General features: G+C 61.6%; 106 protein-coding genes and 6 pseudogenes. 53 read left to right on the top strand and 59 right to left on the bottom strand.

The features are described from left to right. Positions 1–174 precede the first annotated feature (174 nt). The 7 genes from CO676_RS21590 (at position 175) to CO676_RS21560 (ending at position 5,904) form a co-directional block, all read left to right on the top strand. The gene (locus CO676_RS21590) at positions 175–561 is read left to right on the top strand and encodes a cytochrome c family protein (protein ID WP_097522597.1); all 387 of its coding nucleotides are present in this window, start codon (positions 175–177) and stop codon (positions 559–561) included. A gap of 137 nt (positions 562–698) precedes the next feature. Next, a complete protein-coding gene (locus CO676_RS21585) occupies positions 699–1,541 on the top strand; it encodes a cytochrome c oxidase subunit II (protein ID WP_097522571.1) in 843 nt (280 codons plus the stop codon). 35 nt (positions 1,542–1,576) lie between these two features. Then, complete coding sequence (gene ctaD, locus CO676_RS21580; protein WP_014765632.1) at positions 1,577–3,358, top strand: cytochrome c oxidase subunit I; 1,782 nt, start codon at positions 1,577–1,579, stop codon at positions 3,356–3,358. Beyond that, on the top strand, positions 3,355–4,053 hold the full coding sequence (locus CO676_RS21575; RefSeq protein WP_097522570.1) for a cytochrome c oxidase subunit 3: 699 nt from the start codon (positions 3,355–3,357) through the stop codon (positions 4,051–4,053). Before ctaD ends, CO676_RS21575 begins: the two co-directional genes overlap by 4 nt. A 12-nt stretch (positions 4,054–4,065) precedes the next feature. Next, positions 4,066–4,788 carry a heme-copper oxidase subunit III family protein gene (locus CO676_RS21570; RefSeq protein WP_097522569.1) on the top strand — a complete coding sequence of 241 codons (723 nt, stop codon included), beginning with the start codon at positions 4,066–4,068 and terminating at the stop codon, positions 4,786–4,788. Between the two features lie 10 nt (positions 4,789–4,798). Next, a complete protein-coding gene (locus tag CO676_RS21565; protein ID WP_097522568.1) occupies positions 4,799–5,155 on the top strand; it encodes a cytochrome C oxidase subunit IV family protein in 357 nt (118 codons plus the stop codon). Positions 5,156–5,448: 293 nt separating this feature from the next. Then, positions 5,449–5,904: an Rrf2 family transcriptional regulator gene (locus tag CO676_RS21560; protein ID WP_041414613.1), complete on the top strand. Its 456-nt coding sequence runs from the start codon at positions 5,449–5,451 to the stop codon at positions 5,902–5,904. A 7-nt stretch (positions 5,905–5,911) separates the two neighbouring features. Here the strand turns inward: CO676_RS21560 and CO676_RS21555 are convergent, their stop codons facing one another. The 3 genes from CO676_RS21555 to CO676_RS21545 form a co-directional block, all read right to left on the bottom strand. Then, the gene (locus tag CO676_RS21555; protein WP_097522596.1) at positions 5,912–6,895 is read right to left on the bottom strand and encodes an acyl-CoA dehydrogenase family protein; all 984 of its coding nucleotides are present in this window, start codon (positions 6,893–6,895) and stop codon (positions 5,912–5,914) included. Positions 6,896–6,973: 78 nt separating this feature from the next. Next, positions 6,974–7,153: a hypothetical protein gene (locus CO676_RS21550; RefSeq protein WP_097522567.1), complete on the bottom strand. Its 180-nt coding sequence runs from the start codon at positions 7,151–7,153 to the stop codon at positions 6,974–6,976. Positions 7,154–7,273: 120 nt separating this feature from the next. Beyond that, positions 7,274–7,765, bottom strand: coding sequence for a flavin reductase family protein (locus CO676_RS21545; RefSeq protein ID WP_245424390.1), 492 nt, complete (start codon positions 7,763–7,765; stop codon positions 7,274–7,276). 226 nt (positions 7,766–7,991) lie between these two features. Between CO676_RS21545 and CO676_RS21540 the strand changes: the two genes are divergently transcribed. Then, positions 7,992–9,452: an FAD/NAD(P)-binding protein gene (locus CO676_RS21540; protein WP_097522565.1), complete on the top strand. Its 1,461-nt coding sequence runs from the start codon at positions 7,992–7,994 to the stop codon at positions 9,450–9,452. 27 nt (positions 9,453–9,479) lie between these two features. Here CO676_RS21540 and CO676_RS21535 read toward each other — a convergent pair whose 3' ends face one another. The 4 genes from CO676_RS21535 to CO676_RS21520 are packed head-to-tail and all read right to left on the bottom strand — an operon-like array spanning position 9,480 to position 13,365. Next, positions 9,480–10,301 carry an ATP-binding cassette domain-containing protein gene (locus tag CO676_RS21535; RefSeq protein WP_097522564.1) on the bottom strand — a complete coding sequence of 274 codons (822 nt, stop codon included), beginning with the start codon at positions 10,299–10,301 and terminating at the stop codon, positions 9,480–9,482. Between the two features lie 9 nt (positions 10,302–10,310). After that, positions 10,311–11,147 (bottom strand): ABC transporter permease subunit, encoded by an 837-nt coding sequence (locus CO676_RS21530; protein ID WP_097522563.1) that lies wholly within the window; start codon positions 11,145–11,147, stop codon positions 10,311–10,313. A gap of 58 nt (positions 11,148–11,205) precedes the next feature. Then, complete coding sequence (gene ssuD, locus CO676_RS21525; RefSeq protein WP_097522562.1) at positions 11,206–12,375, bottom strand: FMNH2-dependent alkanesulfonate monooxygenase; 1,170 nt, start codon at positions 12,373–12,375, stop codon at positions 11,206–11,208. 27 nt (positions 12,376–12,402) lie between these two features. After that, a complete protein-coding gene (locus tag CO676_RS21520) occupies positions 12,403–13,365 on the bottom strand; it encodes an aliphatic sulfonate ABC transporter substrate-binding protein (protein WP_014765642.1) in 963 nt (320 codons plus the stop codon). 299 nt (positions 13,366–13,664) lie between these two features. Between CO676_RS21520 and CO676_RS21515 the strand changes: the two genes are divergently transcribed. Further along, positions 13,665–16,226, top strand: a complete 2,562-nt coding sequence (locus CO676_RS21515) for an FAD-dependent oxidoreductase (protein ID WP_014765643.1) — start codon at positions 13,665–13,667, stop codon at positions 16,224–16,226. A gap of 272 nt (positions 16,227–16,498) precedes the next feature. Here the strand turns inward: CO676_RS21515 and CO676_RS21510 are convergent, their stop codons facing one another. Beyond that, positions 16,499–16,957 carry a cupin domain-containing protein gene (locus CO676_RS21510; RefSeq protein WP_245424389.1) on the bottom strand — a complete coding sequence of 153 codons (459 nt, stop codon included), beginning with the start codon at positions 16,955–16,957 and terminating at the stop codon, positions 16,499–16,501. Between CO676_RS21510 and CO676_RS21505 the strand changes: the two genes are divergently transcribed. Further along, positions 16,943–17,311, top strand: coding sequence for a DUF1194 domain-containing protein (locus CO676_RS21505; RefSeq protein WP_245424388.1), 369 nt, complete (start codon positions 16,943–16,945; stop codon positions 17,309–17,311). The two genes, CO676_RS21510 and CO676_RS21505, sit on opposite strands and share 15 nt — an antisense overlap. Before the next feature lie 73 nt (positions 17,312–17,384). Here CO676_RS21505 and CO676_RS21500 read toward each other — a convergent pair whose 3' ends face one another. The 7 genes from CO676_RS21500 to paaN form a co-directional block, all read right to left on the bottom strand. Further along, a complete protein-coding gene (locus tag CO676_RS21500) occupies positions 17,385–19,445 on the bottom strand; it encodes a 3-hydroxyacyl-CoA dehydrogenase NAD-binding domain-containing protein (RefSeq protein ID WP_097522561.1) in 2,061 nt (686 codons plus the stop codon). A gap of 3 nt (positions 19,446–19,448) precedes the next feature. Next, positions 19,449–20,150, bottom strand: a complete 702-nt coding sequence (locus tag CO676_RS21495; RefSeq protein WP_097522560.1) for an ABC transporter ATP-binding protein — start codon at positions 20,148–20,150, stop codon at positions 19,449–19,451. Continuing rightward, positions 20,137–20,922 carry an ABC transporter ATP-binding protein gene (locus CO676_RS21490; protein WP_097522559.1) on the bottom strand — a complete coding sequence of 262 codons (786 nt, stop codon included), beginning with the start codon at positions 20,920–20,922 and terminating at the stop codon, positions 20,137–20,139. Before CO676_RS21490 ends, CO676_RS21495 begins: the two co-directional genes overlap by 14 nt. Next, positions 20,919–21,875, bottom strand: a complete 957-nt coding sequence (locus CO676_RS21485) for a branched-chain amino acid ABC transporter permease (RefSeq protein ID WP_097522558.1) — start codon at positions 21,873–21,875, stop codon at positions 20,919–20,921. The genes CO676_RS21490 and CO676_RS21485 overlap by 4 nt, the downstream gene beginning before the upstream one ends. Positions 21,876–21,877: 2 nt before the next feature. Beyond that, complete coding sequence (locus tag CO676_RS21480; RefSeq protein ID WP_014765649.1) at positions 21,878–22,750, bottom strand: branched-chain amino acid ABC transporter permease; 873 nt, start codon at positions 22,748–22,750, stop codon at positions 21,878–21,880. Positions 22,751–22,822: 72 nt separating this feature from the next. Beyond that, positions 22,823–23,968: an ABC transporter substrate-binding protein gene (locus CO676_RS21475; protein ID WP_097522557.1), complete on the bottom strand. Its 1,146-nt coding sequence runs from the start codon at positions 23,966–23,968 to the stop codon at positions 22,823–22,825. A 61-nt stretch (positions 23,969–24,029) separates the two neighbouring features. Continuing rightward, positions 24,030–25,691 (bottom strand): phenylacetic acid degradation protein PaaN, encoded by a 1,662-nt coding sequence (gene paaN / locus CO676_RS21470; protein WP_097522556.1) that lies wholly within the window; start codon positions 25,689–25,691, stop codon positions 24,030–24,032. Between the two features lie 100 nt (positions 25,692–25,791). Here paaN and paaG point away from each other — a divergent pair, with 100 nt between their 5' ends. The 4 genes from paaG (at position 25,792) to CO676_RS21450 (ending at position 29,143) form a co-directional block, all read left to right on the top strand. Next, on the top strand, positions 25,792–26,583 hold the full coding sequence (gene paaG / locus CO676_RS21465; RefSeq protein ID WP_097522555.1) for a 2-(1,2-epoxy-1,2-dihydrophenyl)acetyl-CoA isomerase PaaG: 792 nt from the start codon (positions 25,792–25,794) through the stop codon (positions 26,581–26,583). After that, a complete protein-coding gene (gene paaI, locus CO676_RS21460; protein WP_014765653.1) occupies positions 26,580–27,038 on the top strand; it encodes a hydroxyphenylacetyl-CoA thioesterase PaaI in 459 nt (152 codons plus the stop codon). The genes paaG and paaI overlap by 4 nt, the downstream gene beginning before the upstream one ends. A gap of 99 nt (positions 27,039–27,137) precedes the next feature. Then, a complete protein-coding gene (paaK, locus tag CO676_RS21455; RefSeq protein WP_097522554.1) occupies positions 27,138–28,448 on the top strand; it encodes a phenylacetate--CoA ligase PaaK in 1,311 nt (436 codons plus the stop codon). 98 nt (positions 28,449–28,546) lie between these two features. Beyond that, complete coding sequence (locus CO676_RS21450; RefSeq protein ID WP_014765655.1) at positions 28,547–29,143, top strand: TetR/AcrR family transcriptional regulator; 597 nt, start codon at positions 28,547–28,549, stop codon at positions 29,141–29,143. A gap of 69 nt (positions 29,144–29,212) precedes the next feature. On the opposite strand, the gene paaZ is transcribed toward CO676_RS21450, so the two are convergent. The 9 genes from paaZ to CO676_RS21405 form a co-directional block, all read right to left on the bottom strand. Beyond that, complete coding sequence (paaZ, locus tag CO676_RS21445; protein WP_097522553.1) at positions 29,213–31,270, bottom strand: phenylacetic acid degradation bifunctional protein PaaZ; 2,058 nt, start codon at positions 31,268–31,270, stop codon at positions 29,213–29,215. Positions 31,271–31,285: 15 nt separating this feature from the next. Continuing rightward, positions 31,286–32,041: a Phenylacetic acid catabolic protein gene (locus CO676_RS21440; protein WP_179875583.1), complete on the bottom strand. Its 756-nt coding sequence runs from the start codon at positions 32,039–32,041 to the stop codon at positions 31,286–31,288. A 50-nt stretch (positions 32,042–32,091) separates the two neighbouring features. Beyond that, on the bottom strand, positions 32,092–33,168 hold the full coding sequence (paaE, locus tag CO676_RS21435; RefSeq protein ID WP_097522551.1) for a 1,2-phenylacetyl-CoA epoxidase subunit PaaE: 1,077 nt from the start codon (positions 33,166–33,168) through the stop codon (positions 32,092–32,094). A gap of 28 nt (positions 33,169–33,196) precedes the next feature. Next, positions 33,197–33,721, bottom strand: coding sequence for a 1,2-phenylacetyl-CoA epoxidase subunit PaaD (gene paaD / locus CO676_RS21430; RefSeq protein WP_097522550.1), 525 nt, complete (start codon positions 33,719–33,721; stop codon positions 33,197–33,199). A 9-nt stretch (positions 33,722–33,730) separates the two neighbouring features. Then, positions 33,731–34,516, bottom strand: a complete 786-nt coding sequence (paaC, locus tag CO676_RS21425) for a 1,2-phenylacetyl-CoA epoxidase subunit PaaC (protein ID WP_097522549.1) — start codon at positions 34,514–34,516, stop codon at positions 33,731–33,733. Further along, positions 34,516–34,800: a 1,2-phenylacetyl-CoA epoxidase subunit PaaB gene (gene paaB / locus CO676_RS21420; protein ID WP_014765661.1), complete on the bottom strand. Its 285-nt coding sequence runs from the start codon at positions 34,798–34,800 to the stop codon at positions 34,516–34,518. The genes paaC and paaB overlap by 1 nt, the downstream gene beginning before the upstream one ends. Before the next feature lie 30 nt (positions 34,801–34,830). Continuing rightward, the gene (gene paaA, locus CO676_RS21415; RefSeq protein WP_097522548.1) at positions 34,831–35,832 is read right to left on the bottom strand and encodes a 1,2-phenylacetyl-CoA epoxidase subunit PaaA; all 1,002 of its coding nucleotides are present in this window, start codon (positions 35,830–35,832) and stop codon (positions 34,831–34,833) included. A gap of 16 nt (positions 35,833–35,848) precedes the next feature. Beyond that, positions 35,849–37,054 carry a 3-oxoadipyl-CoA thiolase gene (pcaF, locus tag CO676_RS21410; protein WP_097522547.1) on the bottom strand — a complete coding sequence of 402 codons (1,206 nt, stop codon included), beginning with the start codon at positions 37,052–37,054 and terminating at the stop codon, positions 35,849–35,851. A gap of 582 nt (positions 37,055–37,636) precedes the next feature. Then, entirely contained in the window at positions 37,637–39,085 is a 1,449-nt protein-coding gene (locus CO676_RS21405; protein ID WP_097522546.1) for an inorganic triphosphatase, read from the bottom strand. Positions 39,086–39,364: 279 nt separating this feature from the next. Here CO676_RS21405 and CO676_RS21400 point away from each other — a divergent pair, with 279 nt between their 5' ends. Then, positions 39,365–39,733 (top strand): hypothetical protein, encoded by a 369-nt coding sequence (locus CO676_RS21400; protein ID WP_097522545.1) that lies wholly within the window; start codon positions 39,365–39,367, stop codon positions 39,731–39,733. Between the two features lie 374 nt (positions 39,734–40,107). Here CO676_RS21400 and CO676_RS21390 read toward each other — a convergent pair whose 3' ends face one another. The 4 genes from CO676_RS21390 to alr all read right to left on the bottom strand — a co-directional run bounded on the left by CO676_RS21390 (position 40,108) and on the right by alr (position 43,969). Continuing rightward, a complete protein-coding gene (locus CO676_RS21390; protein ID WP_014765665.1) occupies positions 40,108–40,464 on the bottom strand; it encodes a hypothetical protein in 357 nt (118 codons plus the stop codon). A 692-nt stretch (positions 40,465–41,156) separates the two neighbouring features. Next, positions 41,157–41,537, bottom strand: a complete 381-nt coding sequence (locus CO676_RS21385; RefSeq protein WP_097522544.1) for a Rid family detoxifying hydrolase — start codon at positions 41,535–41,537, stop codon at positions 41,157–41,159. A 26-nt stretch (positions 41,538–41,563) separates the two neighbouring features. Further along, positions 41,564–42,814 carry a D-amino acid dehydrogenase gene (locus tag CO676_RS21380; RefSeq protein ID WP_097522543.1) on the bottom strand — a complete coding sequence of 417 codons (1,251 nt, stop codon included), beginning with the start codon at positions 42,812–42,814 and terminating at the stop codon, positions 41,564–41,566. Between the two features lie 21 nt (positions 42,815–42,835). Beyond that, positions 42,836–43,969 (bottom strand): alanine racemase, encoded by a 1,134-nt coding sequence (gene alr / locus CO676_RS21375; RefSeq protein ID WP_097522542.1) that lies wholly within the window; start codon positions 43,967–43,969, stop codon positions 42,836–42,838. Positions 43,970–44,093: 124 nt separating this feature from the next. Between alr and CO676_RS21370 the strand changes: the two genes are divergently transcribed. Then, complete coding sequence (locus tag CO676_RS21370; protein WP_066002167.1) at positions 44,094–44,558, top strand: Lrp/AsnC family transcriptional regulator; 465 nt, start codon at positions 44,094–44,096, stop codon at positions 44,556–44,558. Positions 44,559–45,016: 458 nt separating this feature from the next. Here the strand turns inward: CO676_RS21370 and CO676_RS21365 are convergent. Beyond that, positions 45,017–45,663 (bottom strand): annotated as a pseudogene (locus tag CO676_RS21365) (ABC transporter ATP-binding protein); the annotation flags it as partial. Between the two features lie 405 nt (positions 45,664–46,068). Here CO676_RS21365 and CO676_RS21360 point away from each other — a divergent pair. The 6 genes from CO676_RS21360 (at position 46,069) to CO676_RS21335 (ending at position 52,460) form a co-directional block, all read left to right on the top strand. Next, complete coding sequence (locus tag CO676_RS21360; RefSeq protein ID WP_179875581.1) at positions 46,069–47,130, top strand: homoserine dehydrogenase; 1,062 nt, start codon at positions 46,069–46,071, stop codon at positions 47,128–47,130. Continuing rightward, complete coding sequence (locus CO676_RS21355; protein WP_097522595.1) at positions 47,130–48,542, top strand: aldehyde dehydrogenase family protein; 1,413 nt, start codon at positions 47,130–47,132, stop codon at positions 48,540–48,542. The genes CO676_RS21360 and CO676_RS21355 overlap by 1 nt, the downstream gene beginning before the upstream one ends. A 50-nt stretch (positions 48,543–48,592) precedes the next feature. Continuing rightward, positions 48,593–49,486 (top strand): 4-hydroxy-tetrahydrodipicolinate synthase, encoded by an 894-nt coding sequence (gene dapA, locus CO676_RS21350; protein ID WP_097522539.1) that lies wholly within the window; start codon positions 48,593–48,595, stop codon positions 49,484–49,486. Between the two features lie 86 nt (positions 49,487–49,572). Then, on the top strand, positions 49,573–50,358 hold the full coding sequence (locus CO676_RS21345; protein WP_097522538.1) for a phosphotransferase: 786 nt from the start codon (positions 49,573–49,575) through the stop codon (positions 50,356–50,358). Between the two features lie 18 nt (positions 50,359–50,376). Further along, positions 50,377–50,820 (top strand): Lrp/AsnC family transcriptional regulator, encoded by a 444-nt coding sequence (locus tag CO676_RS21340; protein ID WP_097522537.1) that lies wholly within the window; start codon positions 50,377–50,379, stop codon positions 50,818–50,820. Between the two features lie 212 nt (positions 50,821–51,032). After that, positions 51,033–52,460 (top strand): aldehyde dehydrogenase family protein, encoded by a 1,428-nt coding sequence (locus CO676_RS21335; RefSeq protein ID WP_097522536.1) that lies wholly within the window; start codon positions 51,033–51,035, stop codon positions 52,458–52,460. Here CO676_RS21335 and CO676_RS21330 read toward each other — a convergent pair. Continuing rightward, a complete protein-coding gene (locus CO676_RS21330) occupies positions 52,454–53,383 on the bottom strand; it encodes a LysR family transcriptional regulator (RefSeq protein ID WP_097522535.1) in 930 nt (309 codons plus the stop codon). The two genes, CO676_RS21335 and CO676_RS21330, sit on opposite strands and share 7 nt — an antisense overlap. A 91-nt stretch (positions 53,384–53,474) precedes the next feature. Here CO676_RS21330 and CO676_RS21325 point away from each other — a divergent pair, with 91 nt between their 5' ends. The 5 genes from CO676_RS21325 (at position 53,475) to CO676_RS21305 (ending at position 57,856) form a co-directional block, all read left to right on the top strand. Beyond that, positions 53,475–54,653: a DSD1 family PLP-dependent enzyme gene (locus CO676_RS21325; RefSeq protein ID WP_097522534.1), complete on the top strand. Its 1,179-nt coding sequence runs from the start codon at positions 53,475–53,477 to the stop codon at positions 54,651–54,653. Further along, a complete protein-coding gene (locus CO676_RS21320) occupies positions 54,653–55,078 on the top strand; it encodes a RidA family protein (RefSeq protein ID WP_097522533.1) in 426 nt (141 codons plus the stop codon). The genes CO676_RS21325 and CO676_RS21320 overlap by 1 nt, the downstream gene beginning before the upstream one ends. A gap of 29 nt (positions 55,079–55,107) precedes the next feature. Beyond that, positions 55,108–56,430, top strand: a complete 1,323-nt coding sequence (locus CO676_RS21315; RefSeq protein WP_097522532.1) for an FAD-binding oxidoreductase — start codon at positions 55,108–55,110, stop codon at positions 56,428–56,430. 132 nt (positions 56,431–56,562) lie between these two features. Continuing rightward, a complete protein-coding gene (locus CO676_RS21310; protein WP_066877114.1) occupies positions 56,563–56,916 on the top strand; it encodes a cupin domain-containing protein in 354 nt (117 codons plus the stop codon). Positions 56,917–57,016: 100 nt separating this feature from the next. Then, positions 57,017–57,856 (top strand): GNAT family N-acetyltransferase, encoded by an 840-nt coding sequence (locus CO676_RS21305; RefSeq protein WP_179875580.1) that lies wholly within the window; start codon positions 57,017–57,019, stop codon positions 57,854–57,856. Positions 57,857–58,039: 183 nt separating this feature from the next. On the opposite strand, the pseudogene CO676_RS21300 reads toward CO676_RS21305, so the two are convergent. From CO676_RS21300 to CO676_RS21240, 12 genes and pseudogenes are all read right to left on the bottom strand, one after another. Beyond that, positions 58,040–58,323, bottom strand: a pseudogene (locus CO676_RS21300) (cupin domain-containing protein). Between the two features lie 117 nt (positions 58,324–58,440). Next, complete coding sequence (locus CO676_RS21290) at positions 58,441–59,430, bottom strand: threonine dehydratase (RefSeq protein ID WP_097522530.1); 990 nt, start codon at positions 59,428–59,430, stop codon at positions 58,441–58,443. A gap of 108 nt (positions 59,431–59,538) precedes the next feature. Next, on the bottom strand, positions 59,539–59,892 hold the full coding sequence (locus CO676_RS21285) for a cupin domain-containing protein (protein WP_014761041.1): 354 nt from the start codon (positions 59,890–59,892) through the stop codon (positions 59,539–59,541). Positions 59,893–60,026: 134 nt separating this feature from the next. Beyond that, positions 60,027–61,523, bottom strand: a complete 1,497-nt coding sequence (locus CO676_RS21280) for an NAD-dependent succinate-semialdehyde dehydrogenase (protein WP_097522594.1) — start codon at positions 61,521–61,523, stop codon at positions 60,027–60,029. 196 nt (positions 61,524–61,719) lie between these two features. Further along, positions 61,720–61,875: pseudogene (locus CO676_RS21275) on the bottom strand (ornithine cyclodeaminase family protein); the annotation flags it as partial. Between the two features lie 49 nt (positions 61,876–61,924). Next, complete coding sequence (locus CO676_RS21270) at positions 61,925–62,401, bottom strand: Lrp/AsnC family transcriptional regulator (protein ID WP_097522529.1); 477 nt, start codon at positions 62,399–62,401, stop codon at positions 61,925–61,927. Between the two features lie 113 nt (positions 62,402–62,514). Continuing rightward, complete coding sequence (locus CO676_RS21265; RefSeq protein WP_097522528.1) at positions 62,515–63,849, bottom strand: FAD-binding oxidoreductase; 1,335 nt, start codon at positions 63,847–63,849, stop codon at positions 62,515–62,517. An 86-nt stretch (positions 63,850–63,935) separates the two neighbouring features. After that, positions 63,936–65,246, bottom strand: coding sequence for an FAD-binding oxidoreductase (locus tag CO676_RS21260; protein ID WP_041413771.1), 1,311 nt, complete (start codon positions 65,244–65,246; stop codon positions 63,936–63,938). A gap of 178 nt (positions 65,247–65,424) precedes the next feature. Beyond that, on the bottom strand, positions 65,425–66,303 hold the full coding sequence (locus CO676_RS21255; RefSeq protein WP_014761036.1) for an ABC transporter permease: 879 nt from the start codon (positions 66,301–66,303) through the stop codon (positions 65,425–65,427). A 34-nt stretch (positions 66,304–66,337) separates the two neighbouring features. Next, the gene (locus tag CO676_RS21250) at positions 66,338–67,288 is read right to left on the bottom strand and encodes an ABC transporter permease (RefSeq protein ID WP_014761035.1); all 951 of its coding nucleotides are present in this window, start codon (positions 67,286–67,288) and stop codon (positions 66,338–66,340) included. 66 nt (positions 67,289–67,354) lie between these two features. Further along, positions 67,355–69,019 carry a peptide ABC transporter substrate-binding protein gene (locus tag CO676_RS21245; RefSeq protein ID WP_014761034.1) on the bottom strand — a complete coding sequence of 555 codons (1,665 nt, stop codon included), beginning with the start codon at positions 69,017–69,019 and terminating at the stop codon, positions 67,355–67,357. A 36-nt stretch (positions 69,020–69,055) separates the two neighbouring features. Continuing rightward, on the bottom strand, positions 69,056–70,720 hold the full coding sequence (locus tag CO676_RS21240) for an ABC transporter ATP-binding protein (protein ID WP_097522527.1): 1,665 nt from the start codon (positions 70,718–70,720) through the stop codon (positions 69,056–69,058). A gap of 226 nt (positions 70,721–70,946) precedes the next feature. Here CO676_RS21240 and CO676_RS21235 point away from each other — a divergent pair, with 226 nt between their 5' ends. Next, a complete protein-coding gene (locus tag CO676_RS21235; RefSeq protein ID WP_014761032.1) occupies positions 70,947–71,615 on the top strand; it encodes an FCD domain-containing protein in 669 nt (222 codons plus the stop codon). A 95-nt stretch (positions 71,616–71,710) separates the two neighbouring features. Here the strand turns inward: CO676_RS21235 and CO676_RS21230 are convergent, their stop codons facing one another. Further along, on the bottom strand, positions 71,711–72,595 hold the full coding sequence (locus tag CO676_RS21230; RefSeq protein WP_097522526.1) for a LysR substrate-binding domain-containing protein: 885 nt from the start codon (positions 72,593–72,595) through the stop codon (positions 71,711–71,713). Between the two features lie 75 nt (positions 72,596–72,670). On the opposite strand from CO676_RS21230, the gene CO676_RS21225 reads away from it, so the two are divergent. Genes CO676_RS21225 through CO676_RS21215 form a run of 3 tightly spaced genes read left to right on the top strand, consistent with a single transcriptional unit; the run spans position 72,671 to position 75,538 of the window. Beyond that, the gene (locus CO676_RS21225) at positions 72,671–73,840 is read left to right on the top strand and encodes a four-carbon acid sugar kinase family protein (RefSeq protein WP_097522525.1); all 1,170 of its coding nucleotides are present in this window, start codon (positions 72,671–72,673) and stop codon (positions 73,838–73,840) included. Then, positions 73,837–74,838 (top strand): 4-hydroxythreonine-4-phosphate dehydrogenase PdxA, encoded by a 1,002-nt coding sequence (gene pdxA / locus CO676_RS21220; protein ID WP_097522524.1) that lies wholly within the window; start codon positions 73,837–73,839, stop codon positions 74,836–74,838. The genes CO676_RS21225 and pdxA overlap by 4 nt, the downstream gene beginning before the upstream one ends. Before the next feature lies 1 nt (position 74,839). Continuing rightward, positions 74,840–75,538, top strand: a complete 699-nt coding sequence (locus CO676_RS21215; RefSeq protein ID WP_097522523.1) for a 4-hydroxythreonine-4-phosphate dehydrogenase — start codon at positions 74,840–74,842, stop codon at positions 75,536–75,538. Positions 75,539–75,925: 387 nt separating this feature from the next. Here the strand turns inward: CO676_RS21215 and CO676_RS21210 are convergent, their stop codons facing one another. The 6 genes from CO676_RS21210 to CO676_RS21185 form a co-directional block, all read right to left on the bottom strand. Beyond that, positions 75,926–77,200 carry an FAD-binding oxidoreductase gene (locus tag CO676_RS21210; protein WP_097522522.1) on the bottom strand — a complete coding sequence of 425 codons (1,275 nt, stop codon included), beginning with the start codon at positions 77,198–77,200 and terminating at the stop codon, positions 75,926–75,928. Between the two features lie 76 nt (positions 77,201–77,276). Then, positions 77,277–77,753: an Lrp/AsnC family transcriptional regulator gene (locus CO676_RS21205; protein WP_014761026.1), complete on the bottom strand. Its 477-nt coding sequence runs from the start codon at positions 77,751–77,753 to the stop codon at positions 77,277–77,279. 71 nt (positions 77,754–77,824) lie between these two features. Then, positions 77,825–79,159 carry an aspartate aminotransferase family protein gene (locus tag CO676_RS21200; RefSeq protein WP_097522521.1) on the bottom strand — a complete coding sequence of 445 codons (1,335 nt, stop codon included), beginning with the start codon at positions 79,157–79,159 and terminating at the stop codon, positions 77,825–77,827. A gap of 103 nt (positions 79,160–79,262) precedes the next feature. Continuing rightward, on the bottom strand, positions 79,263–80,507 hold the full coding sequence (locus CO676_RS21195; protein ID WP_245424387.1) for a phosphotransferase: 1,245 nt from the start codon (positions 80,505–80,507) through the stop codon (positions 79,263–79,265). Positions 80,508–80,677: 170 nt separating this feature from the next. Beyond that, positions 80,678–81,346 (bottom strand): haloacid dehalogenase type II, encoded by a 669-nt coding sequence (locus CO676_RS21190; RefSeq protein ID WP_097522520.1) that lies wholly within the window; start codon positions 81,344–81,346, stop codon positions 80,678–80,680. A gap of 718 nt (positions 81,347–82,064) precedes the next feature. After that, positions 82,065–82,754 (bottom strand): haloacid dehalogenase type II, encoded by a 690-nt coding sequence (locus CO676_RS21185; protein WP_097522519.1) that lies wholly within the window; start codon positions 82,752–82,754, stop codon positions 82,065–82,067. A 552-nt stretch (positions 82,755–83,306) separates the two neighbouring features. Here CO676_RS21185 and CO676_RS21180 point away from each other — a divergent pair. The 7 genes and pseudogenes from CO676_RS21180 (at position 83,307) to CO676_RS21150 (ending at position 89,439) form a co-directional block, all read left to right on the top strand. Continuing rightward, positions 83,307–84,371, top strand: a complete 1,065-nt coding sequence (locus tag CO676_RS21180; protein ID WP_179875582.1) for a phosphotransferase — start codon at positions 83,307–83,309, stop codon at positions 84,369–84,371. A gap of 8 nt (positions 84,372–84,379) precedes the next feature. Beyond that, positions 84,380–85,750 carry an aspartate aminotransferase family protein gene (locus tag CO676_RS21175; protein WP_097522518.1) on the top strand — a complete coding sequence of 457 codons (1,371 nt, stop codon included), beginning with the start codon at positions 84,380–84,382 and terminating at the stop codon, positions 85,748–85,750. A gap of 101 nt (positions 85,751–85,851) precedes the next feature. Next, entirely contained in the window at positions 85,852–86,535 is a 684-nt protein-coding gene (locus tag CO676_RS21170) for a GntR family transcriptional regulator (protein ID WP_179875579.1), read from the top strand. Positions 86,536–86,769: 234 nt separating this feature from the next. Continuing rightward, a complete protein-coding gene (locus CO676_RS21165; RefSeq protein WP_097522516.1) occupies positions 86,770–87,843 on the top strand; it encodes a tartrate dehydrogenase in 1,074 nt (357 codons plus the stop codon). A gap of 16 nt (positions 87,844–87,859) precedes the next feature. Further along, positions 87,860–88,012: pseudogene (locus CO676_RS36165) on the top strand (glycerate kinase); the annotation flags it as partial. A gap of 251 nt (positions 88,013–88,263) precedes the next feature. Beyond that, complete coding sequence (locus tag CO676_RS21155; protein WP_097522515.1) at positions 88,264–88,740, top strand: Lrp/AsnC family transcriptional regulator; 477 nt, start codon at positions 88,264–88,266, stop codon at positions 88,738–88,740. Positions 88,741–88,956: 216 nt separating this feature from the next. After that, positions 88,957–89,439 carry a GNAT family N-acetyltransferase gene (locus tag CO676_RS21150; protein ID WP_210202632.1) on the top strand — a complete coding sequence of 161 codons (483 nt, stop codon included), beginning with the start codon at positions 88,957–88,959 and terminating at the stop codon, positions 89,437–89,439. A gap of 234 nt (positions 89,440–89,673) precedes the next feature. Here the strand turns inward: CO676_RS21150 and CO676_RS21145 are convergent, their stop codons facing one another. After that, entirely contained in the window at positions 89,674–90,516 is an 843-nt protein-coding gene (locus tag CO676_RS21145; RefSeq protein ID WP_097522513.1) for a GNAT family N-acetyltransferase, read from the bottom strand. Between the two features lie 331 nt (positions 90,517–90,847). On the opposite strand from CO676_RS21145, the gene CO676_RS21135 reads away from it, so the two are divergent. After that, positions 90,848–91,843, top strand: a complete 996-nt coding sequence (locus tag CO676_RS21135) for an ornithine cyclodeaminase family protein (RefSeq protein ID WP_097522511.1) — start codon at positions 90,848–90,850, stop codon at positions 91,841–91,843. Then, the gene (locus tag CO676_RS21130) at positions 91,840–92,817 is read left to right on the top strand and encodes a threonine/serine dehydratase (RefSeq protein ID WP_179875578.1); all 978 of its coding nucleotides are present in this window, start codon (positions 91,840–91,842) and stop codon (positions 92,815–92,817) included. Before CO676_RS21135 ends, CO676_RS21130 begins: the two co-directional genes overlap by 4 nt. A 334-nt stretch (positions 92,818–93,151) precedes the next feature. Here the strand turns inward: CO676_RS21130 and CO676_RS21125 are convergent. Next, positions 93,152–94,925: pseudogene (locus tag CO676_RS21125) on the bottom strand (ABC transporter ATP-binding protein). Between the two features lie 135 nt (positions 94,926–95,060). Here CO676_RS21125 and CO676_RS21120 point away from each other — a divergent pair. Continuing rightward, positions 95,061–95,402, top strand: coding sequence for an antibiotic biosynthesis monooxygenase (locus CO676_RS21120; protein ID WP_097522509.1), 342 nt, complete (start codon positions 95,061–95,063; stop codon positions 95,400–95,402). Positions 95,403–95,410: 8 nt separating this feature from the next. Here CO676_RS21120 and CO676_RS34650 read toward each other — a convergent pair whose 3' ends face one another. Then, positions 95,411–95,800: a hypothetical protein gene (locus CO676_RS34650; RefSeq protein ID WP_144340173.1), complete on the bottom strand. Its 390-nt coding sequence runs from the start codon at positions 95,798–95,800 to the stop codon at positions 95,411–95,413. Positions 95,801–95,845: 45 nt separating this feature from the next. On the opposite strand from CO676_RS34650, the gene CO676_RS35365 reads away from it, so the two are divergent. The 5 genes and pseudogenes from CO676_RS35365 (at position 95,846) to CO676_RS21090 (ending at position 102,390) form a co-directional block, all read left to right on the top strand. Next, on the top strand, positions 95,846–95,992 hold the full coding sequence (locus CO676_RS35365; protein WP_179875577.1) for a hypothetical protein: 147 nt from the start codon (positions 95,846–95,848) through the stop codon (positions 95,990–95,992). Positions 95,993–96,014: 22 nt separating this feature from the next. Beyond that, positions 96,015–96,500: a GNAT family N-acetyltransferase gene (locus CO676_RS21110; RefSeq protein WP_097522507.1), complete on the top strand. Its 486-nt coding sequence runs from the start codon at positions 96,015–96,017 to the stop codon at positions 96,498–96,500. Positions 96,501–96,988: 488 nt separating this feature from the next. Continuing rightward, positions 96,989–97,543, top strand: a complete 555-nt coding sequence (locus tag CO676_RS21105) for a hypothetical protein (protein WP_097522506.1) — start codon at positions 96,989–96,991, stop codon at positions 97,541–97,543. Between the two features lie 353 nt (positions 97,544–97,896). Then, a pseudogene (locus tag CO676_RS21100) lies at positions 97,897–98,064 on the top strand (integrase); the annotation flags it as partial. A gap of 957 nt (positions 98,065–99,021) precedes the next feature. Continuing rightward, positions 99,022–102,390, top strand: coding sequence for an adenylate/guanylate cyclase domain-containing protein (locus CO676_RS21090; protein ID WP_097522504.1), 3,369 nt, complete (start codon positions 99,022–99,024; stop codon positions 102,388–102,390). A 592-nt stretch (positions 102,391–102,982) separates the two neighbouring features. On the opposite strand, the gene CO676_RS21085 is transcribed toward CO676_RS21090, so the two are convergent. The 4 genes from CO676_RS21085 to fsa all read right to left on the bottom strand — a co-directional run bounded on the left by CO676_RS21085 (position 102,983) and on the right by fsa (position 106,430). Further along, positions 102,983–103,213, bottom strand: coding sequence for a DUF1127 domain-containing protein (locus CO676_RS21085; RefSeq protein ID WP_097522503.1), 231 nt, complete (start codon positions 103,211–103,213; stop codon positions 102,983–102,985). A gap of 479 nt (positions 103,214–103,692) precedes the next feature. Continuing rightward, positions 103,693–104,007 (bottom strand): hypothetical protein, encoded by a 315-nt coding sequence (locus CO676_RS21080; RefSeq protein WP_097522502.1) that lies wholly within the window; start codon positions 104,005–104,007, stop codon positions 103,693–103,695. Between the two features lie 45 nt (positions 104,008–104,052). Then, positions 104,053–105,591: an FAD-dependent oxidoreductase gene (locus tag CO676_RS21075; protein WP_097522501.1), complete on the bottom strand. Its 1,539-nt coding sequence runs from the start codon at positions 105,589–105,591 to the stop codon at positions 104,053–104,055. A 182-nt stretch (positions 105,592–105,773) separates the two neighbouring features. Beyond that, positions 105,774–106,430, bottom strand: coding sequence for a fructose-6-phosphate aldolase (fsa, locus tag CO676_RS21070; protein WP_097522500.1), 657 nt, complete (start codon positions 106,428–106,430; stop codon positions 105,774–105,776). Between the two features lie 122 nt (positions 106,431–106,552). Between fsa and CO676_RS21065 the strand changes: the two genes are divergently transcribed. Continuing rightward, on the top strand, positions 106,553–106,924 hold the full coding sequence (locus tag CO676_RS21065; RefSeq protein WP_097522499.1) for a DUF488 domain-containing protein: 372 nt from the start codon (positions 106,553–106,555) through the stop codon (positions 106,922–106,924). 230 nt (positions 106,925–107,154) lie between these two features. After that, positions 107,155–108,009 (top strand): LysR family transcriptional regulator, encoded by an 855-nt coding sequence (locus CO676_RS21060; protein WP_245424385.1) that lies wholly within the window; start codon positions 107,155–107,157, stop codon positions 108,007–108,009. Here CO676_RS21060 and CO676_RS21055 read toward each other — a convergent pair. From CO676_RS21055 to CO676_RS21045, 3 genes are all read right to left on the bottom strand, one after another. Then, positions 108,006–108,806, bottom strand: a complete 801-nt coding sequence (locus CO676_RS21055; RefSeq protein WP_097522498.1) for an ATP-binding protein — start codon at positions 108,804–108,806, stop codon at positions 108,006–108,008. The genes CO676_RS21060 and CO676_RS21055 overlap by 4 nt on opposite strands. 108 nt (positions 108,807–108,914) lie before the next feature. Then, entirely contained in the window at positions 108,915–109,442 is a 528-nt protein-coding gene (locus CO676_RS21050; protein WP_245424384.1) for a plastocyanin/azurin family copper-binding protein, read from the bottom strand. After that, positions 109,439–109,852, bottom strand: a complete 414-nt coding sequence (locus CO676_RS21045) for a DUF5602 domain-containing protein (RefSeq protein WP_097522589.1) — start codon at positions 109,850–109,852, stop codon at positions 109,439–109,441. The genes CO676_RS21050 and CO676_RS21045 overlap by 4 nt, the downstream gene beginning before the upstream one ends. Before the next feature lie 464 nt (positions 109,853–110,316). Here CO676_RS21045 and CO676_RS21040 point away from each other — a divergent pair, with 464 nt between their 5' ends. The 5 genes from CO676_RS21040 (at position 110,317) to CO676_RS21020 (ending at position 113,162) form a co-directional block, all read left to right on the top strand. Next, positions 110,317–110,823, top strand: a complete 507-nt coding sequence (locus tag CO676_RS21040; protein ID WP_097522497.1) for a PTS sugar transporter subunit IIA — start codon at positions 110,317–110,319, stop codon at positions 110,821–110,823. A 20-nt stretch (positions 110,824–110,843) separates the two neighbouring features. Beyond that, on the top strand, positions 110,844–111,299 hold the full coding sequence (gene rnk, locus CO676_RS21035) for a nucleoside diphosphate kinase regulator (RefSeq protein WP_097522496.1): 456 nt from the start codon (positions 110,844–110,846) through the stop codon (positions 111,297–111,299). Between the two features lie 211 nt (positions 111,300–111,510). After that, complete coding sequence (locus CO676_RS21030; protein ID WP_097522495.1) at positions 111,511–111,921, top strand: hypothetical protein; 411 nt, start codon at positions 111,511–111,513, stop codon at positions 111,919–111,921. After that, a complete protein-coding gene (gene rnk / locus CO676_RS21025; protein WP_097522494.1) occupies positions 111,911–112,369 on the top strand; it encodes a nucleoside diphosphate kinase regulator in 459 nt (152 codons plus the stop codon). The genes CO676_RS21030 and rnk (CO676_RS21025) overlap by 11 nt, the downstream gene beginning before the upstream one ends. A 151-nt stretch (positions 112,370–112,520) precedes the next feature. Then, complete coding sequence (locus CO676_RS21020) at positions 112,521–113,162, top strand: nucleoside-diphosphate kinase (RefSeq protein ID WP_179875576.1); 642 nt, start codon at positions 112,521–112,523, stop codon at positions 113,160–113,162. Positions 113,163–113,949 lie beyond the last annotated feature (787 nt).

Raw genomic sequence — 113,949 nt, 5'->3', positions numbered from 1 at the left:
GACCGCCTACCCGGAAGGAGCAATTGACTTCTTTCCGGCGAGGACTAGCTTCTTTTCTGTCGCAAGTATCAACCGCCCCGGTGCGCCATTCCTTTAAGTGAAGCAAAAACCGCCAAAGCCATGATTTGACGACACTCTTCCTTGCGCCGCGCCGGGCGAAACTGGGGAAGTATGATGCGAATTGCTGTTGTTGCCCTATCTTTTTCGGCACTCTTTCTCTGTCCGGTTGCCGGCCATGCCCAGGAGGGCGATGCTGACGCCGGAGCCACCGTCTTCAAGAAATGCACCGCCTGCCACGTCGTCGACAAGGACCAGAACAAGGTCGGGCCGTCGCTCATGGGTGTCATCGGCAGGACTGCCGGCACTCATGCGGACTTTAAGTATTCACAAGCCATGGTCGAGGCGGGTAAGGGCGGGCTCGTCTGGGACGAGGCGACTTTGAGCGACTATCTCCGCAATCCGAAGGCGAAGATCAAAGGCACAAAAATGGTCTTTCCCGGGCTCAAGAAGGACGAGGAGATCGCCAACGTGATCGCCTATCTCAAGCAACACCCCAAATAGGAGCATCCCTCGGGAAGAGGGATTTTCACGTCTTTCCGATGATTTGCCAGTATTATCCGTTCGTGCAATAATTCTGATCGGAACGCTGCGGATTGTGTATTCGTCTCACGGCTGATCACGGCGGGGAGGGACAGAAAATGGCGGTTGTAGTGGCTCTGGTTCTGTTGGCCGCCGGATCAGTGTTGTTCCATTTGTTGAGTCCTTGGTGGTGGACCCCTATCGCCTCCAACTGGAATTACATCGACAATACCATCATCATAACCTTCTGGATCACCGGCATTGCCTTTACCGCCGTGGTCCTGTTCATGGCCTATTGCGTTCTGCGGTTTCGCCATCGACCCGGCAACACTGCCGCCTATGAACCCGAAAACAGGAAACTCGAAGGCTGGCTGGCAACGAGCACCACGCTTGGCGTCGCCGCGATGTTGGCGCCCGGTCTGTTCGTCTGGAACCAGTTCATCACCGTCCCGCATGGCGCTTCCGAAGTGGAGGTGATCGGCCAGCAATGGCTCTGGAGCTTCCGGCTTCCCGGCGCCGACGGGCGGCTAGGCACGAGCGAGACACGCGACATCACCCCCGAAAACACGCTCGGCCTCAACCGGAATGACGCAGCCAGCCTCGACGATCTGATCATCGAGGGCGGCGAGCTTCACCTTCCCATCGGCAAGCCGGTCAAGGTGCTGCTCCGCTCCGTCGATGTCCTGCACGACTTCTACGTGCCGGAATTCCGCGCCAAGATGGATATGATCCCTGGCATGGTGACCTATTTCTGGCTCACCCCGACGCGCACGGGAACCTTCGAAATCCTTTGCGCGGAGCTCTGCGGCGTCGGCCACCCGCAGATGCGGGGTACCGTCGTCGTCGACACCGAAGAAGACTATCAGGCCTGGCTCGCCGAGCAGCAGAGTTTTTCGCAACTATCCGCATCGTCCGAAACAAGCCCGGCGGCGACCGCGATCACCGCCGCAGCAGCGCAGTAAGGGGGCGCCGCTGAGTAGCAAACCTGGGAGGACATATGATGGTCGACGTCCGGTCCGGTATTGGCGAGGCGCTTCCGCCTCCCGAAGTCGAGGATGTTGAACTGTATCATCCGCATAGCTGGTGGACGCGCTACGTCTTCAGCCAGGATGCGAAGATCATCGCTATTCAATATGCGACGACGGCGATCGCCATTGGCATGGTGGCGCTGGTGCTCTCCTGGCTGATGCGCCTGCAGCTCGGCTTTCCGGGCACATTTGAACTGATCGACGCCGAGGCCTACTACCAGTACATCACCATGCACGGCATGATCATGGTGATCTACCTGTTGACCGCGCTCTTCCTCGGCGGCTTCGGCAATTACCTCATTCCGCTGATGGTCGGCGCCCGGGATATGGTGTTCCCCTACGCCAACATGCTCAGCTACTGGATCTACCTGCTCGCCGTGCTGGTCCTGGTCGCCAGCTTCTTCGCCCCCGGCGGGCCGACCGGCGCCGGCTGGACCCTCTATCCGCCGCAGGCGGTTCTCTCCGGCACACCGGGCGGCAAGGATTGGGGCATCATCCTGATGCTCTCGTCGCTGATCATCTTCATCATCGGCTTCACCATGGGCGGTCTCAACTATGTCGTCACCGTGCTCCAGGGCCGCGCGCGCGGCATGACGCTGATGCGCCTGCCGCTGACCGTCTGGGGCATCTTCACGGCGACGGTAATGGCGCTGCTCGCCTTCCCCGCCCTTTTCGTCGCCTGCGTCATGATGCTCTTCGACCGGCTGCTCGGCACAAGCTTCTTCATGCCGGCGATCGTCGAAATGGGCGAACAGCTGCAACATGGCGGCGGCAGTCCGATCCTCTTCCAGCACCTCTTCTGGTTCTTCGGCCACCCTGAGGTTTATATCGTCGCCCTGCCCGCCTTCGGCATCGTGTCCGATCTCATCAGCACTCATGCGCGCAAGAACATCTTCGGCTACCGCATGATGGTCTGGGCGATCGTCATCATCGGCGGCCTCTCCTTCATCGTCTGGGCCCACCACATGTATGTCAGCGGGATGAACCCCTATTTCGGTTTCTTCTTCGCCACCACGACGCTGATCATCGCGGTACCGACGGCGATCAAGGTCTACAACTGGGTGCTCACCCTCTGGCGCGGCAACATCCACCTGACCCTGCCGATGCTCTTCGCGCTCGCCTTCATCGTCACCTTCGTCAATGGCGGATTGACGGGGCTCTTCCTCGGCAATGTCGTCGTCGACGTGCCGCTCTCCGACACCATGTTCGTCGTCGCGCATTTCCACATGGTCATGGGCGTTGCGCCGATCATGGTCATCTTCGGCGCGATCTATCACTGGTACCCGAAGATCACCGGACGCATGCTCAACGAAGTGCTCGGCCAGATTCACTTCTGGGTCACCTTCATCGGCGCCTATGCGATCTTCTTTCCGATGCACTATGTGGGTCTCGTCGGCGTGCCGCGCCGCTACTACGAACTGGGAGAGATGGCGTTCGTGGCGGACTCCGTCCACACCCTCAACGCCTTCATCAGCGTCATGGCGCTGGTCGTCGGCGCAGCGCAGATCGTCTTCCTCTTCAATCTCGCCTGGAGCGTGCGGCACGGCCGGGAGGCCGGCGGCAATCCCTGGCGGGCGACGACGCTCGAGTGGCAGACGCCCGAAACGCCGCCATCACACGGCAACTGGGGTAAGGAACTGCCCGTCGTCTATCGCTGGGCCTACGATTACAGCGTCCCGGGTGCGCCCGAGGATTTCATCCCGCAGAACCAGGCGACGCCGGGCCTCGTCACCCATGAGGCGGCCTCATGAGCGTCGCTCTAATCTTCCTCATGCTAGTCGCTGCCGTCATCGTCTGGTGGCTCGCCCAGCAGCGGCTGGCGTCGCGTCCCTGGCTCGAGGTCGGTCATGTCTACGACCGCCGGAGCGGCGCGCCGTTGCCGGCTTCAAAAATCGGTCTGGGCGTCTTCCTCGGCGTCGTCGGCGCGCTGTTCTCGCTTGCCATCAGCGCCTATTTCATGCGTATGACTTCCTCCGACTGGGGGTCGTTGCCCCTGCCCGGCCTCCTCTGGGTCAACACGGGCATACTTGCCGTCGGCAGCGTTACCCTACACAGGGCAAAGGTGGAGGCGGGGCGGCGCGATGACGAGGCCACCCGAACCGACCTGCTTGCCGCCCTGGCGGCAGGTCTCGCCTTCCTCGTGGGGCAACTTTTCGCCTGGCGCGAGCTGACCTCTGCCGGTTACCTTCTCGCCGGAAATCCCGCCAACAGCTTCTTCTATCTGCTGACCGGCATGCACGGCCTGCACATTGTCGGCGGGCTTGTCGCGCTCGGCCGGCTCACGGTCCGCGCCTGGGGCGGGCCGCTGGACCGCAGAATGCGCCTGACGGTCGAGCTCTGCGCCATCTACTGGCATTTCATGCTGTTCGTCTGGCTGGTGCTCTTCGCGCTCTTTTCCGGCTGGGCCAGCGACGTCGTCGATTTCTGCCGCCAACTGCTGACATAGGAACCGCTGACAATGTCTGCCCCGATCAAGACCCCCGCAGCAGAAACGCTTCCCCACCGGGCCGGTCTGGCTGGGCTGGCGTCGGACTGGGCCTCGGACCAACGCACCTTCAAGAACGTCTCCTGGGGAAAGGCGATGATGTGGATCTTTCTCTTGAGCGACACCTTCGTCTTCGGCTGCTTCCTGCTCGCCTACATGGCGGCGCGCATGTCCACGACCGTTCCCTGGCCGAATCCGAGCGAGGTCTTCGCCCTTGAGATTGCCGGAACGCATATGCCGCTGATCCTGATTGCGATCATGACCTTCGTTCTCATCTCCTCGAGCGGCACCATGGCAATGGCCGTCAACTGCGGCTATCGCCGCGATCGGAGGAAGACCGCAATTCTCATGCTGGTCACGGCGCTATTCGGCGCCACCTTTGTGGGCATGCAGGCATTCGAGTGGTCGAAGCTGATCGCCGAAGGCGTGCGTCCCTGGGGCAATCCCTGGGGAGCGGCGCAATTCGGCTCCTCCTTCTTCATGATTACCGGTTTTCACGGCACCCATGTCACGTTCGGCGTGATCTTCCTGCTGATCGTGGCGCGCAAGGTCTGGCGCGGTGATTTCGACACGGAGCGGCGCGGCTTCTTCACCAGCCGCAAGGGCCGCTACGAGATCGTCGAGATCACCGGTCTCTACTGGCACTTCGTCGATCTGGTCTGGGTTTTCATCTTCGCATTCTTCTATCTCTGGTGAGGAGGGCACCATGGCTCATGCCGAGGCACGTGCCGCACAACATGTGGCACAGGCGGAACACCAACAGCACCCGATCAAGCTCTACCTCCTGGTCTGGGGGCTGCTGTTCGTGCTCAGCGCCTTTTCCTACCTGGTCGATTATTTCGGTCTGCAGGGATATCTGCGCTGGTCGCTGATCCTGATCTTCATGATGCTGAAGGCGGGGCTGATCGTCGCGGTGTTCATGCATATGGCCTGGGAGCGGCTCGCGCTGACCTACGCTATCCTGCTGCCGCCACTGCTGGTCCTCGTGTTCGTGGCGCTGATGGTATCGGAGTCGAACTACATTCTTTTCACACGCCTCGCCTTCTTCGGCACCGGGCCTTGACCAGGAAACAGAGGCTGTCGCGCGCTCGATGCCTTCCTTCTGTCAAAGGCGAACGGGAAAAGAAAAGAGGGCGTTCCTGACCAGCGCAGACGGCTTGAGCTGCGTGAAAGCGGGTCAAATCACTGATTCTTACGTGAGTGACTGAAAATTCATCGCCATGCGGTAGCAGTTTCGGTGGCACTCACTTGCAGATTAAATCGGCAAAAACTATTTACTAAGTAAGAAATAATAAACGTCCGTTCCTTGTGCGCGCCATCCGGCACGTGCGCGACGGACACTATCCGAGTCCCACAATGCTTACGAAAAAAGGCAAGTACGGATTGAAGGCGCTTGTTGATCTGGCGCGCCTTGGTCCTGGAGAAACCGCGTTCGTGACGGAGATTGCGACACGCAACAATATCCCGAAAAAGTTCCTCGACACGATCCTCCTGGAATTGCGCAACACCGGCATCCTGCGCTCGAAGAAAGGTCCCAACGGCGGCTATTCTTTGTCGAAGCCCGCCTCGGAGATAATGATCGGCCAGGTCATTCGCGCGCTTGACGGGCCACTCGCTCCCATCCGCTGTGCGAGCCGGACGGCCTTCGAGGCGTGCGACGATTGCAACGATCCGGTCGGCTGTCAGGTGCGCCTCTCGATGACCGAGGTTCGAGACGCGATCGCCACCATCCTCGACAATATGACGCTCGCGCAGTTCGTCTCCAAGGAGCGGGCGAAGACCGTCGAGGAAGCGCTTATCGCCGGCGAATAGGCTGACCTCAGCCTATGAATAGCGTGCGCCCGAGCTCTGCGAGCAGGTGCCCGGTGCCGCGCGTTCCTTCCAGCGGAAAGGCGATCTCGATCGCGGTGGCAACTCTGGCCACCTCCACGACGCCAGCCGGCGTGGCGTTCACCTGCGCGAGGTCGAGGGCGGTCGAAGCCCGATCGATCAGGGCCGCCAATGTCTCGATCTCGACCTGGAATCGCCCGATCCGCTCGTCCCACGGCCGGTCGCCCGACGGACGGCCGGCGCGCCACAAGTTCAAATTGCCTGCCAGTTGCCGGCGCTTCTCTCCGAGGACGGTTGCGGCATGCAGGATCGTTCCGAGCGATCGCGCAAGGACCAGCGCATCGCGGTTGAGGGCAAGCACCGAGTCAGCCGGCACATGCACCCTATCAAGGCGATACAGTGCCGGCTCGCCAACACGGACCACATCGGCGTCGGTGCTGCCACGCTGGATGAGCAAGAGGCTCGTCGCCTCGGCGTCGTTTAGCGCAAGAATGGCGAACCAATCCGGCTCGCCGAGATTGGCAGCCTCGAGAGCACCGATCAATTTGAGGCCGATACCATCGTGGACGTAGCGATGTTTTGTGCCCTGATCGCTCGGGCCCGCTGCCGACAACCTCTCACCCGTTGCCACATGCGAATAGATACTGCGCCGCTGTTCCTCGCTGCCGCCATTGCGGACCAGTTCGAGGGCGCGGAAGTGGTCGACAAGCGCACCGGCCGCAGCCGGCTGCACTTCGGCGATCTGCGACACGGCCTGAGCGATCAATCCGTTCGATACGTCAGCGCCATCGAAATCGGAGGGAATCGAGATCGCCAGCAGGCCGGACCGCACGAGGGCGTCTGTCAGGACAGCCGCGGGAGCATCGGCGCCGAGCGCCACAACCTCGCCGGCCGCCGTCAATACCTCCTCGTCGGATGATATTCGAAGCGGCACCGGTCGAAGACGCTCATGCAGATGCGTAATGGATCCCATCTCATGCATCCCTACTGATGCTGGCTCAGCCAGACCGGTAAATGGGCAGAGGCCGCGTACACTGCTCGCCATTCCGCCTTAGAGAACCGGGAACAATCCCCAGAACAGAGCCTGCTGGCGCGCCTGTTCCTCGTCGCTCCGGTCGACCGCGGCGGCCTTTTTCTCTTTGGCTGCTTTCTCGGGCGCGCTCTTCGCGCGGGTATGTTCGCGCCAGGCTGCGAATAGATCGAAGGAAAAGTTCACCATACCGAGCGGCATTCGGCATTCCTCCTGTTGGACCCTTCATGAGCCGGCGCGCAGTGTCGCCGCATTCGGCCCATTCGTCAATAATTTCCATATAAACTATACAGTACCCCCTGGGGATTCCTTCGTCCATCTCTAACCGGAAAGCGCAAAATAACGGCCTTCGCGGTAGATCAGGGACCCGCCCCCACCGGCGCGGATGCCGACCACACGCCCGAGCACGATCACGTGGCTGTGCCGCACGATGGCTTCCTCCACCTCGCAGTCGACGGCCGCCACCGCATCCTGAAGGACCGGCGCGCCGCTGGCAAGGCGGGTCCATTCGGCGCCGCGGTAGCGATCGGGTCCCTTAAGCCCGCCGCGACCGGCGAACTGGTTGGCAAGCACTTCGTGGTGGGCGCCGGCGATATTGACGCAGAAATGGCCGAAGCGTTCGACGACCGGCCAGGTCGAGGACGTGCCATTGAGGGACACGAGCATCCGCGGCGGCTCGACGGAAAGGGCGGTCGCCGACGTGACGGTGGCGCCGGTCCGCGCCTCGCCCTCTCCTGCGGTTATGATGCTGACGCCGCCGCCCAAGGAGCGCAAGGCCGCCTTCAAACCGTCCGCATCGGCCGGCCGGTTCATGGAACGGCTGGTCGCTCCCTCGACATCGAAGGCACCTCCTGAAGGCTGAACCGACATCCCGTTTCTCCTCTTCTCGGCAAAATCCAGGGCTTCCCGATTGGTAACAGCGGCGGGTCGGCCCCCATAGACATCCAATTTCTTTGTCTATATAGTTTATAGAAAATATATCCACCGCATGCCGCAAGGAACACTTCGAAGCCGCCCGTCGAGCCGAAAGGAGATCGGAATGCTGAGAATAACCCTGCCGTTGCAGAACGACGTCGCGCCGGTACCGACCATCAGCCGAGTCGCTATTATCGGCGGAGGCTTCACCGGAGCCACGATCGCCCGCCTTCTCGCGCTGCACGGGCAATACTGCCCTCACGAGATCGTCGTCTTCGAGCCCCGCACCGATCTCGGCGGCGGCTTGGCCTATGATACCGATGATCCGTCGCTGCGCCTCAATGTCGCGGCCCACCGAATGCGGGCGGTGCCGGGCGATCCGCAAGCCTTTGTCCGTTGGCTGTCCCGCTCGGGTCGACTTGAGCGGGACCCGGGTGCCGTGGCGAATGGGGCGATCTATGCGCGAAGAGCCGATTTCGCGGCGTTCATGGCCGGACAGCTCCAGCCCGTTCTCGACAGCGGAACCGTCCGGCATGTGCGCGAGCGCGTCGAGCGCATTTGCCGCCGGTACGGCCGCTGGCAGATCGAGGCAGATGGGGGCGCATCGTTGCAGGCCGATGTCGTCGTGATCGCGACCGGCCATCCGCCGCCGATGCCGCCAGGCGAGCTTGTCTGCCATCTTCGCGATGATCCTCGCTTCATACGGGACCTTTCGCGGCCTGGTGCGCTCCAGGCGATAGGGCAGGACGACAAAGTCTTCGTCGTCGGTGCCGGCCTGACGGCGCTCGACGCCACGGCAGCATTGCGCCATCGCCGGCATCGCGCCGCAATCACGCTCCTTTCGCGAACAGGACATCTGCCGCAGCCCCAGGCCGCTGGCGACTTCGCGCCGCATGGCGACTTCCTTATCGGCGTTCCGAACACCGCCCTTTCGCTTCTCAAGCAGGTGCGCTTCGCCCTCAAGGAGGTGACGGAAGGTGGCCTGCCCTGGCAGAGCGTCTTCGAGGCCTTGCGACATCAGGGACAGGGCATCTGGCGAACATTACCGCTTGATGAACAGCGCCGCGTCCTCCGTCATCTTCGCCGGCGCTTTGAAGCGCATCGGTTTCGCATGTCGCCGCAGATCGCCGAACTTGTCGACAGCGAAAGGTCGGCGGGCCGCCTCCGGACCTGTGCGGGACGGATCATTGCCGTCCGGCCCGGCCCGGCGGAAATCGCCATCGACATTGCGGTGAAGCCGCACGGGACAGTCGAGCGCCATACTGCGCAGTGGGTCATCGCGGCGACCGGACCCGACCAGGGCAACGTGATTGGTAGCCAGAGCTGTCTTGCCGGGCTGGAACGCCTCGGCCTTCTCGCCAAGGACCCGCGCGGGCTCGGCATCGCGTCCGATTACGACAGCCGGGCTCTGGCGCGGGACGGCTATCCGGTGGAGGATCTGTTCGTCGCCGGACCGCTGGCGCGCGGGACTTTCGGCGAACTCACCGGTGTTCCGGAGATCGCGGCCCAGGCAGAGAGAATTGTCCAGCAGATCCTGGCGATGAGTTTCGCCACGACGCGGACGATCACGATCCGGTCGATGTGATCGGACGCACGCGAGCTTGGGACGTGTTCAATCCGCTCCGAGGATCGCGTTCAGCAGACGGCGCTCGAAGCCGGCGAGATCCGGATCGCCGTGGCGACGTGGATGCGCGGCCGGAATTTCGAGATCGAGCGCTACCTTGCCGCCGTCCAGCACGATCACCCGGTCGGCCAGATGCACCGCCTCGCCGACATCGTGGGTCACGAGTATCGCCGTGAATCCAAGCTCCCGCCAGACGCGGCTGACGAGCTGCTGCATGGTGATGCGCGTCAACGCGTCGAGCGCTCCGAGAGGTTCGTCGAATACTAGAAGGCCGGGTCGGCTGACGAGCGCGCGAGCGAGCGCCACGCGCTGCCGCTGCCCGCCGGAGAGGCGCGCCGGCCATTGATCCGCCTTGTCGAGCAACTGAACGTCGTCCAGCACCAGCAGCGCTTTCACGCGCGCCGTGTTCTCATCGATGTCTTGGCCGAGGCCGACCGCCACATTGTCGACCACCCTCGCCCAGGGAAGCAGCCGAGGCTCCTGGAAGACGATGCGCGCATTGGCCCCTACCGGGTCTCCCGATCGGTCGGCGAAACGGAGGGAGCCGGATGTTGGGCGGTCCAGCCCGACAAGCAGGCGCAACAAGGTACTCTTGCCGCAGCCGCTCTTGCCGACGATCGCCAGGAACTGGCCGGCCGGGACGTCGAGGTCGATGCCGCGAAGGACACGATTTTGGGCGAAGGACTGCTCGATCCGCCGCAGCTCGATCGAGACCGCTTCGGTCGCTTCTACGGAGACCGTTTGCCGATGTTCGCCCAGGGGCTCGGCAGTGCCTGGACGCGGGGCGGACCTGCTGACGTAGGCGCTCATTGTGGCCTCCTATTTGTTATAGACCGGGTTCCAGGACAAGGCATGGCGCTCCATGACCCTCGCAATCACATCGGCGAGCTTGCCGAGCGCCGCGTAGATGAGCAGCGACAGGACCACCACATCCGTCATCATGAATTCGCGCGCCTGGTTCGCCATATGGCCGATCCCGGAAGACGCCGCGATCGACTCCGAGACGATGAGTGTCAGCCACATGATCCCAAGCGCGTAGCGCAGCCCAACGAATATCGAAGGCAGGGCACCGGGCAGGATGACCTTCCTGAACAGCGTCCAACCGTTCATTCCGTAGATTCGGCCCATCTCGATGAGCTCGCGATCGACGTTCCGTACACCATGAAAGGTGTTGAGATAGATTGGAAAAAGCACGCCCAAAGACGTCAGGAAAAGCTTCGATTCCTCGCCAATCCCGAACCAGAGGATCACCAGCGGGATCATCGCCAGATGCGGAATGGTCCTGAGCATCTGCAGCGAGGTGTCCGTCAATTGCTCGGAAAGCTTGGAGATGCCGTTCGCAATGCCGAGCACGAGACCGATTGATCCGCCGACGACAAGGCCAGCCAGCGCGCGCGACCCTGAAACCGCCACGTTGTGCACCAGCGCGCCGGACAGCAATTGGTCAATGAAGGCAACGGTCACATCCGTCGGCGCCGGCATGACCCGCGTCGAAATCCAGCCGACCGACGAGAATATCTGCCACACCAGAAGCAAGAGGATCGGCACGGCGTAGGGCAAGAACCCCTTCAGTCGGATTTGCCGAGCCGAGAGTGCCGGCAGGATCCAGCTCCTCCCCTGCTGCGGGCGATCGCTCGCAACATCGTATGTGGTCATATCCTTCTCCTTCTCGATTGGCGGGGGCCGCGGACCCCGCACAGATTCACCGTTTGGATCAAGAACCCGCGACGACCCGCAGATTGCCGCCGTGTCCGCCGCCAGCGAAAAGCGGCGGCTCGCCGAAGGAAGAGCGGATCTGGTTGCGCGGCCCCTTGAGACCGATTTCGGGGAAGAGCAGTTCAGAAACGCGATAGGCCTCCTCGAGATGCGGATAGCCGGAGGCGATCACCGTATCGATGCCGAGTTCCTGGTACTCCCTGAGGCGTGCGGCCACGGTCTTTGGCGAGCCGACGAGCGCGGTCCCCGCCCCCGAGCGAACGAGTCCGATGCCGGCCCAAAGGTTCGGCGATACCTCGAGCCTGTCGCGCCGGCCGCCGTGAAGTGCTGCCATGCGCGCCTGACCGACGGAATCGGAATTCTTCGCAAATCCCTGCTGGGCGGCGGCGATCGTTTCGTCCGAGAGCTTGGAGATCAGCCGGTCGGCGGCGGCCCAGGCCTCTTCGTCAGTCTCGCGCACGATGAAATGCAGGCGAATGCCGAAGGTCACTGCACGGCCCTTGTCGGCAGCGGCCTTGCGGACCGTGGCGATCTTGTCGGCGACCTCGGCCGGCGTCTCGCCCCAGGTCAGGTACTTGTCGACGACGCCCGTCGAAAATTCGATCGCGGCATCCGATGATCCGCCGAAATAGAGGGGCGGACGCGGCTGCTGCACCGGCGGGAAACCGAGCTGCGCGTCATGCGCCTTGATGTATCTGCCGTCGAGATGCGCCTTGCCCGTCTCGAGGAGCTGATTGAAGACCTGGAAGAACTCCTCCGCGTGCGCATAACGTTCGTCATGCGGCAGGAAGACGCCGTCGCCGGCAAGCTCCTTGGCGCTTCCTCCCGCGACGATGTTGAGGAGCAGGCGCCCCTTCGAGACCCGGTCCAACGTCGCGGTGAGGCGCGCGTAATAGGCGGGCGATGCGATGCCCGGGCGGATGGCCACGAGGAACTTCAGCTTCTCCGTGAAGGCCGCGAGGTGCGCTGCAAGAATGAAGGATTCCTCGCAGGCCGACCCGGTCGGGATGAGCACGCCGGAATAGCCCAGCCGGTCTGCCGCCGTGGCGATCTCGCGAAAATACCCGACATCTGGGGGGCGGCTCAGATCATCGGAGCCGAGATAGGCTCCATCGCCGGAGGTCGGAATGAACCAGAGGAAATCGAGTGGCTTGTCTTTATTCGTCACGGTCTGTTCCTTTCATTGCGCCGCGTTTCAGCTGGCCTTGGGCCGCCAGGCGAAGTCGGCGATCGTCAGCGTCTTCGGCAGGATGCCGAGGCCATGGAATTCGTTCGCCAGAGCCTGCTGGTAGGTCAGTGCGTCGTCCGACAGGGTCGCCACCTTGCTGAGGTCGGCCCCCTTTCGCGTCAGGATCGTTCGGGTGAGCTCGACGGGAATGCCGGTGATCTCCGAAAGCGCCGGAACGGTTTCATTGAGATTGGCCTGCGCCCAGGCGCCGACCTTGGCCAGTTCGTCGATCACATCGGCGATGACCTCCGGCTGGGAGGCGGTGAAATCTCCATTGCCGAAGAAGAAGCTCCAGCTGTCCACAATGCCTTCCGCCGTTGTCAGGACCCGTGTCTGAGGGTCCGCTTCGGCAACGGCAAAATAGGGATCCCATATCGCCCAGGCGTCGATACCTCCCGTCTTGAAGGCGGCCGCTGCATCCGGCGGCGCGAGATCGGCAGCCTCGATGTCGTCGGTGGTCAGGCCAGCCTTGCGCAGCGCCTTGACGGTGAAGTTATGGGCGCTGGAGCCGCGCTTGAAGGCGACTTTCTTCCCCTTCAGGTCCTGAAGCGTCGCGATCCGCGAATCCTTCGGGACGAGAATGGCGGAGCCCGACGCCGTGCCCTTGTAGCTTCCGACATACAGAAGATTGGCCCCGGCCGCCTGCGCAAAGAGCGGCGGAACGTCTCCGGTCGGACCGAACTCCAGCGAACCGGCGCCGAGCGCCTCGAGGAGCGGTGGACCCGAGGTGAACTCAGCCCAGCTCACGCTCAAGCCATGCTCCGTAAGCCGCTTCTCGAGCGCGCCGGTGCGCTTCGCCAATGCCAGGACGCCGTTCTTCTGCCAGCCGATGCGGAATTCGTTGGCCGCCCGTACCGGCCGGATGCTCGGCGCGCTCAAGGCCGCGGCGGTAGCGCCGATGAGTGCGAGGGTCTGTCTGCGCGTGATCATTTTTCCACCCCTGTCTGGTCGCTGAATGCGATGCAGTCCGAGAGGATGATAAGATAGTCTATAAATTTACTAAGGAATTTTATTCCAAAGAGTTCGAGCCCGGCGGAGAAAATCGTTACGGACGGACAAGGGATGCGAATGGCTTCCTGCCGAAGGCATCAGCCCACTAGTCACCGCTGCTGCCATCCGCTACGGCATGGCTCTGGTCGTGCAGCACGATGATTATGTCGTAGACAGGCTCAAGTCGCGCCGCTGCAAAATCTAATATCCGGCTTCCATACCAACTAGGGTCGCAAGCAATGGCAGAGTTTCCGCAAAGGGCGAAGGTCGTAATCATCGGTCTGGGTGGCATCGTTGGCGCATCGATCGCCCATCACCTGATCGAGCGTGGATGGGACGATATCGTCGGCATCGACAAGTCCGGCATCCCGACCGACATTGGCTCGACGGCGCATGCCTCCGACTTCTGCTACACGACCAGCCACGACTATCTATCGGTCTGGACGACGCAATACTCGATCGACTTCTTCGAGAAGATGGGCCACTACGCCCGCATCGGCGGCCTGGAAGTCGCACGCACCGGCGACGACGTCTGGATGGAGGAGATCAAGCGCAAGCTTTCCTCCGCCAAGGCCTTCGGCACCCGCGCGCACTATGTCTCGCCGGCCGAAATCAAGAAGATGTTCCCGCTGATCGAGGAAGATCAGGTCATGGGCGGCATGTTCGATCCGGACGCCGGCCTGGTCATCCCGCGCTCGCAGACGGTTGCCGGCAAGCTGGTCGATGCGGCGGAAAAGTCCGGCAAGCTGCAGGTCTTCGGCAATACGCCGGCAACTTCGCTCCTCGTCGAGAACGGTCGCATCAAGGGTGTCGTCACGCATCGCGGCACGATCATGGCCGACCATGTCATCGTCTGCGCCGGCATCTGGGGCCGCTTGATCGCCGAAATGGTCGGCGAAGACCTGCCGGTCATGCCGGTCGACCATCCGCTCACCTTCTTCGGCCCGTACAACGAATTCGAAGGCACCGGCAAGGAAATCGGCTTCCCGCTGCTGCGCGACCAGGGCAACTCGGCCTATATGCGCGACACCGGCGACCCGAAGACCACCGAAGGCGGCCAGATAGAGTGGGGCTACTACGAGGCCACCAATCCGCGCCTCTGCCATCCGCGCGACATTCTCGAAAAGCACGAGGCACGCCTGTCGCCCTCGCAGCGCGACCTTGAGATGGAGCAGATCATCGAACCGCTCGAGCGCGCCATGGAACTGACGCCGATCCTCGGTGAGCTTGGCTATAACGAGGGCCACTCCTTTAACGGCCTGCTGCAGGTATCGGCCGCCGGCGGCCCCTCCTGCGGCGAGAGCCAGAAGGTACGCGGTCTCTGGTACTGCGTCGCCATCTGGGTGAAGGACGGCCCGGGCTACGGCAAGCTGATCGCCGACTGGATGACGGACGGGCGCACCGAGATCGACCATGCCTCGATCGACTACGCCCGCTTCTACCCGCACCAGCTCGAAGAGAAGTTCATCGAGAACCGCTGCTTCGAGGCGGCGCAGAAGATCTACTTCCCGGCCGTGCATACGCGTGAGCCCTATGCGAGCAGCCGCAACGTCAAGCGCTCGCCCTTCTACGAGCGCGAGAAGGAACTCGGCGGCTACTTCATGGAACTCGGCGGCTGGGAGCGCGCACATGGCTATGCCGCCAACGAGCACCTCTTGGAAAAATACGGCAACCGCGTTCCGATGCGCGAAAACGAGTGGGACAACCGCCATTTCTGGCGCGTCTCCAACGCCGAACATCTGGCGATGAGCGAGGATTGCGGCATCGTCAACCTCTCGCACTTCCACATGGTCGACATCGAAGGTCCGGACCACGTCGAGCTTCTCGAGTGGCTTTGCGCCGCCAAGATCGGCGGAGACGGCAATATCGGCAAGGGCATCTACACCCACTTCCTTGATGACGAGGGCATGGTGCGGGCCGACTTCACCGTCTTCCGCATGGCCGACCGCTGCCGTCTCGTAAACGGCGCCGATGCCGGCCCGCGCGACTTCCACTACATGCGCCGTGTCGCGGAAGACCGCGGCCTCGACGTCACCATCACAGACGTATCGGAGAAGTTCATCACCATCGGCATCTGGGGCCCCAATGCCCGCGAAACGCTGAAGAAGGTGGTTGCCGATCCGGCCGGCCTCGATCCGCAGAACTTCCCCTTCGCCTCGATCCAGCAGATCGAGATCGCCGGCAAGCCGGTCTCCGCCTTCCGCATCTCCTATGTCGGCGAGCAGGGCTGGGAATTGCACATGAAGTACGAGGACGGCCTGGCCGTCTGGGATGCGCTGCGCGCCACGGGCGTCATGGCCTTCGGCGTCGAGACCTATGCGAACTCGCGCCGCATGGAAAAGAGCCTGCGCCTCCAGAACGCGGATCTTCTCACCCAGTACAACCTCATCGAGGCCGACCTTGCCCGTCCTAAGGTCAAGGAAGCGGACTTCCGCGGCAAGGCGAAGCATCTGGAGTACAAGGCACGCGAGCACCAGCCCGCCATGCTCTGCACGCTCGTCATGACCGAGAACACCGACAGGAACGGCGTGAAGCGCTACCCGGTCGGCAACCTGCCGGTCATGGACCCGGGGAGCGGCGAGGTGCTGATAGACGAACTCGGCCGCCGCTCCTACACCACCTCGATCGCCTACGGTCCGACGATCGGCAAGAACATTGCGCTCGCCTATCTGCCCTGGTCCCATTGCCAGGTCGGCCGCAAGCTGCAGGTCGAGTATTTCGGTGAGACCTACCCGGTCGAGGTCGCAGGCGTCGGCTACAAGCCGCTCTACGACCCGGAAAACCTCAAGCCGCGCAGCTGAGGGGCAGAAGGCCTCTTCTTCGCAATGATGACAAGCGAGCCTGCTCCGACCGAGCAGGCTCGCTTTTTGGTGGAGACTGCGCCGCGTGGGCCGATCGGAACGACGATCCTATTGAGAGCGTTCAGATCGGACCGTCGGTCGCCGCAGTCATTTCTCGGGCTCGGCTGAACTTCGTGCCGCGTCGGCTTCGCCAAGTGCAGTGGGCCCTCTCCTTCCGGCCCCGCCTTCATGCGGAGCGGGTTCGAGATGCGCGGTTTCGGCGAACCCCCGCCTTATCGGGTTCCGGCGCCGATCAGCACGAAGGCGACCGTCGCCGGCTCACTGTTCGGGTTGCGCCAGGCGTGGCGCGTGCCGTGCTGAACCAAGCTGTCCCCGGCGCCGAGGTTCACCGTTGCGCCGTCATCGAGTTCAAGGGTGATCTTGCCGCTGAGTACGATGCCATAATCCATGGTCGGCGTGGTGTGCATGCCGGGATTGTCCATCTCGAAGGTTTGGGCGATGCCCGGCGCGGCGGCCGCGTGCTCCGGACCCGCAAGGTCGGGCCTGAAATCCGGCGACATCATCACGGCATCCGGCGGGAAGGTGACGATGAGGAAGGTCGAGCCGCCGGCGGGCTGCAGCAGTGTTCCGTCGCTCGCCATTGGGTCCGTGCCGTCATATGGCAGGGACGGAACGCCGGCAGTCGTCCAGATCGGAGCGGAGACGAAGCCGGGTGTGTGCTTGAGCGTCACGGACCCTATAATGCCGGGGTACCGGCGCCGGTTGCCCGGAACAGTACCGTCGCCCAAGGGATCGTCATCGACGGACTCGCGATCATGTTGAGTGACACGCAGGCTTCGGCTTCGATCCCGGACCTCGATAGCTATTACAAAGAATGCGTCATCGGCGGAGAAGGGGCGTTCGTCATGAAGGTGTCCGAGGCCAGCCAATTCTCCGCCGCCATTCTTGCCAAGCTGACGAACGAGATCTCCGGGCTGAAGGTCAGCGTTAGACAACGCCGCCCCGGACTGAGACCTGCCGGATATGCGCAATCCCACAATTGCTTCATCGGCGAGGAACTCCAGGAGCGTTCCATCGGACGATAGATTCTACAGCAGTCCGTTGTCGTTCATGCAGGTCCTCTCCCCAGACCACCTGCGCGGATTTCGGCGACAGCGCTCAGCGAGAGGCATCGGAGAAGCCGCCGTGCCGGGCAGCCTCGAGCAAAAGGTCGCAAGGCGGATCGGCTAGTCCTTCGGTCGCAAGCGTGTTCAGCGCCTCAACGACCTTATCAAGGCCCTGCGCCTGCGCATAGTGCATCGGCCCACCCCGCCAGCGCGGAAAACCGTAGCCGTGGATCTTCACCAGGTCGATATCGGATGCCCTGAGGGCGGTGCCGTCCGCAAGGATACTTGCCCCCTCGTTGATCATCGGCAAAAGGATGCAGTCGGCGATTGCGTCCTCGTCCCAGTCCAGCCGGGGCCAGTCCTTCGCCTCCTCCGCGATGATCGCCGCGACCGTTTCCGAAAGCCGCGGCGTCCGGTCGCCGGGCGGGTAGTCATACCAGCCGCCGCCGCTCTTCTGGCCGAAGCGCTCGATCGCGCAAAGGCGATCGGCGATCGGTGCGAAGGGCGTCTCGCCGCGCGCGCGAGCGGCCTTGCGTTGGAACGCGGCGATGTCGAGTCCGCCGAGATCCTGCGCCTCGAAGGGTCCCATCGGCAGGCCGAAGGCGCGCATGGCGGCGTCGACGGCCGGAGGCGTGGCGCCCGAAAGCAAGAGCCGCTCGGCCTGAGCCCGCGTCACCTTGAGGATGCGGTTGCCGATGAACCCGTCGCAAATGCCGGCGCGCACCGGAATCTTGTTCAGCATCCGCGCCAGCGCGAAGCCGGCCGCAACCACCTCTGGAGCCGACGCCCGCGTCGGTATGATTTCCAGGAGCTTCATCATCTGCGCCGGGCTGAAGAAATGAAGGCCCAAGAAGCGCTCCGGCCGACGGATGCCCTCCGCAATCCGTTCGGGATCGAGATAGGAGGTGTTCGTGGCGAGGATCGCATTATCGCGGCAGGCGGCGGCAAGACGCGCGAAGACGTCGCGCTTCACGTCCAGATCTTCAAAAACGGCCTCGATGACCAGATCGACATCGGAAAGCGCCGCATAATCCGTCGTGCCGGTGATCCCCGCCATCCGCTCGGCGGCCGCGTCGGTGGAGATGCGGCCGCGCTTTGCAGCGCTATGGAAGATAGCGCGCAGGTTGGCGAGCCCCCGTTCGACAGCGCCATCGTCGCGCTCGACCAGAATGACCGGCAGGCTGGCATCGCGCAGCGCCGCGGCAATGCCGGCGCCCATTGTGCCACCGCCGATCACCGCCGCCGAACGGATCGTCCATGGTGTGACACCGGCAAGCTCCGGCGGACGCGTCGCTGCGCGCTCGGCGAAGAACACATGGCGGAGCGCTGCGGCCTGCGGCGAACCGCGCAGCGCCAAGAAGGTTTCGCGCTCGAAGGCGATCGCCGTCTCGAAGTCTGCCTCCGCCGCGCGGCGCACGCAGGCGAGCGCGCTCAGCGGCGCCTCCTCGCGTTTCGCGCGGGCAGCCACCGTCTTTGCCGCGGCTTCCCAGAAGCCTTCCGCGACTGCCGCGACGGGGCGATCGCGGAGCGCGTCCGGCAAGGGCCGATCGAGAGCAGCGCGTGCGGATGCCACGGCGCCAGCGACGAGATCGTCCTCGATCACCGCGTCGATCAGCCCAGCCTCGTGGGCCTTGCGCGCCCCAACCGGCGTTCCGGTCGTCACCATGTCGACGGCCGTTTCGACACCGGCGAGCCGCGGCAAGCGGACGGTTCCGCCGGCGCCCGGCACGATGCCGAGGCGGACTTCCGGCAGGCCGACGCTGGCCGAGGAAACCGCCACACGAAAGCGGCAGCCGAGCGTCACCTCGAAGCCGCCACCAAGCGCGCTGCCATGGATCGCCGCAATCCAGGGCTTGGCAGCCCGCTCGATCCGCGCGACGAGGTCGGGCAGGTGCGGCGGCATCGGCGGCTTGCCGAATTCGCCGACATCGGCACCGGCGATAAAGGTGCGCCCGGCACAGGCAAGCACCACAGCCTTCACCGACGGATCGGCGTCGAGCGCCTCGGCGGCGTCGAAGAGCCCCTGGCGCAGCGCCTGCGACAACGCATTGACCGGCGGGTTATTGACGGTGACGACGGCGATCTCGCCTTGGCGTTCGATGCTGACGGTCATGGCTTAGATTCCCAGGTAGGCTTCGCGAATTCCTTCATCGGCGATGAGTTCACCGGCCGGGCCGGCCATGGTGATCCGCCCGGTCTCCATCACATAGCCGCGGTCCGCGATCGACAAGGCGCCGAAGGCGTTCTGCTCGACGAGGAGAACGGTGACGTCGAGCGCCCGCAGGCCTTTGACGACGTCGAAGATCTGCTGCACCAGGATTGGCGCCAGCCCCATGCTCGGCTCGTCGAGCAGCAGGCAGGAGGGCCGCCCCATCAGCGCACGGGCGATCGCCAGCATCTGCTGCTGGCCGCCCGAGAGCCCGCCTGCGGCGAGATTGCGCTTTTCCTTCAGCACCGGGAACAGGGCGAAGGCATCCTCCATGTCGCGCTCCACCCTCGCGTCGGAGAAGAGATAGGCGCCGAGGCGGAGATTTTCCTCGACCGTCAGGTTGGTGAAGATCTGCCGGCCTTCCGGCGATTGTGCCAGGCCCCGCTCTAGGCGGCGATAGGCGGGCACCGCTGTCAGCGCCTCGCCTCGAAAGAGGATCGACCCGCCGGAGACCGGCTGGATGCCGGAGAGGCAACGTAAGAGCGTCGTCTTGCCGGCGCCATTGGCGCCGACCACCGCGACGATCTCACCCGAGCCGATCTCGAGGTCGATGCCGTGCAGGACCTCGATGCGCCCGTAGCGCGAGCGCAATCCCTCAACCGTGAGCATCGGCCGCCTCCCTCGCTTGCGGCCCGAGATAGGCCGCGATGACGCGCGGATCGCGCGACACCTTCGTCGGCGCGCCTTCGGCAATCTTCTCGCCATGATCCAGAACGACGATGTGGTTGGAGATGCGCATCACCATCTTCATGTCATGCTCGACGAGAAGGATCGCCACCCCTTCGGCCGCGACTTCGGCGATCAGCCGGTCGATCTCCTCCGTCTCGACCGCATTGCAGCCGGCCGCTGGTTCATCGAGGAGAAGGACGCTCGGTTTCAGCGCCAGCGCGCGGGCGATCTCGAGACGCTTCAGCGCGCCGTAGGAGAGCGAGCCCGCCTCCTGGGCCTCAGCGCGGCCGAGACCCACTCGCTCGAGCAGCAGGCGCGCACTGGATTCTGCCTCGCGGGCGCGGCGGCGCGAAGACGGCAGGCTGAAGAGATCGGCGAGAACCGGCCCCTTCTCATGCAGATGATGCCCGGCGATTGCATTCTCCAGCACGGTCATCGCCTGGAATATCTGCAGATTCTGGAAGGTGCGGGAAAGTCCACGGCGGGCGAGCAGATGCGGCTCCATGCCGGTCACGTCCTCGCCGGCAAGCTTCACGCGCCCCTGCCCGGGCCGATAGACGCCGGAGATCATGTTGAAGAGCGTCGTCTTGCCGGCGCCGTTCGGTCCGATCACCGAGACGATCTCGCCGGCGCCGAGAGAAAAGCTGACATCGTGGACGGCACGCAGGCCGCCGAAATCGATGCCCAGACCTTCAACCTGAAGCAGGCTCATTCTCCCCTCCCCCGGATTCTGCGCGAGAGACTCGGCAGCAGGCCATCACGCATGAAGATCATCACCAGCATCATGACGAGGCCGAGCATGACCTGCTCGTATTCCTGGAACACGGTCAGGACCTGCGGCAGCGTCGTCAGGATCATCGCGCCGCTGATCGCGCCGATCACCGATCCGGCGCCGCCGAGGACGGTCATCGTGACCAGTTCGATCGAATGCATGTAGCCCGCCACATCCGGCGTGATGAACTTGTTCTGCAGTGCCAGCAGCGAGCCTGAAAGGGAGGCGTAGACCGCCGAGATGACGAAGGCCTGCAGCTTGAAGCGCGCCACGTCGACACCGACAGTGCGGGCCGCAACTTCCGATCCGTGAAGCGCGCGCAGGGCCCGACCCGTGGGGCTGTGATAGAGGTTCAATGCCAGCCAGGCGCCGATCACCAGGATACCCCCCGAAAACGCGTACCAGAACGCGGAATTCGAGAGATCGAGACCCGCCGATTTGAGCAACGCTCTGAGCCCCGGATCGGGTACTGTCATGCCGTCCGGACCGCCGGTGACCTGCGCCTCGTTGGCGAGTACCATGGATACCAGCGCGCCGAAGCCGAGGCTTGCCACGGCCAGGTAATAGCCCTTCAGACGCAGGATCGGCCGCCCGACGAGCCAGGCGAGACCGCCCGAGAGCGCCGCTCCGACGACGGCCGCCGCAAGCGGGTTGAGACCGAGATGAACCGGCGCCAGCGCGCAGGCATAGGCGCCGATGCCGACGAAACCGGCGTGGCCGAGGCTGATCTGGCCGGCATAACCGGTGAGGACGACAAGCCCGGTCACCGCCAGCCCGTTGACGAAGATCAGCGAACCGACGCGGAAATAATAGGACGAGGGAAAAAACAGGGGCGCCAGTGCGATCAGTGCGGCAAGCACGAGCAAAGTCGTTGTCTTTGAAGAGAGCCGCATGGTCACACCCGATCCGTCGATTTCCGGCCGAAGAGCCCCTGCGGCATGGCGAATAGCACCGCGAGGATGATGACGAAGGCGGCGGCGTCCTTGTATTGCGAGCTCAGATAACCGGCGGTCAGCGCCTCGAGGACGCCGAGCAGCAGGCCGCCCACCAGCGCGCCCTTGGGATTGCCCATGCCGCCGAGCATGGCCGCGGCGAAGCCCTTCAGCGCAAGTGCGATGCCGATGTCGTAGCCGGTGAGTGTGATCGGCGTGACGAGAACGCCGGCAAGCGCGCCGATTGCCGCCGAAAGCGCGAAGCTCAGCGTCATCACGTATTTGGTGTTGATGCCCACCAGCTGCGCGGCGATGCGATTGTTGGCGGTGGCGAGCACCGCCCGGCCGGTCAACGTCCGGGTGAAGAACAGCCAGAGGCCGACGAAGACCGCCAGCGCCCCGGCGATCACCCAGAGACTCTGCGGCAGGATCGTCGCGCCCACGATCTGGATGGGCGTGTCGCCGGAAAAGGCCGGAAAGCGGTGGAGCTGCTTGTCGAAGGCGATCTGCGTCACGCCACGGATGAGAATCGAGGCACCGATGGTGATGATGATCAGCGAGACGACCGGTGCGCCGCGCGCCGGCTCGATGGCGAGCTTGTTGAGCGCCACGCCGATCGCCGCCGTGGCGATGATCGCGAGAAGTGCCGCGAGCGGCAGCGGCAGCCCCGCCTCGAAGGCGAACACCGTGAACATGCCGCCGAGCATGACGAACTCGCCCTGGGCGAAATTCACGACATCGGACGCGTTGTAGATGATGGTGAAGCCGAGGGCGACCAGCGCATAGACCGCCCCGACCGTCACTCCGGACAACAGAAATTGCATGAGTTCGGGCATGGATGCCTCCGCTACCGTGCGCCAGCGATCACCCGGGCGCGCCTGGCGCGCCCGGCGCTTGACCGATCGGACCTATTCGACCAGCTTCCAGCCACCGTCCTTGATCTCGAGCATCCGGAAGGCGCTGAGATCGAGGCCGAGGTGATCCTCCGCCGACATGGTGACGGTGCCCGTGGTGCCGACAAGGCCCGATGTGCCTTCGATCGCGTCGCGGATCGCCTGCGGTTCCGCTTCGCCGGCGCGATTGAGCGCATCGACGAGGATACGCAGCGCGTCATGCGCGTAGCCGCCGAAGGTGGAAACCGGCTTGCCCGTCGCCTTCTCGTAGCTTTCCTTATAGGCGGTGACGACCGGGCGCTGCGGATCGCTTTCCGGGAGCAGTTTCGCGACCAGCAGCGCCGTGCCCGGCAAGCGGATGCCCTCGGCCGCCGAGGCGCCGGCGAGTTCGATGAAGGCATCGGAGGCAACCCCGTGCGACTGATAGAAGGGCAGCCCGACGGCGAGCTGCTGGTAGTTGCGGGTGACAATCGCCGGCCCTTGGCCAAATCCGGCATTGAGGACCGCCTGCACGCCTTCCTTCCCCTTGATGTTGGTAAGCTGCGGCGTCATGTCGGCGTCGCTCGGCCCATAGGTTTCGTCGGCCAGCACCTCGATGCCGTAGTCGCCGACGATCTGCAGGCACTGCTTGTGCATCGATGCGCCGAAGCCGTCGGAGCCGGAGATCATGCCGATCTTGGTGAGGCCGCGGGCCTTCATGTCCTCGAAGATCTTGGCGCAGGCCATGCGGTCGGTGTGCGGTGTCTTGAAGGTATAGGGGCGGACCGGATCGATGATCTCGATCGCGCCGGCGAGCGAGATGAAGGGGATCTCCGCGTCTTCGAAGACCTGCAGGATCGCCATGGAGGTGCCGGTCGTCGTGCCGCCGATCACGGCGACGACCTCATCGTCCTCGACAAGACGGGTGGCGAACGTGCGCGCCTTGTTGGGGTCGCCGCCATCGTCATAGACGATCAGTTCGATCTTCTCGCCGAGGACGCCGCCCGCGGCATTGATCTCCTCGACCAGCATCTTCAGCGTCTTCGCCTCCGGATCGCCGAGGAAGGCGGCGGGGCCCGTCTCCGAGAGTGTCGCGCCAATGCGGATATCGGCCATCGCCGGAGCCGTAAGCCCGAGAATAAGCGCCAGCGTTCCAAATGCGGTGGTGGTGTGCAGTCTCATGTCGGCATCTCCTCCCAAGAGTGCAGGTATTGGACCAATGCAGGTTTAAGATCGGCGCCGCCTACGCCGCCATTGGCCGGCGCCACATCGCCACGCGGAAGCGGCCAGCGACAAAGGCCGTGTCTGTCAGGCAGGCGTTGCCGGCCGGATTGGCGCCGGTGACGTGGAAATCGCTGAAGGCGGCGCTCTGATTGACGAAAATGCCGCCGGTCAGATTGACGGACAGGTTCACCCCGGCCGCCGCAAACGCATCAGCCGCCTCGACAATGCGCGTCTCATCGGTGTCGTAGAGCGCTGCGGTGATTGCGCCCTTGCGGCGGGCAAGCTCGGCTGCATGGGCAATGCCCTGGGCAGCATCGTCCACCGCGACGACGAAAGCGATCGGTCCGAAGCACTCCTCCTCATGCGCAGAGGTTTGATCGCCTTCTACCGCCAGGATCATCGGAGTCGCGGTTCGTGCCCCCTCGACTCCCACAAGCGGCGTGGAGTTGCGCACCAGCCGTCCAAGGCCGCGCCCAGCCTCGATCCGCAGAAGCGTCGCGGGATTGGCGATGGCGCCGCAGACGCCGGCGGCACGCGCCGGATCGGCGAGCAGCGCATCGACCGCCGCGGCGATGCCGGCCGCAACCGCATCGAAGCTCTTCGGCCCCTCATTGGTTTCGATTCCGCCACGGGGCGCGTAGATGTTCTGCGGCGCGGTGCACATCTGGCCGCTGTAGAGCGACAGCGAAAAGGCGATATTGGCGCACATGCCGGCAAAATCGTCTGTCGCGGCGATGACGATCGAGTTGACGCCGGCCTCCTCGGTATAGACCTCGCGGCTTGCCGCGTTTTTGCGGACCCATTCGCCAAAAGCGTTGGAGCCGGTGTAGTCGACGATCGCCACCTCCTGATGCTGCACGAGTTCGCGGGTGATCTCCGCGCCGGGCTCGTCGGCGGCAAGCAGGACTACGTCGGCGGGAAAGCCGTCCTCGGCAAGGACTTCGCGCGCCACCAGAACTGTAAGGGCGAGCGGCAGAATGGCGCCCGGATGCGGCTTGACGATCACCGTATTGCCGGTGGCAAGGCTGGCAAACAGGCCCGGATAGCTGTTCCAGGTCGGGAAGGTCTGGCAGCCGATGACGAGCGACACGCCGCGCGGTACGATGCGCCAGTGCTTCTCGAGCACGATCGGCTCGCCCTTGCCCTGCGGCTTGGCCCAGACGGCGCCCGCGGGTGTGCGCGTCATCTCCGCCCAGGCATAGGCGACGGCTTCGAGGCCGCGATCCTGCGCATGCGGGCCGCCGGCCTGGAAGGCCATGGCAAAGGCCTGGCCAGTCGTATGCATGACGGCATTGGCCATCTCGAAGCTGATGCGGTTGAGCCGCGCCAGAATCTCCAGGCAGACGCCCACCCGCACCTCGGGCGAGGCATTGGCCCAGGCGTGCGCCGCGCCCTGAGAGGCGGCGACGAGGGTCGCGGCTCCGGCGGCCGGATAGGTAATGCCGAGTGTGGGGCCATAGGGCGAGATTTCGGCCCCGACCGTTCCGTTCCCAGGATGGCCGGGCAGTGCGAAGGGCTTGCCAAGACGGCCGCGATAGGCGGCGAGGCCGTCCTCCTTGGCGGTTTCGCCATAGATCTTGCCGCTCGGAACCTCGGGATAGGCGGACCAGTAGCCGCGATCCTGCGCCGCCTGCAAGGCTGCGCCGAGCACCGTGCGATGCCGATCGAATAGCTGGCCCATGTCCATTCCTCCCTGCTGTTGCGTTTATCATTGACTGACCGGTCGGTTTATGCAAGTGTTTTTTTAAGCCACCAAATGGAGGTGGCGCGAGGGAGGAACCATGTCCGAATCCGACACCGTTCTATCGGCGCTTGAGGGCGGCGTGCTGCGCCTGACGCTCAACCGCCCCGACAAGCTGAACGCCTTCAACGAGGAAATGCATCTGTCGCTGCGCGCCGGCTTCGAACGCGCCCATTCGGACGAGAACGTGCGCGCCGTTCTCTTGACGGGCGCCGGGCGTGGTTTCTGCGCCGGCCAGGACCTCGGCGACCGCGACCCGCGCAAGGGCGGTACGCCAGACCTCGGCCAGACGATCGAGACCTTCTACAACCCGCTTCTGCGGCTGATCCGCAGCCTCGATAAGCCGGTCGTCTGTGCCGTCAACGGGGTTGCCGCCGGCGCCGGTGCCAACATCGCCTTTGCCTGCGACATCACGCTTGCCGCCCGCTCCGCCCGTTTCATCCAGGCCTTCGCGAAGATCGGCCTGGTCCCCGATTCCGGCGGCACCTGGAGCCTGCCGCGGCTCCTCGGCGAGGCCCGCGCCAAGGCGCTGGCGCTGACGGCCGAGCCGCTCGACGCGGAGACGGCCGCAAACTGGGGCTTGATCTGGCGCGCCGTCGAAGACGCAGCGCTGATGGAAGAGGCGTCCGCCCTCGCCGCGCGGCTTGCGGCCGGGCCGACCAAGGGGCTCGGCATGACGAAACGTGCGATCCAGGCGGCAGCCACCAATTCCTTCGACGAACAGCTCGTGCTCGAACGCGACCTGCAGCGCGAAGCCGGCAGGAGCGCCGACTATGCCGAGGGTGTGGCGGCCTTCCTCGAGAAGCGCAAACCGGAGTTCAAGGGCCGATGATGCACGCGGCAAGACTGAACGCCGATGAACTGGCCAATGCCTGCGCTCGCGTCATGTGGGACGACGATCAGGCCTCCCAGCGGCTCGGCATGACGCTCGATCAGATCGCACCGGGTACGGCAACAATCTCGATGGCGATCACCCCGGAGATGACCAACGGCCACGGCACCTGCCACGGCGGCTACATCTTTACGCTCGCAGATTCCGCCTTCGCCTTCGCCTGCAACAGCTACAACCAGCGCGCCGTCGCCCAGCACTGCTCGGTGACCTACATCGCTCCGGCCTTCGAGGGCGACCGATTGACGGCGATGGCCAGCGAAATCTCGCGGCGCGGTAGAGGCGGCATCTACGATATCCGCATCACCAACCAGCGCGGCGAACACGTCGCCGAGTTCCGTGGCCATTCGCGCACCGTCAAGGGCACCCACCTGCCGCAGCCGGACGGTGAATCATAGGCGTGATGGCTGCCGCAACGCTTTGAAAATGCTGCATCACATCGACGGATCGGTGACGGTTGCGGATGTCATGCGGGAGGATTTAGGGAGGAGACATTCATGGAAGACCTTTCACCCCGCCCAGGCGATCTCGAGCCGATCGAAACCGCCTCGCGCGATGAGATCGCCTCGCTCCAGCTCGAACGAATGAAATGGTCACTCGCCCATGCTTATGAGAATTCGCCCTTTTACCGCGCCCGCTTCGATGCGGCCGGCGTGCATCCGTCAGACATGAAGACGTTCGCGGATCTTTCGAAGTTTCCCTTCACCACCAAGCAGGATCTGCGCGAGACCTATCCGTTCGGCATGTTCGCCGTTCCGCGCGAGAAGCTCTGCCGCATCCACGCCTCGTCGGGCACCACAGGCAAGCCGACCGTCGTCGGCTACACGCTAAAGGACATCGACAACTGGGCAAGCGTCGTGGCGCGCTCCATTCGTGCCTCCGGCGGCAGGCCGGGCGACATCGTCCACGTCGCCTATGGCTACGGGCTCTTTACCGGCGGTCTCGGCGCCCATTACGGCGCCGAAAGGCTAGGCTGCACCGTCGTGCCGATCTCCGGCGGCATGACCGAGCGGCAGGTGACGCTGATGGCCGACTTCAAGCCGCGCATCATCATGGTGACCCCCTCCTACATGCTGTCGATCCTCGACGAGTTCCGCCGCCAGGGGAGGGACCCGCGCGAGAGCTCGCTCGCTGTCGGCATCTTCGGCGCAGAGCCCTGGACCAACGCCATGCGCGAGGAGATCGAGCAGGCCTTCGACATGCATGCCGTCGACATCTACGGCCTCTCGGAAGTCATGGGCCCGGGCGTCGCCAATGAATGCGTGGAAACGAAGGACGGGCTGCATATCTGGGAGGACCATTTCTACCCCGAGATCATCGATCCGGCGACCGGCGAGGTACTGCCCGATGGCGAAGTGGGCGAGTTGGTGTTCACGACGCTGACCAAGGAAGGCCTGCCGATGATCCGCTATCGAACCCGCGACCTGACGCGGCTGCTACCCGGAACGGCGCGTTCGATGCGCCGCATCGAGAAGATCACCGGCCGCTGCGACGACATGATGATCCTGCGCGGCGTCAACGTCTTCCCGACCCAGATCGAGGAGCAGATCCTCAAGTGCAGTGGCCTGGCGCCGCATTTCCAAATCGAGCTCACCCGCTCCGGACGCATGGACAACATGACGGTCCATGTCGAATGCACATTGGAAGCCGCGAACGAAACGGCGCGCGACGGATCTGCAAGGGAACTCGCCCATCATATCAAGAGCGTCGTCGGGGTCAGCACGAGGATCGAGGTACACGACCCGGGCGGTGTTGCCCGCTCGGAAGGTAAGGCCAAACGGGTCGTCGACAATCGACCGAAGGAATGAGGGGCGGCCGACAGCCGTGGGAGATCCTTGCGGGAGGACTTTACGGTCCTCCCTTATTCGTGGGAATTGAGCAGGTACAGAGCTAGAGCAGGATCAACATGGCACGAACACGCGCAGTCGATTTTGAGGAAAAACAGCGTGGCATTCTGGCGAGCGCGGCCGCGGTCTTCGCCGAGATGGGCATGGAAAAGGCCTCGATGGCGCAGATCGCTGCGCACAGCAACGTCTCCAAGGCACTGCTTTATCACTACTATCCGAGCAAGGATGCGCTGATCTTCGACATCATCCGCACGCACCTCAGCGAACTCGACGCCGCAATCGAAGTCGCCGATCGGCCTGACCTCGCCCCGGAAAAGCGGTTGCGGCTCCTCGTGCGCCAGGTGCTCGAAAACTACCGCGATGCCGACGACCATCACAAGGTTCAATTGAACGGTACGAGTGCGCTTTCGCCGGAGCAGATGGCAGAAATCCACGCCATCGAGCGACGCATCGTCAAGCGATTCTCAAGCGTGCTCAACGACATTAATCCCGACCTCAACAAGGACCGTCCGCTGTTGATGCCGGTCACCATGTCGCTCTTCGGGATGATGAACTGGGTCTATATGTGGTTCCGGCCCGACGGTCCCATCAGTCGCGACGACTATGCCGACCTCGCCACCACACTGGTTCTCGAGGGCATCAAGGCGGTGCGCTGACCTTTCGTTCAGACACCAGCTTTCAGGCGGTCGCCCCGCCTTCACCCCCCGCGTCGCTGCCGCGCTTCGTCAGTCTCTCGACTTCGCGACCATCGTCAGCACGTCATACTCAGCGACGGTCGCGCCCGTCTGATTCGTGACGCGGCAGTCCCAGCGCACTTCGCCATGCTCGGCATTCACCCGCGGATTGATTTCCTTGCAGGTGAGCCGGACCTGCAGCGTGTCGCCGGGATAGACCGGCGTCAGGAAGCGCAGGTTGTCGACGCCGTAGTTCGCCAAGACCGGTCCCGGGGCAGGATCGACGAAAAGACCCGCAGCAAAGGAGACGATCAGATAGCCATGTGCGACAAGTCCGTCGAAGAACGGATTGGCGCGCGCGGCGTCCTCGTCCATATGCGCGTAGAAGGTGTCGCCGGTAAAACTGGCGAAATGCTCGATATCCGCAAGCGTGACGGTGCGGGTTGCCGTCACCAGCTGGTCGCCGATCCGAAGCTCGGCAAGCGACTTGCGGAACGGATGCTCGCCGTCGATGCGCACCTCGGCACCCTCGACCCAGCGGCCGGTGACCGCCGAAAGCAGCGCCGGCGTACCCTGGACGGCCGTGCGCTGCATGTAGTGCTTGACGCCACGCATCCCCCCAAGCTCTTCGCCGCCGCCCGCCCGGCCCGGCCCGCCATGGACGAGACCGGGCAATGGCGAACCGTGTCCGGTCGAGGACTTCGCGCTGGAACGGTGGCCGATCATTACGCGACCGTGGAATGGCGCGATGCCGAGCACTAGCTCCTGTGCGATGCGTGAGTCATCGGTGAAAACGGAGGTGACGAGGCTGCCCTTGCCGCGCTTCACAAGCGCCACGGCTTCTTCCGCCGTGTCATAGGGCATGACAGTGCTGACCGGACCGAAGGCCTCGACATCGTGAACCGCCCGCGCTGCGCCCGGCCTGTCGCAATAGAGCAGGACGGGATTGAGAAAGCCACCCGCCTCCGCGTCGCCTGATACAACGAGCGGCCTCGAGGGATCGCCGACGACGATCTCCGCATCGGCAGCAAGATCGCGAATGCGCGCCCGGACCTCCTCGCGCTGCCCGAGGCTTGCGAGCGGCCCCATCCGCACGCTCTCGTCGGCCGGGTTGCCGAGGGCGATCTTGCCAAGCCGCTCGTCGAGGGCCGCGATGAGCGCGTCGCAATGGCCGCGTGGCGCAATCACCCTGCGGATGGCCGTGCATTTCTGCCCGGCCTTCGCCGTCATTTCGCGCGCGACCTCCTTGACGAAGAGATCGAATTCCTCCGTTCCGGGCCCTGCGTCGAGGCCGAGTACGGCCGCGTTGAGGCTGTCGGCCTCCATGGTGAAGCGGACGGAGTTTTCGACGATTGCAGGATGCGTCTTCAGCTTGCGTCCGGTCACGGCCGAGCCGGTGAATGTGACGGCGTCCTGGCCCTCGACATGGTCGAGAAGGTCCCCGACGGAGCCACAGACGAGCTGCACGGCCCCTTCCGGCAAAAGCCCCGTCTCCACCATTCGCCGCACCACGAGCTCCGTGAGATAGGCGGTCTGGCTCGCCGGCTTGACGATCGCCGGCATGCCGGCAAGCAGCGTCGGCGCCAGCTTCTCGAGCATCCCCCAGCAGGGAAAGTTGAAGGCGTTGATGTGGATCGCCACGCCTTCGAGCGGCGTCAGGATGTGCTGGGCCGAAAATGTCCCGTCGCGCGACAGAGCCTCGACCTCCCCGTCGACGAGAACACGGGTATTCGGCAGTTCGCGCCTGCCCTTCGAGGCATAGGAGAACAGCGTGCCGATGCCGCCTTCGATGTCGATCCAGCTATCGGTGCGGGTGGCGCCGGTGACGGACGAAAGCGCATAGAACTCGTCTTTGCGCTCCATCAGCGCCTGCGCGACCGCCTTCAGCATCGCCGCCCGTTCATGGAAGGACATACGGCGGAGCGCCGGGCCGGCCTTTTCGCGCCCATAGGCGAGTGCGCCGGCAAAGTCGATTCCGGTGGAATCGATCAGCGCCACCGGGGCGCCGGTCGCAGCATCGAGCAGGGCCATGCCTTCCTTCGCGCCCCTCATCCAGACGCCGCCGACATAGCTTTCGAGCCGGCGGGGGCGGTCTGCCATTACGTTCATCGCGTGTTCCTTCCGTCAGTTCAGATTCAGGGCGGCAAGCTGCGTATCCACGGCCGCCTGCCACGCCGCGAGCAGAGACTCGTTGGGCGCGTGGCGCAGACCGAGACGGGCGAGCATCTCATAGCGCGCCGAGCCGGCGAGGCCGAAGCTCGCCGCCACGCGCGGCCGCCAGTAGGCAGCCGCTTCCCGCGCCGCCCGCCGTCCCTCCTCCGAAGCGGCGATGCGCATTAGCCCTTCGACCCCGAGCTCGGCGTGGCGTGTCTCGCGCGGCAGGATCGCCCGGAACGCTTCGGCGAGCGGCTGGTAGGAGACGCGCGCCAGTTCGCCAAGCTGGATGACGACGGCCTTGCCCATCAGCACGTTCATGACGACGGCGTCGACCCAGCCTTCCAACGGGTAGTGCAGCACCGATAGCCGCATATCGCCGCCCCGGCGCTCCGCACCGATATCGGCATCGCGGGGAAGCCGCTCCGACCAAGGATGGTGGACGGCATAACGGGCCGTATCGGCCCCGAAGCTGCCCATGACCTCGAGCACCTTTCCGGCGTGATCGGCCTTCTCCAACACGATGCGCGCCGCCGCGATGCGCTCCTTGATCCCCGGAGCATCGTTGATGACATCGGCGAAGCCCGCCGACCCGGCGAGCTCGCTATCGACGAAGCTCGCCATCAGCCGCAACAGCTCGCCGCGATAGCGCGGCGGTGCATTGTCCGGCGAGGTCAGCACGCCGCCCTGGGCGAGATAGTCCTCGATCGGCATCGTCTCGAACATCGAATCGGACGTCGAATTGGACATTGGCCCCTCCCTTTGAGGTCGCGTGGTCACTGGTCGTAACTGACGACGATACGGTCGCTCAGCGGATAGCACTGGCAGGTAAGCACATATCCCTGCTCTACCTCGTAGTCCTCCAGCGCATGGTTGGTCTCCATCTCCACCTCGCCTTCGATCACCTTGGCGCGGCAGGTGGAACAGACGCCCGCCTTGCAGGCATAGGGCGCATCCATCCGGTTTTCGATTGCGGCTTCGAGCAGGCTCTGCCCCTGCTTCGGAAAGCTGAAGTTACGCGTCGTGCCATCGAGGGTGACGGTCGCCTCGCAGTTTGCGTGCCTGTCGGCACTGTCTGCGCTTGTGACCTTGCGCCGCGCCCGGCCGGGCTGCGAGGAGGCGAACAATTCGAACTTGATCTGAGCGTCGCCAAGGCCATGCGCGCGAAGCGCCGCGGCGATCGCCAGCATCATCGGTTCCGGCCCGCAGATGAAGGCGGTGTCGACCGACTTCAGATCGATCCAACTGCGGAACAGGGCTTCGCATTTCTCCGCGTCGACCCGTCCGGTGAAGAGATCGATATCCTGGGCTTCGCTTTCGAGGACATGCAGTGCCGCAAATCGCCCGAGATAGAGGTTCTTGAGGTCTTCGAGCTCCTCGCGGAACATGATCGAGCTGACGTGACGGTTGGCATACACCAGCGTGAACTGCGAGCGCGGTTCACGCGACAGCGTCGTCTTGATGATCGAGAGGATCGGCGTGATGCCGCTGCCTCCGGCAAAGCCGAGATAGTGTTTCGCCACCTCCGGCTCGATCGTCGTGAAGAAGGCCCCCATCGGCGGCATCGCCTCCAGCGTGTCGCCGGGGCTCAACTCCTCGTTCGCCCAGGTGGAGAAGCAGCCGCCGTCGACGCGCTTGATGCCGACCTTCAGCACGCCTTCGTCCTTTCCGGCGCAGATCGAATAGGAACGGCGCAGTTCCTCCCCGTCGAACAGGCGGCGGAAGGTCAGATATTGCCCCTGCGTGAAATCGAAGGCGGCCCGGTCCTCCTCGAGCGGCTGAAGCGTGACGACCACGGCATCGCGGGTTTCGCGCCGGACCTCGGTAACCTGAAGGGGGTGGAAACGTGCCATTTAAGCGGGCCTCACTCCTCGCATCGCGTCAGATGCACTTGAAATAATCGAAGGGCTCGAGACAGTCGGCGCAGCGGTAGCTCGCCTTGCAAGGCGTCGAGCCGAACTGGCTGACCTTCTCGGTCCGGGTCGAGCCGCAGCGGGGACAGGCAACCGTCAGGTTCGAGTGACCGGAGAGGCGTTCGACCCGCTTGAGCAGCCTGCCATCGGCGGCGGTACCGTCGATTGGCGGCGCGATGCCGTAGGCCTTGAGCTTCCCGCGAGCCTCGGTGCTGATCCAGTCGGTGGTCCAGGCGGGCGAGAGCCGACGTTCGAGCCGAACCCTTGCGATCCCCTTCTCGTTCAGCGCCTGTTCGATATCGAGGTTTATGACCGTTGTGGCGGGACAGCCCGAATAGGTCGGCGTCACCGTCACTACCAGCGTGTCGCCGTCCCAGGCGACATCGCGGACGATGCCGAGATCGGTGACCGAGATCACCGGGATCTCCGGGTCTGGCACTTGCGAGAGCCAGTGCCAGACGTCCCTGATCGAAGGCTGTGTCGCCGTCGTCACGTGAGCCTCCTACCAGTTCGCGCCCGGATAGGCGCGCTGCAGGAACTGCAGCTCGGCGAGGATATAGCCGAGATGCTCCGTATGAAGACCGCGCTTGCCGCCCTTGTGCATATAGCCGTCGGCCGGCTTCTTCAACGTCGCCTCCGAGAGCGTTTCGGCGACCAGCGCGTCCCACTCTGCCTTGAGGCTTTGCGGTTCGGGTGCAACGTCGGCGGCCGCGAGCGTCGCGTCCGAGGCTTCGTTGACGAACATCTCGCCGGTATAGGCCCAGAGATCGTCGACCGCCTCCTGCATGCGGGTGTGACTTTCCGCCGTTCCGTCGCCAAGACGGATAACCAGATCGTGGCTGCGCTCGATATGGTAGGCGGCCTCCTTCGACGCCTTCTCGGCGATCTCGGCGATGCGTCGGTCGGAGGAGGCGCGAAGACCTTTCAGATAGAGATAGTGCCACGCGTCGAAGAGGAATTGGCGCATCAGCGTCTTGCCGTAATCACCGTTCGGCCGTTCGGTAAGCAGGAGGTTACGAAAATCGCGTGCGTCGCGGAGATAGGCAAGATCGTCCGCGCTGCGGCCCCTGCCCTCGATCTCTCCCGCAAGTCCGAGCCAGAGCTGCGTCTGTCCGATGAGGTCGAGCGAGGTGTTGGCAAGCGCGATGTCTTCTTCGAGTGCCGGCGCATGGCCGCACCATTCCGACAGGCGATGGCCGAGGATCAGGGCATTGTCACCCATCCTGAGCAGGAATTCACAAAGATCGGCCGGGTCGACCGCCGATTCCGTCAATGTCGCATGAGCCATCACATGTGCCCCACTTCTTCCGGTACGTCGAAGAACGTCGGATGGCGGTAGACCTTGGAATTCGACGGATCGAACAGCGGGCCTTTGTCGGAAGGCGCGCTGGCGGTGATGTCAACCGATCGCACGACCCAGATGCTGACCCCCTCGTTGCGGCGGGTGTAGACGTCTCGGGCATTGTTGATCGCCATTTCCGCGTCCGGCGCATGCAGGCTGCCGACATGGCGGTGGTTCAGGCCGTGCTGGCCTCGAATGAAGACTTCCCAGAGGGGCCATTCGCTCGACATGGGCATATTCCTCCTGTTTGACGCCTTGGTCTATTCTGCGGCAACCTTTTGGGTACGGCGGGCGGCGGCCTTTTCGGCATGGGCGACCAGCCCCTCGCGGAACCAGGCGCCGTCCTGCCAAGCCTTCGTGCGCGCCCCGAGCCGCTCGGCATTGCAAGGGCCATTGCCGGCGATCACCTCGAAGAATTCCTTCCAATCCGGCTCGCCGAAATCGTAGCCGCCCTTTTCCTCGTTCCACTTGAGTTCCGGGTCGGGGACGGTCAGACCGAGATAGTCCGCCTGCGGCACGGTCTGGTCGACGAACTTCTGCCTGAGCTCGTCATTCGAGTTCTGCTTGATCTTCCAGGCCATCGATTGTGCCGAGTGAACGGAGGCATCGTCAGAAGGGCCGAACATCATCAGCGACGGCCACCACCAGCGGTTCAGCGCATCCTGCACCATCGCCTTCTGCGCCGGCGTGCCCCTCACCATCTTTGCGAGGATGTCGAAGCCCTGGCGCTGATGAAAGCTTTCCTCCTTGCAGATCCGGACCATGGCGCGCGCATAGGGCCCGTAGGAACAGCGCTGCAGCGGCACCTGGTTCATGATTGCGGCGCCGTCGACGAGCCAGCCGATGGCGCCGATATCCGCCCAGGAGAGCGTCGGGTAATTGAAGATCGAGGAATATTTCGCCTTGCCGCTGTGCAACTGTTCATACATCTCGTCGCGGCTGATCCCGAGCGTCTCGGCGGCGCAATAGAGATAGAGGCCATGACCGGCCTCGTCCTGGACCTTGGCGAGCAGGATCGCCTTGCGTTCCAGGGTCGGGGCGCGGGTAATCCAGTTACCTTCCGGGAGCTGGCCGACAATCTCCGAATGGGCGTGCTGGCTGATCTGCCGCACCAATGTCTTGCGGTAGCCCTCCGGCATCCACTCCTTCGGCTCGATCCTCTGCCCGGCATCGATGCGTTCCTGGAAGGCGCGCTCCTCGGGCGCCATCTCATCGAGCGATTTGACGCGGGCCGCGTCGGTTTTCACCATTTGCGCATACATGGGTCTTTCTCCTCCGTCAGACGCGCTCGAGAATGAGGGCGATGCCCTGGCCGACGCCGATGCACATCATGCACAGCGCATAACGGCCGCCCTGGCGCTGAAGCTGATAGGCGGCCGTCGTCACCAGCCGCGCGCCGCTCATGCCGAGCGGGTGACCGATCGCGATCGCGCCGCCGTTCGGGTTCACATGCGACGCGTCATCCGGCAGGCCAAGGTCGCGCAGCACCGCAAGGACCTGCGAGGCAAACGCCTCATTGAGTTCGATCACGTCCATCTGGCCGATCGTCAATCCGGCCCGTTCGAGCACCTTGCGCGCCGCGGGCGCCGGACCGATGCCCATGATCCGCGGCTCGACGCCTGCCGCCGCCATCGCGACGATGCGCGCCTTGGGCCCCAGGGCGTGAGCCCTGATCGCCGCTTCACCGGCGATCAACAGCGCCGCCGCGCCGTCGTTGACACCCGATGCATTGCCCGCCGTCACCGTGCGCTCGGGAGCGTTCACCCCCTTGAGCCTGGCGAGTTGGTCGACCGTCGTGCCTGGACGGGGGTGCTCGTCGCGGTCGACGAGGATCGGCTCGCCCTTCTTTTGCGGCACGAGGACCGGAACAAGCTCGTCGGCAAAGATGCCCGCTTCCTGTGCAGCGGCCCAGCGCGCCTGGCTGCGACCCGCGAATGCATCCTGATCGGCGCGACTGACGCCGAAATCTTCTGCGACATTGTCGGCCGTCTCCGGCATGGAATCAACACCGAAGGCCGCCTTCAGCTTCGGGTTCACGAAGCGCCAGCCGATGGTGGTGTCGTAGATCGCATTCGAACGCGAATAGGCGCTCTCGGGCTTGGGGATCACGAAGGGCGCACGGCTCATGCTTTCGACGCCGCCGGCGATTACCATATCGCAATCGCCCGCGCGGATCGCGCGCGCCGCCATGCCGACGGCGTCCATGCCCGATCCGCAGAGCCGGTTTACCGTCGTCGCCGGCACGGAATCCGGCATGCCGGAAAGCAGGACCGCCATGCGACCGACATTGCGGTTGTCCTCACCCGCCTGGTTGGCGCAGCCATAGATCAGATCGTCGACTTTCGACCAGTCGACGTCCGGGTTGCGCTTCATCAAACCTGCGAGCGGCAGGGCTGCCAGATCATCCGCTCTGACGGAAGACAAAGCACCGCCATAACGGCCGATCGGGGTGCGTACCGCGTCGCAGATGAAAGCTTCGGACATACGATCCCTCCCGACTGGGCCGGCTAATTACATTAACCGACCGATCGGTCATTATATAGACCAAAACACGTCACAGTTCAACCGACCTTTCGGATATTTCTGTGACATACCGGGAGACGGCTTGAACTGCCTGCGAAGCAGCGCGCACCAGAGATGAAGGAGCATCCAGCCTGTCAGGGATGCACGCGTCGATGCCGGCGATGTGATCAGGACGCTGACGATTGTGTTGTTGGGAAGGAATGAGAAGCGTTTACCCTGTCAATCATTTTTGAAGAGGCGTACCGGAATCGCGGAATCAGACCTTCCTCTCTGATCAAACCGTAGATAGCGTCTCCCGCGTAGCTGCATCTCTGGGCTACGCCCCCATCCAAAGAAGGCAACTGGATGTGGACTTGCCCCGCCATCGTGCGGGGCTTTTTTCGTAGCGCGAAGGCTACGGAACCCATCCAGTGGACTCGAGTCGGATACCTACTCCCAACCTCTTCGGGGTTTCGATCACGAGACGACCTTCAAGGCGTGTCTTGACGAAGCCTTTGGCGCACCAGACTGGTACGAATTCGATCTCGCGACGGATTGCCCGCTTCAGCGCCAGAAGCGCCTCGTGTCGACAAAGATATCATGTGCTTCCGCGGCATCGTCCAGAAGCTTCTCCTTGTCGGCCGCACTGAAAAGCTCCTCCGCACCTGATGCTTCCGAAAGCTCGAGCTTCGCCAGCATATCGGGAGCGGTTACGATATCGTTGAGGCTGCCAAGTTGATCCTGGAGTCCCTCCATCGCCATGATGAACCTTTTGTGACGTTTGGTTTTCGCCTTACCCTTGTAGAGGGGGCCGAAAAACTCCGCTGCATAGCGCAGTTTTTTTGCGGAAATGCGCAGTTCATGACGGGTCTCGTCATCGAGATCGATCAGATCGCTGCCTCCGTTCGCCACTTTCTTCCAGAGCTTGTCCAGTACATTGGATGCGAAATTCCTTGCTGGCTGGACGAGCAACGCCTCGCCCGTCTCGTTGCTCCGCCAGTTCTTGATGGAAATCCATTCGGCGAGGTCGATCATCAACGAGCGGGCGCGCACGGAAGAAAAGGCGGCATTAACCGCCCCATAGGCATCCTTGCGCGCCGCTTGAAGGCGGCTTGAAAAGCCTTCATCCGACGCGCGCTTGATGATGACGTCAATGTTGCGCGCATCGCCGAGTTCCGAGGTGAGCCAGCGCAACTCGTCGCGCATGTGGTCGAAGCGGCTGTCGGCGAACAGCGACTTGCAGATTGAGAAAAGGGAGCGCAGCCGCCGCAGCGACACGCGCGCCTGATGCAAAGCGTCGGCATTGCGCGACCAAGACAAGGCCATTTCGTTGAGGCGAAACTGTTTGAGACACGTTGCGGCCAGGTGCGCGAAAGCCGTGGCTGCATTCATGTCGGGGGTGATTGGGGTGACGCTCGCTTTTACGGCACCAGGTGCGGGGTCAAGCAGACGATAGCCGCGCTCCGCTTTGGTTAGCACGCCGATATGCGCAGGGGTGATCAGATTGACTTTTCGGGCCAAACCAAACAGCGCCTCCGGCGAGCCCGACTTTTTTTCCAGCTCTAGCTCGCAGAGCGGTGCCTCGCGATCAGCTGCAACAACTTTTCCGATATCCAAAGCGACTTCGATTGTGGCATCGCCTTCCGTCACGTTCCAACGATGCCTCTTGACATGAACCTCAAACATCGGCGCGAGGTTTTCTCCAGTCCCTGAAAGCAGGGGCCCTATCTCGGGATCGTCAAGAATCGGACTGTCGTCCGCAACCGGTCGCTGCCATTCCTCCCGCGTGAACAATTCAATCGAACCGTCGCCGGATTTGACAGTCTGGACCCGTTCATTTCCGCATTGCCGGATGTGCAACGACAGGCCGCGTTGTGCCAAGTCCCGATCGCTTGTATCGAAGTAAACAGATTTTTGCTGAAGAATGATGGGCGTGCTCTCGAAGAAATCCTTCTTCAGGAGCGACGACGCACCCGATTCGGTCAACTCGATCTTGACATCCACTTCCTGCATGATGCCCCCGGCGCGGCCTTCCCTCAGCAACGGGAAGGAAGCATCGGATGGTCCTTCATAAAGCTGTCACAAACAATCCGTTCGGTCAAAATCCAGCGAGACTGCGTGCCGGGCCATAGCGGCTCCGCCCCGCATGCACCCGGAGAACCTGAGTCTTTTTGATCCAGCGCTGTCCAAGCCGGCTGAAAGCGCTAGGTAATCTAAGACTGGACCACCGGCTCGGCTAAGGAACCACGGGGGGAAGTAGGCGTTCCAGGCTTCATGATAGGGAGAATGACCATGGCCAAGAAGAACCGCATTCCGAAGAAAATTGCCGGCGTGAAAGTCCCGAGGCCCTTGCGCAAATCGAAGGTGCTGAGATCCATGATGGCAAGTGATGTCGGACGCGATGTCCTCGCCAATGCTCTGACCGCTGGTGCGGGGGCCGCCGCCGCCGTTCTGGTCGACCATCGTGACGATGTCGGCGAGACCGCGCGAACCGCGACCAAGAAGGGAGCCAAGGCGTTTGGCCTAGCCAGCGAGGCTGTTCAAAGCGGCTTCTCTGCCGCCATGGATGTGGTGAAAGATACCGTCTTCCCCTCCCCGAACCCGAAGAAGAAGAAGAGCAGCAAGAGCAGGTCGGCACCCAAGCGCGCTGCCATGCATTGAACCGGCTGGGCTTTACGGAGGCTAGGCCCTCCCTCACTCATTCCCGCTGAGACTCCCGGAGCGGGAGCCGACAAGCGGAACGGAAGGCTGGGTATCGCCCGGCTCATGCTCGACTGAACGGAGGTCCCGCCCGCGGAGTCGCAGGAGATCGTACGCGTCGTCGATTCCCAATTTCGCGGCTCTAGCCAATCCCACGCCCAGGAGCCGTGCCGCGATCATCGGATGTTCGCGGATCAAGACGGAAACGGCGCGTACGCTCGCGGCCACGATCAGCCGGGATGCGAATTTGTCGCCATATTTTAGGATCAGGAAGCGCTCGATCGTCTCGAGCCCGCTTCCCTCATCCGGGTCGTCAGCTTCGCGCGCCGCTGCTCTTACCGCAACGGCGCGCGCTGGCGAGGGAAGTGGTTTTCGCTCCGCTTGCTTTTGAGGGGTGGATCCGAGTCGCGAACGACTTCCATGGCCGCAGAAAACGCCGCCTGCAGCGCCTCTCCCGCCGTGCCGACCGCCTTAACGCCTTTACGAGACGCTGCCTTGGCGGAGTCCGTCACTTCTTCTCGGTGCCCGATCAAGATCGCCGCAGCAGCGGCTGCACCGGCTGTCAGTGCGTGGGCGAGCACATCTCGCCCACCACTGTTACCCATCATCGCGCGCAGCATCTTTGACTTTCGCAAAGGCTTCGGGACCTTGACACCGGCGATTTTCTTCGGGAGGCGGTTCTTCTTGGCCATTGGCGGTCTCCTCACTGCGGAGACAACGTGCCGGACTTGCCGGTGGTTCCGGTCGCACCGCTGGCCGAAACGTGCAAGCTGAACGTTCCACCGCCGGAGCTCAGGCCGATATCTCTTGGTCAGACGGTGGTCGCGGCGGCCCCTTGCCTGACACCGAAGACGCCGGTCGGTCAGAGACGCAGCAGAAACAAAAAAGCTCCTCGGCGCGTTTGCGGAGGAGCTCTGTGTGATGACGTTCTGGGCAGAATTTGCGATTGGTTGCGGGGGCCTGATTGCGCAGAGACTTGTAATTTCCTGACGCCAGATCTGTGGTCTACTTTCTTGCTCTGCTGAGCCGGCACGAAGTTTCGGTGTGGCTGCCCGCCGCGCATCAAGCAGGAATCGAGAAGGTGGTCCTGCCTCGCGCCCCGGTTCTGTCGTGGCTACGGCTGCTCTCGACCCATTGCTGAAGTTCAACAAGCGATAGTCCGATGCCTGCTGAGGTAACCAGGAGCGGACCTCGGTTAAACCGAGGCCCAGGCGGCCGATGAGTAAACGTGTGCAGCGGGGAGTTTCCTCACCACCGAACCCGTAGGTAGCCAGCCGTGTTTCTCGGGGCGTATGCCGGTCCGCAACTATGCGGCTCTTCAACTCGCCTTATGTGTTCGCTGGAGTCATAAAATGCGACGGTCGTTTACCCGGCTTGCCGGCACTCATGCCAGCGCGATCACTGCTTCAATCTCCACCTGCGCCCCCTTCGGCAGCCCACTCACCTCGTAACATGCGCGGGCGGGGAATGGATTCTGGAAGAATGTGGCATACACGGTGTTGATGTCCGCGAACCGGGACAGGTCCGTGAGCAGCACCGTTGTCTTCACCGTCCTGTCGATACCGGAGCCTGCCGCTTTGGCGATCGCGGCGATGTTCTTCAGGCATTGTCTTGCCTGCTCCACAGGATCGTTGGAAACGAACTCTCCGGTTTCCGGATCAATCGGCAGCTGGCCCGAGATGAAGAGCAGATCACCAATTCTAATTGCCTGGGAAAATGGGCCGATCGCGCCCGGTGCTTCAGGGGTTGCAATCGCTTCGATCATGGGTACCTCCGACTTTGTTTCTGGGATCAGCTGTAGCGGGCGATTGCGAGATCGGCCGCATCGATTTCCGGCTTCCGCCCGCTGACCAGATCGCTGATGAGCCGCGCCGAACCGCAGCTCATCGTCCAGCCGAGCGTGCCGTGACCGGTGTTCAGGAAGAGCCCGGCAACCTTGGTGGGTCCGATCACCGGCGTCCCGTCCGGCGTCATCGGCCTCAGGCCAGACCAGAATGACGCCTTGCTGAGATCGCCTCCCGGGAACAGGTCGCTCACCGAATGTTCGAGTGTGCGACGTCGGGCCCTGCAGAGGTCATTGGTGTAGCCGGAAATCTCCGCCATGCCGCCGACCCGGATCCTGTCGCCGAGCCTGGTGATCGCGATCTTGTAGGTCTCGTCCATCACCGTCGATTCGGGTGCACGGGATGCGTCGCTGATGGGAATCGTCAACGAATAGCCCTTGACGGGGTAGACCGGCAGCTTCATGCCGAGCGGCTTCAGGAGAAGCGGTGAATGGCTGCCGAGCGCCACGATGACAGCATCCGCGCTCAGCCACCCACGATCGGTGGCGACCCCGCTCACCCGGCCGCCCTCCTCACTCAGGCCCTTGATGTTTGTGCCATAGGCGAAACGGACACCAAGCTCCGCGGCCCTGGCGGCGAGTTCGTTGGTGAACTTGAAGCAGTCGCCGGTCTCGTCCTTCGGCGTCAGCAACCCGCCAACGATCTTTTCGCGGACGTGCTGTAGCGCCGGCTCGGCCCGGATGCAGCCATCACGGTCGAGCACCTCGTACGGCACGCCATCGGCCGCCAGCGCCTTGACATCCTTGGCCGAGGCGTCGAGCTGCTGCTGCGTCCTGAAGAGCTGGAGGGTGCCCTGCATTCGCTCGTCGTAGCCGATGCCAGTTTCAGCCCGTACATCGGCGAGAGATGTGCGGCTATAATCGGCCAGGCGCAGCATCCGGCTCTTGTTGATCGCGTAGCGCTCGGCCGTGCAGTTTCGCAGCATCTGGAGCATCCAGGTGAGCATCGCGCGGTCAAGTTTGGGGCGCAGGATCAACGGGGCGTGTTGCATCAACAGCCATTTCAGCGCCTTCGTCGGGATTCCCGGCGCTGCCCAGGGCGAACAATAACCGAAGGAGACTTCGCCTGCATTGGCGAAGCTGGTTTCCAGGGCCGGGCCTTCCTGGCGGTCGACGACGGTGACATCGTGCCCGGCCTTGGCAAGCTGGTAGGCGCTGGTCACGCCGATCACGCCGGCGCCGAGAACGATGACTTTCATGGTTTCCTCAATGATGTTTGCTCAGCGATACCGACGTTCGTAGCGACGGCCGAGAGAGGTCAGGATTTCGTAGGAGATCGTGCCGGCAGCTTCGGCGACGTCCTCAAGCGTCTGATGGGGCCCGAGAACTTCGACGAGACTGCCGAGGGAAAGCGTGCCCTCGGGCAGAGCGGTGATATCTACTGTGATGCTGTCCATCGACACGCGCCCGACGATCGGCAGGCGAACGCCGTCGTAGAAAACAGCGCCGCGGTCACTAAGACTGCGGGGAAGACCGTCGGCATAGCCGGCGGCGATTGTAGCGAGCCTGGTCTCTACGGAGGTAACGTGCGTACCGCCGTATCCCACACGCGTTCCGGCAGGGACCGTCCTTGTTTGGATGACAGCGACCTCGAGCCGAACGACGGGCTCCATGGGGTTGTGTCTGCCGGCAGTGGGGGCGCCACCGTAGAGGGCGATACCGGGACGAGCCAGCACGCCGTGATAGTCCCCGCCCAAAAAGACGCCGCCCGAATTGGCAAAGCAGACATCGAGCCCTGCGAACTCGGCGGCGATAACGCGCATCTCGGCGAGCTGATCGGCATTCTGCTTGTTGTCGGCCTCGTCGGCGCAGGCGAGATGACTCATGATGAAGAGGATTTCGAGGTTCCCGCAGCCTTTTAGATCGGCGGCCAAGGCGCTTCTTTCCTGCAGTGGAACCCCCAAACGCGACATGCCGGTGTCGAACTGCAGGACGGCGGGAAGAACGCGTCCGAGTTTCTGCCCCGCCGACGACCATCGTCGGAATTGCTCGAGTGAGTTAAGCACCGGAATGACGCCGGCGTCGGCGCAGGTGACCTCCCCTCCGGGCTGCAATCCGTTGAGCACGAATATTTGCGTGTCGTTTGGCAGGCGCAGCTTGAGCTCGATCGCCTCCAAGAGCTGCGCGACGAAGAAATGCCTGCAGCCTTGCGCATGGAGAGCTTTGGAGACCTGCTCGGCGCCCAGCCCATATGCGTCGGCCTTGACCACGGCGGCGGCCACTGCGGGGGCGACCGCAGCTGAAAGCTTTCGGTAGTTTCGCTGCAAGGCGGCGAGATCAATGGTCAGATGGCCGGAAGCGCCCGTACCAGCGTCTGCATCCCAACTTTGAATATGCGAAGCATGACGGTTCATGTGCAACCCTTTCGTTGCACGGGAACATATTGAAGCTTTCGTTGAATATCCCTCCTACTTATAATCGATTGTTTCGAAGTATGATCAGCCATCGAATAAACTGCGAACAAATGGAAGATTATGCATGGCCGCCATTGATGCGATCGACCGCAATATCCTTCGTCTGCTGAGGCTGAATGCTCGAATGAGCAATGCGCGCCTTGCGGAGGAAGTTGGCCTCTCACCTTCGGCTTGTCTGCGTCGCATACGATTGCTCGAGGAAGCCGGCGTCATCCGCGGCTACACGGCCCTGGTGGACAGCGGGAGTTCTGAGGACACGATTGCGGTGATCATCAACATCACGCTCGAGCGGCAGACCGAGGAACACCTCGACCGTTTCGAAGCTGCCGTGCGCAAGCACCCCGAGATCCGCGAATGCTTTCTGATGACCGGCGGCTCGGACTATCTGCTCAGGGTGGAAGTGGGGGGCGCGGGCGAGTTCGAGCGGATCCATAAGGAGATTCTCTCGACACTGCCCGGCGTCCTGAGAATTCATTCAAGCTTCTCAATTCGTAACGTCTTGGCCACCCGGACCAAGGGGCAACGGTGAAGTCGAGTCAATCGAGCCGACGTGTACCGGCGCCGCTGCACCGTCGATAGTCCCATCTGGGAATTTGGCCTGAAAGCACGGCTGCCGTCGGGACCTGTGCGACGGCAGCCAAATTTTGCCCTGGGGAGGAGGGGCGACGCGGTGGACACGGCGAATAGGAGAGGCTTCGTGGTCCCCACCATCGATCTATATCCTAACAGCCGAGCGGCAGATGGGCTGCCGCATTCCGAAGCTCACAAGCATGTTCATCCGTTAATTGATAGCTATACGGCCAAATTAGCTTACGCTTTTCTTGTAGACTTCTAAGCATCTACGTCTCGGCACCTCCGAGTGGGGCGGTGGACGGAGCCGAGACGTCCTAGCTCTGTGTCAGTCCCCTGCGCGCCAACTGAAAGCGAGGAACTTTGCCATGACTTGGAACGTGGCAACGGCTGTAGTCTATCCAGAGATCACGGGTTTCACCGTGCGAAGTAGATATGAGGCCTTGGGTGATGCGGGGAGGTCTCAACGCGAGCATCGACGGAGAAGACGTCGCGTAGCAAGTCTTGCGTCAGCACCTCCTCAGGCACTCCCGATGCGACAATCTTTCCCGTCTGCATGACGATCAGCCGATCGCAGACATCGCTGCATGATTCAAGTCGTGAAGCGCAATGATGCTGGTAACCGGCAGACTTGAAACCAGCCGCATCAAACTGATCTGATGGTGGACATCGAGATGGTTGGTTGGCTCGTCGAGGATGAGTTCCTTTGGCGATTGGGCCAGCGCGGGGGCGAGCTGGGTGCGCTGCTTCTCACCTCCCGAAAGGCTTTGCCAGCGATCGTGTCTCTTCGCGGTCATTCCGGTTCGCTCAAGAGCATCCCTCACGGCCGCATCGTCTGCTGGCGACCATCCAGTAAACATCGATCGATGCGGAAATCTCCCAAGTTTCACGACATCGAGCACCTGCAAATTGGAGTTAGTCGTCGCATACTGCTCGATGAATGCGACGCGCTGAGCAATGGGTCGGCGCCCAATGTCCCTAATATCCTTGCCATCGAGTGTAATCTGGCCGGACTGCGGCCTCCTAAGCCCGGCGAGCAGCCGCAACAACGAGGTCTTGCCAGCAAGCGCATCGCTTCGAAGATGAGCCATTCCTGTTCGCCCCCCGGGTCGCCGCGCCCCACCGGCGCCCGCCCCGCAGCGTATCCGCGGAGTCGTACGGACGAGGAGCGATGCGCTAAAAGCCCCCGCATTGACGGGCCGACATCCATCCGAACCGCCCTCGGATTTCTTCTCGAACCGCAATATGTGAGCCGAGGCTTCCTCAGCCAGTGAGCCATTGATCCGGGTTCTGTCTGCCCGCACGCTGGGGTGCTGGACGACGGTTGCCGTCGGCTCAATCGCGGGGCCACTAGGCCGGACGGCGGTGGAATGAGCAAAACGCACAGCAGATTGGTCTGTTTGTGCCGTTCCGACGGAGCGGTCCGCATCTCATTATTGCGGAACACAATGCTTCACCGGAGGATCCAAATGACAATCTACAACATTGCTCTTGTCGGGTTTGGTGGCGTCAATCGCGCTTTGGCCGAACTCATCGCGACGAAGAACCCGCTCTGGGAACGAGACCTCGGCTTCCGCCTGAACATTGTTGCTGTCAGCGACCTCTATCTCGGGTCCGTTATTTCGCCGAACGGGCTCGATGCCAAAACCCTGGTTGAAGCGAACTTCGCAAAAGGCGGGTTTGGACAGCTCTCTGGCGGCAGTGCGGAAGCCGACAACGAGTCAATCATCAAGACGGCGCCTGCTGACATAATCGTGGAAGCGACGTTTACAAACCCGAAGGACGGCGAGCCCGCTGTTTCGCACTGCCGCTGGGCCCTGCAGTCCGGCAGGCATGTCGTCACCACGAACAAAGGGCCGGTCGCGATCGCTGCCCAGGAGCTGAAGGCTCTTGCAAAGGCGAACGGCGTTCGCTTCGAATATGAGGGCTCCGTTATGAGTGGCACCCCTGTCATCCGCATGGCAGAAAAGACGCTCGCCGGCGCAGAGGTGAAGGGCTTCGAGGGGATCTTGAACGGTACTTCGAATTTTGTCCTCGGCCGTATGGAAGCTGGTCTTGACTTCGCCACTGCGGTCAAGGAGGCTCAGATACTCGGCTATGCGGAAGCCGACCCGACCGCCGATGTCGAAGGTTTTGACGTTCGCCTCAAGGTGGTGATCCTGGCAAACGAGCTGCTGGGGGCAAGCCTCAAGCCCGAAGAGGTCACGTGCAAGGGGATCTCCAAGCTTTCTCCCTCCGATCTCGAAACCGCGGCAGCAGCAAATAGCCGGTGGAAGCTGATCGGATCGGCGGTTCGGAATGCGGACGGGACGGTAACTGGCAGCGTTTCTCCGAAGCAGCTTCCCTTCGAGCATCCGCTCGCCGGTGTAAACGGTGCGACCAATGCCGTATCGCTTAACACCGAACTACTCGGCTCTGTCACCATCACCGGCCCTGGCGCCGGCCGGATTGAGACCGCTTATGCGCTTCTGTCCGATATTGTCGCCATCCACAACGCCCGGGCAGCCACCGCTACGAGGGAGGCCGCATGATGCAGAGCCTCGCCCTCAAGGAGACGTCCGTAGACCAGATCATTATCTGCAATCCCTTCGACGGCAGCTTTGTCGGAACGGTCTCTGAGACCAGTGCCGACAGTGTGAACCTGCTGCTTGAGCGCGCCAATCATGGCGCGCAGATCGCACGGTCCCTGCCCCGTCATAGACGCTCCGCAATTCTCGAAAAGGCGGCAGCGACTGTTGAAGCCCGCAAGGAGGATTTTGCAGTCCTTATCGTGCGGGAAGCGGGGAAGACAATCACCCAGGCCCGCAAGGAGGCCACGCGGTGTGTCAATACTTTGAAGCTATCGGCGGACGAAGCCAAGCGGAATGCTGGCGAGGTGATCCCCTTTGATTCCTATGCCGGCTCGGAATCCCGACAAGGCTGGTACACACGGGAGCCGCTCGGCATCATCACTGCGATCACGCCTTACAATGACCCGCTCAATCTCGTGGCCCACAAGCTCGGTCCAGCGATCGCAGGCGGCAATGCCATGCTTCTGAAGCCCTCGGAGCTTACGCCTTTCTCGGCCATCAAGCTGGTGGAAGTGCTGCTCGAAAGCGGGTTGCCGGAGGAAGTCATCACGGTGGCTGTCGGCGGGGCGGACCTGGGCAAAGCGCTCGTTTCGGCCAAAGATGTTCGGATGATCTCCTTCACGGGTGGTTTTTCGACCGGCGAGGCCATCGCGAAGAGTGCCGGTATCAAAAAGCTCGCGATGGATCTCGGCGGAAATGCACCGGTTATCGTCATGGAAAACAGCGATTTTGACGCGGCGGTTGAAGGGTGCGTGTCGGGTGCCTACTGGGCGGCGGGCCAGAACTGCATCGGCACGCAGCGGATTCTGGTCCAGCGGCCCGCCTATGAGCGCTTCAAGGCAGAGTTCGTCGCTCGGACTGCAAAGCTCAAGACCGGCAATCCGATGGAAGCAGATACTGACGTGGGGCCGATGATTTCCGAAAAGGCGGTCAGCCGAGCTGCTGCCATGGTCGAGCGCGCAATCGCCGCTGGCGCAACGCTCCTTTGCGGGCACAAGCCCTCCCGCACTCTCTACCAGCCAACAGTGCTGGAGAACGTGCCAGCAACGTGCGACCTGTGGAATGAGGAGGTCTTTGCACCGATTGTCATCCTGCAGCCATTCGATGAACTGGATCAGGCAATTCAGCTTGCAAACAGCCCGGAATACAGCCTCCACGCTGGTATCTTCACCAACGATCTGGAGGAGGCGCTTGATGCCGCCAACCAAATCGGCGCGGGGGGCGTCATGATCAATGACTCGTCCGACTATCGGTTCGACGCGATGCCCTTTGGCGGCTTCAAATACGGCAGCATGGGGCGGGAAGGCGTTCGGTTTGCCTACGAAGACATGACCCAGCCGAAGGTCGTCTGCATCAATCGGCTGAAGCGGTGACAGGCGCCGCTTCCTCCATCCCAGCCCATCAGTGCTTCCGGGAGTTAAAGATGTTCAAAGGATCCATCACTGCGCTCGTCACGCCATTCGCTGATGGGAAAGTCGATGAGGCTGCACTTCGCAGCCTCATAGAATGGCAGATAGCCGAGGGCTCGTCCGGGCTGGTCCCTTGCGGAACCACCGGGGAAAGTCCAACCCTCAGCCATGCCGAGCACAAGCGAGTCGTGGAGATCGCGATCGCGACCGCCAAAGGTCGTGTTCCGATTATTGCCGGGGCAGGCTCCAACAGCACCGAGGAAGCAATCGACTTTGTGCATCACGCGCAAGAGGCTGGTGCAGATGGTTTGTTGATCGTCTCCCCATACTATAACAAGCCCACGCAAGAGGGGATTTATCAGCACTTCAAGGCGATCGACGCCGAAGCTTCTCTCCCGATCATCGTCTACAATATCCCGGGGCGGAGTGTGATCGATATTCAGGTCGAAACGCTCGCCCGCATTTTCAAGGATTGCCGCAACGTAAAGGGTGTCAAGGATGCGACGGGCAATCTCCTGCGCCCGTCGCTCGAGCGGATGGCCTGCGGCAAAGAGTTCAATCTTCTAACCGGCGAAGATGGGACGGCTTTGGGTTATATGGCCCATGGTGGTCACGGCTGCATCTCAGTGACCGCAAACGTCGCTCCCCGGCTGTGTGCAGAATTTCAGCAGGCATGCCTGAATGGCGATTACACCGCCGCGTTGGCTCTGCAAGACCGATTGATGCCCCTTCACCACGCACTGTTCCTCGAGACCAGTCCGGCCGGCGCGAAATTCGCTTTGGCTCAACTCGGTAAAATCAGCGGCGACTTGCGCCTTCCGCTCGTTGAGGTTAGCCCATCGGTTCAGAAAGCAATCACTGCTGCAATGCGCCACGCCGGAATTCTGCATAAGGGGAGTAGAGAATGAGAATTGAACACATGCATCGAGGGAATTGAAGTCGACGCCGATTGCGAAATATGGCGCTGATTTCGTCAGCCTAACAGGGTAGGAAAATGGCTGTTTTTACCGAGCTTTCTGATGAAGATCGCCAGTCGATCACTGCAGCCTATCGGTTTAAGTCGCTTTTGTCAGTGATTGGGATCGCTGACGGCGACAGCGAGACGACCTACCTGTTTCGCTCCCAGGAAGGCGAATTCATCGTTACGCTCTTCGAGAACGGAGCCCAGGCTTTAGATCTCGAAAGAGCCTTCGAAACCATGGAGGAGCTCCATCGAAAGGGCGTCCCCTGCCCCAAACCGCTGCGCACCGTCGAGGGACACGCCACGTGCCGGGCCGCAGGTCAATTGGTTGCCGTCGTCAGCTTCGTACCGGGCTCTTCATGCACCATTGCAGGCGCGGCAAAATGCCGAAGCCTGGGTCGTGTGATGGCTCAAATCCACACTGTCTTGGAACGAAAGGCAAAGCGCACATCAACGGATCTTCCAACTGGGGCAGTTCATGGCGCGTTGGCCCAAGAGAATGTCTTTTTTCTTGGAGAGGAAGTAAGCGGGGTCATTAACTTCAGGCTGCGGCACGACGACGTGCTGGTGTCGGAGGTTGCTGATGTGCTTGTCGGTTGGGCGGGCGAAACCAACGGCGAACTGAACAAGGAGCGGGCGCGCGCCCTACTGCAGGGCTATGAAGAGGTTCGAAGCCTGAGCGGCGCGGAAAAGGAGGCATTACCAAGCTTCGTAATGGCTTCGACATCGAAGCGATTTGCGAGTCAGAAGGAAAGAGCCTTACTACCGGAAATCGCCGTGATAGCTTATCGATCGGTAACGCCCGAAATCACGGGCTAATCGACCGGCACCGACCCCATGAAATATCTTCTCGATCGAACCGACGAACAGATACTTGTCGAATTGAAGGCAAACGCCCGGATCTCGCACGCGGAGTTGTCGGCGAAGGTGAATCTCTCGCGTAACGCCGTGCGAGTGCGGATCGAACGACTTGAGCGCGAAGGCTTCATCAAAGGATATACGATCGTCACCGGTGATGGAGGGAGCAGCCAACACGTTACGACCGCACTGATCTTCGTCTATCGGCACGATCGCATGAGGGGGAGCGACGTTATTCAGGCGCTGCGGAAAATCCCGGAAGTCGTGGCTTGCGACGTTATGACTGGCGACTTCGATCTCCTCGTCAGGGTCGAGTCCCCCGAGGCTGACCGCATCCGGCAGATTTGGCAGCTCATAGCCGAGATGCCTGGGGTACGCGATACGCTGACCGCGTTTGCTCTCTCCTCTGTAATCCGAAAATAGACTGCCGCAAAGCAGAGGCACATCTTGTTTCTGACCTTCCAAAAGAAGGCACTTTCAGGTCTGCGATCGCTCGACATCGAGCGCGTGGACGCTTTTGTTAACGCCGCTCTAAAGCCGACATTCAGGCGACATAAATTGTCGTCTTCAAGTGAAATGGGGCATGCTTCTGACGGCCCGCCCCGGCCGCATGGCACTGTCGAGAGGTTCAAACCATGATAACTGAACGAGGAACCCAGTTCTATATTGGCGGGGAGTGGCAAGAACACGCGGACGCACCGAGTCTGCCCGTCGTTGATCCGGCCTCGGAACGGACTATTGGGCGTATCGCCGCCGGAGACGCAAACCACGTCGATCTTGCGGTTGCGGCAGCGCGCAAGGCCTTCCCCGCCTTCTCTCAATCATCTGTGTCCGACAGGCTCGAGCTGCTCGGCAGGGTGCATGCGCTACTGAACGAGAGAGCGGAATTATTCGCCGAGACCATCGTCATGGAGATGGGCGCGGCGATCAGCTTCGCGCGAGCCTCGCAGGTTTTTTTCGCTGCCGAGCACGTTCGCGTCCAGATGGAGGTGCTTCAGAACTACCCCTTCCTGACGATTAATGGGCACACCGCAACGGCCAAGGAGCCGATCGGCGTTTGTGCTTTGATCACCCCGTGGAACTGGCCACTCTACCAGATTACCGCCAAGCTTGCCCCAGCGATCGCGGCGGGTTGCACCGTCGTCCTCAAACCCAGTGAACTGTCCCCCTACAGCGCCTTGCTCTTCGCCCAACTGATGCACGACGCCGGTACTCCGCCAGGAGTGTTCAACCTGGTCAATGGCACTGGTGAGAGTGTTGGCGCAGCTCTTTCCAGCCATCCAGATGTCGACATGATCTCGATCACCGGCTCAACCCGCGGGGGGGTACTCGTCGCACAGTCGGCAGCCCCGACGGTCAAGCGGGTGGTCCAGGAACTTGGCGGCAAGTCGCCCAACATCCTGCTCGATGACGCCGAGTTTGGGGAGGCGGTACCGAAAGGCGTCCTTGCCGGCATGCGCAATGCCGGCCAATCATGCAGCGCCCCGACCCGCATGCTCGTACCCGCCCATCGGCTCGCCGAAGTCGAGGATCTGGCCAGCAAAACCGCGCACGCCATCCGCGTCGGCGATCCGAGGGATCCGGCGACCACCATGGGGCCCATCGCCAATCGCCCTCAGTATGAGCGGGTGCAGGCTATGATCCAGGCGGGAATTGACGAAGGCGCGAAGCTTCTGTGCGGCGGACTGGGACGTCCAGCAGGTCAGGAGCGAGGCTTCTTCACGCAGCCGACGATCTTTTCCGAGGTTCGGCCGGACATGCGCATCGCTCGCGAGGAAATCTTCGGGCCGGTACTGGCGATCATGTCCTACCGGGACGAGGAAGAGGCAGTCGCGATCGCCAACGACACGGTTTATGGACTGGGCGCCCATGTCCAGTCCTCGGATCCGGAGCCGGCACGGCGGGTTGCCGCCCGGATCCGGGCCGGGCAGGTTCATATCAACTATCCGGCGTGGGACGGGACGGCCGCTTTCGGTGGCTACAAGCGCTCGGGCAATGGGCGCGAATATGGCGTTCACGGGCTCGAGGAGTATCTCGAGACGAAGGCCATCCTGGGCTACTGACGACCCGGTTCCGCGCGAGCGGCTTGCCAGGGCGGCGGCTTCAGCGCCTGTCGAAGCATCGTCAGAAAGGCAGCAGTCCGGGCGCTTCGCCCGTGACGCGAGCCGAGCATCGCGACAATGTCGGCTGGTGGGAGCTTCCAGTTGGGCAGCACCTGCCGCAGCCGTCCGTCAGCGAGATCTTCAGCCACGTTCCACTCCGAACGGATCATGATGCCCTGACCGGCAAGCGCCCACTCCCGGGTGACGGCACCATCGTTGCTCGACATGACCGGATTGACGCGCACCGTCGCAATCTCCTGCCGCGGCCCCTTGAAGCGCCACAGCGTCACGTCCTCCTCGTTCTCGCGCACGGCCAGACAGCGATGTTGAGCAAGATCGGCGGGGGCTGAAATGGGCGGTGCCGTATCGAGGTAGCTCGGACTTGCGCAGAGTATTCGAGGGTTCGGCGCCAATGTCGTAACGACCTGGTCCAGATGCCCCGGCGCCCCGATGTGAATAACGACATCGTAGCTTTCGACGAGCAGAGCCGCCGGATGATCGGACAGCTGCAGGGTGGCGGTCGCGCCCCCGTGCTCTCGTGCGAACGCTTCCACCACCGGAGCCACATGGAGCCTTCCGAACCCGTGTGGTGCGGCGACCCTGAGGTGTCCTCGAACCGCGCGCCTGCGATCAGCCAGGGCTTCGGCAAGCGAATCGATGGCCTCGCTGACGATAACGCTGTGAGAAGCGACCAATGAGCCCTCTTCCGTGAGCCGCAGCCGCCGTCCGGACCGGTCGATCAGCCGCACCCCGACTTTCTCCTCGAGCGCACGCAGGCGCTGTGTCACCGCCGGGGGCGTCACGTTCAGCTTTCTCGCGCTTTCCGCGAGGGATTTCGAGCCTGTCAGCACCGAAAAGAAGGCAAGATCGTCGGACGTCAACATTAATCAGAACCTGAACTTACTATTCACTCGTCATTAATTGCCATCTTTATGATTTGGCTGCAAGGTGAAATCCGGAATTGGAGATCAGATCATGGTCAAAGCGACGATCGACCCCACACCCGGGCTGGCCGCCCTGACCCGCCTTGAGGGCCTGGAAACACCCTGTTTGGTCCTGGACGCCGACAGAATGGACAGGAATGTTCAGCGGCTCAGGAGCCGGCTTGACGCCATGGGAGTGTCCCTCCGGCCGCATTTGAAGACCGCCAAGTCGATCGAAGTGGCACGCCGGGTGATGAGCGCGCCGGAAGGACCCGCAACCGTCTCTACCCTGAAGGAGGCTGAACAGTTCGCGGCGGCAGGCGTCCGGGACATGATCTATGCGGTCGGCATCGCCCCAGCCAAGCTCGAGCGTGTCGCGGAGCTGCGGGCGAGCGGCGTCGATCTCGTCGTCACTCTGGATAATGTTCAGCAGGCACGTGCGGTGGCCGAGGCGTCTCGGCGGTCCGGGACGCGCATCCCGGCGATGATCGAGATCGACTGCGACGGCCATCGCTCGGGTGTGCGCGCCGCGGATCAGGTGCAGCTCGTGGAAATCGGGCAGGCGCTGACGGCAGATGCCGAGCTCCGCGGCGTCCTCACCCACGCCGGCGACAGCTATAAGGGCGGAGGCGTCGAGGCGCTGCGGCTCTACGCGGAGACGGAACGATTGGCAGTCGTGGAGGCGGCACGCATTCTGCGGACCGCGGGGCTGCCGTGCCCGGTCGTCAGCGTCGGCTCGACACCGACGGCCCATCACGCGACGGATCTCGCTGGAGTGACCGAAGTCCGCGCGGGCGTGTTCGTCTTCTTCGACCTGGTGATGGCTGGGCTTGGTGTTTGCCAGATCGACGACATTGCGCTCAGCGTGCTCGCGACCGTCATCGGACACCAGCGCGAGAAAGGCTGGATCATAACCGATGGCGGATGGATGTCGCTGTCGCGGGACCGTGGCACTGGCAAGCAGGCCGTCGATCAGGGCTATGGTCTGGTATGTGACGTGGATGGCACGCCCTATCAAGACGTCATCGTTGCCGACGCGAACCAGGAACATGGAATTATAGCGGTGCGCCCCGCATCGAATGCACGACTCCCGGACCTGGCGGTCGGAGACCGGGTGCGGATCCTGCCAAACCACGCCTGTGCGACCGCTGCGCAGCACGAAACCTATCACGTGGTCCGCGGCCGCTCACACGCTGTCGAGACCCGCTGGACCCGCTTCGGAGGCTGGTGATGCCCAAATCCATAACCGTGAATACCGATCGGGTCCCAAGCCCTGCGGGCCACTACTCACAAGCAAAGCTTGTCGGTCAGCACCTCTACATTTCGGGCCAGCTACCGATCCGACCGGGTGGAGAAGCCCTGGCGGACGACAGCTTCGCGACCCAGGCGGCGCAGGCGCTCGACAACCTGCTGGCGATTTTGGAAGCCGCAGGCGGAACCCCCGCCGATCTCGTCAGAGTGACTGCCTACATCGTCGGCGTGGCCAATTGGCCTCGCTTCAACCAGGTTTATGCGGCGCGACTAGGGGATTCCCGCCCGGCTCGCACCGTCGTTCCGGTGTCGGAACTTCACTACGGCTACCTCGTGGAAGTCGATGCAATAGCCGTCATTGCCTCCGATGCTCCTGCCACAGGGGCAGGAAACAGTGCCGTATAGATCGGCCGCCAAAGCTCAGGTCAGCCCCCATGTCTCCAATTGTCAAACGCATCCAGAACGATCAAGAGCTTCCCGCCAAGGCGGATGTCGTCGTTATCGGCGGCGGCATTGTTGGTGCAACGGCGGCGTTCCTTCTCGCGGAGCGCGGACTGTCTGTCGCCCTGGTCGAAAAGGGCCATGTCGGAGGCGAGCAGTCGAGCCGCAACTGGGGCTGGTGCCGGCGGCAGAACCGGGATGAGCGCGAGCTGCCACTCTCGGGCGTCGCTTTGCAGGTTTGGGATGAGTTTGCGGCGAAGATCGGAGAGGACGTCGGTTTCCGTCGATGCGGCCTGCTCTACGCTACCGATGATCCGCGGCAGCTGGCGGAGTGGGAGGCATGGCGTGACATGGCTCGCCCGTTCAACGTCAATACCAGGATGCTGAGCGCCAAGGAAGCGACTGCCGCAATTCCGGCAAACGGCCGCCGATGGCTGGGCGGGGTCCATTCGATCGATGACGGCAAGGGCGAACCCGCCATCGCCGCGCCGACGATCGCGGATGGCGCTCGCAAATTCGGGGCGACAATCCACCAGGAGTGCGCTGCCTGGGGCCTCGATCTGGTCAATCGCGCGGTGGCGGGGGTCATTACCGAAAAGGGAACCATCCGGACACAAGCCGTCCTCTGCGCCGGCGGTGCCTGGACGTCGATGTTTTGTCGCCAGTACGGCGTTCTGTTTCCGCAGGCGAGCGTGCGCCAGACGGCGCTTCGTACGCGACCCACAAAGGAATTGGGTGAGGCGATCTATACGCCGCAGTGTGCGTTGACCCGCCGGTTGGATGGCAGCTACACGCTTGCGATCAGCGGCAGGGCTACACTGGATATTACCCCGCAAGGCATTCGCTACGCCCGCTGGTTCATGCCCATGTTCCTGGCGCGTCTGAAAGCGGTGCAAATCGGCATCGGCAAATCCTTCCTCCAGGGCCCGGAGGCACTCGGTAGCTGGAATGGCGACACAACGTCCCCCTTCGAACGGATCCGCGTTCTCGACCCGCCGCCGAGCCGCCGCACCATCGCGGCCATTCTTCACCGGGTCACGGAACAATTCCCTGCGATGGCAGGCATCGAGATCGCCGACAGCTGGGGAGCCTATGTGGATTGCACGCCGGACGCGGTACCGGTCATCTCGCCGGCCGATGGCGTGAAGGGCCTTTACCTGGCCGCGGGCGGTTCCGGCCACGGCTTCGGGCTGGGCCCGGGCATCGGCCGGCTGGCGGCCGACCTGGTGGCCAACGATACGCCCTGTGTCGACCCCAGCCCCTTCCGCCTGTCGCGTTTCGTTGACGGCTCCAGAATCAAGGTGGGCGGAATTTGATCGTGGAGGGCAGATCAGGAGTAAGCCGTTATGGCGACGCGCCGGAGGGAGCCAGGAGAATGCATTGCGATGCATCGGCTTCCTAATGACCACGCCGAGTCGCTTTCACTCAGGTAAAAATTGGAGAACCAGATGTCACTACTGAAAACCATCGACCCGAATCCCTCGTTTGAGCCGAAGCATAGAACTGCCGAGCCGGATCGCCTCATCGCAGGCAGCCCCGCTTTCAAGACCTGGTTGCAGGACACCGCCAAGGAGGGCAGAGTCAATACCGGCGTTTTCGAGGCGACGCCGGGCGAGACGCACTCCATCAAGGGCGAAACGTTTGAGTTCTGCCATCTCGTCCATGGTGTGATCGAATTGACCGAGAAGGGTAAGGAGCCGGTCATTTATCGCGCGGGCGACAGCTTCGTCATGAAACCCGGCTATGTCGGAGTCTGGAAGACAATCGAGACGGTGCGGAAAATCTTCGTCACAGTCACCTGATCATTCTAGCTCGCGCTTGCAGCGGAACCCCTTCAAAGAAGGGCCCGCGCATCGTCGTCGCAGTACGGCCTGAAACCTGACCAACGAACTGGATCAACCCATGCAAACGGAAACCATCACTCTCGCGCCTTTCGAGGCGCACCATCTGGATGGTGCACTGGCGCTGTCGCGGGCAGCGGGCTGGGCGCACAGGAGAGAAGACTGGAAAATCATCTGGTCGATAAGCGAGGGACGCGTTGCCCTCGCGGGTGACCGTGTGGTGGGCACGGCCCTCATCAACCCCTTCGGCAACACCTGTTCAGCGATCAACATGATTATTGTCGATGAAAGCCAGCGCGGCCGTGGGCTGGGAAGACGATTGACCAGCGCCGTGCTCGAACTCGGCGGGGATCGGGAATGCCGTTTGACGGCGACGAGCGACGGCTTACCTCTTTACGAGAAGCTCGGCTTCGTTGCGACGCATCAAGTCGTACGCCATCAGGGTGTTGTTGGTCGGGTCGATACACCTGAAAATGTCGGGTGGATCGCGCCCGACGACGCCCTGCCAGCAATCAAAGCGCTCGATCGTGCGGCTTTCGGCCCCGATCGCGGCGCGCTCCACGATGCGCTGGCGAAGGAGGCGCCGTTTGCCGTTGTGCGCAACGGTGACAATATCGTCGCTTTCGCGGCCACGCGGCCTTTCGGGATCGGCGAAGTCGTCGGGCCGGTCGTGGCAGAGAACGCCGACCAGGCGAGGGATTTGATCGCCTTCATCCTCTCCGGTAAGGAAGGTCGGTTCGTGCGCATCGACATCCCTGAACAGAGCGGCCTTTCGTCCTTGCTCGAAGGTTGGGGGCTGCCTCGCGACGGCGGCGTGGTTGCGATGGCTCAAGGCGCTACCGGCGTGTCACAAACGCCGGAGGTCCGAACTTTCGTCCTGGCCAGCCAGGCTCTTGGCTGACCTGAATATCTCCAGGGCATACTGCTTGGAAGCACGGGCTGGGTTTAGCAGACGCTGGGGCGAATAGTCCGCCCAGCCCGTTTTCGGGCATTGCCGACCGGCAGACCTCCCCTGCCAGGTCGCTCCGTCCCCGCCTTGAAAATAGGAGGTGGGTGCGTCGGAACGGTCTCCTCGGTGCAACGGTTAAGCGACAGTGACGTAGATTTTCCGTACCGTCTCGATCGTTTTCCAGACCCAGACATAACCGGGCTTCATCACGAAGCTGTCGCCCGCGCGATAAATGACCGGTTCCTTACCTTTCTCTGTCAGCTCGATCAGTCCCTGCAGGATGTGGCAGAACTCTCGCCGGGAGTGGCCTCCCCGACGCCGGTATTCACCTTGCCCTCTTTGTCGCTGTCCTGCGCCCAGGTTTTAAAGGCGGGTGCCCCCGCAATGAGGCGAGCCGGAAAGGGCTGGGATCGGTACAGGGTGTATCATCGGCCGCTAGGCGGCCAATGCCCGGCCGGAGCCCGAAGCCGTTTCCGGAGCTGCCCGCGACCAGGTAAAGACCCTTCGCACCATGCTGAAGCTCTCGTGCCCGACTGTCACTTGCTTACCGTCGCCACCGGTGGCGTCTCCCCGCCCAGTACTTTCTGGAAGACCTCGGCGTCCACATTTGCACCGCTAAGAATAAGTCCAACCTTTTTGCCGCGCATTGCAGAGGCTTCCTTGAGGAGCGCCGCAAGTGATGCGGCGCCGGCACCCTCGGCGACATTGTGAGTGGCGCGGTAGATGAGGCGCATCGCTTCGGCGACCTCGTCGTCGCTGACGGCGACAATCCGGGCGGCACCTTTCGCGTAGATTGCGAAAGCTTCTTCGATGGGAATGCGCACGGCCATGCCGTCGGCAAAAGTCAGCGCCGTATCGGTTTCGATCAGCCGTCCGGCCTCGAAGGAGAGCTTCGCGGCTGGCGCGTGCGTCGAAACGACGCCGATCACTTCCGTCTTCAGGCCCAGGGCCTCGCGCGCGGCGATGACGCCGCAAATGCCCGAGCCGCAGCCGATGGGCACATAGACGGTATCGAGATCGGGCACCGCGGTGAAGAGTTCCAGCCCGTAGGTCGCGACACCCCGGACGATCTCCTCGTGGAAGGGCGGTACCAAGAATAGGCCGGTTTCGGCGGCAAGGCGCCGGGCTTCGGTACGGGCCTCGTCGAAGTCGCGTCCGTACTCAATGACCTCCCCGCCAAAGGCCCGCATGGCTGCGTTCTTCTCGACCGAATTGCCGTGCGGGACAACGATCTTGGCGGCAAGACCGGCTGCCCGCGCGGCACGGGCCTGGCTCTGGCCATGATTGCCGCGCGTGGCCGTGACGATGCCCTTGGTCGAACGCCCGCTGCGGCGGAGCCAATCCATGAAGGTGATTCCGCCGCGGACCTTGAAAGCGCCGGCCGGCGTGTGGTTCTCGTGCTTGATCCAGACTGCAGCCCCTGCCTTTTCCGAAATCTGCGGCCACGCATATTGCGGAGTTGGTGACATATGCCGATAGACGAGTGCGGCGGCTTCCTCGAGGTCCTCGCGTGCGAACAGATGCATGCCTTGCTTCCATGTTGCTTCAACGCGTAACCAGCGTCGTTTTGGAGCCAATAGGGGCGGTGAAGGTCTCCGCCACCTACGGCATCTCCACCATGATCCGTCCGGGCGTTAAGTGACGGTGACGTAGATTTTCCGTACTGTCTCGATCGTTTTCCAGACCCCGACATAGCCAGGTTTCATCACGAAGCTGTCGCCTGCGCGATAAATGACCGGCTCCTTACCCTTCTCTGTCAGTTCGACCACTCCCTGCAGGATATGGCAGAACTCAAAGGTTTCGCCCTTGATGGAGTGCGTCTCGCCGGGAGTGGCCTCCCAGACGCCGGTATTCACCTTGCCCTCTTTGTCGCTGTCTTGCGCCCAGGTTTTGAAGGCGGGTGCACCCGCGATAAGGCGCTCCGGCGCGGGGGTCGCGTGCTTCGGTTCGACCGAAGGATTCGGGTCGATCGTTTTGAGTAGTGACATCTGATTCTCCAGTTTTACCTGAGTGAAAGCAAATCCGCGCTGTGGTTAGGCAAGATGCACGCGAGTCGGCCCCGGCCTCGCTACGAGATTGTCGATAACGGTAGAAGGACGGAGCGGTCGGAATCGCTGAGTGCCTACCAGCTTGCGGCGATGTACTTTGTTTCGAGATATTCGAGCATGCCGTGGTGGCTTCCCTCCCGGCCGAGCCCGCTCTGCTTCATGCCGCCAAACGGTGCGGCAGCGTCGGAGACGACGCCTCGGTTGATTCCGACCATGCCGCTTTCCAGCCGTCCGGCGACCGCAAGCGCGCGTTTGAGGTCGCTGCTGAACACATAGGACACCAGCCCGTATTCGGTGTCGTTCGCCATCTGGACGACCTCGTCCTCGGTTTCAAACGCCATGATTGGCGCAACCGGCCCGAAGATTTCTTCGCGAAGTACCTCGGCATCGGGAGAAACGTCTGCAAGTACGGTAGGCGGATAGTAGAAGCCGTCGCCGTTCAACCGGCTGCCGCCGGTAACCAGTCGGGCTCCCTTGGCAACGGCGTCGTCCACCAGGCGTTCCACCTTGGCGAGCGCGGCCTCGGTGATCAGTGGCCCAAGCTGCGTGTCCGGCGCCAGTCCTGGTCCGACCTTGATCGCGGCCATCTCTTCCGCAAACCGCCGGGTGAAGTCCGCCAGGATCCCTTTCTGCACATAGAAGCGGTTGGCGGCAGTACATGCCTCGCCGCCGTTGCGCATCTTGGCCACCATGGCTCCAGCGACAGCCGTCTCCAGGTCGGCATCGTCGAATACAACGAATGGCGCATTGCCGCCGAGTTCCATCGAACAACTGACAACCTGGTCCGCAGCCTCCCGCAGCAGTGTCCGGCCGACGCCTGTCGAGCCGGTAAACGACAGCTTCCGTACCCGCTCGTCATGCAGCATGGCGCTGACCACGGAGCCCGCTTTCCTCGTTGTCACGATGTTGACCACTCCAGCAGGAACGCCGGCCTGCCGCATAATCTCGCCGATCGCCAGCGCCGTAAGCGGGGTCTCCGCTGCGGGCTTCAGGATGCACGTGCAGCCCGCGGCCAGTGCGGGTGCCATCTTTCGGGTCGCCATTGCTGCCGGGAAGTTCCAAGGCGTCACCAACACGGCGATACCAATCGGCTCATGGTTGACGATGATCTGATTGGCGCCGGAAGGTGCAGGTCCGAATTCGCCCGGTGCCCGTACAGCTTCTTCCGCGTACCAGCGGAAAAATTCGGCGGCATAGGAGACCTCCGACCTGGCGTCCGCGAGTGCCTTGCCGTTTTCCACGGTGATCAGTTGTGCCAGCCATTCGGCCTGTTCGAGCACAAGGTGAAAACACTTCATCAGAACATCCGAACGACGCCGCGGCGAGGTCGCCTTCCAAGCCGCAGCGGCCATTTCCGCTGCGTCGACCGCGGATATTCCATCGGCGACATCGCCATCGGAAACGGTGGCGATCACATCTCCGGTCGAGGGGTCGACCACTTCAAAGGTGCGATCTTCTTTTGCAGAAACCCATTCGCCGCCGATGAACAGTTGCGTAGGAGCATCGCGGACTACGGCAGTCGAGGCGGGAGAGACAAGCGGAGTTGTTTTTTGCGCGGGAGTTGGTTTCACGTTCAGCACCTTCGCTACCAATCAGGTTTGACACGCGATCAATATAAGATTGGTTCTGCGATTGGTGTCAATATAGATCAAATTGGTTGCGGCAATAATTTGCGAGGCTCATGAACGTGGCTGCGGACTCTTCAGCCTTTGAGGCGGCAGTCAGTGGGTGTCCGAACATGAGCGTTGCGCAAAGACACCAGCCGGCTCAGCACGTAAGCATCTTACCGGCGCTGAGTTTTTCAGTGTGCGGAAAGGCTAACGTGGCAATTGCAGTGTCCTGAACACCTGTACCGGCGAGATCGGCTATTGTGATGTTTGCATCGCGAGTACGCCCGACCTTGCCTCCGGTAATCATTTGCCCAGTTCCGGAAAATCTCTGTCGCTCGCAAGCTGTCAAGTCGACCCACGGCCTAAATGTCGAACAGATTCGTCAGGGGCATGTGGTACTTCGTGATCGGCGATTTGAGCACGACGAAACTGAAGTATTTCTCTATTCCGATGTCCATTTCTGTCAGCCGCTCCATCAGCGACTGGTATTCCCCTATGCTGCTCGCCACGAACTTGACGAGATAGTCGTAATCGCCCGAGACGACGTGGCATTCGATGACTTGCTCTATATTTTGGATGGCCGACATGAAGCGGGCGATGTCGGCCTGGCGATGGTTCCTCAGGGTAATCTCTGTAAAGACAGTCAGAACCTGGCCAAGCTTTCCCATGTTGATCATCGCAGAATAGCCGCCGATATAGCCTTCTGCCTGCAGCTTCTTCACTCGCACGAGACAAGGGGTTGCGGATAAGTTAACTAGCTCAGCGAGCTCGACATAAGTCATGCGTCCGTTCTTCTGGAGCTCGGAGAGGATCTTGATGTCAATTCTGTCCAGTTTCATGTGCGCCCACCCGGTTGTTGCCACCACCTTTGCATGAGCGGTTGGAGTCTCGTCAGTGGACGAGGCTCGGTGACAAAAATCCCTCGGGTTCCAAACGGCAGCCGATCTAACGGCTACATCATTTCCGGTCTTCGGATCGCTGAGCCATCGCTGAACCGGCTCAACCTGTAAGGCGAAATGTCGGTAAGTGGCTCTTTATTCAAGACGATCTCGCTCACCAGCCGGCCAGCCCCCGGTCCGATCGCGAAACCGTGTCCGCTGAAGCCCGCCGCGATCACGTAGCCGGGGAGCTCCTCCACTCTCGAGATAACCGGCACGAGGTCTGGAGAGGTATCGATGAGCCCGCCCCAGGCGCGCTCGACCCCGATCCCTTTAAGCGCAGGGTATTCGCTTTCAAGGTTCTTCACTGCGAGCTTGACGAGTTCCGCGTCGGGCGCCGGATCCAGAATGCGGCTCTTTTCAAACGGCGAGATCTCGTCGTTCTCCCAGCTGCCGAAGGCATCGGGACCATTCCAGAAGCTGCTGTTGAGGCGGTATTTGAGCTTCTTGCCGATCTTGCTGCGATACATCTCGTAGAATTTGAATGCATATCGCATTCCTCGCGGCGTGATGTCGAGCGTACCGTGTCCGGGTACGGCAACCGTGTAGGAGCCGTCGATCCGACGCCGCAACACGAAGCTCGAAGCCGATAGGCATCCTGCCTGAACGATTTCGGGCGCCGGGGTTGTCTTAATCGCCGTCCCGGCGATGTTGGCGACTGGAACTTCGATGCCATAACGATGAGAAAAGCGGGAAGCCCATGCCCCGCCGGCGCAAACAACGGTGCTCGCTTTGACAATCCCCCGCTCCGTCCACACCCCTGTTACCCGGCCATTGGTAATGTCGAGGCCTCGAACGGCACAGTTCTGATGGAGCGACACGCCCTTTTCCTTCGCAGCCTCGGAGATGGCTGGCACGGCAAGGCTGGGCTCAGCCCTCCCGTCAGTCGGAGACCAGACGCCGCCGACCCAGGAGGACGTGCCGCCCGAGGCCCGCTCGTTCGCCTCGGAAGCAGTGAGTATCTGGCTGTGAAATCCCTGGACGCGTGCGGCCTGGCCCCACTTTTCCCAACGGGCGACATCCGCCTCATTCTTGGAGCAGTAAAGTATCCCGCTTCGACGGAACCCGAGATCGCGGCCGATCTCGGTGCCCAATTCCTCCCAGCGCCGCAGACTGTACATGGCAAGGGCAAGCTCATGGAGATCGCGGTTCTGCTGACGGACCCATCCCCAGTTGCGGCTTGACTGCTCGCCGCCAACGATGCCCTTTTCGAGCAGAGCAACGGAGACCCCTTGGCGGGAGAGTTCATAGGCCGTGCATGTACCGACGATCCCTGCCCCGATGACGACAACATCCACCTGGGTTGGAAAAGAGGCGCTGTCACGGACTTTCTGAACCTCGACCGGCATTATCTTTGTATTCCTCTGGAAATCGGGCGTGAGTTTCTTGAATAGCGCCCCCCGGAAGGAGCGCTGGTGTCCTCAATGGTTAAGCTCTATCGCCGGGCGCGGTACAGGGCGATGCGGTCCTGCATCCGATAGCCCTCAATGATCGCCGGCATGAACCACGGATTGCCACGGTAAAGGGGGATGAAGGCAGGTGGACGAAAGTCGAAGGCTGTGCGCGCTTGCTCACCATGTCCCAGCAGCTTATGAGCCGCACGCGTTCCGATCCATGGCGCCCAGACGACGCCCGAACCGCAGAAACCTGTCGCATAGACCACGCCGTCCTTCTCGAAGATGCGGGGCAGCATGTCGCGGTGCATCGCCACATTGCCAAACCAGGTGTGCGACAGGCGAACGTTCTCTAGTTCCGGGAACAGATTCACCAGGCCCCGGCGCAGAAACAGCTTCGGAGCGGCGGGATCGCCGACGCGAGAACTGTCGCGCCCCCCTAGAAGAATGCGTTTGCCGTCGGGCGTCGGGCGGTAGTAGAATCCCAGTTGCCTGCCCTCGACCATCATCATCCGCTTCGGCATCAGCCGCGCCATCACTTCTGGCGCGAGCTCCTCGGTGACAATGATCCGGCTGCGAACCGGGACCAGCCGGCGGCGCAAGAAGGGAACCGCGCCATCGGTATAGCCGTCCGTGCAGACCAGAACCTGGCGGGCCTGCACCGTGCCCGCCTCAGTCAAGACACGGAATTCGGAGCCATCCCTTTCTACCGAAGTCACGCGCGTACCTGCGTGGACGGTCAGTCCCGAAGCCAGCGCCACTCGCAGGAGTTCAGCGTGGAACTTGGCCGGGTGCAGCCCACCAATATCCATCCGCGCCATGCCGCCGCGATAGAAATCCGTGCCGATGAAGTTGCGCTGTTCGGCGTACGGCACCGCATAGGCCTCGATCCCCAATCTCTTCGCCAGCACTTCGGCGCTCCGGGCCGTCTTCTCGTAATCGTCATATCCGATTACGCCCTTGAATTGGCCAACCAGCTGAAAGTCGCACTCGAGCCCTTCGGTCCTGATGAAGTCATAAAGGAATTCGCGGGCGATCTTGCCCTCCGCCTCGATTGCAATTGCCTTCTCTTCGCCGAAGCGCCGGGTGATCGTGGTGTAATCCGGCCGAATGCTTCCGCTGGTGATACCGCCGTTGCGCGTCGAGGCCCCCTCGCCCGGGTTCATCGCATCGAAGGCTGCGACCGAACGGCCCTCGCGCGCCAGAACGAGACCCGCCGATAACCCGGTGTATCCGGCGCCTATGATCGCCACATCGAGATTCTTGGCCAGCGGCTGCCGCGGCAGCGGTCTGACCGGTGCCTCCTCCCACCAGTACGGCGTGTTCTTGTCTGCGATTCTGGATTCTTCCATGGGACTAACTTCTCGTTGCGTCGGCCAAGGGCCTTCTGGGACTGCTGACAAAGATGAGCGGCAACGTTCCATCGGGCGACGTTTCGATCAGCAGGTTCACACATCGCCCTTGAACCATCTCGCGAGCGAGTGTGGCGTTCCCCTATACTGCCGTAACCTCGTCCGGACGCCATCGCCGTCAGGCGTGATCACCGCGAACATCGAACGCGTCGCGAAGCCCGTCGCCGATGAAGTTGAAGCTGGTTACAGCGATGGTAATGGCGGCGCCGGGAATGATCGCCAGCCACGGTGCGCTCCCCAGATATTGCTGGGCACCGTTCAGCATATTGCCCCAACTGGGCAGCGGTGGCTGAATTCCATAGCCGAGGAAGCTGATATAGGCCTCCATGAGGATCGCGCGGGCGACGGTCAGGGTAGCCGCGACGATGATCGGACCCATGGCATTGGGAAGGATCTCGCGGAACATGATATGGGTTCCGCTCAGCCCCAACATGCGACCGGCCTGGACGAATTCGCGCTCGCGAAGGGAGCGGACCTCCGCCTCGACAATTCGCGCAACCTCCATCCAGCTGGTGGCAGCGATGACGACGGTAATCATGATCGGGCTTGGCTTTAGCGCAGCGGCAAGGGCCAGCACCAGGAAGATTGACGGGAAGGACAGGAACCCATCTACTGTACGCATCAGCGTCGTGCCGATCCAGCCGCCACGGTATCCCGCGAGCACGCCGACGAGGGTTCCGATCAGCGTCGACAACAGCATTGCGGAGAAACCGACCAGCAGCGAAATCCGCCCCGCCATGAAGAGCCGCGCCGCCAAGTCCCGACCCAGCGGATCGGTGCCCAGATAGTGGTGGCCGGTGAACGGCGGAGCAAAGCGGGCGCGCAGATCGATATGGAGTGAATCATATGGCAGCAGGTACGGTCCCAGGACGCACGCCAGCGTCAGGACGGCGATCATCACCATCCCGAGCAGAGCCAGATGGTGGTTCATGAAGCGATGTGCAGTTCGGCTGTTCCACCAACGCTCCTGGCGTGAATTTGCGACAATGGCGGTCATAATGGTGGCCTCCTGTTGAGCGTCCATGAGGCGCTTAGCTCAGACGGATACGGGGATCGATGATGGCGACGACGATGTCGGCGATCAGGTTGCACAGCACGACGAGTATTGCCGAGAACATCAGCAGCCCCATCACCACCGGGTAGTCGCTGTAGCCGAGACTATCGAGGAACAGCCGGCCCATTCCCGGCCAGGTAAACACCGTCTCGGTGACCAGAGCACCCGTGAGAACGCTGGGAAGCTGCATTCCCGCAAGTGTGATCATTGGCAGCAGCGCATTGCCGACGACATGCTTCATCAAGATCCGGCGTTCGCTTAGCCCCTTGGCGCGGGCTGTCTTGACGAATTCCTGGCTGATAACGTCAAGCGTCGCCGTGCGCATGTAGCGGCTCCAGATGGCGACATGGACCAGCGCCAGCACAATGCTCGGCATGATCAGGTGATGGAGGTAATTCAGGGCCGAGCCGTCGCCGATCGTGTACATATTGCCGGCCGGCAACCAGCCCAACCGGAGCGAAAACACGTAAATGCCGACAAGCCCGAACCAGAAGGTCGGGATCGACAACGCCACCATTGCACCGACCGTCGCCAGATAGTCAAAAATCGAATACCGGTGCGTGGCGCCGCGAATGCCGATCCACGTGCCGATGGCGATCGCGATGACTGTGGATGACCCCATCAACAACAGTGTTGCAACGAGGTGGCGTCCAATCACGTCCAGGACCGGCGCGCCGTCGCGGAAGGAGTGACCCCAGTCCCCCTGTACGAGGCGCCAGGCCCAGTCCAGATATTGCATCCACAGCGGACGATTGAGCCCCAGTTGCTCCTTGAGACGATCGAGATCCGCTTGCGTCATGCCGGGATCGAGCCCGAATTGCGCCAAGGGGCCACCCGGAATGAGGTTGAGGACGACGAACCCGATGACCGATACGATCAGGAGCAGGACGAGGCTCTGTGAAAGGCGATTGAGCAGGAAGCCGCGCATTGGCTCTCCTCCTTCATGACAGCGTCAATGAATGGCCGCCGCCGCAAGCGGCGGCGGCCGCTTAGGTCAGCTCTGCCAACGCCATGCTGCGGCCTTCCAGGAGGCCGTGCGGGTGTTGGCGTTGGGCTCAAAGCCCTCCAGCCCCTCCTTGCGCCCGACCACGTTGGTGTAGGCAAACAGCGGCAGGAACGGCAGATCCTGACGGACGATTTCCTGCACGCGGTTATAGATCGCGCGCCGTTCCTCCGGATCGAAGGTGCGGGCGCCTTTTTCGAGCAGCGCATCGACTTCCGGGTTGGAGTATTGGGCGGTGTTCGAGCCCTTCCCGCCCTTCGCGCCAATTGCGCTGGTGTGGAGGCGGTTGGTGGCGTCCGGATCCGCGGCAATGAGATAGGTGACGCCGGCGATCGCCGAGTCGAACTGCGACTTGAGCCAGAATTCGCCCCACATGACGGCCGCCGGCAGATTCGAAATGGTCATCTCGACGCCGATCTCCGCGAACGTTTGCTGCAGGAACTGCTGCACTTGTTCACGCAGATTGTTCCCTGCGGTTGTCGCATTGGCGAAGGACAGCCGGACCCCATCCTTCGCACGTATCCCATCCGGTCCCGGCACCCAGCCAGCTTCGTCGAGGATTTTGCGCGCCAGGTCGAGATTGAACTCCTGCGCCGGCAGGTTCGGATTGTAGTAGTAGGACTCCTTCGGCATGAAGGTTTCGGTGAGGGTGCCTACGCCGAAGTAGATCGCGTCGATAATCGCATTTCTGTCCATCGCGGCATAGAGCGCCTTGCGCACCGCCGGGTCCTTGAATTGCGGCTTCTCAAGATTGAGATAAATCGACTCGAGCGATGCCCCGGGCTCCAGAGTCACTACGCGGCCCGGCAATTTGCTGGCTTCCTCGTAGTGGTCGGCGGTTATGTATGCCTGGTCCGCAAGGTCGATGTCGCCGCTCTTGAACTGGGTGTAGAGCACCGTCATGTCAGGAATATATTTGAAGACGAGCCGCTCGATATAGGGACCCTCTCCGAAGTATTGAGGATTCGCGACGAGTTCGAGATGGTCGCCGGCAACCCGCTGCGCCCACTTGAAAGCACCGGTGCCGACGGGCGCCTGGTTGAAGGCGGCGGCGTTGGGATCGGCCTCCTTCTCGAGAATGTGCTTGGGCACTATGAAGGTTTCGGCGAGAAACGACAGGTAGGGGGCGAAAGCCTCCTCCATGCGCCAGGTGATCTCAGTCGGCGAAACCACCTTAATATCCCGCACCAGGGAATGCCCACCCGTGCGCCACGCGCGGAATTTCGGGTTGGTGATGAGCTCGAGGGTGAACTTCACATCCTCGGCCGTGAAGGGCTCGCCGTCGTGCCAGCGAACGTCATCACGCAGGCGGATGCGCCACTTCAGACCGTCCTCTGAAATGCCGCCATTCTTCTGTGTGGGCACTTCGGCCGCGAGATTGGGTTGGAGAACACCTTTCGGATCCATGCGGAAGAGGGCGTCGAAGACTGAGAAATGGACCGCGTCGTCCACCTCGATATGTGCCATCAGCGGATTGAAGACGGTGGGTTCTTGCGAAAGCCCGACGACGACACGGCCGGTCGGGTTGGCGGTATCGGCAAAGGCAGGCTTGCCGAGCAGGTTGGGTGCGGCAAAGCACGCAATGCCGCCCGCTGCCATTAAGCGTAGCGCTTCGCGCCGTGAATAGCCCGATTTCGTTGTAGAATCTTTCGTCATGATATTTCCTCCCTAGTGGTATTTCCGCCGTAGCTCTCAAGAATTAACGGCAATCGGTCGAGTGTCCCTCGGGCGCTCCCCGGGAATCGCCGCCACCAGCTCGCGCGTGTAGGCCGATTGCGGGTTCAGAAAGATTTGGGATGGTGGGCCGCGCTCGACGATCTGCCCTTTCTGCATCACTGCGATTTCGTCGCAGATCTGGCTGGCGACGCGCAGATCATGGGTGATGAAGATCATCGAAACGCCGGTTTCCCGCTGGATCTGGTCGAGCAGCTTGAGGATCTGGGCCTGGATGGACACGTCGAGCGCAGAGACCGCCTCGTCGGCAATCAGCAGCTTGGGCTTGAACATCAAGGCCCGGGCGATGCCGATGCGCTGACGTTGCCCACCGGAAAACTCGTGCGGATAGCGGCCGAAGGCGCCGGCATCGAGACCGACATGGGCCAGCAACGCTCGCGCCTCCTCACGCGCCTGAACATATGGCATGCCGTGCGCGACGGGACCGACGGTAAGAATTTGTCCAATGGTCGATCGCGGGTTCAGCGACGCGAAGGGATCCTGGAAGATCATCTGGATCCGCGGCCGCAGCGGTCGAAATTCGGACTCGGAAAGCTTGGCGATGTCGCGGCCTTCGAAAAGAATGCGACCGCCATCACTGTCCTGCAGCTTGATCAAAAGCCTTCCCAGCGATGACTTGCCAGAACCGCTTTCGCCGACAACGCCGAGGGTGCGTCCCGCAGCCAGATCGAACGAGACGTCCTTCACCGCAGGCACGATGCGTTGGCTGCCGAACAGGGCACTGCCGCTGCGATAAGTTTTGGACAATCCTTCGACCTTCAGGATGGTCTCGTTGCTGGCCTTCTCCTGCGGTTCGCGATCCTTGCCGGTCAGGTGCGGGACGGCGGCAATCAGGCGCTGGGTATAGGGGTGAGTGGGGGATTTCAGAACCTGATCGGCGCTGCCTTGCTCGACAACGCGACCTTTTTCCATAACCACAACACTGTCGGCGATCTCAGCCACAACACCGAAGTCATGGGTGATGAACATCACGCTCATACCCTTGCGGCGCTGAATGTCACGGATCAGCTTCAGAATCTGCGCCTGCGTGGTGACGTCGAGGGCCGTGGTCGGTTCGTCGGCGATCAAAACCGCGGGTTCGAGCGCGAGCGCCATGGCGATCATGACACGCTGACGTTGCCCGCCCGAGAGCCGGAACGGATACTGGTAGTACATGAGCTCCGGATCGGGCAGACCGACTTCCGTCAGCAGCTCGATGGCGCGCTTGCGCCGCGACGCCTTCGTGCCCACGCCATGTGCCGTCAGGACTTCGGTAATCTGCTCGCCGACCGTCATCAGCGGGTTGAGCGCCGAGAGCGGATCCTGGAAAATCATGGATACAACGCGGCCGCGCAGTCCTCGCAGTTTTTTCGCCGGTGCGCCAATGATGGCCGTACCATCGAGATGAATAACGCCGGACGAGACGGGGATCAGCTTCGGCAAGAGCCCCATGATTGTGTTGGCCGTTACCGACTTGCCTGAGCCGGACTCGCCGATAATGCACAGGATCTGACCACGCTTGAGATCAAACGAGATGTTCTCGACGGCATGGGTCCGTTCCATGCCTTTCGGCAAGTCGACTGTCAGGCCACGCACCGAAAGCGCTGCGTCGTCTCCAGAAACAGCCTCTGTTCTAGCGGCCATCGAGATTCCTCCCTTTTCAATGGAGCCGTTACTTTGCGATTTTACCCGCTGCTCTATACGTGCTGCCATCCGACAATCGTTCTGCAGGCAGTGCGCATGCATTCCCTGTACTTCAGCGCCATCGCTACCAATCAGGGTCTGATGCTCAATCAATATAAGATTGGTCTTGCAATTGGTGTCAATATAGATCAATTTGGTTGCGGAAAAAAATAATTAGCGAGGGCTCATGAGCGTAGTCTTGAAGGATTTCATCGAAGCCGAAGGTCTGGAGCCCGGAGATCGATTACCGCCTGAGCGCGATCTGGCGCTCAAACTCGGGCTGCCCCGCACCGCACTTCGACGAATGCTTGCTTCTCTGGAGAAGGAAGGCCGGCTCATCAGGCATGTGGGCAGGGGAACATTTATCGCTGGCAGCGGGGTTACCTCGACGGCCCTGCGTCGCCCGCCAGGCAGCACGGGAGACGCGTTGCGCACCTATCCGGCCGAGGTTTTCGAGGCTCGGCTGATCATGGAACCCAAGATCGCCGCCTTGGCGGCGTTACGGGCGACCAGACAGGAGATCGACGAAATGCAGAAATCGATCGATCGGGGCAGCGCGGCTGAAACCTTGGTCGAATTCGAGAAATGGGACGCTGTCTTTCACCGCATCATCGTCGGAGCCGCCCGCAATGGCCTTCTCGCCTCGCTCTATGAAGGTATTCACACGGTACGCGCAGGAAACCTCTGGGGGAAAATGAAGGAGCAGTCACTAACCCCTGAGCGCATGAAGGCTTATATCGCCAAGCACCAGGCCACTCTTGACGCCATCAAAGATCGCGACAGCAGAGAGGCCGAGCGAAACATGTACGACCACATTGTCGAAGCCAGAGCAAACATTCTTGGCCCGAATGCCTGAGCACCTGATAGCGGTCTGGTATTGAAGCGAGTTGTTGCACTTCGAATGCTTGACCGGTTTTGAGATCAAGTTAGGCACCGCGACGGTGTGTTGGCTCAAGACGCCACATAGAAATCTTCGTGAATGGCGGCGAGAAGCCAAGACACAAATTGATCGATCCCAGCCGTCTTCTTCGCCAGCGCCGAACGAATGATGCCGTAATGTGAGCCATCACGCTGAAAGCCGAGCGGCGCGGCGAGGCGGCCATTGCGGATATCGTCGAGGGCAATGATCTTGGGGCACATGGCCACGCCCAGACCGCCGGCTGCGGCCTCCACCATCAGGAAATGATGGTCAAGGAAGCGTGTCGAGCGCGGCTTCGGCGCGTCCGGATGGGCGGCGGACCACTTCTGCCAGGCATCCGGCCGGGTCTTTGCAGCAAGCGCGACATAACCACCGGCCGCAAACCGATCCGCCATGGCGGGATGCATGACGGGACCGACTTCCTCTTCGATCAACCGTTCGACCTGCCAGTTTGCATCGATCGCGAAATCGAGCCTGCGGATCGCGAGCGTGATATGGTCGCGCGCAAAATCGAAGCCCCCACCACCGACGGAAAGGTGAAGGTCGATCTCGGGCTGGCGATCCTGAAACTCCGAAAGCCGCGGGATCAGCCAGCGCATGGCGACGGACCGTTCGCAGGAAACGACGATCGGCGGGGACACGTCAACTTTGCGAATATCCTCCAACGCCGACGCAACGAGCGACAGCGCGTTCGTTGTCGCCTGCGCGAGGCGCGTGCCCTCCCCCGTCAGCCTTAGGCCGCGCCCATCCGGTTCCAGCAACCGGATTTGGAGGTGTTCGGAGAGTTTCGAAACGCGCCGGCTGACGGCACCATGCGTCAAGTTTAACTCAGACGCGGCCGCACGCACGGAACCCAGGCGGGCCACGACCTCAAAGGCACGCAGATCATCGAGGGAGGGAAGGTCCGAACGCTTCATTGGTGATAATATATCACCAATACGCGTGAAATCATATCGATTTTCCTTTCAAGATTTGAAGAATAGCTTGAGGTCATGGCAAAAACCATTGACAAAATCAAACACGTTGGCGTCGTCGCAGACGACCTGACAAGCGCGGCGGACGGGGCAATCGCTTTCCTGAAGCGCGGCTATATCCCCCGCGTCTGCAGAGTAGGACCGGACGATACACAAGCCAGTCTCGTCTCCATCGACACCGGCAGCCGCATGCTCTGTGAAACCGATGCAGCGCATGTGACGCGCCAGGCGGTAACCACGCTCGCAGACAGGCCGTTCCTGTATAAGACGATTGACTCCACCCTGCGTGGCCATATCCGCGTGGAAATTGCCGCCGCATTCCAGGCCAGCGGCCGGCCACGTTTGGTCATCGCACCTGCTTTTCCTGCTGCCGGGCGCACGACGATCGACGGCATTCAACTGCTGCACGGTGAGCCGGTTGCACAAACGGCATACAGCCGCGACCCTGTCCATCCCGCCCACACGTCGCGCATCGAGGATTTGATCGAGCCCGGCCTCGGCCGGATCGCTAAAATTTCCGCGCACATCGAGGACGGCGAGATCGGCAAGGCCATTGGCGACGCTCCGGTGGTCATCATCGATGCATGCGAGCAGGTGATGCTGAATCGTCGGGTTGCGGAGATCGCGAAACACGGCCCGGTGCTGTGGGTCGGCTCGCCGGGCATGGCGGAGGCGCTGGCCACGGTAGTCGAGCGGCGCACAGGCCAGGACACCTTCACGCCCGAAGGGACGCCGCACCGTGTTCTCGTGCTTGTCGGCAGCGCAAACCATGTCAGCCATTCGCAGTGCGAGACATTGGCCGCGACAGGCGCTTCGGTCGCAATGCGTGCGACGGATATCGACGAGGCAGCTTCTGTCGTCTGCATCCGTACACCGCACATCCGAACCAACGACCCGGCGAAGGCTCTCGCCACCCTGGTGGACGAAGCAGAGATCGCTTTATCCCGGCATCGATACGACGCCATCGTCGCAACGGGCGGAGAAACCATGCACGCCCTTATGGAACGGCTCTCCATTCACGCCTTCGATTTGATCCGTGAACTCGAGCCCGGCTTTCCCCTCGGCTGCGCTCGTCTTGCCGATGGACGAATGATGCTGCTCGCCCTGAAAGCAGGCGGCTTCGGTTCCGACATGACACTGCGCAATGCCGCCGACACCATTCGCCGAATGGGAAAGGAGACCGCATGAACACCTCCCTGCCGCCGCTCGCCGTCACCACGGGCGATCCCTCCGGCATCGGGCCAGAGATCGTGGCAAAGACGATGCTTGCCCGCACCGACCTACGTCGCAACATCGTCGTCGGCGATCCGGCCGTGATGGCGAAGGCGATCGCCAGCCTCGGCGGCAGTCTGCCCATGAACGAGATCCATGACGTCGCCGACGCGAAGCCGGATGGCGCCCTGAATATCCTCGCCGCGTCCCGCGTCGAAACCCCACCAGCACTTGGTAAGGTGAGCGCCACCAGCGGCCGCATGGCCTATGATGCCATCGTTGCGGCGATCGAACTCGCCAGGACGGGCAAAGTCGCCGGCATCGTGACGGCGCCGATCCACAAGGAGGCGCTTGCCGCTGCGGGGCTTCCATACCCCGGCCACACGGAGATCCTCGCGGAAAAAGGTGGCGCGGGGCGCGTGGCGATGATGCTCGCCAATGACGATATCCGCTCCGTGCTGGTGACGATCCACTGTTCGCTGGCAGACGCGATCCGCCAAGCCGATTTTCCGGCACAGATGTCCGCGATACGCCTTGCCCACCAGGGGGGTCGTGCGTTGGGAATTGCCCGCCCCCGAATCGCCGTTGCGGGGCTCAATCCGCATGCCGGTGAAGGGGGTCTCTTCGGAGACGAGGAAATCCGCATCATCGCGCCCGCCATCGCGGCAGCCCGTGCGGAAGGCATAGATGCCAGCGGCCCCTGGCCGGGCGATACAGTTTTCATGCAGGCCCGAAACGGCCGCTTCGACGTGGTCGTCGCGCAGTATCACGATCAGGGGCTGATCCCGGTCAAATATCTCGGACTGGAAAGGGGCGTGAACATCACGCTCGGCTTGCCCTTCGTGCGCACAAGCCCCGACCACGGCACCGCCTTCGATATCGCAGGCTGTGGCATTGCCGATCCGAGGAGTCTCGAAACAGCGATCGACTACGCCCGCCGACTGGCGAAGGCACCGTACGACCAGGAGAATTGACATGACCCCCATCGACTTCATCTTCATGCTGACTCGCAACGACCGGACGATCCCGGATGCGCTGGAGCAGCTTCCCTCGGTGCTTTCTGCGGGTGTCCGTCATATCGGCTTCAAGGATATCGGCCTGCCCCTCCAAGTGCTCTCCGAGCTTAACCGGGCAATCCGGGCCGCAGGCGCGAAGAGTTATCTCGAAGTGGTTTCACTCGACCGCGCCAGCGAAATCGCGTCGGTGCGCGCCGCCCTCACGCTCGGCGTCGACTATCTGCTTGGTGGCACCCATGTCGACGACGTCCTACCGCTCCTTAGGGGAAGTGGTATCCGTTACTACCCCTTCCCCGGCCGCATTGCGGGCCATCCGAGCGTTCTGGAGGGTTCCATGACGGAGATCGTTGCAAGCGCAAAGGACCTTGCCGCCCGCGAGGGCGTGCATGGCCTTGATCTCCTTGCCTATCGCGCCGATGTCGATGTCGCAGACCTCATCCGGGCGGTCTGCGACGCTGTCGCCAAGCCGGTCATCGTCGCAGGTTCGATCGACCGCGCCGAACGCATCCACGCCGTCGTCAGCGGCCGGGCCGCCGGCTTCACGGTCGGTACCGCCGCTCTGGAAGGCCGCTTCCCTGCAGCCATTCCAGGCTTGACGCATCAGCTCCTGACGATCACTTCCATAAAGGACCAGGCGAAAGAGCTGACCGAGCAGTGACGGAAAATGGCGCTTTAGTCAGGGCGCTAGCCCCCTCCTATGCGTCGAACCGAAAATTGGTGATATCTGCGGGATTCTTCCTCTTGCATAAGGTCATGTTGGCTGGCCTCGCTGATATCGGTCGGCTCGAAGAACCGGTCGAGAGCGGCCTCGCCGAAGACGACCTTCTCATTAAGGTCGCCGAACTTCTCTCGCGTTCATCTACGATGGGAAGCAATCGACTGCCTCGAGCGTCGAGCGAGTCCCGGATCAACGGCGCTCAGCTCCCGTTGATTGAGCACGGAACGGGGACGCCGTCTGTGTACCGACTAGGAACCCGACTCGCCTCACGTCGACGGTTCGAACCACCTCGCCCTCGACGGTTTCCACAAACAGGCACAGAAGTACCTACCCGAACCTGTCCAGCATCTTGAAATACATGCCAACCAGCGGCAGGAACCAGGGTGTGCCGAAATGTCCCGGCACCGCGGGCCAATCGAGGCCCTTCAGCGGGTTCCGGTCGGGCCTGTCGAGGATCGCATCCGCGACGATCATGCCGAGGTGGGTCGAAAGCTGGGCGCCATGGCCGGAATAGCCCATGGCGTAACATACGCCGTCATGATAGCCGGCGCGCGGGAAGCGGTCCTTGGTTATGTCGACAAGGCCGCCCCAGCAATAGTCGATCTCGACATTGGCGAGTTGCGGGAAGATCTCTGCGAGGCTTGCCTTGAGGATTGCGCCGATCTTCGTGTCCGAGCGCTGGTCGGCGCTTGCCGAGAAGCGGGCGCGGCCGCCGAAGATCAGCCGGTTGTCCGGCGAGAGCCGGAAATAGTTGCCGATATTCATTGACGTGACGCAGGTGCGGTTGCCGGGCATCGTCGCCGAGATCTCCGCTTCGGTCAGCGGCCGCGTGGCGATGACGAAGCTGCCGACCGTGATGATCCGGCGGCGGAAATAGCCGAAGGTCGAGGGCGTGTAGGCCCCGGTGGCGACAAGCACCGCATCCGCAGTGACGCTACCCCGGGCGGTTTTCAGTTGATGGCGGCTGCCCGCCTGCCGATGTTCCGTAACGGCTGCCTGCTCGAAGATCGTCGCGCCGTGCCGCTTGGCTGCCTCGGCGAGCCCGACGACGTAGCGGCCCATATGCATCATCGCGCTCTTCTTCGACAGCATCGCGCCGAAGAAGGGTGAGCCGACTTCCTGCTTCAGGTCGCCTTCTCGGAGAAGCGCTGTATCTGGGTCGACCTCCGCATGCACGGCTTCGAAGTTGCGGGCGATCGCGTCGAAATGCTGGGGCTTGGAAGCGAGCTTCAGCTTGCCGGCGCGGCGGAAGCTGCAGTCGATTCGCTCTTCAGCGATAAGTGCCTCGATCGTGTCGATCGAGTCGTCGAGCGCCTTGTAAAGCGCGATCGCCCGCTCCTTGCCGAGCTCCGCCTTTGCCGCCACATAGCTATGCGCGAGCCCGTTGTTCAGGTGTCCGCCATTGCGGCCGGAGGCGCCCGAGCCGACATTCTCCGCCTCCAGCACGACGACATTGGCGCCCGCCTTGGCGAGTTGGCGGGCGGCGCCGAGGCCGGTGAAGCCGCCGCCGATCACTGCGACGTCGTAGTGGCCATCGACCGGACCCTCCGCGGCCCCCGCGAAGGCTGGGGCGGTGTCGTGCCAGTAAGGGAGGAATTTCATGGGGGTGCGCCTTCTCGCTGGAGATCGAAACGCCCACCGTCCAGTGGGAGCAAAGGGCGAAAGTGTTGTTGAGATTCTATGGCCGAAACAGGTTCGTCAGCGGCAGGTGCCGCTTCCCGACCGGCGATTTCAGCACGACGAAGCTGAAATATTTGTCGATGCCGACGTCCAACTCGACCAGCCGCTCCATGATCTCTTGATATTCGCCGATCCCGGTGGTCACGAATTTCAACAGGTAGTCGTAGCCGCCGGAGACCACATGGCACTCGATCAGTTGATCGATCTTCTCAACGGCGGCGAGGAAGCGTGCAAAGTCGGTCTGCCGGTGGTTCTTGAGCGTGACCTCGGTGAACACCGTTAACGTCTGCCCCAACTTGGCGACATTGATCTGCGCCGAATAGCCCTCAATAAAGCCCTCCGACTGCAGCTTCTTCACGCGCATGAGGCACGGGCTCGGCGATAGGTTCACCACCTCCGAAAGTTCCACATTTGTCATTCGGCCATTCTGCTGCAGCACGTGCAGTATCTTGACGTCGATCCGATCGAGCTTCATGGACTTACTTTCGCTTATGAGAATCGCTCGAGCCCGCGATCCGGTAAATTCGGCCGCCGAGGCAGCCTATGTTACACCTGCGCGACGGCCTTCTTGAGCGCGCACTCCATGGCTTCGAGGAACCGGTCCACATGCTCCGCCTGGCAAATCAGCGGCGGGCGCACCTTCAGCGTATCCTCGTTGGCGCCCGTCGTACTGATCAAAACGCCATCCTCACGCATCAGGTTTACGATATTCAAGGCCATGGCACGCCGGCTGGCCTCTCCCGCTCCATCCAACCCGATGTCGATGCCGAAGAACAGCCCGGCATTTCGAATACCGCGAATGCCGGGGTGCAGCTTGGCAAGATGCTCCAACCCCAGCCTCAGGCGCTCACTCATGGCGTGCGCATGCTCGGGGATCCGATCCCTTTGCAAGATTGTCAGGACGGCGTCAGCCGCCGCGATCCCGACGGTATTGCCGCCGAATGTGTTCGAGTACCGGGCAGTAGCGCCAAAGCGATCCATCGGTGCCTTACGGCCGACGACCGCGCCGATTGGAAATCCATTGCCCATGGGCTTGCCGAGGGTAACGAGGTCCGGAACAACTTCGTGCCGCTCAAAACCCCACATGTGCGTGCCCGTCCGTCCGAATCCCGGCTGCACTTCATCGGCGATGACGAGACCGCCCGCCTCCCGCACGGCCCTAACGCCGCCGGCGATGAAGCCAGGCGGGTCCACCCAGACGCCGTCGCTCGAAAAAATGCTGTCGATGAGGAGGCCCGCGACGCCAATGCCACGCCGGTTCAGGTCTGTAATGGCGGCTCGCACTTGCGCTTCAAAGAAGTCCGCTGCCTGCGCTTCCAAAATGCCTGCGGGGCCTGGTAGAGACGCCATCCGTACGGCAGGACTGAGCTTGACGGCGTCGCCCAGATTGGGCGACACCATCGCCGTGGCCGCGCTGGTGCCGTGATAGGCGTGGGAAGAGACGATCACGCCCTCACTGCCGCTGGTCAAACGGGCGATCCGAAGCGCCAGATCGTTCGATTCGCTTCCCGTGCAGGTAAAGACAACGCGGTTCAACTCCTCGGGAAAGGTGGCCACGAGCCGTTCGGCATAGTCGACAAGCCTCGGTTCGAGATAGCGGGTATTTGCGCTCATTCGGCTGGCTTGTTCCGCCATGGCAGCGTTGATCTCGGGATTGCAATGCCCGAGAGAGGGCACATTGTTATAGAAATCCAGATAGCGATGTCCGTCGGGGTCGTAGAGCCATATCCCCTCGCCGCGAACGAAATGTACCGGTCGGCGGTATTGGAGCCTGTAGGAGGCTCCCAGTACGCTGTCGCGCCGGGCGATCAGCTCAGATTCGCGGGGGGGAATTGTGGCTTCCCCGGGGGTAAAGCGGTTGGGCATGAGATCTGTGGACATAGCTTTGATCCTGCTTAAGTTTCCACCGCGAGAAGGTCGCGAGTTACCGTACTGATTCCAAGGCGAGTGACGAAACACTCGGAGTGCCTTCGGCAACGCCGAACTAAGGCACCGCGCGTTGCACAGCCATCTCCGCCTCCCCGACGCCTAACGCCGATAGGATAGCGAGCCCGCGTTCGGCTCGGGCCACGTTCTTCTTGATATATGCTGCCTCTGCCGGAAACAGCTCGGCTCGCCAGTAGTTGATCAGGATGAGGGCGCTTTGCCGCGCCATTATCAACCCGACGAGCAGTTTTGCCTCGAGCGCGGAAAGCGGAATTACCGAAGCATAACCAGCGATGAGATTTTCTGCGCCGCCCAGAGCCAAAGACGGGTCCGTCACCACGTGGCTTGCCGCAATCGCAAGATCCTGAAGCCGTGGACCCCAGCAGCCGTCGCCGAAATCAATGAACGCGACACCATCATCGGTCAGGAATGTGTTGAACGGGTTAGGGTCATTGTGCGTGACCTGCCATGCTACCTTGCGCAGCTGCGGCTTGGTAAACTCGACATAGTTGCTCATGGCAAGACGCACGGATTCTGCAACGGACCCTGTAGGCAGATGCTTCTCCAGTTCCGTTAGCCTCGGCCAGCATCCGACATGCCAAAGGACTGGGCGGTGCATCGCGGGCAACTTCAGAGGCTCGAGAGCCAAACTGAGCCTACCAAGCGCCTGGCCGACCTGGTAAAGGACGTCCGGAGTGGCGTTCGCCTGGTGCAGCGGCACCCCCGAAAGTCGGGTCTGCAGGTAGCCGCAAATCTCCCCCTCTTCGAACATCAGCGTACCGCCGCTGGTACGCACGATGTGAGGTGCTGCGAAACCGGAAGCGCCTTCCAGCCCTGCAAGGGCCGCAACCTGGAAGCGGAAACTGTCTCGTCCTTCCGGCCGCGCTGACGTTTTGAGGATCAACCGATCGCCGTTCAACAGGGTGACGTCCGCGGTACACTCGACTTCCGAGGACAGGACCATGATCGTTCCCGTCAAACCGTAGTGGCGTAGTAGCAGCTCACCCGACACGCGCGCTTCCGCAGCGCTTGGCTTTGTCGCCAGAATAGCGGCGGCGGCCCGAAAATACACTTCGGTGAAAGGCGTGCCGACCGACTGGGTGCCGTCGAGATGACCCTTGCCGTCGTCTGGAACCGCATCGTTACAAGCACCCAAGTTTGAGACCTCGCACTGTTTGGAGCGGGCGGCATGCTCATCCGACAAGCGACCGTCGAGATGGCATCCATTCCGCTGCGCCCAGCCTTGATAAGGTCGGGCGATTTCTGCTGAAGGCGGGCGGGGCCACCGTCCCGCCTCCAGCACGATTGTCTCGGTCCCGGCCCTGGGATTACCTCGCCCGCGCCGGGCCCGTGATGCCACCGCCGAACACGGCGGCACCGTAATGGCTCTCCATCGGCCCTCGACACTCCGGCAAACCGAGGTCCGTTATCGGGCCGCTGGAAGAGAGGTTTTCAGATGTAATTCAGGCTTCCTCAGAGCCCGACGACGCCTGGCAATTCCGAGATGCCGGCGATCTCGGTATAGCCGTAATAGGGATTGGCCGGCTCGTGACCGCGATTGACCCAAACCTTGTTCTTGATCCCGAGGTCATGTGCGGACATCAGATCGTACCGGAACGAGGAGGAGCAATGCAGTATGTCCTCCGGACCGCAACCAAGCATGTCCAGCATATATTCGAAGGCCCGGAAGTGCGGCTTGTAGGCCTGAGCCTCTTCGGCGGTGTAAACGGCGTGGAAAGGCGCGCCGAGCTTCTCGACGTTGGACATGATCTGCGAGTTCATTGCATTTGACAGGATGACCAGCGGAATTTCCTTGGCCACCTTGGCAAGCCCAGCCGGAACGTCCGGATGCGGCCCCCAGGTGGGAACGCGTTCGTATACCTTCTGGGCGTCTTCGTCCTTGAAGTCGACGCCGTTGCGCTTGCAGGTCCTCGCCAATGCGTTATGGACCACCTCCGCATAGGGCTTCCAGTCGGCCATGACTTCATCGAGCCGGTACGCAGAGAAGTCCGCGATGAACTGCAGCATTTTCTGCTGGCTCATTCGGTCGCCGTAAAGATCGCGTGCCGCCTCCGCCATCTGGAAGTTGATCAGCGTGCCGTGGCAATCGAAGGTGATGTATTTCGGGCGGAAAGTGGTCATGCGCTTCGTCCTTTTTTGGCGGGGATCTGTTTCCGTTATGAGCAATCGTAGGCCGGTCCCAGCCGCTGTATCGTTCGGAATCCCCGGTTCGTCAGCAGAAAACTCTGGACCAGAGGTCAGCTTAGCCCTTTCGATTGCGCGTGAACGGTGATCCGACCGTCGAGATGCCGAAAAGGCGGCGGCGCCATTTCCCAGCCAATAGAGGACAAAAATACTGTAAACCTGCCCTTCAGCACCTGCTCCAAACGCAGAATATGCCGCCATGCATATCCGCCCCGCCACATCCACTGACGCTCCCGCCGCCTTCGAGCGCTATACACGAGTTGGCGTTCGGGTTGAATGGCGATGCTGTCCTGCCCGTATCCGGCATTACGCACCAACCCGTCGAGCTGTCAGGATAGATGGGAACCGGAAAGATCGACCCGGTCCAGTCATTCCCGCACGCTTCGCGGACGACCGCTGTGCGCCCCAAATCGGTCGTTGAGGAACAGCCCCGGTTACTCGAAAGCGGACATCGATAGCGGCCGCGTAACAAACGCGTCCCGAGCCTGACGTGCCGTTGCCTCACGTACGGATCATACCGTCCTCTAACGCCAGCAGGTCACTCGTGCGGAAGGGGTCTCTAAAGGCCATGCTTGCTCCCCTTCGAACGATAAAGAGAAGGGGCGAATGAACCGCCCCGGTCTCATCGTAGCGACAGCGCCTGAGCGCTAGTTTTTCAGGCACGCTTGAGGGCTGGTTCCAGGCCAACGGCGGCGGCTAACCCGCCGATATCCTTGATCTCGGTGTATTCGTAATAGGGATTGGCCGGCTCATGGCCGCGGTTGACCCAGACCTTGCTCTTGATGCCCAGGTCATAGGCGGTCATCAGGTCGTAGCGGAAGGATGAGGACACATGAGTAATGTCTTCGGGCCCGCAGCCGAGCTTGTCGAGCATGTATTCGAAGCCCTTCATCAGAGGTTTGTATGCCCCGACTTCTTCTGCCGTGATTACCATATGGATGGGCGCGCCCAGCTTTTCCACGTTCGACATGATCAGGCTGTTCATGGAGTTCGACAGGATGACCAGCGGAATTTCCTTGGCCACCTTGGACAGGCCAGCCGGGACGTCCGGGTGCGGACCCCAGGTTGGCACTTCGTCATAGATGCGTTGCGCGTCTTCGGGTTTGAACGGGATACCGATGCGTTTGCAGCTGCGTTCGATGGAATTGTGCACCACTTCGAGGAAAGGTTTCCATGACCCTAGCACCTCGTCAAGGCGATAGCCTCTAAAAGCCTCGACAAAGCCGGCCATCGCTTCTGGGGAGAGACGCTCGGCGTAGACGCGTCGCGCAGCGCCGGCCATATCGAAATTGGTGAGCGTGCCGTAGCAGTCGAAGGTGACGTACTTCGGTCGAAATTGAGTCATGGCGTGTATTCCTTCCAATTTTACGGCACAGTGTGCCTACACAAGGTCATCGTCCTGGGCATGCCGCCTGTCTAAAGAGGCCGCGGTGCCGATAGACCGCAATGCGGCAGCGACGCAGGTACCTTTGAGAGTCCGTATCTGATCAGTTTCATATCCTTTGTCTTTTTTGATATCAGGCGGAGCACTCCAACTTGCTTGCTGCATTCCGGCCAGTGGGAGCACACTGGCATAACTTTGTGGCGACGGCAAGAGATTGTCCAACAATTTTCGGATGGTTAATCGTCCTGCCGCTTGCCGACAGCTTGAGTGCGCCGTTATTCAAACAACACAAATTTCGCGATGATGCGGCTGAGTATGACGGTATTCCCTTGGTTTTGTCGGTATTCCTCAGAACATCCTACGCAGTCGTCAATCGTCATTCGGCAGAAAAAGACTGATCCCAATCCGCAAGAAATCTCCCTCAGAAAAGAAATTGTTGTACAAAAATTGGAATGTGAGATAGTGAGGCCATCGAGCTGCCCATTCTCGAGGCAGGATCTGAATGAGTTGAAGATGGGTCACAAGCATCAGTGCGGGCCAGTCCGCGTCCCTGAGCTTTCCGAGGCGTGCCATCCCGTTGGCGCCGCGGAAGCCGAAGAAATCGCCGAACGACTATATGGCGCGCGTGGCTCGGCCACGCGCTTTGAAACCGAGAAAGACGACACGTTCCTCCTCAACTGCGCGGCCCGGGGGAAGTTCGTGCTGAAGATCGCTCATCCTTCCGAGCGGATGGAGGAGCTCGATTTCCAGGTCGCGCTGATGCGTCATCTCGAGCAGCGGGCCCCTGATCTACCCGTCCCCCGTGCACTTCGCGACGTCGACGGCGCGGATTTGCCGATCGTCACTACCAGTGCCGGCGAGCGGCGAGTGGTGCGGCTCATTACCTTCCTCCCCGGCACTCCGCTCGACCGGACATCTTGCACAGCCCCACAGCGCGAACGGATCGGCGAAATCCTAGCAAAGCTGCGTCATTCCATGGCCGATTTCTCGCATCCCGCAGACGGCCGGGCGGTCGCATGGGACGTCACGCATCTGCTCGATCTCACCGATCTGTTGAGCTTCATCCCCGAGGGCGGCAAGCGTGCCTGGACCGTCCGCGCGCTCGAACGGTTTGCCGAAGTCAAGCCGAGCCTCGACCTGTGCCGGCGGCAGGTGCTCCACAACGACTTCAATACGTCGAACCTGGTCGTCGATCACGCCAGCCCGCAGTTCCTGACCGGCGTCATCGACTTCGGCGATGCGGTCCGTACCGCTGTCGCCGTCGATGTCTCCACGGCGTTGATGAATCAAATGCCAAAAACGTTCGACCATGGGAACCGGCGTGACCTGTTCGACGAACCGCGCGACGTTCTGCGCGGTTATCTCCGCCACGCCGAACTGACGGACGAGGAACTCCGGCTCATCCCCTTCCTGTCGATGGGCCGTCTTGCGGTCCGTGCGCTGCTGACGTGCTGGCGCGCCGAAATCTTCCCCGAGAATAGCCGCTATATCCTGCGCAATACCGAAGCCGGCTGGGCCCACCTCGAGTGGTTCCACTCGATTTCGACCGCACAGATTTCCGATCTTCTGACACGATAGGAACCGTAATGTCCAAGCAAGCGACTATCCTACCCAAGGGCTTCCGTGGCGACATGCCAAATGGCTTCAACCCTCAGGACACGTCTCATCTCACAAGTGAAGATCTGGCGCATATCGCCAGGCGGCAAAGGCTGCTCGGGCCCGCTTATCGGCTCTTCTACAAGTCGCCGGTTGAGATCTCCCGGGCCAAGGGCGTCTTCCTCTATGACAGGCACGGCAACGAATATCTCGATGCCTATAACAACGTGGTATCGCTGGGTCACTCTCATCCACGCGTCGTCGAGGCGATCCAGAAGCAGCTCGAGGTACTCTGTACCCACACGCGTTACATGCAGGAGCCCCTGCTGGACTATGCCGAAGCCCTGATCAATACGTTCGGTGGCGAACTCGGCCGAACCGGATGCGCGATGTTCACATGCACCGGCTCGGAAGCCAACGACCTCGCCTTGCGAATCGCGCGTTACCACACACGCAAGACCGGCGTCATCGTCACGGCCGAAGCCTATCACGGCAACAGCGGCGCGGTGGCGGCAATCTCGCCGTCGCTCGGCAAGAAGTCGGCTCTGGACCCCTATCTTCGCACGGTCGCCGCGCCGGATTCCTATCGCCTACCCGTCGAGAAAATCGGCCGGCGGATGGCGGAGGATGTCGCACGGCAGATCGCCGACATGGAGCGGCATGGCGGCGGCCTAGCGGCCTTCATCGCCGACTCCGTCTTCTCCTCCGATGGTCTCTATGTCGACCCGACGGACGTATTGGCGCCGGTGGCGGAAGTGGTGCGCAAGGCAGGCGGCCTGTTCATCGCCGACGAGGTGCAGTCCGGATTCGGGCGGACCGGCACCCATTTTTGGGGTCACTCCCGTCACAAGGTCGATCCGGACATCGTGACAATGGGCAAGCCCATGGGCAACGGCTATCCCGTTGCCGGCGTAGTCCTGCGGCCCGAACTCATCGCCGAATTCGGATCGAGCATGCGCTACTTCAACACGTTTGGCGGCAACTCCGTCGCTATCGCCGCTGCAAGGGCCGTGCTCGACACGATCCTCGAAGAGGGCCTGTTAGACAACGCCGCCAAGGTCGGCGGCGAAATCCTCCATGGCCTACGGGACCTACAGAAGGAATATGAGTTCGTCGGCGATGTTCGCGGGGCCGGCCTCTATTTCGCCGTCGAACTCGTCAAGGATAGAGACCGGAAAACGCCGGACATGGACCGTGCGCTTGCAGCCGTCAATGCCTTGCGCGACCGGCGCATCCTCATTTCCGCGACGGGAGCGGACGCGCATATCCTCAAGATCAGGCCCCCGCTCATCTTCACATCGGCCAACGCGGCGCGTCTGCTCGAGGGCGTCGACGAGGCGCTTCGGTCCGTGCAGATCTAGGACCCGCCACCATGCAGCCGGGCGGCACAATATCATCTTTGCCCTTCCCCGCCGCATGTGGCGTAGGTATGCAAACAAGATCAACGAGCAAAGCTAAAGCCATGCCGCCGCTGCACGCCAAGAATCAAGCCGAAGATCTTGAGATGAATCTCGAGCCCTTGCCCGCTAGCGCGGTGGAAATCCTGACCCACGCCTTGCGACGGCGCATCTTGTCGGGAGATTTCCGACCAGGCGAGTTCCTCCGCGACGTGAAGATGTGCGAGGAGCATTCGACCTCGCGGCACACATTCCGTACAGCAGCCCAGGTGCTCGTCACGCAGGGCCTGCTGCGTCAGATACCGAACCGAGGCTTTGTGGTGCCCGAATTCGGGCCCGACGATATCGTCGATATCACACGCGTGCGCGGCGCCATCGAAGGCGAGGCCATTCGTCTGATCGTGCTGACCGGCGTCATCCCATCTCAGGCGCTGGAGGCGGTCGAGGTTATGCACAGGTCGACTCTATCCTCCGACAGATCCCTGCTGGTTGCTGCGGACCGTGACTTCCACCGCGCGATTATCGCCGCTAGCGGCAGCGCTCGGCTGAAGCGAACCTATTCAGACCTCGAGGGCGAGATTGAGCTTCTCCTCGCACAGCGGCAGGATTTCTACGCCACTGCCGAAGAAATGGCGGAAGAACACGAGCGGCTCATCAACAGCTTGAGAAGCCGCCACTACGATACGGCGCGGGAGGCGTTCCAGGAGCACTGGGAAGATCTCCAGATCAAATTGCTCGATCAACGCTGACCTGCGCTCCCTGCGGAATTTGACAGCTCCGAAGGATAACCTGCCAGGCGGCGCTGAGGATGCCGGTGCCGCCGGTTCGACGCGGAGCAAGCACCATCTTGGATGCTTCGTCTCCGGCTCCGCCAGAGCCTGCTTTTCGGCGGAGTCGCGGCGTCGACGCCAATCGCATGGCGCCGAAGGCGCAGAACGGCCGTTGCCAGCTAACTTGAGCAAATAACGCTACAGAGAAGTTTGATGCGTGAATACTCCATCGCAGCCATACCCGCGGACGGCATCGGACCTGAGGTGATCGCCGCCGGCCGAACGGTTCTTGCGAACCTGGAGATGCGACTCGGCGACGTCAAGTTCACCGTCGAAAATTTCGACTGGGGATCTGACTACTACAAGAAACATGGTGTGATGATGCCGTCGCACGGGCTGGAGCAGCTCAAGAAATTCGACGCTATCTATTTCGGCGCGGTCGGAGCACCGGATGTTCCGGACCATATCACCCTGTGGGGACTCAGATTGCCGATCTGCCAGGGCTTCGACCAGTACGCCAATGTCCGGCCAACCAGGATCCTGCCTGGCATAACCTCCCCGCTGCGCAATTGCGGCCCCGGCGACCTTGACTGGGTGATCGTACGCGAGAACTCCGAAGGCGAATATTCTGGCCATGGCGGCCGCGCCCACCGCGGCCTGCCCGAAGAGGTCGGCACTGAGGTCGCCATCTTCACCCGCGTCGGCGTCACCCGCATTATGCGCTACGCGTTTATGTTGGCCCAATCCCGCCCGCGCAAGTTGCTCACGGTCGTTACGAAGTCGAATGCCCAGCGACATGGCATGGTCATGTGGGACGAGATCGCTTCTGAGGTGGCGGAGGAATTCCCCGACGTGACGTGGGACAAGATGCTGGTCGATGCCATGACGGTCAGGATGACGCTCAAGCCGCAGAGCCTCGACACCATCGTGGCAACGAACCTGCACGCCGACATTCTCTCCGATCTCGCTGGCGCGCTTGCCGGTAGCCTGGGGGTTGCACCGACGGCGAACATCGATCCGGAGCGCCGCTTTCCCTCGATGTTCGAGCCGATCCACGGCTCCGCCTTCGACATTACCGGTAAGGGCATCGCCAACCCGGTCGCCACTTTCTGGACGGCTGCCCAGATGCTTGACCACCTCGGCGAGCAGGACGCTTCGGCCCGCCTCATGCGCGCTGTCGAGCGGGTGACTGGCGCCAGAATCCTTACCCTCGACGTAGGCGGTACCGCCACGACCCGGGAGGTTACCGAGGCCGTCTGTGACGCGATTCATTCATCCAACGTCTAGGGACACTTGGCAGACGATGATCTGGGACGATCAGAAAGCAAGGAAGGCATTGCGCCGGATCTTTGACGCTGCTGTCTGCAGTGCCGACCCGGCGTTGATCGTCCCGCAGCATCTGCCGCCGCCGCCGAAAGGCAGTTGTGTCGTGATCGGCGCCGGAAAGGCATTCGCCGGCAACCCTTCGGGTGCTCGAGTAAGGGGAAGAACCGCCGAAGGCCCTGGATCCGCCAGCAGAAGTACATGTCGTGGCGGCGCCCGCTCTGGCGCTTGCAGCAGCTGCCGAGGCTCCGACGAGCCTTGGGCTGAAGCCGCGCGCCACGATAGTTATACGGCTTTCAGGCCATCGGGGATCTCGTGGTCACCGGCCCAACTCTCACCAACATCAACGGCATCCGCGCCATCTACATCAGCGGGAGCTCGCCAATGAAACTTGATCGGATCGACGTCAAGATACTTAGTGCATTGCAGAAGGATGGCCGAATGACGAATGTCGAACTTTCGGAATTGGTCAATCTCTCGCCAAGTCCCTGTTTGCTGCGCGTGAAAAAGCTGCAGGCGGAGGGCTATATCGAGGGCTATTCTGCGCGGATCAATATCGGAAAACTGGGCCAGACGTTGACGGTGTTCACCGAAATCACGCTGAAGAACCACCGTCAACTCGACTTCGCGAGATTTCTTACTGCAATCGAGAAGGTCGATCAGGTGATCGAGTGCCATCTGGTTTCGGGAGGCTACGACTATCTCGTAAAATTCGTCACCGCAGGAATCGAAGAGTATCAGACGCTGATGGAGCGGCTCCTCGATTCGGATATCGGCATTGACAAGTACTTCAGCTTCGTCGTGCTGAAATCGCCCCTGGTCAAAGCGCATTTGCCGCTGGCAAGCCTGTTCCAGCAGTAACCTCGCAGCAGACTCAATGCGGGCGGTGTGGTGGCCGGATTCCTCGGTTCGTCAGCAGAAAATTCCGGACTAACGGCCAGGTTGGCTCTTTCGATGTCGCGCAGAGGGTGATGCAACCTCGAGGCGCCGAGGCGGAGCCGCCATTTCCCAGTCAGCAAAGGACAAAACACCATGACCCGCTTCTCAGCACCTGCCGCAAAGGCTGATCATGCCGCCATGCATATTCGCCCCGCCTCATCCGCAGACGCTCCCGCCGTCTGGTCAATTATTGAGCCCATGATCCGAGCGGGAGAAACCTATGCGCTCGATCGCAACCTGAGCCGGGCCGAGGCTCTCGCGTACTGGATGGGAGCAGACAAGGAAGTCTTCGTTGCCGAGCAAGCAGGCGCCATCCTCGGCACCTATTACATGCGTCCCAATCAGGCTGGCGGTGGTCAGCATGTTTGCAACTGCGGATACGTCACAGCGCCTGATGCGACCGGTAAAGGCGTCGCACGTGGTTTGTGCGAACACTCAATGGCAACCGCCCGCGCCCATGGGTTTCGGGCAATGCAGTTCAACTTCGTGGTGAGCACCAACCGGCGGGCTATTTCGCTATGGCAGAAAATGGGTTTTGAAGTCGTGGGCACGTTGCCCGGCGCGTTCAGTCACCCGACACATGGCTATGTTGACGCCTTCGTCATGTATCAAGCGCTATAGGCGACTGCGTTCGCGACCTTGGATGAGATACTGTCCTGCACGTATCGGGCATTGACGCCCCACAGATCCCGCGAACCCGTCGAGAAGCTTATGTCCGGTCGCGCAGGCGACAGTCGCTTCCTTGGCCGTTTCAGCACCTGCCCGCCGCCTCATGGCGGCGATACGAGGTGAGCGGATGAACCAGATAGCACCGTCGAGTTCGACAAGCGAGTCCCCTCATCTTTTCCACCAAGATCAACCGAGTGCCTGACTGACCAGCGCGTAGTTGCAGTGATGGGTGGGTTTGCTTTGCCCGCACGCGGCCCCGCGACGTCGCATCTTGATCCCACAGCCAGCGTGGTTGAGCCCGCGCGCGGTGAGCCATCCTGCAAGATCCGTGGAGACATCCGTGTCGATACGGACGAACCTGCCCTGGTGATGGGCGAGCAGGAAATCGATCAGGGCCCTGGCTTCGGAAGCGTTTCTCGCTACCACCGGTCCGATGACCAGACCACGGCCGAAAGACCGGATCGCCGCGAAGGCCTGGATCTCGCCGTCATCGCGAATGACAGCGAACTTCGCCCGCTCGCGCAGAATCTCCATCAATGCCGAACGGTCATGGCCATTTGCCGCGCGGTCCAGCGCCACCAAGTAGGCATGATCGCCGCTCTCGCTCCATGTTACATGGGCCGGCGCCTCAACCCGCAACGGCTCGCCCTGGTGCTGCACGGTCTCTCCGGTCACAGCAAAACCCACTTTCTCGTAGAGCGGAAGACCTTCCTGCGTCGCCACCAGATAGCAGGTGCGCTCTCCCGCCTTGGCAAGCGCCTCTTCCAACATCTTCCGGCCGAGGCCGCGGCCGCGCATCGCGGCATCGACGATGACCATGTTGATGGTGGCGGCGTCATCGCCATAGGGCGTCATCATGACGGTCGCGACGAGGCGATCCTCTTCGAGTGCGACGATTCCCTGGCTGATTGACTGGACCAGTTCCCAATCCTCGCGCCGATGCGGCCATTGGACCTGGCGGGACAGTTCCAACGCACCGTCAAGATGCTTTGGCGCCATCTTCTCGAGCATGATCTCTTGGGTCGTCATGGTGCGGTCCTGGCCTGTGTCTTCTGCGTTTACGGTAAACCGTAGAAGACAGTCGTTCCTCCCGACGTACGGCGATGCGCGACGCGTTTGCGCTAACCTTTGCCGCCTGCGCCGCATCTTGTGCCAACCGTGGCGGAGACTACGCGCTGACGCCTAGCTCGGAAAGAAGCCTGCCGCAACTCTCTGCCAAAGCCCCAATGCGATACGGAACAATCGACTGGAGGTCATGGCGAATACGGCCACGATTCTCGCCGCTCGCCCGCTATGGTGATTGCGGTGCTGGGCGTGCTGTCCGATGCATCCCATGAATCCAAGAACAGAGAGGTCGTGCATGAAAACGCTGCTGCTTAAGAAGGATGACGTAAGACGGCTAATCGGCATGGCGGAAGTCATCGGCGCGGTGGAAGAGGCATACAAGGCCTTTAACAGCGATCAGGTGGAACAACCCGACTATATCGGAATAGATCTCCCACCGCCTCGTGGGGAAATTGACTTCAAGCTTGGTTATTACAAAGCCAATGAAGTGATCTCCATGAAAGCCTCTTCTGGAGGGTTCATTGACAACCCGACAGCACACGGCGTGCCCAACGGCATGGCGACCATTTTCCTGTTTGATGGCAGGAGCGGTGCGTTAATTTGCATTATGGACGGAAGCTTGATCCTTGGTCTCAGAACCGGTGCGTCTGGAGCCGTTTCCGTCAAGGCACTGGCAAGGAAAGACGCCAGGAAAATTACGTCGGTCGGGACGGGAAACCAGGCGCGAATGCAAATCCGGGCGATCAACGAGATCATGAAGATCGAAGAGATCCACGCATGGGACAATAACCGGGATACGCTTTCCAAATACAAGACGGATATCGAAAGCGAGCATGGCATTCCTGTAATCATGGCCAACTCCAAGAAAGAAGCCGTTGAGCAGGCCGATATCCTGATTACGACGACCCGCGGGAAAGGGTCGCTTGTGGAAGCGGATTGGGTGAAGCCCGGTACACACATCGTTGCAATCGGCACGGATCAACGCGGCAAACAGGAGCTGGATCCGGAGCTCTTCAGGAACGCGAAGGTCGTCGTCGACTCGGTTGCGCAGTGCACCGAAAAGGGCGAGACTTGGCACCCCCTGAATAAAGATATCATCACCAGAGACGCCATCCATGGCGAAATCGGCGAGATATTGCTGGGGAAGAAGCCAGGACGAGTAAGTGATGACGAAATCACGATTTTCGATTCCACCGGCATGGCCATACAAGACAATACGACTGCCAGCAAAATCTATCGGAACGCCATCGCCAATAACGTCGGCGCCTTCTTCCAGTTCTTTGAGGAATGACCATGCGCAATTACCCCACCATTCAGGACATCCGTGAAGCCCGGGAACGGCTGAAGCCGCACGTCAGGCACACGCCGCTGTTGCGTGCGGAGAAGATCGAGAAAGCCGCTGGCTGTCAGCTTTATCTCAAACCCGAAACGCTGCAGATTACTGGCGCCTTCAAGATCCGCGGCGCCCTGAACAAGGCCCTCTCGCTCTCGAGAGAAGAGATCGCAAACGGCATTATCGCGACGTCGTCGGGCAATCATGCCCAAGGGCTTGCTTATGCCGCCAGGATGCTGGGCGTAAAGGCGCTCTTGGTCCTTCCCGTCACCACGCCCAAGATCAAGATCGAAAACACGAAAGCCCTCGGGGCAGAAGTCATTCTTTTCGATGGCGACACCGCCGCCCGATGGAAAAGGGTGTATGAAATCGCTGAAGAAAACAAATACGCGCCCGTTCACGCTTTTGAGGACCCGATCGTGATGGCCGGTCAGGGAACGATCGGCTGTGAAATACTCGAGGACCTGGACGATGTGGACACGGTCATCGTTCCCGTGGGCGGTGGAGGCCTGATCTCGGGAATTGCTACCGCTATCAAGGAAACGAAACCATCGGTGCGCGTTATCGGGGCAGAGCCTGCCTTGACACCGAAGTATTTTCACAGCCGGATCAACAAGGAGCGCACATCGCTTCCCTTGAAGAACACTATTGCCGATGGCTTGAGGTTGAGCGTTCCGGGTCAAAACCCGTACCCGATTATCGAAAGATATGTGGACGAGATTGTTCTCGTTGAAGACGAGCACATCATCGCCGGGATGCGTGCTCTCGCCAGGGATGCGAAATTGATCGCTGAACCAGCCGCCTCGATTGGCGTCGGAGCACTGTTGGCGGGCTCCATAAAGGTCAAACCGGATGAGAAGGTTTGCGCGGTGTTGAGTGGTGGAAACTGGGATCTAGGCGACCTTGCCGAGATATACAATGTAGCGGGGTAATCGTTCCAGCTCGGTCAGTTCACCACCCCGATCGCGGTTGAACGTCCGCGATTGTCATCGCCAAGCAAGCATCTGCCGGTCCGGAATGCGGCCCGAACACGTCATTCGCCGATCTACTTGGCGACGACCGCTTGCGACGCCTTGCGCTCGTTCGCGGAGAGCACCGGAATTCCCGGTGCGGGCCCTGAACCAGCCACCCCACATTTTTCAACAAACGGCGATTATGGGGCGCAGGAGTCGCTCGCCTGCTCTCTAACGGAACAACCGCTTTGCTGCCTCGAAGCGAACACTCGCTGTCCTGGCGGCATGGAATTGAGGCGGCCTCAGCGTCGGTTCACGTCGCATCCACCGTATCGGCAATGTAGCCACCCGTCTGCCGCTTCCATAGCCGCGCGTAGAGTCCGTCTCGTTCGAGCAGCACCGACGGCATTCCCTCCTCGACGATGCGGCCTTTGTCGAGCACGACGATGCGGTCCATGCTGGCAATGGTGGACAGGCGATGCGCGATGGCGATCACCGTCTTTCCCTCCATCAGCAGGGCGAGCTTGTCCTGCACCGCGGCCTCGGCCTCGCTGTCCAATGCCGACGTCGCCTCGTCGAGTACAAGGATTGGCGCGTCCTTAAGTAGGACGCGGGCGATAGCGACGCGCTGGCGCTGGCCACCGGACAGTTTCACGCCGCGGTCACCGACGAAGGCGTCATAGCCCGTGCGGCCTTCGCTGTCCTTGAGGTTGGCGATGAAGCCGTCCGCCTCGGCCAGCCTCGCGGCATGCTCCACCTCTTCCCTCGAGGCACTTGGCCGACCGTAGCGGATATTGTCGCCGACCGAGCGATGCAGCAGCGACACGTCCTGGGTGACCACGCCGATGCTCTCACGCAGGCTTGCCTGTGTGACGCTGCGTATATCCTGCCCGTCTATGTAGATCGCGCCGCCGTTCAGGTCGAAGAAGCGGAGGAGCAGGCTGACCAGGGTCGACTTTCCGGCGCCGGAGAGGCCGACCAGCCCCACCTTCTCGCCGGCGCGCACGGTGAGCGAAAGGCCCTCGATCACCCCCTGTCCCTGCCGATATTCAAACTGGACGTTCCTGAACTCGACCTCGCCCGCCGTCACCGTGAGCGGCCTGGCGTTCGGGGCGTCGATGATAGTCGGCGGCGTGGTCACGACGGGCATGGCGTCGCGGATCGTTCCGACCGCCTGGAAAATCTGCTGCCCCATCTGCAGGAAGGCACGGGAGTTGGCATTGAGCCGCAGCACGATAGCGATCGAGGCGACGAACTGGCCGATAGTGACGAAACCGCCCACGAGTCCCGAGAAACCTATGATGGAAATAGCGAGTGTGAGGACGGTGTTGAGCAGGATGACGCTCGTGTCGGTCGTCAAGTGGATGCGCCTTTCATCTGGATGTTGCTGTAGAGGTCGGTCATGGCGCCGACGACGAGGCTGCGCGCGCGGGCGGTCTTGCGCGAACGCTCGGAAAAACGCGGCACCGCTGCCGCCGCAAGCGCGATGTTGGCCGCGATCCAGACGAACACGGGGAGCGCCAACGGCCAGGAGAGCGCGCTGAGCAGAACGAGCGAGCCGACTGTACCAGGAAGAGCGGTACTTGGTAGAAGGCCACGACGATCTGCTGCTGCACGGCAGACGCGACCTGGGAAATGCGCGTAGCTACCTGTCCGGCGAAGAGATCGTGGAAGAAGGCGAGGTCCTGGCGCTCCACCGCCTTGTGACCCTGCCACTGCATCGCCGCCGGCATACATACCGCCACCGTCTGCGAGTTCAGCGTGTTGCCGAGGAAGATCAGCAGCGGCAGCACGGGGAAAATCAGCACGCCGAGGACGGCTAGCGTCGGCCAACTCTCTTCGAGGAAAGCGGCTGCGCCCTTGGCGGTCACTCCGTCCACGACGAAGGAAATGCCCCAGATCGTCGCGAGATTGATGCCTTCGATGGCGATCATGAGGATGGCGACGGCCGCGAGCACGCCGCGGAACATCGAGGCGAAATGCACGAGCAGCGCAAAAGGCCCGCGTGACGGCAGCGGCGTGTACGGAATATCGAGCGGACGAATGAGCGTCTCGAACGGACGATAGATGAGATCCGAAAGCAACATAGCGGCTCCGGCTAGGCAATGCCGCCGACGGGCCCGAGACAAATGTAAGACGACAGCACGACGGCAGACGCGCGCGATGGGATTGACCTACGACGCAAAGTGCGATGATCTTTGTTATAGCAACGAGAGGTTGCCATGACTATAGCTTCCTTGCCTGCGCCACCTTATTACGTCGTCTGTTTCTCATCGCAACGAACCGAGGTCGAAGACGGCTATGGTGAAACCGGCGCTGCGATGGTGGAACTAGCAAAACAGCAGCCTGGCTTTCAAGGTTTCGAGAGCGCTCGCCGCGCGGATGGTTTCGGCATAATCAACTCCTATTGGAAGGATGAGGAGAGCATCCGTGCCTGGAAAGCAGTTGTCGATCACGTTGAGGCGCAACGCCGGGGTCGGGGAAATTGGTATGCGTGTTACGAAATCCGGGTGGCACTCGTGCAGAGCGCCTACGGGTTCGACGGAAGGGACGCGAAGGGGTAGATGCAAGGCTATGTTCGACTACGTGCGTGCGTGGGGTCGGTGCAGTGCGAAAATGCAAAGACAACGCCAAACTGAAAGACCATCGACCCGAACCAGAGGACGCCATGCACGCCTACTACGGTGACATACTCTCGAGAATTGACGAAGATCCTCGGTGGTTCGATGAGCACGCAGTACCAAGATACTGCGAGTTCGAGCCAAACCAGGTAGTGGGCATTTCCGTCGAAGAAGTCGCTCTTGCCGAAATCGCCTGTCAATCGTGCCGCCGGCACTTCCGGGTTGCCTTCTCTGGTGTAAACGTAAAGTCCCTTGAGACACCTCAAGAACGGCAAGCCCGGGTCGCCGATCAACTGAATTTCAGGCCAATTGCCGACGCTATCCGCGCCAGAACGCTTCACTACGGCGATCCCCCGGCCGTCAATTGCTGCCTGGCCGGAAGCACAATGAACAGTGTGCCCATTCGAGTGATCGAGTATTGGGCGCGGGGCGACCGGCAATACCTCGATGGTGGTCGCATCACAGACATGCGCTTCTTCGAGTGGGCGCGTGACGAAGCGCTCGAGATCGAGATTACGCCCGACCGGGCCTAGACCTGAAACTTACGAGGACCGCATGCCCCGGCCACAGTCGCAGCACTACGCTATCTCGGACCTGCGTGATCAGCCAGGCTTCTGCTCGACGGTTGCGGATCGCGTCTGGCGGGCCTGGTGGCAAGGCGCAGGCCACCCCCTCGAACAGGTGGCCAACCATATGCAGGAAATGTTAGACGAGCGAGAGTTGCCTTTTGGGCTTGTCGCCCACGAGGGCGCGACCTACCTGGGGTCGACGCTGATCATCTCCTGCGATCTGGAGGAGCGTCCGCAATACGCTCCATGGGTGGCGGCCGTATGGGTCGATGCCGAACACCGGCATCAGGGAATTGGCAGGGCTCTTGTCCGTCGCGCGGCTGAAGCGACGTTCGACCTGGGTCATGATGTCGCCTATCTCTGCGCGTTGCCGGAAAGGCGCTCTTTCTACGAAGCATTCGGCTGGCGTCGCCTCGAAGAAGGTGTAGGTCCTCATGGGCTCACGGTCCTTACGTGTGTGCGGGGCATCTGACTCGGGCAATCGAACGCTAGCTTCCGCGTTCGACCCCGTTGCGGAAGTTCGTCTGATCCGGCCAAACTCTCACTTTCGGCCCTTCTCGGACCTTGCTGCCGAGAAGTTGACGGGCAAGTCCCTAGTCCGTTGCGGTCGTTCAGTGCTCATCGTCCCACGACGCTGTATTCTAGTCGCAGGAAAGCCAGCTTTATCTGCAGCAGATCCGCCGAACGTGGCTCGGCATGCTAAGTTCTGATATCATAGTTGTGAGGCAGTTGCTCATGCGTCCGCTACGGCATGAGTGTGGAGGAGTTCGAGGCATATCGGAGATGCAGTCTCGGCTCAGGCACTGTCGAAGCTAGTTGAGTTGGATTACAGCCGCACGCGTGATCTCGATCGGTGGGATCGGGCGCGCGGCGGACGTCTCAAGCGCAAGCAGGTTGCCTCTAATCTGCGGCGACGCTGAGCATCGGCTTGGATCCGCCGCTCACACCAAGGAGGAACCGATGAAAACCATGATCGCGGCATCCGCCGCAGCGATGACACCTGTCAAAACTGCGCTTTTCTTCGGATTACTCGTTGCCCTTGCTCCCGGAACCGTCATGGGGGCCCCTATCGAAAAAAAGGGGACCACACCCTACGTGACGCACTTCGTTTTTCGCCCCTTGATGAGCATTGACGTTCCGGGCGTCGGCAAGGCCACCGCGCTGGAGGCGGTCGGGACTACCGAAAATATGAAGGGAGAAGCAATGCTCGACAAGATGTCAGCACATTGCGCCGCGGTAAGCGTCGCTTCGGGCGACAAGAACTTTATTGATGGCGCCTGTGTGCTGGCCGACAAGGATGGCGACAAGATCTTTTCGACCTTCGATACGCGCGACCTCGACAAGTCGCAGCCGGAAATGGCTTGTGGCACCCATATCATCACCGGGGGCACCGGCAAGTACGCGGGCATTACCGGGCGTGAGCCCTTTGCGTGTATGGAGATGCCCGCACTGGCTGGACCCGGCGGCTATACTGCGATGGACATACCGCATAACACGTCGTGGGAGATCAAATGACCGGAACCTCGATGCCCTATCGCAAACCCGGCCGACAACCAACAAGGTAAATAAGAGCCCGGCCCGACAGCCGGGCTCTCTCTAAGCTGGAAAATGGCTGAAGCGCGGCGCCGACCAGATCTATGGATGTTTGACCCTGCATGATTCGCGTCGCGCCCAGGCTGAACTTCGCACACGGTGGACGAGCGGTAGTTCGTCGCGCAGTCGAGGAATGGCGGGCGGTGGCGCACCCTGCTCATTCCGTTGAGCGAGACGAATGATCTTCTTCCACCCGAAAAATCGCTTCTCGAAGTACGATCCGTCCGCTTGAAGATTCAGCGCTGCGGTGTGGAGGTGGCTTTGGGAGGAAGGCTATGTCCAGCGTGAACTCGGGCCGCATCATCGGTCAGAAGCCCCCATTGAAGGCGAAGGAGGTCTGGGCCATCCGAACCCGCCTTCAGATGTTGGGTGCAGTGCGCGACCTGGCGCTGTTCAATCTCGCGATCGACAGCAAATTGCGAGCTTGTGATCTGGTCGCGATGGCGGCGCTTCTCATTGAAGCGCCGCCATCGCTGGTCTCGCTGAAGGTCAGGCCCGACCTTTTTGCGACGGATCGAACCGGAAAGATCGATCCAAGCCGCCGCTCTCCGATGGCGGCGGCGATGTCTGCGCCGGATTCCAAGCGCTACCATCGGCCACTGCGTCGACGTGCGCAGGGCGGGGTACTTCCAATGCAGCGCAGATTATCGGCCATCCTCTCGGCTGACATCGCTAAACCCGATTGATGGACTTCGACGAGGTCAGCACGCTGAGCCGCCTCAGGTCGCTACGGCATGACCTGGTCGACCCCTGTATTGCCTCTCACGGCCTTGATTTCGCATCGACGCGAAAGTCGGACACCATACCTGGAGTTGCCGAAGAGGCAGCCCGGCTCGCCGACCACCTGGCAAAGAGAGCTCGCGAGATCGCCTAAGCGAACGAGCGGATAGCCGGCGCTTCCGTCGCCGGCATTGTGCTCAATGGATATCGGGCGTTAAGCCACGAGCGATCTTGCTGACAAGATGGATTCGCAGTTTTGGTTGTCATCCTGATGCCTTCATTTGCGGGCTTGAGAAGATCTCCAAAACCAACGCCTTCAAGCACTTCGGCGCCAGCCGGTCGAGCACTCCAAGACCAATTGTGGCAACTAATTCTCGTCATGAAGTGCCCAAGGTAACGGAAACGGCCGCGTTCTTACAATAAACTGACAATCGACGCAGATCAGACTGGGCACAGCATTTCCGATGCTTTCACTCCCGCTCCGGGAATTCAGTTTCACGCCGGCTAATCGTGAACCCGGACGAGCCTTCAGGAAAGGCGGTGGTGGTCGAGCGCTTGCTGCTCGTGGGACTGAATTGACGAGGACTGATCCGGGTCACAGGTGTAAGCTGTATGCCCTCGACTCGCGGGAAAGCGCCTTAGAGCAAGCCGAATTCGACCATGTCAGAGGATGCTAGGTCATGCCCGACATCGGAGACTGGCTCGCCAGCATCAGGCTTGAGCAGTATCGCCAAACCTTCTTGAAGAACGGCATCGATCTCGATGTCGTCGACGATCTCACCGATGCCGACCTCAAGGAGCTCGGACTTTCCCTTGGTGACCGCAAGCGTTTTCTCAGGGCGGCCGCGACCCTGGCTCAGCAGTCGCCGCCGCCCACGGCGGCACTACGTCCCTCCGTGCCACGGACCCACAGCGAGGGGGAACGGCGACAGCTTACGGTGATGTTCTGCGATCTCGTTGGATCGACAGCACTCTCCGCCCGCCTCGATCCAGAAGACCTACGGCAGTCGATCGTGGCGTACCGTGCTTGCGCCACCGAGATCGTCGGCCGGTACGACGGTTTTGTTGCCAAGTATATGGGCGACGGCGTCCTCGTATACTTCGGCTATCCGCAGGCTCACGAGGAAGATGCCGAGCGGGCCGTGAGGGCCGGCCTCGCGGTCGCTGAGGCCGTCGACCGGCTGGATGCGGCAGGCGAACACCTGGCTGTTCGGATTGGAATCGCCACTGGCCTGGTCGTGGTGGGTGACATCATCGGCACCGGCGAGGCCGAGGAATGCAGCGTCGTAGGTGAAACGCCGAACCTGGCGGCCCGCCTACAGGCGTTGGCCGGATCCGGCACAGTGGTCATTGCCGAAGCGACGCGCGCACTGCTGCGGGGCCAGTTCAAGCTCGAGAGCATCGGACTGCGGCCGATCAAAGGTTTTTCCGGGGCGGCTGAAGCGTTTCGGGTGCTCGGCGAAGTGCGTAGCGACGACCGCTTCGAGGCCGGTCACGCGGCCGTGCTGCCGTTGGTCGGCCGTGACCCGGAACTCGCATTGTTGGTCGATCGCTGGACTAAGGCCAAGGCCAACGAAGGTCAGGTCGTCCTGCTCGAGGGTGAGGCCGGAATCGGCAAGTCACGTCTCACCCTGGCCCTTCGCGAGCGTCTCTTTCGAGAACCGCACAGGTTGCGCCGCTATTTCGCCTCGCCACACCACGTGAACAGCGCGCTTCGTCCGGTGATTGCCCAGCTTGAACAGGAAGCGGGATTTGAACGCGAGGATTCATCGGTCGTGAAGCTCGCCAAACTCCAGGCGCTGATCGCGGAACAGGTGGGTGAGGTGAGCGAAGCGCTCCCATTGTTGGCCGAGCTTCTCGGAATTCCGGGCAGCGGCCGCTGTCCAATACTGGATCTTGCGCCCCAACAGCGTAAGAACCGAACCTTCGACGTCCTCATCGCCCAGCTTGCCAGACTGGCTGCGAAGCAGCCGGTGCTCTTGTTGCTTGAGGACGCTCACTGGCTGGACGCGAGTAGCCTTGAGCTATTCAGCTTGTTCGTGAACCGCATCCGGCAGCTCCCAGTGCTGCTGGTCATTACCCACAGGCCCGAGTTCGTCCCGCCTTGGCGTAGTTACCGGCACGTGACAAAGGTGGTGCTGAATCGTCTCGACCGGGTGCACGCCCAATCGCTGGTCGAACGGCTGACCGGCGGAAAGGCACTGCCTGCCGGAGTGCTCGATTACATCCTGGCCAATACCGATGGCGTACCGCTGTACCTTGAGGAATTGACCAAAACCATGCTCGAATCTGGTCTGCTGGGAGTGGCCGGCGATCAGTTTGGACTGGCTGCACATATGCCGCCGCTGGCGATCCCGGTAACGCTATACGACTCGCTGATGGCCCGCCTCGACCGCCTCGGCAGGGCCAAGGTGGTGGCCCAGATAGGCGCCTGCATCGGGCGCGAGTTCTCCTATGAGCTGATTGCGGCGTTAGCTGTGCTCGATGAGCATGAGCTGCAAAGGAGCCTTGATCAACTGGTTGCAACTGAGCTGGTTTTTCGGCGCGGAAGTCCCCCTGACGCGATCTACAGCTTCAAGCACGCGCTCGTCAGAGATACCGCATATCAATCCCTCCTCAAGAGTCGCCGCCGGGAACTCCATCGCCGTATTGCCCAGGTCTTCGAAGAACTCGCCCCACATGTCGTGTCCGCTCAGCCCGAGCTCCTGGCCCATCATCTGACCGAGGCAGGAGAGCTGCCGCAAGCCGTCGTGTTCTGGCACCGGGCCGCCGAGCACGCAAACGAGCGGGCGGCGAATGCCGAGGCCGTCGGCCATTTGGCCAAGGCACTCGACCTGCTCGCCCAGATGCCCGAGAATCCGGAGCGCGCCGAGCTTGAGCTGACGTTGTTGATCACCATGGGACGAGTGCTCACCGCTGCGAAGGGCTATGGCCACCCGGAGGTCGAGCGCGTCTACAACCGTGCTCTCAACCTGGCGGAGCGGATCCAGGAAACGCCCAGGCTGTTCCCGGTCCTCCTCGGTCTCACCATTCATCATGCGGTGCGGTCCGAGCTTTCCGCGGCGCGAGACCTTGGCGAACGGCTTCTGAGGTTGGCGCAGCAGATCTCAGATCCTGTGCTCGTGGTGGAAGCGTCCTATGCTTTGGGCATTACCTGCTCCTGGCGCGGCGAATTCGCCTCGGCATGGAAGCACTTCGAGCACGGGATCAGCCAGTACGACATCGCCCAGCACCGGGCCCATCTAGCGCTCTATGGACAGGATGGAGGACCGATCTGCCTGTGCCGTGGCGGCATGGCGCTGTGGTATCTCGGCCACGATGACCGGGCGCTGGAGCTGATGGACGAGGCGCTCGCCATGACCGCGAGCCTCGGGCATTTGTTCAGCCGTGCCTATGTACTGACATGGGCGGCGATTTTGCACGTGCATCGACGCGACATCGCCAAGGCGCAAGAGGCGGCGGAGTTGGCGTTGGCGTTCGCGGCCGAACACGAATTTCCATTCTGGCACACCCAGGGAGTCTTCCTGCAGGGGTGGGTGCTGGCGGAGCGGGGCCTGATCGCGGAAGGCATCGAGCGGTTGCGAGACGGGTTGGCTGGGATGCAGGCGATCGGGTCAGGAATGACGGCGCCTTGGGCGATGGGCTTACTCGCGGAGGCGCATGGAAAGGCTGATCGTTTTGCCGAGGGTAGCACCTTGATTGACGAGGCGGTTACCATTGTCGCGCGCACTGGCAACCGCTGGTGCGAGGCGGAGCTGTATCGGCTCAAGGGCGAACTCATGTCATCGAGCTCAGAGTGCGATCTTGCCGAAATCGAGGCGTGCTTCCGCAGTGCGCTCGACATCGCCCGCATGCAGGATGCGAAGATGTGGGAACTGCGCTCGGCGGTGAGTTTGGCCCGGCTTTGGCGAGCACAGGGTCTTAGAGCGCAGGCCTGCGAGCTGCTCATGCCGCTCCTCGGCTGTCTCTCTAACGGCCACGGGTCGCTCGATCTTCAGGATGCTCAAGCGGTCCTTGAGAGCTGCGGAGGTAATAAATTGAGCACCTGAACACTTGCTCCGCTGCAACGAGTTTGTCGTAACTCCCGGTGGAGCGATGATACTGACTCCGACATTTGAGGCCGCCCTTGGCAATGGATGGCTGCAGGAAAGGCAGATGCGCCTTGAACGGAATATTCTCATGCTTTGCTCAATGTAGTGCGGCACCCCGAGGCGCCGCGGGAAGAACCGCCCTTCTAAAAAATGTCCCGGAGCAGGACTTTAGGCGCGGGGTTCAGGGTTAGAGGAGCCTGCTCCGGGAAAGGACTCGTCCCTCCCCGGCAAGCCTCGATATCCTGATCAAAGTCTCCATGCACATGATATCCACCTTGGCCTATGGACCTGCCTTCTCAAGGCGACACAATGACGCCGGTCAAGCCAAGTCCTATCAGAGCGTCGCAAAAGCGAAGACCATCAATCCAAAGATGCCCACCGCGATGATCGTTTTGGTTGTCCTATCCATCGTTAGCCTCCGGCAGGCCAGCGGACGGCGCTATGCCTCGCTGGCCTGCGAACCGTTGTTCACCGGGTTGAAGCACGCCAGCCATCGATGCCGCTTTTCGAAGCCGGGCAGCCGGGCTGGGACACAGTTCCCGGATTTCACCTATATCTGTTCCGGCGGACCGAAGAGCCTTTCGACAATCCGCGGGATGTCGTTCCTCGTTATGCCGATGTCCTCGAGCAGCCTGTCGTCGAGGTTATGAAGCGCGGCGGCCGCCCGCCTCCGCTGCCGCCGCTGCAGCGCGCGTAGAAGAAGTCCCGCGACCATCACCCTGGGACTGCGCAGCGTCAGATCCTGGCGGATTTGAGTTGATGAGTGTTCGTATGCGGACATTATTGCCCTCCATTCGCAGCATTGATCGGCCCGGCCGCCGCGAGGTCCGCAGAAGCGAAGCGGCGAACGGGCATCTGGGAGGCATCGGCGACATGGAGACGCGATAGCGCCGAGCTCCGCGCGCGAGTAGCCGTGGCCAGACTGTGTATTTGAGAGGGATCCCCGAGGCGGCGAACGCGTGCGTTCGAGCCGCTCGGGGTTACGAGCGCGTCAGCAGGGACGCTGAGATGACCAGGTATTTCTTGTGTCGACGTGAAGTAGTCATGACTCCGATATGGTCACTTGATCCAATGTTTCAATCGGTCGAGATGCGGCCTTTGGACGCTGTCGGGCGCGGGTTGCGGGCTAGCCGTCGCTCTTGGGCGTAGACGGCGGCCGCTCGTCACCGCCGGTCCTACCCCGCCGGACGGTCGTTTTCCCTGCGCATGACCGATATCGTAGCTCCTCGGAGCAGATCTGCTGCGGCTTAATTTGCGTCATCACCAGTCCTCTCCGGTTCGCTCGAAGACGAGCCACGCGGTTCCCTTTTGCGCGATCCGCGTCCTGCGGGCCTCCTGAACCCGCTCCGCCTGTCGTTTTGTGAAGGGCCCCATCGGCGGAGTCTGCCGTTCGCCGCAACGGACCTGGCAGTACCATCTGATGCCATCGCGCGAGAAGATATCGACCGAAGTAGAGGTCTCATGCGGCTCTTGCCCGGCGATCTCGTCGATGAAAATGATCGACCTCGAGTAGTGCTTGTCGGGCGTACTCCTGCGCACGCCAGGAGCCAGATTGCCGTCAGGCGACATCGACATAGTTCAACTCCTCTTTTTCGCTGCGGCGGTTTGGCGCCTGCCTCGTCAGCAGGCGACCATTTCATGCTCCATTGCCACTTCGACCATCAGATTTTCCAAGTCGCGGGATATAGAAGCGACAGCCAATACGCGTCCGTCGCGCTTGAAGCGCAGCAGACAGTCCCTGCCGGCTATGTCGCCTTCGACCATGATCTCGTCCCAGCGTTCCGCATGGCCGACATAGTTGATCCTGACGTCGTAGTGCTGGCTCCAGAAGAACGGCACGGCTGTAAACTTCTCGCTCCGGCCGAGCATATTCAGCGCCGCGGTCTGCCCCTGCCTCTCGGCCACCACCCAATGTTCGACGCGAATGTTCTCTCCGCTATGCGGATCGGGCCAGCGCGCGATATCACCGGCCGCGAAGATCCCCTGTTCACTGGTTTCGAGAAAACCATTCACCACGATGCCGCGGTCCGTTGTCAGCCCTGCCGTTTCGGCGAGCCCCGTCCGCGGCCGCACGCCGATGCCAGTGACAACGAGGTCGGCGGCCAGGATGTCGCCGCCGCGAAGTTTCACCTCGCTGCCATTGATACTGCTTACAGTCTCCAGGAGATGGAAAACGACGCCATTCTTCTCGTGAAGGGTCCGGATGAAGTCGCCCATCTGCGCGCCGAGGACGCGCCCCATCGGGTGCTTGCTGGGTGCGACGACATGCACTTCGACCCCGCGAGCGCGCAGGGCCGCGGCAACTTCGAGGCCGATGAAACTCGCTCCAAGCACGACGACCCGGCGGGCCGTCGTCGCCTGCTCGATTATGGCACGGCAGTCGGCGAGCGAGCGCAGCGTGTGGACATGGGGCTGGTCGGCACCCGGTATCGTCAGGCGAACCGGCTCTGCACCGGTCGCGAGCAGCAATCTGTCATAAGGGACGGATGCCCCGCCAGCGAGGATGACCTCGCGAGTCCGCGGCTCGATGCGTTCCGCTTGCGTCCCGAGACGCAAGTCGATCTGGTTCTTGGAATAATAGCTCTCCCCCCGTAGCGGGACCCAGCTCTCCGGCGCCTTGCCGGCAAGGTAGTCCTTGGAAAGGTTCGGCCGGTCGACAGGCGGCGCCGCGTCGTCGCTGAGCATGACGATGCTGCCGGCATATTGCTCCCGCCGCAGCATTTCGGCCGCGGCAAAGCCGGCCGCGCCGCCGCCGAGGATGACGATCTTCTCGGGCGTTGCCTCGACAGGGCGCTCGCTCGTTGCCGTTTCCGCACGCTTGCGCTTGCCGACCACGAAGATATTGCCATCGCGCTCCTCCACCCACCAGCATGCCAACGGCCTGAAGGCGGGTGCGCGCAGGGCCTCGCCGGTCCGCAAGCTGAAACATGCGTGATGCCATGGGCAGCGCACGGTGTCGCCGGCCACCAGGCCGTCGGCAAGCGGACCCTTGTAATGCGTGCAATGCGCGTCAACGGCGAAAATCTCAGCCCCGTGGCGCACAAGCAGCACGTGCGCATCGCCGCAATGGCCAACCAACTGGCTTCCGGCGGGAAGATCGGCAAGACTTATGCCACGCGTCAGATCAGGCCCAGTCATGCTTGTAGGCTCAGCAGCCATTCGTTTCTCCTTGGCTATCGAGATGGAGCCCGCTGCGGGGCCTGAAAGCGACCTCTGCGGATCGCGGCCTTTGATCTCACCAGCCAGTTTGTTGCCGCTGCGCCTATTAAGCAAACGAATTTAATCGCCTGTTGAGTGCAGTTTTTCTGCTGGATAGCTCATGACAAAGGGCAACAGGACATCTAAAGAATGGCCCGCCCCGTCCTATCCCAGTCGGCCAGAAAGGCCGCCAGTCCCTTCTGGGTGAGCGGGTGTTCGGCCAGACTCCTGAGCACTCCCGGTGGCACGGTCGCAATATCTGCGCCTGCCGTTGCGGCTCGCGTGACATGCAGCGGCGTGCGGATCGAGGACGCCAGAATTTCCGTATTGAAGGATTCGTCGTTGTTGTAGATCGCCCGGATTTCCCGGACGACTTCGATGCCATCCAGGCCGATATCATCCAGCCTGCCGACGAAAGGCGAGATGTATGCTGCGCCGGCTTTCGCCGCGAGCAATGCCTGGTTCGCTGAAAAGCAGAGCGTGACATTGACCTTCAGCCCGCGTTCGCTGAGTGCCCGGCAAGCCCTGAACCCATCCCAGGTCGAGGGCACCTTGACGGCCACATTGGGAGCAATGCTGGCCAACCGCTCCCCCTCGGCGACCATGCTGTCGAACTCAGTCGCGGTGACCTCCGCTGAGACCGGGCCTTCAATTGCCTCGCAGATCTCCTTGATAACCTCTTGGATCGATCGGCCCGTCTTTGCGATCAACGAGGGGTTCGTCGTCACTCCGTCGACGACACCTGCGCCGGCAAGCCCGCGTATTTCGACAATATCGGCTGTATCGACAAAGAACTTCATGGTTTTTCTCCTGGCATGACCGCATGACGCATTGGCGACGTGATCTCCGAGGTGATTTGGTCGTAGCAGATGTGATCGCTCGCCCTATGTCTGTGAAGACAGGGCAGTAGGGAGCGACGTGCATGAGCGCCAAAATCTCCGGGAAGGACGTCAGACTGAAGCGTGCCTATGAAAGTCCGACGGACAGTGACGGCACGCGTGTCTTGGTTGACCGGCTGTGGCCGCGTGGAGTGAGGAAAACCGATGCCGCAATCGACTATTGGATAAAGGAGCTGGCACCAAGCACCGAGCTGCGGATATGGTTCGCTCACGATCCCTCCCGTTGGGAGGAGTTCCGCCGGCGATATACCGCAGAGATTGAGGCGCATCACGAGGAATTTGATCGACTGCGCGACCTGGCGCTTAAAGGTCCGATCACGCTCGTCTATGCGGCGCACGACGAGACGCACAACGATGCAGTCGTTCTCAGGGAGCTCTTGCTGGCACATCGATAAAATGCCCCGTCCAGATTTGGGGAACGACGACGAGTGACGTGAGTGTCGACCGCGGCGCGTCCATGGCCAGCCAACCGCACCGCGCCGCAACAAAGATGGCCCCCGCGTTCGGCCCGCTGTCTACGCAGCATGCAGCGCTAGGACTGCTGGATTCCACCCAAGCCTACGGCTCGGATAGTATTTAGCAAACGAATTTGATTGACATTTAAGCGCAATTTTTATGCTATACTATGATGGACATTGAACTAGCCCGTACTTTCTTGGAAATAGTTTCAACGGGAAGTTTTATTCGAGCCGCGGAGCGCTTGAATGTTGCTCAGACGACGGTCAGCGCGCGGATTCGCCACCTCGAACAACTGCTTGGCCGGCCGCTGTTTATTCGGAACAAGGGCGGCGCGTCACTGACCCCGGCGGGCGAGCAGTTCCTGCGCCACGCGCCAACCTTCGTCCAGCTATGGCAGCGCACTCGTCAACAGGTCAAAGTGCCGGCAGGGCGCCGAGCGGTGCTGACGGTCGGCAGCGAAGTCACGCTTGCGCACCCGCTGCTGCTGAGCTGGGTCAGATGGATTCGTCGGTTTCTTCCCGATATTGCGCTTCGCGTACATGTCGACGTGCCCCAGGATCTGATCAATCAGGTCGCCTCGGGAATGGTCGATGTGGCGATCATGTATGCTCCCCAGCATCGCCCCGGCCTTAGAATCGATCTGCTGATGGAAGAAAAGCTCGTGCTTGTGACAACCGATCCGGAAGCGAAGCGCCTTGAGGAGGCGAGTTACGTCTACATGGATTGGGGGCCGGATTTCGGGCGGCAACACGACATGAATTTCCCGGATGTCGCACCAGACCTCTCTTTCGATCTCGGTCCCCTGGCTCTCGGCTATGTCCTCGCGAGCGGCGGTTCCGGCTACTTCAGAATGAGCGCGGTGGAGCCGCATTTAGCTGCGGGTGAACTCCACCTCGTACCCGACATGCCGCAATACTCCTATCCGGTTTACGCGGTCAGGTCTGCAAACTCCGAAGAGAGTGTCGTCGGACCTGCCCTTGCGGGATTGCGCGCGATCTCCGAAGGCCACATCGAGACCTAAGCGGCCGCGTCGTGCAATGGAAACAGCAGATCGACTGTGGTCCCGGTCCCTCGCTCACTGGCAATGCTCAGATGGCCGCCGACCATCTGCATGAAAGTGCGCACCTGCGCTAGTCCCATGCCGGTGCCGTTCTCGCCCTTCGTCGTGAAGAACGGATCCAGCACCTTTCGCAGAACGTCCGGTGGCATGCCGCAGCCGTGGTCCTTGACGCGAAGCCGGGCATAGGTTCCCGGCACCGGCCCGCCAGGCGCACAATTCGTCGCGACGAGCCGCTCCGTTACGATCCAAATCTCGCCGCCGCCTGGCATGGCATCGCGAGCGTTAAGGACAAGATTGAGGACGGCGGCGTCGAACAACGCCGGATCGATCAGAACGTTGGGAACGTCGGAACCAAGTTCAAACCTGACGCGGATGCCAGGTCTCGCACCATATCTCAGGAATGGCCCGGAAGAGCGGACGAGCTCATTCAGGTCGCGCACTTGCAGGCCGAGTTCTCTATGGTCTGCAAAAGCGAGCAACTGCGATATCAGTTCGACACCCCGGTCGACGCCTTCCCGCGCCGCCGCGATAAAGGCGCGCACGCTCTCCGGCTGGTCGGCTTTTCTTTCGGCAAGCCTCAGGCCGGATTCGACGATCGCCAGGATGTTTCTGAGATCATGAGCGATACCGCCGGTCATCTCGCCCAAGGAGGCGAGCCGGCGCATTGCGCTTTCGCGCTGTTCGGCAGTCTGTGTGCCGCCGCTGCTCTCCGCCTGCGGTTGCAGCAATAGGTCTGCCCGAAACGCCATATCTGTCATGATAGCCCCTCATGGTTCCCGATGCCGTGCGGAAACTACGGTCCCCGTGCCATCGCCTTCGTCTATTCGCTCGTCGGCTGGACACCCGCCGCTACGCGCGTGCGCTATCTAAACTCGGCGAACTGTCCGCTTTGCCATTATTTCTTCGACCGTCGGAAACGTCTTGAGGGCCTCATCCGGTAGGCCGCTGCTTGCAGCGACCGCCTCCATCCAGCCGCCATGCGCTTCCGGTTCGCCGACTATGATGCGGCCGACCATTCCAGCCTGCTCGTGGGGAACGCAATAATAGTCATAAACCCCTTGCTCGGTGAAGGTGACCGAAAAGCTCTCGTCGGGCAGGAGATAGCCTGAATCCCAGGATTTTGCCGATTCCGGAATGCGCCGAGGCCTCCCGAAGTTTGCTGGATGATAGGCGGTCGTCGTATGCGAATTGCCGGGATTGAAGTTGGTCCAGCGGACCATCTGACCCGGCTTGATCAAGACACCGATCGGGTCGAACCAGACATGCGAGCCATCGGCGCGCCCCTGCATCCTGATCTCCACGGCTTCTTCGGCCCACACGTCCCGCTTGGACAGGGAAAGGACGGCGGCGAGCCCGCCCCATAGACCCAGCACTTCACGCCGCGCGACCCTCATTTGGCGACGCTCGCTTCGTCGGCCTCTGCAACATGCCACAGGACCACGTGGACATGCGGCTCTTCCACGCCTGGATGGCCGGCATTGTAGTAAACGTCGACATGGTCGACGCTGCCGCCGGGCGCTGCAAGGTTGTCGAATGACTTGTCCAGATTGAGATCCTTGGTCGGCAGCATATAGATGGTGCTGACAAGCTTTCCGTCATGGTCATATGCGAGGAACGGCCCGGCCCGCAGGGTCGCCGGATCGACGAAAAGCTGGCCCATTCCAGGGAGGAAGTCGGGCAACTTCACCAGCTTGCTGACCTGCTGATAAGGGGCGGCTGGCGGCGCTTTTGCGACTTCGTCCGCCGCGATTGCACCAAGCGAGCTAGCCAGTGTCAGGCCAGGGACCAGGAGGAGTCTTTTCATCACGGAATCCTTTTCTTTGAAAATCGCGATCGACCAAACTCCGGCAGCCGGTGGGCTGCTTGCTCGACCTGCAGCGTAGAGCCATTCAAGAGCCACGGGGCAATACAAGTCCAACGAAATAAACTAGCATTTGAATGCACTATTTCTGCATTATCATAAAGGTTACTGTTTAACCGCCTTAGGTTGTGAAAGGCTTCCGAGCGCGAGATAGCCAGAATTGAAGCGCGGTGCACCTTTAGTAGCTGAACGCTTGACTTAAAAAATTCTCTCACCATCTTTCAGATATCATGGTTATTTACATGCCACATCGAGAGCCAAAACGCCTCAAAGCAGGCCTCTAACCCGGACGCGAACTCGCTTCGCGTCCGGGTCAGCCAGTTCTTTCAACTCAACGCAAGACCGCTGCAGACGGAGTGCCGAACGCACTTCACTGGCAGTCGCGCGTATTTGGCTAAGAGGCGACCATGATGATCTTCGGAAACCTGTCGGAAGAAGATATTACCCTTGACCTTGCGACCAAGGGAAAGCACTCGGCGCTGTCCAAGATCGCTGTGAAAATTGCGCGGAGAACCGGGCTTGATGATCGGGAGGTTCTCCGCGGCATTTGGCGGCGCGAGAGGCTCGGCTCGACCGCCATTGGTCGTGGCATCGCCGTCCCGCACGCGTTGCTGCGCTCGATCTCGTCGCCCGTCGCGTCGTTTACGCGACTGGCTCCTCCGGTCGATTTCAACAGCCCCGACCTCGTTCCCGTCGATCTCGTCTTTACCCTGCTTTGGCCGCGCTCCGAGGCTCGCACCTTCTTGCCCGCGCTTTCGCAACTGTTTCGGTTCGTGCGGGCGCCGCTGATCCGGAAGGGGCTCCGACTGGCCCGGTCGTCCGAGGAGGTGATGGCGATCCTGCAGAGCGAGGCATGGTCGATCAATGAGATCCCAACGCGGACCAATGGTGCTCGAAGCGTGGCGGTAAGGTGAACCATAGGAGGACGCAAAGAATGAAGAAGCACACCCAGACACCACGAAAGCCGTCGATCGTGATTGGCGAGACGGATCACCAGCGATTGAACAAGCTTGCGCTCGCCGCGGCTGATCGCTTTCCCGAGATTTCCGATGGTCTCATACTTGAGCTCGAACGGGCACGCGTGGTTTCGGACAGCTCGGTACCTGGGAATGTCGTCCGAATGGGATCGACGGTGGAGTATGAAACCGACACCGGAGATCGTCGAACAGTGACGCTCGTGTTCCCGAAAGACGCCGATATTTCCGAAGGTAAGATATCCATTCTGACGCCAATCGGCACCGCCCTTGTCGGCCTCTCGGTCGGTCAATCAATCATGTGGACGGCGCGGGACGGTCGCCTACATCGACTGTCTGTGATTTCCGTCGGCCAGTCGGCGCTGGAGGATGGAAGCCGGCGACACATGCCGGTGCTCTCGAGCGCCGGAGATTAGACCATGGGTTGCTCAACCCGGCTTCTAACCAGGCGGGCAGCCCGGATCGCAAGGAGCCTGAACCCTGGTTCCCAGGCAATTGGGAGACTCGCTGTGCCCGTCGCAGATTACTGGCAACTGACGTCCAAGGACTACAGCGTCCTCGAAACAAGGCTGAAGCATTACCAATGCCCGGATCTGTGCATGCGTTCGAAAGAAGGAGCACATCGACATGAACGAGCCGTTCGATCTCTTTGTCTTCATCGTCTTGGTTGCCGTGTATTTTGTGTTCAGGATATCGCTGAAGCTGCGCCGGTCGGACCAGCGTGAAACGGGAAGCGGCGAAAAGGCTTTCGCACCAGAAACGAAGTTCTCCACACCGGACACGCGGCACGCAGCGTTCCGGCAGGCAAATGACCAGTGCCAGCCGAGGAGGTCCGCGGAGGCTTCGCGGACGACCACGTCGCTTGCTGACAGTCGCGCCGCAGCCGAACCCTCGCTCAGCGTGCATCGCAGGCCTAAACAGACGGAGATGCCGAGGCACTCGGGATGGCCGCAGTTACGCAACAACGCCGGCAACGGCCGGCCAGTGCGCTGCGCATTGGCCGCGGGAACCGCATGGGTATTACAGAATGCACAATAGAACAGACATTCGTCTTAAGCCGGCCATCACCATTAACGCGGGGGACTACAAGCGCCTTGCAGAACTGGCGCTCGCCGCCGCGCGCCTGGCGGTGCAATCCGAAGCGTTGCTTCTCAAACTCGACCGCGGGCACGTCGTTGTTGACTCGGATCTGGAGAACATTGTGCGGATGGGATCGATCGTCCGCTACAAGACCGACACGGGCGATACGCGGACGATCACGCTTGTCTTTCCCCGCGATGCCGACATCTCCGCGGGAAAGGTATCAGTCCTCACCCCCATCGGAACCGCGCTCCTGGGTCTTTCGGCTGGGCAGTCAGCCACTTGGACCGACCATAATAGCCGGAAGCACGAATTGATCGTGCTGTCGGTCGGTCAGGCGCCACCAGCTTCGTCAACTCACCGGGGATCGGATGATCCTCGCCATGCGATCCTGTCCGGAGCCTAGATGATGTTTTCCGTCAGGCATGGTCTCCGCCCCCTCGCTTACAGGGACCGTCTTATCGCAGGAGCATGACCCCTGCGCCGGTCCTGTCCCAGATCTGGTTGCGGCGCAGGGGATCACCCCGAACAAAAGCAACACTTGTCGCCGACACCGTTTGGGGCGGGCCGGCGGGAGACGTACCATGTTCATATCCGATGTCTGTCGACTCACGATCAGGGATTTCACTCTCTTGAAAATCTTGCAGGACCGATGGCCGAGCAACGATGACCTGGTGCGCGCAATCCTGCAGCATAAACTGACGAAGGCCATCGTCATGTTCCGGAAGGATATCCCTTCGACCATTGTGACACTTAACAGCCACGTCAGCCATCGTATCGAGGGCGGTGCTGCGGAAATCCACGATGCGATGCGCGGGCGGGTCGGTTTGACATTGTCCATCGCCAATCCGCGCAGATTGGCAATGTTGGGTCTTGCGGAAGGACAAAGCGTCATTCTGCGGCGGCCGGGAGAGGCCGCGGAGAGGATTACGGTCGAGAAGATCGTCTATCAGCCGGAGGCGGCAGAAAAGGTTCGGACGACCAGGCAGATTGTCCACGATTTCGGACCGCACCGCATCGAAGGGACGGCAAATCACGTCAGTCCCGATGTCGATGCTCCTGGTGCTTCTGCTGTCGGTTGCATTCGCAGCCGCGGCGAAGAAGTTGCGACGTGGGAAGCCGAATCATTGGCTGTGTGGGAGAATGAAGGTGGCGCACCCGAACGATCGCCGGCTATATCCAGGCTTCGGGCGAGATGAGAAGTACCGCCGAGATGGCACTGAATCAAAGAATCAAATGAGTGCGCAAGAGATCCAAGTGCTACGGGATTGCGTAGCGCGCGGTTCGCCATCGCTGCCCGGAATCGCGCGTCGCGCGCACCTGTAGCGGTGGATTCCAGCGGCAATACGTAGACCATGTGCCCACCGAGGGCCGGCGGCCGCCCCGCGGCGCCGGCCGGGGGATGTAGACTTAGGGGACCGCGTCTGATGAGGATGGACCGCCCTCATTAACTAGCGTGCGCAATCTGTTAGTGACGGAACGGCTGAATTTCAAGCGAACAGCCGCACCGTTGGCGCCCTCATCGGGTATGAAAACAGCGCCGAGTTCCTCGAGCGTGATCTTAAGGATTGCCAGGGTCGAATCGTCGGGCGTGTGGACGCCGCGTTCGAACATCTCAATCACGTCCTTTCGGATTAATCGATCGCGAGGCGAGCGTGGAACGGCTCACCTGCACCAGGGCGCGTGCAGCCTTGCAAAGTGCTCCGGTAATCATTGCATCCTCCGTTAAACTAATGCAACTGCAGCGGCGGTAAGCGAGCCTTTCATGAAGCTCGTTGTAGACGTAGAGCCTTATGAGCCGCCGCGATGGAAGCAGAGTACGGCCCCTGCGGAGCGGCCGCCTCCGATCGCACTGACCCAACGGCTGCTTTCAGGGCGTTACGAGATGCCTTAGCGAGCGACCGCAGTCCACCGATAGTGTTCTCTAATGGGTCAAGGACGGCGGCTCGGTTATGAGCATTGTCGACGCTTTCGGGTGCCTGGGTT

Source organism: Sinorhizobium sp. BJ1 (assembly GCF_002531555.1).
GTDB classification, from domain to species: Bacteria; Pseudomonadota; Alphaproteobacteria; order Rhizobiales; family Rhizobiaceae; genus Sinorhizobium; species Sinorhizobium fredii_B.
Note: the sequence above shows the minus strand (reverse complement) of the source record. Positions and strands in the feature narration are given on the sequence as shown.

Coding starts and splice junctions, on each gene's coding strand:
- CO676_RS21590 (WP_097522597.1), top strand. CDS start 175: ATGCGAATTGCTGTTGTTGCCCTATCTTTTTCGGCACTCTTTCTCTGT.
- CO676_RS21585 (WP_097522571.1), top strand. CDS start 699: ATGGCGGTTGTAGTGGCTCTGGTTCTGTTGGCCGCCGGATCAGTGTTG.
- ctaD (WP_014765632.1), top strand. CDS start 1,577: ATGATGGTCGACGTCCGGTCCGGTATTGGCGAGGCGCTTCCGCCTCCC.
- CO676_RS21575 (WP_097522570.1), top strand. CDS start 3,355: ATGAGCGTCGCTCTAATCTTCCTCATGCTAGTCGCTGCCGTCATCGTC.
- CO676_RS21570 (WP_097522569.1), top strand. CDS start 4,066: ATGTCTGCCCCGATCAAGACCCCCGCAGCAGAAACGCTTCCCCACCGG.
- CO676_RS21565 (WP_097522568.1), top strand. CDS start 4,799: ATGGCTCATGCCGAGGCACGTGCCGCACAACATGTGGCACAGGCGGAA.
- CO676_RS21560 (WP_041414613.1), top strand. CDS start 5,449: ATGCTTACGAAAAAAGGCAAGTACGGATTGAAGGCGCTTGTTGATCTG.
- CO676_RS21555 (WP_097522596.1), bottom strand. CDS start 6,895: ATGGGATCCATTACGCATCTGCATGAGCGTCTTCGACCGGTGCCGCTT.
- CO676_RS21550 (WP_097522567.1), bottom strand. CDS start 7,153: ATGCCGCTCGGTATGGTGAACTTTTCCTTCGATCTATTCGCAGCCTGG.
- CO676_RS21545 (WP_245424390.1), bottom strand. CDS start 7,765: ATGAACCGGCCGGCCGATGCGGACGGTTTGAAGGCGGCCTTGCGCTCC.
- CO676_RS21540 (WP_097522565.1), top strand. CDS start 7,992: ATGCTGAGAATAACCCTGCCGTTGCAGAACGACGTCGCGCCGGTACCG.
- CO676_RS21535 (WP_097522564.1), bottom strand. CDS start 10,301: ATGAGCGCCTACGTCAGCAGGTCCGCCCCGCGTCCAGGCACTGCCGAG.
- CO676_RS21530 (WP_097522563.1), bottom strand. CDS start 11,147: ATGACCACATACGATGTTGCGAGCGATCGCCCGCAGCAGGGGAGGAGC.
- CO676_RS21520 (WP_014765642.1), bottom strand. CDS start 13,365: ATGATCACGCGCAGACAGACCCTCGCACTCATCGGCGCTACCGCCGCG.
- CO676_RS21515 (WP_014765643.1), top strand. CDS start 13,665: ATGGCAGAGTTTCCGCAAAGGGCGAAGGTCGTAATCATCGGTCTGGGT.
- CO676_RS21500 (WP_097522561.1), bottom strand. CDS start 19,445: ATGACCGTCAGCATCGAACGCCAAGGCGAGATCGCCGTCGTCACCGTC.
- CO676_RS21495 (WP_097522560.1), bottom strand. CDS start 20,150: ATGCTCACGGTTGAGGGATTGCGCTCGCGCTACGGGCGCATCGAGGTC.
- CO676_RS21490 (WP_097522559.1), bottom strand. CDS start 20,922: ATGAGCCTGCTTCAGGTTGAAGGTCTGGGCATCGATTTCGGCGGCCTG.
- CO676_RS21485 (WP_097522558.1), bottom strand. CDS start 21,875: ATGCGGCTCTCTTCAAAGACAACGACTTTGCTCGTGCTTGCCGCACTG.
- CO676_RS21480 (WP_014765649.1), bottom strand. CDS start 22,750: ATGCCCGAACTCATGCAATTTCTGTTGTCCGGAGTGACGGTCGGGGCG.
- CO676_RS21475 (WP_097522557.1), bottom strand. CDS start 23,968: ATGAGACTGCACACCACCACCGCATTTGGAACGCTGGCGCTTATTCTC.
- paaN (WP_097522556.1), bottom strand. CDS start 25,691: ATGGGCCAGCTATTCGATCGGCATCGCACGGTGCTCGGCGCAGCCTTG.
- paaG (WP_097522555.1), top strand. CDS start 25,792: ATGTCCGAATCCGACACCGTTCTATCGGCGCTTGAGGGCGGCGTGCTG.
- paaI (WP_014765653.1), top strand. CDS start 26,580: ATGATGCACGCGGCAAGACTGAACGCCGATGAACTGGCCAATGCCTGC.
- paaK (WP_097522554.1), top strand. CDS start 27,138: ATGGAAGACCTTTCACCCCGCCCAGGCGATCTCGAGCCGATCGAAACC.
- CO676_RS21450 (WP_014765655.1), top strand. CDS start 28,547: ATGGCACGAACACGCGCAGTCGATTTTGAGGAAAAACAGCGTGGCATT.
- paaZ (WP_097522553.1), bottom strand. CDS start 31,270: ATGAACGTAATGGCAGACCGCCCCCGCCGGCTCGAAAGCTATGTCGGC.
- CO676_RS21440 (WP_179875583.1), bottom strand. CDS start 32,041: ATGTTCGAGACGATGCCGATCGAGGACTATCTCGCCCAGGGCGGCGTG.
- paaE (WP_097522551.1), bottom strand. CDS start 33,168: ATGGCACGTTTCCACCCCCTTCAGGTTACCGAGGTCCGGCGCGAAACC.
- paaC (WP_097522549.1), bottom strand. CDS start 34,516: ATGGCTCATGCGACATTGACGGAATCGGCGGTCGACCCGGCCGATCTT.
- paaB (WP_014765661.1), bottom strand. CDS start 34,800: ATGTCGAGCGAATGGCCCCTCTGGGAAGTCTTCATTCGAGGCCAGCAC.
- paaA (WP_097522548.1), bottom strand. CDS start 35,832: ATGTATGCGCAAATGGTGAAAACCGACGCGGCCCGCGTCAAATCGCTC.
- pcaF (WP_097522547.1), bottom strand. CDS start 37,054: ATGTCCGAAGCTTTCATCTGCGACGCGGTACGCACCCCGATCGGCCGT.
- CO676_RS21405 (WP_097522546.1), bottom strand. CDS start 39,085: ATGCAGGAAGTGGATGTCAAGATCGAGTTGACCGAATCGGGTGCGTCG.
- CO676_RS21400 (WP_097522545.1), top strand. CDS start 39,365: ATGGCCAAGAAGAACCGCATTCCGAAGAAAATTGCCGGCGTGAAAGTC.
- CO676_RS21390 (WP_014765665.1), bottom strand. CDS start 40,464: ATGGCCAAGAAGAACCGCCTCCCGAAGAAAATCGCCGGTGTCAAGGTC.
- CO676_RS21385 (WP_097522544.1), bottom strand. CDS start 41,537: ATGATCGAAGCGATTGCAACCCCTGAAGCACCGGGCGCGATCGGCCCA.
- CO676_RS21380 (WP_097522543.1), bottom strand. CDS start 42,814: ATGAAAGTCATCGTTCTCGGCGCCGGCGTGATCGGCGTGACCAGCGCC.
- alr (WP_097522542.1), bottom strand. CDS start 43,969: ATGAACCGTCATGCTTCGCATATTCAAAGTTGGGATGCAGACGCTGGT.
- CO676_RS21370 (WP_066002167.1), top strand. CDS start 44,094: ATGGCCGCCATTGATGCGATCGACCGCAATATCCTTCGTCTGCTGAGG.
- CO676_RS21360 (WP_179875581.1), top strand. CDS start 46,069: ATGACAATCTACAACATTGCTCTTGTCGGGTTTGGTGGCGTCAATCGC.
- CO676_RS21355 (WP_097522595.1), top strand. CDS start 47,130: ATGCAGAGCCTCGCCCTCAAGGAGACGTCCGTAGACCAGATCATTATC.
- dapA (WP_097522539.1), top strand. CDS start 48,593: ATGTTCAAAGGATCCATCACTGCGCTCGTCACGCCATTCGCTGATGGG.
- CO676_RS21345 (WP_097522538.1), top strand. CDS start 49,573: ATGGCTGTTTTTACCGAGCTTTCTGATGAAGATCGCCAGTCGATCACT.
- CO676_RS21340 (WP_097522537.1), top strand. CDS start 50,377: ATGAAATATCTTCTCGATCGAACCGACGAACAGATACTTGTCGAATTG.
- CO676_RS21335 (WP_097522536.1), top strand. CDS start 51,033: ATGATAACTGAACGAGGAACCCAGTTCTATATTGGCGGGGAGTGGCAA.
- CO676_RS21330 (WP_097522535.1), bottom strand. CDS start 53,383: ATGTTGACGTCCGACGATCTTGCCTTCTTTTCGGTGCTGACAGGCTCG.
- CO676_RS21325 (WP_097522534.1), top strand. CDS start 53,475: ATGGTCAAAGCGACGATCGACCCCACACCCGGGCTGGCCGCCCTGACC.
- CO676_RS21320 (WP_097522533.1), top strand. CDS start 54,653: ATGCCCAAATCCATAACCGTGAATACCGATCGGGTCCCAAGCCCTGCG.
- CO676_RS21315 (WP_097522532.1), top strand. CDS start 55,108: ATGTCTCCAATTGTCAAACGCATCCAGAACGATCAAGAGCTTCCCGCC.
- CO676_RS21310 (WP_066877114.1), top strand. CDS start 56,563: ATGTCACTACTGAAAACCATCGACCCGAATCCCTCGTTTGAGCCGAAG.
- CO676_RS21305 (WP_179875580.1), top strand. CDS start 57,017: ATGCAAACGGAAACCATCACTCTCGCGCCTTTCGAGGCGCACCATCTG.
- CO676_RS21290 (WP_097522530.1), bottom strand. CDS start 59,430: ATGCATCTGTTCGCACGCGAGGACCTCGAGGAAGCCGCCGCACTCGTC.
- CO676_RS21285 (WP_014761041.1), bottom strand. CDS start 59,892: ATGTCACTACTCAAAACGATCGACCCGAATCCTTCGGTCGAACCGAAG.
- CO676_RS21270 (WP_097522529.1), bottom strand. CDS start 62,401: ATGAAACTGGACAGAATTGACATCAAGATCCTCTCCGAGCTCCAGAAG.
- CO676_RS21265 (WP_097522528.1), bottom strand. CDS start 63,849: ATGCCGGTCGAGGTTCAGAAAGTCCGTGACAGCGCCTCTTTTCCAACC.
- CO676_RS21260 (WP_041413771.1), bottom strand. CDS start 65,246: ATGGAAGAATCCAGAATCGCAGACAAGAACACGCCGTACTGGTGGGAG.
- CO676_RS21255 (WP_014761036.1), bottom strand. CDS start 66,303: ATGACCGCCATTGTCGCAAATTCACGCCAGGAGCGTTGGTGGAACAGC.
- CO676_RS21250 (WP_014761035.1), bottom strand. CDS start 67,288: ATGCGCGGCTTCCTGCTCAATCGCCTTTCACAGAGCCTCGTCCTGCTC.
- CO676_RS21245 (WP_014761034.1), bottom strand. CDS start 69,019: ATGACGAAAGATTCTACAACGAAATCGGGCTATTCACGGCGCGAAGCG.
- CO676_RS21240 (WP_097522527.1), bottom strand. CDS start 70,720: ATGGCCGCTAGAACAGAGGCTGTTTCTGGAGACGACGCAGCGCTTTCG.
- CO676_RS21235 (WP_014761032.1), top strand. CDS start 70,947: ATGAGCGTAGTCTTGAAGGATTTCATCGAAGCCGAAGGTCTGGAGCCC.
- CO676_RS21230 (WP_097522526.1), bottom strand. CDS start 72,595: ATGAAGCGTTCGGACCTTCCCTCCCTCGATGATCTGCGTGCCTTTGAG.
- CO676_RS21225 (WP_097522525.1), top strand. CDS start 72,671: ATGGCAAAAACCATTGACAAAATCAAACACGTTGGCGTCGTCGCAGAC.
- pdxA (WP_097522524.1), top strand. CDS start 73,837: ATGAACACCTCCCTGCCGCCGCTCGCCGTCACCACGGGCGATCCCTCC.
- CO676_RS21215 (WP_097522523.1), top strand. CDS start 74,840: ATGACCCCCATCGACTTCATCTTCATGCTGACTCGCAACGACCGGACG.
- CO676_RS21210 (WP_097522522.1), bottom strand. CDS start 77,200: ATGAAATTCCTCCCTTACTGGCACGACACCGCCCCAGCCTTCGCGGGG.
- CO676_RS21205 (WP_014761026.1), bottom strand. CDS start 77,753: ATGAAGCTCGATCGGATCGACGTCAAGATACTGCACGTGCTGCAGCAG.
- CO676_RS21200 (WP_097522521.1), bottom strand. CDS start 79,159: ATGTCCACAGATCTCATGCCCAACCGCTTTACCCCCGGGGAAGCCACA.
- CO676_RS21190 (WP_097522520.1), bottom strand. CDS start 81,346: ATGACCACTTTCCGCCCGAAATACATCACCTTCGATTGCCACGGCACG.
- CO676_RS21185 (WP_097522519.1), bottom strand. CDS start 82,754: ATGACTCAATTTCGACCGAAGTACGTCACCTTCGACTGCTACGGCACG.
- CO676_RS21180 (WP_179875582.1), top strand. CDS start 83,307: ATGGGTCACAAGCATCAGTGCGGGCCAGTCCGCGTCCCTGAGCTTTCC.
- CO676_RS21175 (WP_097522518.1), top strand. CDS start 84,380: ATGTCCAAGCAAGCGACTATCCTACCCAAGGGCTTCCGTGGCGACATG.
- CO676_RS21170 (WP_179875579.1), top strand. CDS start 85,852: ATGCCGCCGCTGCACGCCAAGAATCAAGCCGAAGATCTTGAGATGAAT.
- CO676_RS21165 (WP_097522516.1), top strand. CDS start 86,770: ATGCGTGAATACTCCATCGCAGCCATACCCGCGGACGGCATCGGACCT.
- CO676_RS21155 (WP_097522515.1), top strand. CDS start 88,264: ATGAAACTTGATCGGATCGACGTCAAGATACTTAGTGCATTGCAGAAG.
- CO676_RS21150 (WP_210202632.1), top strand. CDS start 88,957: ATGCATATTCGCCCCGCCTCATCCGCAGACGCTCCCGCCGTCTGGTCA.
- CO676_RS21145 (WP_097522513.1), bottom strand. CDS start 90,516: ATGACGACCCAAGAGATCATGCTCGAGAAGATGGCGCCAAAGCATCTT.
- CO676_RS21135 (WP_097522511.1), top strand. CDS start 90,848: ATGAAAACGCTGCTGCTTAAGAAGGATGACGTAAGACGGCTAATCGGC.
- CO676_RS21130 (WP_179875578.1), top strand. CDS start 91,840: ATGACCATGCGCAATTACCCCACCATTCAGGACATCCGTGAAGCCCGG.
- CO676_RS21120 (WP_097522509.1), top strand. CDS start 95,061: ATGACTATAGCTTCCTTGCCTGCGCCACCTTATTACGTCGTCTGTTTC.
- CO676_RS35365 (WP_179875577.1), top strand. CDS start 95,846: ATGAACAGTGTGCCCATTCGAGTGATCGAGTATTGGGCGCGGGGCGAC.
- CO676_RS21110 (WP_097522507.1), top strand. CDS start 96,015: ATGCCCCGGCCACAGTCGCAGCACTACGCTATCTCGGACCTGCGTGAT.
- CO676_RS21105 (WP_097522506.1), top strand. CDS start 96,989: ATGAAAACCATGATCGCGGCATCCGCCGCAGCGATGACACCTGTCAAA.
- CO676_RS21090 (WP_097522504.1), top strand. CDS start 99,022: ATGCCCGACATCGGAGACTGGCTCGCCAGCATCAGGCTTGAGCAGTAT.
- CO676_RS21085 (WP_097522503.1), bottom strand. CDS start 103,213: ATGTCCGCATACGAACACTCATCAACTCAAATCCGCCAGGATCTGACG.
- CO676_RS21080 (WP_097522502.1), bottom strand. CDS start 104,007: ATGTCGATGTCGCCTGACGGCAATCTGGCTCCTGGCGTGCGCAGGAGT.
- CO676_RS21075 (WP_097522501.1), bottom strand. CDS start 105,591: ATGGCTGCTGAGCCTACAAGCATGACTGGGCCTGATCTGACGCGTGGC.
- fsa (WP_097522500.1), bottom strand. CDS start 106,430: ATGAAGTTCTTTGTCGATACAGCCGATATTGTCGAAATACGCGGGCTT.
- CO676_RS21065 (WP_097522499.1), top strand. CDS start 106,553: ATGAGCGCCAAAATCTCCGGGAAGGACGTCAGACTGAAGCGTGCCTAT.
- CO676_RS21060 (WP_245424385.1), top strand. CDS start 107,155: ATGATGGACATTGAACTAGCCCGTACTTTCTTGGAAATAGTTTCAACG.
- CO676_RS21055 (WP_097522498.1), bottom strand. CDS start 108,806: ATGACAGATATGGCGTTTCGGGCAGACCTATTGCTGCAACCGCAGGCG.
- CO676_RS21050 (WP_245424384.1), bottom strand. CDS start 109,442: ATGAGGGTCGCGCGGCGTGAAGTGCTGGGTCTATGGGGCGGGCTCGCC.
- CO676_RS21045 (WP_097522589.1), bottom strand. CDS start 109,852: ATGAAAAGACTCCTCCTGGTCCCTGGCCTGACACTGGCTAGCTCGCTT.
- CO676_RS21040 (WP_097522497.1), top strand. CDS start 110,317: ATGATGATCTTCGGAAACCTGTCGGAAGAAGATATTACCCTTGACCTT.
- rnk (WP_097522496.1), top strand. CDS start 110,844: ATGAAGAAGCACACCCAGACACCACGAAAGCCGTCGATCGTGATTGGC.
- CO676_RS21030 (WP_097522495.1), top strand. CDS start 111,511: ATGAACGAGCCGTTCGATCTCTTTGTCTTCATCGTCTTGGTTGCCGTG.
- rnk (WP_097522494.1), top strand. CDS start 111,911: ATGCACAATAGAACAGACATTCGTCTTAAGCCGGCCATCACCATTAAC.